The organism is Nocardioides aquiterrae, assembly GCF_039526625.1.
GTDB lineage: Bacteria > Actinomycetota > Actinomycetes > Propionibacteriales > Nocardioidaceae > Nocardioides > Nocardioides aquiterrae.
On record NZ_BAAAJE010000001.1, the window covers coordinates 218,503 to 331,323 of the forward strand.

A 112,821-nucleotide genomic window follows, 5' to 3' on the forward strand; every position below is an offset into this window, starting at 1 on the left:
CGCTAGCGGAACACCACCGTCCGCGACCCGTTCAGCAGCACCCGCGACTGCGAGTGCCAGCGCACCGCGCGCGACAGGACCTGGGCCTCGACGTCCCGCCCGGCGGCGACCAGCTCGTCCTGGTCGTAGGTGTGGTCGACGCGGATCACGTCCTGCTCGATGATCGGGCCCTCGTCGAGGTCCGCGGTCACGTAGTGCGCGGTGGCACCGACCAGCTTCACGCCCCGGTCGAACGCCTGGTGGTAGGGCTTGGCGCCCTTGAAGCTCGGCAGGAACGAGTGGTGGATGTTGATCGCCCGCCCGGCGAGCGCCCGGCACAGGTCGTCGGACAGCACCTGCATGTAGCGCGCGAGCACCACCAGGTGCACGTCGTGCTCCTTGACCAGCTCCAGCAGCCGCTCCTCGGCCTGCGGCTTGGTGTCCGCAGTCACCGGCACGTGCACGAACGGCACGCCGTACGACGCCGCCATGTCGGCCGCGTCCTCGTGGTTGGACACCACCGCCGGCACCTCGATCTGCAGGGACCCGGTCGAGGCGCGGAACAGCAGGTCGTTGAGGCAGTGCAGGTGCTTGGACACCATGATCAGCGTCCGGTACGGCGCCCGCGCGTCCCAGAGTTCGAAGCGCATCTCGAACTCCGCGGCCACCGCCGCGAACTCGCCGCGCAGCTCGTCGGCGGTCACCGCGCCCGGCACCTCGAAGTCGATGCGCATGAAGAACGAGCCGCTCAGCCGGTCGCCGAACTGCTGGCTCTCCAGGATGTTGCCGCCGCGCGCGACCAGGAACCCGGACACCGCGTGCACGATGCCGGGCCGGTCGGGGCAGGAGAGGATCAGCACGAAGTCGCCGGCCGCGATGGTCGGGGGAGCCAGAGAGGGCACGGGTCACCTTCACCGTCGGTGTTGCGCTGACAGAAACCGGTCCTGCGATACGCAACAGTTGTCCGCTACTGTCGCCATCGTGAACGACGCGAGCGCCGGCGTCCAGTCGGTCGACCGGGCGCTGACCATCCTCGAGGTCCTCGCCCGCGTCGGCGAGGCCGGGGTCACCGAGATCGCGGGCGAGCTCGGCGTGCACAAGAGTACGGCGTTCCGGCTGGTCTCCACGCTCGAGGCGCACCGCCTCGTCGAGCAGACCACCGACCGCGGCCGCTACCGCCTCGGCGTCGGGGTGCTCCGTCTGGCCGGTGCCACCACCGCGCGGCTCGACCTGGTCCAGGAGGCCCGGCCGGTCTGCCGCCAGCTCGCCGCGGACACCGGGGAGACCGTCAACATCGCGGTGCTGTCGGAGAGCTCCGCGCTCTACCTCGACCAGGTCGCGGGCTCCTCGGCGCTGCAGCCGCACAACTGGGTGGGCCAGCACATCCCGCTGCACGCGACCAGCAACGGCAAGGTGCTGCTCAGTGGTCTGGACGAGACGCGGGTCGCCGAGATCCTCGGCAGCCTGTCCCGCTACACCCCGCTCACGATCACCAAGAAGGCCAAGCTCCGCGCGGAGCTGGAGCACGTCCGCGAGCAGGGGTACGCCGTCGCCGTGGACGAGCTGGAGGAGGGGCTCACCGCGGTGGCCGCCCCGATCCGCAACGCCCACGGCGACGTGATCGCCTCGATGAGCGTCTCCGGTCCGACGTTCCGGCTGCCCGAGCAGCGCGTCGACGAGGTGCTGCCGCTGCTCGTCGAGGCCGCCGCCGAGGTGTCGCACCGCCTCGGCTGGGGTCGCCGCTGAGTCACAACTCGGCCGAACTGCTTGACGGCCGGGGCCCCTGACTCCATTCTCGGCTCAACAACCAAGTTGCGCGGAGAGCATCGAGTTGCGTGATACGCAACTCAGGATGGGGCGCAGGTGGCCGAGCTCTACCTGGACGGCGCGTGGGTCAGCGCGCGGGGTGGAGCGCGCCGTGAGATCCGGTGCCCGGCGGACGGCGCGCTCGTGGCCGAGGTCGACGAGGCCGACGCCGAGGACACCGAGCTCGCGATCGCCGCGGCGCACCGGGCGTTCCACCGCGGACCGTGGCCGCCGCGCTCGGCCCGCGAGCGCGGCGACCTGCTGCTGACGGTGGCCGACCTGCTCGAACGGGACGCCGACCGGCTGGCCCGGCTGGAGTCCCTGGACACCGGCAAGCGCCTGGTCGAGAGCGAGTACGACGTGGCCGACGTCGTCGCGGTCTTCCGCCACTACGGCCGGGTCGCCGCCGAGGACGCCGGCCGGCTGGTCGACACCGGCAACCCGGACGTCGTCAGCCGGATCGTGCACGAGCCGGTCGGCGTGTGCGCGCTGATCACGCCCTGGAACTACCCGCTGCTCCAGGTCTCCTGGAAGGTCGCGCCGTGCCTGGCGGCCGGCAACACGTTCGTGCTCAAGCCCAGCGAGCTCACCCCGCACACCGCGATCCACCTGATGCGCGTGCTCGAGGAGGCCGGCCTGCCCGCGGGTGTCGGCAACCTCGTCCTCGGCGCCGGCGCGACCGCGGGCGCCCCGCTGGCGACTGACCCCCGAGTCGACCTCGTCTCCTTCACCGGTGGCCTGGAGACCGGACGACGGCTGATGGCCGCCGCGTCCGGGACGGTGAAGCGGGTGGCCCTCGAGCTCGGCGGCAAGAACCCCAACGTGGTGTTCGCCGACGCCGACCTCGAGGTCGCCCTCGACTTCGCGCTCACCGCGGTCTTCCTGCACTCGGGCCAGGTCTGCTCCGCGGGCGCGCGGCTGCTCGTCGAGGAGTCGGTCCACGACGACTTCGTCGACCGGCTGGTCGAGCGGGCCGAGCGGATCCGGATCGGCGGCCCGTTCGACGACAAGGCCGAGACCGGTCCGCTCACCAGCGCCGCGCACCGCGAGAAGGTCGAGGCGTACGTCGCGCGCGGGATCGCCGAGGGCGCCGTCCTGCGGACCGGTGGCCGGCGTCCCGACGACCCGGAGCTGGCCGACGGCTTCTACTACCTGCCCACGATCCTGGACGGCTGCCGCAGCGACATGTCGGTGACCCAGGACGAGTCGTTCGGGCCGGTGCTCACCGTCGAGACGTTCCGTGACGAGGACGAGGCGGTCCGGATCGCCAACGACTCGATCTACGGTCTGGCCGGCGCCGTGTGGACCCAGGACGCCGGGAAGGGGCAGCGGGTCGCGGCCCGGCTGCGGATGGGCACCGTCTGGATCAACGACTACCACCCGTACGTCCCGCAGGCCGAGTGGGGCGGCTACAAGCAGTCCGGCATCGGCCGGGAGCTCGGGCAGGCCGGCCTCGACGAGTACCGCGAGACCAAGCACGTGTGGCACAACATCCGGCCGGCCGAGCAAAGGTGGTTCCAGGGGTGACCGCACGCGCGGACCGGTACGACTACGTCATCGTGGGCGGTGGCTCGGCCGGGTGCGCGCTCGCCAACCGGCTCTCCGCCGATCCGGGCACCTCGGTGCTGGTGCTCGAGGCGGGCCGCTCGGACTTCCGCATCGACCCGTTCATCCACATGCCGGCGGCGCTGCCGTTCCCGATCGGGAACCGGCTCTACGACTGGAAGTACGAGACCGACCCGGAGCCGCACCTGAACAACAGGAGGGTCTTCCACGCCCGCGGCAAGGTCCTCGGCGGCTCGTCGTCGATCAACGGGATGATCTTCCAGCGTGGCAACCCGATGGACTATGAGCGCTGGGCCGCCGAGCCGGGGATGAAGGAGTGGGACTACCTCCACTGCCTGCCGTACTTCAAGAAGATGGAGACCTGCACTCTCCCAGATGGCAGGGCCGGCGCCGACGCCTGGCGCGGCGGCGACGGTCCGCTGGTGCTCGAGCGCGGGCCGGCCGACAACCCGCTGTTCGGCGCGTTCTTCGAGGCCGTGCAGCAGGCCGGCTACCCGCTGACCGACGACGTCAACGGCTACCGCCAGGAGGGCTTCGCGAGGTTCGACCGCAACATCCACCGCGGCCGCCGGCTCTCCGCGGCCCGCGCCTACCTGCACCCGGTCAAGCACCGCAAGAACCTCACGGTCGAGACGCTCGCCCTCGTCACCGGCGTCCGGTTCGACGGCAAGCGCGCGGTGGGCGTCGACTACCTGCGCGCCGGCCGCGTCCGCCGTACCGCGCACGCCGGCGAGGTGATCCTCTGCGGCGGCGCGATCAACAGCCCCCAGCTGCTGCAGCTCTCCGGAGTGGGCGACGAGGAGCTGCTGAAGCAGCACGGCATCCCGGTCGTCCAGCACCTGCCCGGCGTCGGCGCGAACGCGCAGGACCACCTCGAGGTCTACATCCAGTACGCGTCGAAGCAGCCGGTGTCGATCGCGCCCGGGCTGAAGTGGCGCAAGCGGCCCGGCATCGGCTACCAGTGGCTGGTCCACCGGCGCGGGCTCGGCGCCACGAACCACTTCGAGGGCGGCGGCTTCTGTCGAAGCAACGAGGACGTCGACTACCCGAACCTGATGTTCCACTTCCTGCCGGTCGCGATCCGGTACGACGGGTCCGCGCCCACGGAGGGTCACGGCTACCAGGTGCACATCGGCCCGATGTACGCCGACACCCGCGGGCACGTGAAGATCCGGAGCCGCGACCCGAAGCAGCACCCGTCGATCCTGTTCAACTACCTCTCGACCGCGAACGACCGCCGCGAGTGGGTCGAGGCGATCCGGGTCGCCCGCAGCATCCTGAACCAGCCCGCGTTCGCGCCGTACAACGACGGGGAGCTGTCGCCCGGCAACGGCGTCGAGACCGACGAGCAGATCCTGGAGTGGGTGCGCGCCGACGCCGAGACCGCCCTGCACCCGTCGTGCACCGCGAAGATGGGCATCGACGAGACGGCGGTCGTCGACCCGGGCTCGATGCGCGTGCACGGCGTCGAGGGGCTGCGCGTCGTCGACGCCTCGGTCTTCCCGTTCGTCACCAACGGCAACATCTACGCCCCCGTGATGATGGTCGCCGAGAAGGCGGCCGACCTGATCGCGGGCAACACCCCGCTCCCGCCCGCCGACGTGCCGTACTACCGCTACCGCGACGGCATGCCGCTCTACCCCGAGGAGCTCTCATGAGCGACGACGCTGCCCTCTCCGTCAAGCACCTCTGGAAGATCTTCGGCCGCGGCGCGGACCGGATCGTCGGCACGCCGGACGCCGACCTCTCGCGCGCCGAGCTCAAGGAGAAGACCGGCTGCGTGGTCGGCGTCCGCGACCTGTCGTTCGACGTCGCGCCCGGCGAGGTGTTCGTGGTGATGGGCCTGTCCGGGTCCGGCAAGTCCACGCTGGTGCGCTGCCTGACCCGGCTCATCGAGCCGACCGCGGGCGAGGTCGTGATCGACGGGCGCGACATCACCAAGGCCAGCGAGAGCGAGCTGCGCGACCTGCGGCGTACCCACGCGTCGATGGTGTTCCAGCACTTCGGCCTGCTCCCGCACCGGCAGGTGATCGACAACGTGGCCTACGGCCTGGAGATCCGCGGTGTGGGGAGGAAGGAGCGCCGGGCCAAGGCCGAGGAGGTCGTCCAGCTGGTCGGCCTGGCCGGCTACGAGACGTCCTACCCCGACCAGCTCTCCGGCGGCATGCAGCAGCGCGTCGGCCTGGCTCGGGCGCTGGCCAACGACCCGTCGCTGCTGCTGTTCGACGAGCCGTTCTCCGCGCTCGACCCGCTGATCCGCCGGGACATGCAGAACGAGGTGATCCGGCTCCACCACGAGCTCGGCAAGACGATGGTCTTCATCACCCACGACCTCGCCGAGGCGCTCAAGCTCGGCGACCGGATCCTGATCATGCGCGACGGCGAGCTCGTCCAGATCGGGACGCCGGACGAGGTGGTCGGCGCCCCGGCCGACGACTACGTTCGCGACTTCACGTCGGAGGTGCCGAAGTCGCACGTGCTGACGCTGAAGTGGGTGATGCGCGAGCCTCGGGACGGCGAGTCGGGCGACGGCCCGGTGATGACGTCCGACACCATCGTCCGGCAGGCAGCGCGGGCAGCACTCGCCTCGGAGCACCCGGTGCGGGTGGTCGACGACGGTCAGCTGGTCGGGATCGTCGACGACGACGCGATCCTCCGGGTCGTGGTCGCCGAGGAGCGCTGAATGTCCACCGCCACCGCCCCGCCGAGCCTCGAACGCCTCGAGCCGGACGCCGCGCCGCCGCCGCCCCCGCAGCCGCGCCGGGTCCCGCGGCTGGTCTGGGTCCTCGTGGTCCTGGCGGGCTGGGTCGCGCTGTGGAGCGTGACCAAGGGGACGCACACCCTGGCCCTGTCCGGCCTCGACCAGACCGACCTCCACGCCCGGCTGTCCGACCGGGTCAGTGGCTTCAGCTCGAACGCTGTCGCGCAGTCGATCGCCGACGCCATCAACGCGATCGTCGACTTCCTCCGCGGGCTCATCGCGATCCCGACGCCCCCGCGGCCGGCGCCGACCATCGGCTGGCTCGGCGTGGTCGCCATCGCGACCTGGATCGGGTACGCCGTCGCGAACTGGCGGATCGCGCTGCTCGTCGCCGCGACGTTCCTCTCCTACGGGCTCTTCGGGTTCTGGGAGGACTCGATGGACCTGCTGATCGTCACGCTGGTCTCGGTGGCCTTCGCGGTCGTCATCGGCTTCCCCCTCGCGGTCTGGATCGCGGTCAGCTCGGGAGCGGCGCGATGGATCACCCTCGTGCTCGACCTCCTGCAGACGATGCCGACGTTCGTCTACCTGATGTTCGTGCTCGTGGTGTTCGGGATCGGTGCGCCGACCGCGGTGGTGTGCACCCTCGCCTACGCGCTCCCGCCCATCGTCCGGATCTCCGGGTTCGGCATCCGCGACGTGTCGCCGGCGGCGATCGAAGCCACGAACTCGCTCGGCCAGACCACGATGCAGCGGCTGCTCAAGGTGCAGATCCCGATGGCGCGGCGGACCATCATCGTGGGCCTCAACCAGACGATCCTCGCCGCGCTGTCGATGGCGATCATCGCGTCGTACGTGAACGGCCCGGGGCTCGGGAAGCCGGTCCTCGCCGCACTGACCGAGAACGACTTCGGCGCGGGCCTCGTCCCGGGCCTGCTGATCGTCGCGACGGGGATCATGCTCGACCGCACCACCACCGCGGCCAGCGAGCGGTCGGAGCGGGTGGCCCGGAGCGGCGGGGAGAACCGGAGGCGTCGGCGGATGGTGCTCGGCGTCCTGCTCGTCCCCGTCGCGGTCGCGGTCTGGTACTCCCGCTACTCGATCGACGCCGCGGTGTTCCCGGAAACCACCTGGGCCCGTTCGGTGGCGGACTGGGCCAACTCGTGGATGGAGTCGTTCACGTCGACCGTCGACACGGCGGCCGGCAAGTTCTCCGACGCGGTCTCCTACGGGCTGCTCAACCCCCTGCAGTCTGTGCTGGCCGAGTCGCCCTGGTGGCTGAGCTTCCTCGGCCTGCTGCTCCTCGGCGTGGTGATCGGCGGCCGCCGGGCGGTCGTGCCGAGCGTGGTCTGCCTGACCGGCCTGTACCTCCTCGACCTGTGGCACGACTCGATGGTCGTGCTGACGATGACGCTGGTCGCCACGCTGCTGGTGATGGTGCTGGCGCTCGTGATCGGCGTGTGGATGGGCCGCAGCCGGGTGGTGGACGTCGTGATCCGGCCGACGCTCGACGCCGGGCAGACCATCCCCGCGTTCGTGTACCTGATCCCGGTGCTCGCCCTCTTCGGATCGACCCGCTTCACCGCGATCGTGGCGGCCGTCGTCTACGCCGCTCCGGCCGCGATCAAGCTGGTGGCGGACGGCATCCGCGGGGTGCCCGACGGCGTGGTGGAGGCCGGCCGCTCGACCGGGTCGACCACCTGGCAGGAGATCACCAAGGTGCAGCTGCCGATGGCGCGCGGCTCCCTGGTGCTCGCGACGAACCAGGGCCTGCTCTACGTCCTGTCGATGGTGGTGATCGGCGGCCTCGTGGGTGCGGGTGCGCTGGGCTTCGACGTCATCTACGGCCTGGCCCACACCGACTACGCCGGCAAGGGGCTCGCCGCGGGCCTGTCCATCGTGCTGCTCGGGGTCGGGCTCGACCGGGTGATGCGGTCGGCCGCGGACCGGGCGGGGGCGCGCGCCCCCGTGCCTCGTGCCGCACGCCGGACGTGGGCACGGGGGGCGGTCCCGTTCTGACGACGCAGGTGGAAGGACCCAGCAGAACCAGGTCGCGAACGCGACACGACACAAGGGAGTGGACATGCGGATTCTGAACAAGCGGCGACTGGGGCTCGTCGCCGGCGCCGCGAGTGCCGTGCTCGCGCTCACGGCCTGTGGCGGCGGCACCGTGGAGAAGGAGACCCAGACCAACGAGTCGAAGGCAGCCGCCGCCGGCGGCGAGTGCGGCGACCTCAACATCATCGTCAACCCGTGGGTCGGCTACACCGCGGACGCCTACGTCGTCGGCGCGGTCGCCACCGACAAGCTGGGCTGCAACGTCTCCTACGTGGAGCTCAAGGAGGGCGGGCCGTCGTACCAGGCGCTGAAGTCGGGGGACGGGGACGTGATCCTCGAGGAGTGGTCGCACGCGGCGGAGCTGAAGGCCGCCGTCGACGGTGGGTACGCCGTCGACCTCGGTTCGCCCGGGAACGTCGGGATCATCGGCTGGTACGTGCCGGACTGGCTCGCCCAGGAGCACCCGGACATCCTCGACTGGAACAACCTCAACAAGTACGCGAGCGACTTCCAGACCTCGGAGTCCGGCGGCCAGGGCCAGTTCCTGGGGTCCGACCCGACCTACACGCAGTACGACGAGGCGATCATCAAGAACCTCGGTCTGGACTACAAGGTCGTGTTCTCCGGCGGCGAGACCGCGACGGTCGAGGCGTTCAAGAAGGCGCAGGAGAACAAGGAGTGGCTGATCGGCTACTTCTGGGAGCCGCAGTACATCCACGCCGAGGTGCCGATGGACCGAGTGAAGCTGCCGGAGTACAAGCCGGGCTGCGACGCGGACAAGGCCAAGGTGGCCTGTGACTACGCGGAGACCGAGCTGAAGAAGGTCGCCGCCACGAAGTTCATGGAGTCGGGCTCGACCGCGGCCGACCTGATCAAGAACTTCACCTGGACCAACGACGACCAGAACCTGGTCGCCAAGTACATCACCGCCGACAAGATGACACCGGAGGACGCCGCCGCCAAGTGGATCGCGGACAACCCGGACAAGGTCCAGGCCTGGCTCGGCTGAGCCGCGCGGCTGCTGATCTCGTCACCTGCCCGGCCGGGGGGTTGACCTCCCGGCCGGGCTCGGGTGATCCTTGAACACGTTCCGTAATACGAATTGCGTTGCGTGATACGCAACTGTCTGGACAGACCGGAGAGTCCCATGGCCACCGTCCCCACCTCGGCCAAGGTCGTCGTGATCGGCGCCGGCATCGTCGGCAACAGCCTCGTCCACCACCTCGCGCGGCTCGGCTGGCGCGACATCGTGCAGCTCGACCAGGGGCCGCTGCCCAACCCCGGCGGCTCGACCGGGCACGCCTCGAACTTCATCTTCCTGACCGACCACTCGCGGGAGATCACCGACCTGACGCTCGACTCGGTCGAGCAGTACAAGGAGATGGGCGTCTTCACGCAGTCCGGCGGATTCGAGCTGGCCCGGACCGAGGAGCGGATGGAGGAGCTGCGGCGCCGGATGTCGTCCGCGCGTGCCTGGGGCATCGAGGCCGAGCTGGTGAGTCCGGAGTTCGTGAAGGAGAAGGTCCCGTTCATCGAGACCGACCAGTTCATCGGCGCGTTCTGGCAGCCCGGCGTCGGCGTCGTCGACTCGCTGCGCGCCGGCACGATCATGCGCGAGCGGGCGATGGAGCTCGACGCGCTGACCGTCGTCCCCAACGTCGAGGTCACCGGCCTGGACGTCGAGGACGGGCGGATCCGGCGGGTGCGCACCGACGCCGGCGACATCGAGACCGAGTACGTCGTGATCGCGTGCGGCGTCTGGAGCCCGAAGATCGGCGACATGGCGGGCGTCTCGATCCCGCTCACCCCGGCCGTGCACCAGATGATCAGCGTCGGCCCGTGCCCGCAGCTGGCCGAGCGCGAGGGCGAGATCTCGTTCCCGATCGTCCGCGACATGGACACCTTCTGCTACGAGCGCCAGCACGGCGCCGACATGGAGGTCGGCTCCTACGCGCACCGCGCGATCCTGCACGAGCCGGAGGACATCCCCTCGATCGAGCAGGCCAAGCTGTCGCCGACCGAGATGCCGTTCACCTCCGACGACTTCGACCCGCAGCTCGAGCAGGCCTACGAGCTGATGCCCGAGCTGCTCGGCGCCGAGGGCGCGGAGATGCGCTACGCCATCAACGGCCTGCTCTCGCTGACCTGCGACGGCTGGCCGATCCTCGGCGAGAGCGAGGTCGGGGGCCTGTGGACCGCGGCCGCGGTCTGGATCAAGGAGGGCCCGGGCGTCGGCCGGGCCGTCGCGGAGTGGATGGTCAACGGACACTCCGAGATCGACGTCAGCCACAGCGACATCGCGCGCTTCCACGAGCACCAGAAGCGCCGCGAGCACACCCGGCTGCGCACCACCGAGTCCTTCATCAAGACCTACGGGATCATCCACCCCGCCGAGCAGTACGAGTCGGACCGCGAGCAGCGGCTGGCGCCGATGAACGACGCGCAGAAGAAGCTCGGCGCGGTCTTCTTCGAGACCGGCGGCTGGGAGCGCCCGTTCTGGTACGAGTCCAACGCCGGCCTCCTCGAGCAGTACGGCGACGCCGTGATGACCCGCGAGCACGAGTGGGACGCGCGCTGGTGGAGCCCGATCATCAACGCCGAGCACCTGCGGATGCGGGAGGCCGCCGGCGTCATCGACCTGTCGGCGTTCGAGATCTTCGACATCGAGGGGCCCGGCGCCCTGGAGGCCGTCCAGGTCACCTGCGTCGCGCAGTGCGACGTCCCGGTCGGCAAGGTCGTCTACACGCCCGTGCTGGACGCGGCCGGCGGCTTCAAGTCCGACCTGACCGTGATGCGCCTCGGCGACGACCACTTCCGCGTGGTCACCGGCGCCGCGCACGGCCCCGCGGACCGGCACTGGTTCGCGGCGCACGTGCCCGACGGGACCACGCTCACCAGCCGCACCGACGACGTCGTCACGATCGGCCTGTGGGGTCCGCGCGCCCGCGACATCCTGGCCTCGCTGACGTCCGACGACGTGACCGACGAGGGCTTCGGGTTCCTCACCTGCCGCGAGATCCAGGTCAACGGAACCACCGTCCTCGCCTCCCGGATCTCGTACGTCGGCGAGCTCGGCTGGGAGCTCTACGCCGCGTACGACGACGCGGCCGGGCTGTGGGACGCGCTGCTCGAGGCGGGGGCTCCGCACGGCGCCGTCCCGGTCGGCATCGGCGTCTACGGCACCACCGGCCGGATCGAGAAGGGCTACCGCGCGTTCGGCTACGAGCTGGACGCCGAGCGCTCGATCGTCGAGGCCGGCATGCAGCGGCCGAAGGTGAAGACCGCGGACTTCGTGGGTCGGGACGCCTACCTCGCCCAGCGCGAGGCCGAGCCGCAGGCGGTGCTGTGCACGCTGGTCGTCGAGGACCACACGTCGGCGTCCGGCGTGAAGCGGTACATGCTCGGCGGCGAGCCGATCCTGCGTCGCGACGGGAGCTCGCTCACCGACGGGCACGGCCACCACCCCTACGTCACCACCGCCGGGTCGGCCCCGTCGCTGGGTAAGCACCTGCTGATGGCGTACCTGCCGCCGGCCGAGGTCGTGATCGGCAACGAGCTGGCCGTGTCGTACATGGAGGAGCTCTACCCGGTGACCGTCGGCTCGGTCGACGCGACGCCGCTCTTCGACCCCGCGAACGAGCGCCTGCGATGACCGTCCTGGTCTGCGTGAAGCGGGTCGTCGACTCGTCCAGCGAGGTGGTGCTGACCGAGGACGGCCAGGCCGTCGACGGTCGGTACGCCGGGTTCACGATGAGCGCCCACGAGGAGTGCGCGGTCGAGCTGGCCGTGCAGATCGGCTCTGCCGTTGGTGGCGCGACCGTGATGACGCTGGGCGACGCGGACGCCGTCGAGCAGCTGCGGGCGGCGCTGGCCGTCGGCTGCGAGGCGGCGACGCACGTGGTCGCGGACCCGCAGACCTTCGGCCCGGCCGACGTCGCGCGCGAGATCGCCGCGGTCGTGAAGGACCAGGGGCACGAGCTGGTGCTGCTGGGCAACGACGCCGCCGACAGCGGCGACTTCCAGGTGGGCATCCGGCTCGCCTACGAGCTCGGCTGGCCGGTGGTGAACGGCGCCGCGACCGTGTCGGTGGCCGAGGGCGTGGTGACCGCAGGGGTCGCCGGCCCGGACGGCCACGAGACCTACCGCGTGCCACTGCCCGCGGTCGTGACCGTGCTCGAGGGTGGGGTGTCGCCGCGCTACCCCAGCGTGCCCGGCCGGATGAAGGCCAAGAAGGTCCCGATCGACGAGCGGCAGCCGACCGCGGAGCCCGCCGGGACCGGCCGGGTGCGGCTGGTGCTCCCGCCGCCGGCCCCGTCCTCCGTGCAGGTGCTGGGCACCGGCCCCGAGGCCGCGCCCGCCGTCGTCGACCTGTTCGAGCAGCTGGGGGTGCTGGCCCGATGATCGTGGTGCTGGTCGAGGTCACGCCGGACGGCGAGCCGGCCGAGGTGTCCCTGGAGGCGGTGACCTTCGCCCGATCGCTGTCCGCGGCAGGCGGCGGCGTGCCGGTCGACGTGGTGGTCGTGGGCGAGCCGTCCACGTCATCGGTCGAGACGATGACGGCGTACGGCGTCCGCCGGGTGCACGCGCTCACCGGCGACGCGTTCGCGGCGTTCTCCGGCGCCGCGTGGGCCGCCGGCGTGCTGTCGGTGCGGGAGAAGGCGGGCTCGGTCGTCGTGATGGCGTCCGGCACCCCGCGCGGCGGCGAGGTGATGGCGCACGTGGCCGCCCGCGCCGGCGTACCGATGGCCGCGAACGTGCTGTCCTTCGGCGGCCTGTCGCCCTTCGTCGTCACCCGCCAGGTGGTCGGCGGCGCCGCGCTGGAGGAGATGCAGCTCTCCGCCCGGCCGGCGGTGTTCACGGTGGCGGGCCACGCGGTCGAGGCGTCGCCCGCCGAGTCGCCCGGTGCGGGCGACGTCGTCGTGGAGACGCCCGCCGTCGCCGACGCGGACCTGGTCGCGCGGGTGGTCTCGACCGAGGAGCCCGAGGCCGACCTGTCCGGCGACCTGTCGTCGGCGAGGGTCGTCGTCGGCGCGGGCCGCGGTGCCGGCTCCGCCGACGGGTTCAAGGACCTGCTCGAGCTCACCGAGCTGCTCGACGCCTCGCTGGGCGTGTCGCGGGTGGTGACCTCGCTGGGCTGGCGGCCGCACCACGAGCAGGTCGGCCAGACCGGCTCCCGGATCGCGCCGGACCTCTACATCCCGTGCGGCATCAGCGGCGCCATCCAGCACTGGGCGGGCTGCTCGTCGGCGAAGAACATCCTCGCGATCAACACCGACGCCGAGGCGCCGATGGTCACCCGGGCGACGTACGCCGTGATCGGCGACCTGCACGAGATCGTCCCGGCGATCAACGAGGAGATCCGCCGGCGCCGGGGATAGGGAGCGCTCCCGCGGGGTAGACGTACCCTGAACTCCTGGGGAGGGGAGCCATGCGACTGGGGCGCGCGCTGGGTACGACGGCGTTGGCCGGCGTGCTCGTGCTGCCGGTCGCCGGGTGCAACGGCGGCTCCGAGGCCGGCGACCCGGCCCCCAGCGCGGCCAGCACGAGCGCCGCGTCCAGCGGCCAGACGGCCGCCCCCGCGCTCGACCCGAAGCACGCGATCGACCCACCCGGCCGGCGTACCGGCGCCATCGCCCCGGCCGACATCGTCGTCAACGGCGCGCAGACGATCCCGCAGGACAAGGTCGACGAGATCCGGAGGCTGAAGGGCGTCCAGGACGTCGAGCAGATCTCGCTGGCCCAGCTCACGATCGAGAACCGCGCGCTCAGCGTGGCCGCGGTCGACCCGGCGACCTACCGGAACTGGGTCATCAAGGCGGCGAGCGCGCAGACCCAGGTCGTCTGGAACCGGGTCGCCGGCGGCGAGCTCGCGATCCGGCCGGCCCTGGAGAAGCGGGCGCCGATCGACAAGGACGGCTACCTCGCCCTCGGCAGCACGAGCGATGCCCCGCGGGTGCACGTGGGCGCCTACGCGCAGCAGTCCTGGTTGGTCGACGCCGTCGTCAACGACACCTGGATCCCCGACCTCGGCATGACCGAGGGCAACGCGCTGCTGATCCGCACCGGCGGGAACGCCCCCGAGCCGCTGCGCAAGCCGATCGAGAAGATCCTGGAGGGGACGGACACCACGGTCTCGATGACCGACGTCGTCGCCCGCGAGGGCCTCGACCCGCACGTCGTGCAGACGGTCGACGTCGTCGGCACCGTCGCCGACGCGGTCGGCGTGTTCCGCTACACGGTGCTGTCCGGTGGCCACATCGCCCCGGACCCGGCGTGGGTGAAGGAGCACATCGCCACCGAGCCGGTCCCGATCCTCGGCAACGTCACCTGCAACAAGCTGATCTTCCCGCAGCTGCGCGCCGCGCTGGAGGACGTGATGGCCCAGGGCCTCGCCGACAAGATCCACCCGGGCGAGTACGCCGGCTGCTACTACCCGCGCTTCATCGCCGGCACCACCACGCTCTCCAACCACGCCTTCGGGCTGGCCCTCGACCTGAACGTCCCCGGCAACCAGCGCGGCAGCGCCGGCGAGATGGACCGCGGCGTGGTCGCGATCTTCAAGCACTGGGGCTTCACCTGGGGTGGCGACTGGAAGTACACGGACCCCATGCACTTCGAGATGAACCAGCTGGTGCAGCCGAAGTGACGCACTGACCGCGCCTCGCGGTCGGCCCGGGTCACCGTCGGTCGAGCTTGTCGAGGCCTCGTACGACGGACGCGGTGCCGTCGACTCTCAGCACCTCCCAGTCCGCTCGGGTTGCGACCGACAGGCAGCGAACGGGGCGGTGGGTGGGTGGTTGCGGCCGGCGCCCGGGTCACCGTTGGTCGAGCTTGTCGAGACCCCGTACGGCGGACGGGGTGCCCTCACCTGTCGGCACCCCGCGGTGGGCTTGGGGTTGCGACCGACAGGCAGCGAACGGGGCGGTGGGTGGGTGGTTGCGGCCGGTGCCCGGGTCGCGGCCGCGCGGTCTTCGGGTCGTGTGCCTGAGACCGCGCTATAGCTCGGTGTGAGGCCCACGACCCAGCCGGGTCACCGGCCTACACGCCCACCACAAGCAACGCTGGGTCGACGGCGGCCACACCGACCTCGCCGACGGCGTCAGTCTGTGCCACTGGCACCACAACCGCGCCCACGACCCGAAGTACCGCACCACCTACCACCCCAACGGCGACGTCACCTTCCACCGGCGAACGTGACGGAGACGCACGTACCCTGGCTTCCTGCCTATCCCGGGGGGTCCTCGTGTCGCTGCACCGCCGTGCTCTCGCTGTCGCCCTGGCGGTTGCCACCGCGTCGACGCTGGCGGCGCTGGGTCCTGCCGCCGCGGCCGGCGAGGGGTGGAGCCCGTTGCGGAAGGCGGGTGGCCACGCGCTCGCGGTCGCCCTGGACGACGGGACCACGGCACTGGTCAGTGTGGGCGGGCCGGACACAGCGACGGTCTTCGACCAGCGCCGCACCGCCTCCGGTGACCTGGGTCCCCGCACGGAGATCACCACCGTCGACGACGCCGAGCAGTGCCGACCGGTCGAGGCGGCCACCGCCCGGGGCAACGTCGCGGTCGCCGTCGAGTGCTACGCCACGACCGGCCTCGAGGACCCGCCGACCCGGCTCGCCGAGCTCGTGTGGACCGGTGACGACGGGTGGGTGTGGCACGTGCAGCCGGAGGGTGACCTGGGGTCGCTGGACTACTCGCCGCAGGGCCAGTACGCCGTCTTCACCAGCAACAGTCGGTACGGGCGCGCGCACCACGTGACCAGCTACCACGCCGACCTGGGCTGGCGGGACCTCCGGCGTCGCCAGCTCGGCGGGTACGGCGACGACCTGGTGGCCGCCATCGGTGACGACGGCGACGTGGTGGCGGTGCGCGGCGCGGGCTTCGAGGACGAGCCGGGCTACTGGTTCGGCGGCCGGATGCGCCTCGAGACGTACGACGCCGCGACGGGGACGTGGACGCGCCGCCTCGACCGCCGGTACCCCGACGGTGGTATCGACCCGATGGCCGTCGACCTGGCCGAGGGCCGGATCACGGCGACGGTGGTCCGGTCGCGCTCGACCGGCCAGCTCGACGGCCTCGACGAGAAGGTCGTGCTCCTCTCCGGCGAGCCCGGCAGCACCCGCTCCTGGTCCACGCCGCACTGGAAGCGCGGGGTTCTGACCGCGCCCGCCGCGATCACCCGGGCCGGTGTCGGCGTGGCCGCCTGGCAGGAGGTCGGTCACGGGCGCGCCGTCCAGCCGTGGTTCGCCACCTGGCCGTCCGAGCGGGAGCGGCCGAGGGTGTGGGACCTCCAGGGGCGCACCACCCTGACGACCGCCGCGACGAGCGGCCGGACTCTGGACCTGGCGGTCGGTGCCGCCGGGCACGGCGCCATCGCGTACGTCCGGCACCGCCGCGGCGCCGCGCACGCCGAGGTCGCCGGGGCGTCGTTCCGCGTGGATCGCCGCGGCCGTCTGCACGACCTGGTCGAGACGACGTGGCGTCGGCCGGTCGGATCGACCGTCGCCGTGACCGCGGGCGCCACGGCCACCGCCGTCACGCTGGGTCGCGTCGCTCGCACGTACTACGTCCCACCGCGGACCCGGTACTCCGTCCTCGCTCCGGCACCCCGCTAACGTCGGCCCCATGCGCGCCGCCCAGGTCCTCGACACCACCGGTCCCGCCGACGTCACCGTCCGGGACGTGCCCGAGCCCACGCCCGGCCCGGACGACGTGCTGGTGGAGGTGCACAGCGTCGGCGTCTCCTTCCCGGACCTGCTGCTGAGCAAGGGCGAGTACCAGCTCAAGCCGGAGCCGCCGTTCACGCTCGGCGTCGACTTCGCGGGCACCGTCGTGTCCGGTCCCGAGGGCTTCGAGCCCGGGCAGCGCGTCGCCGGCGTCAACGCGTACGGCGGCGCGGCGGAGCTGGTGGCCAACCCGGCGTCGATGACGTTCGCGCTGCCCGACTCCGTGTCGTACGACGAGGGCGCGGCGCTGCCGATGAACTACCTGACCGCGCAGTTCGCGCTCGCCGAGCGCGGCGGGCTGAAGGCCGGCGAGACGGTGCTGGTGCACGGCGCCGCGGGCGGCGTCGGCACCGCGAGCATCCAGGTGGCCAAGGGGTACGGCGCGCGGGTGATCGCCGTGGTCAGCACCGAGGAGAAGGCCGTGGTGGCGAAGGCCGCGGGGGCGGACGACGCGGTGCTCCTCGACGGGTTCCGCGACGCGGTGCAGGACCTGACCGGGGGGCAGGGCGTCGACGTGGTCGTCGACGTCGTCGGCGGCGACGCGTTCACCGACTCGCTGCGGATTCTCGCCCCGCAGGGCCGGCTGCTCGTGGTCGGCTTCGCCGGCGGTCAGGGCATCCCCGAGGTGAAGGTCAACCGGCTGCTGCTCAACAACGTCGACGTCCGCGGCGTCGGCTGGGGCGCTTACGCGATGGTCCGGCCCGGGTTCATGCAGCAGCAGTGGGCCGAGCTGCTGCCGATGCTCGAGTCCGGCGTGGTCAAGCCGCCGGTCGGCGCGACCTACGACCTCGACGGCTTCGCCCGGGCGCTGCTCGACATGGAGGCGCGCAAGACCCTCGGGAAGTCGGTCGTCCGGCTCCGCTGACCGCTACCGCAGCCCGATCCGCCGGTGGTACAGCGCCGAGCCGTTGTTGATGACGACATCGACCGAGCGGTTGGTACCGGCGATCGAGATGCCGTAGAGGTCGGGCGCCGCCCGCGGCGGCCGCACGGTGCGGACCCGGCTGAGGTGAGCGCCGGTCGGCCCGGTGTGCACGACCTTCACGGCGTGGTACGTCGTCCAGGCGATCCACAGGCGACCGCCGGGCCCGGTCGCGAGCGCGATGTCCCGTGCCCCGCCCGACCCGGGGACGGTCACCGGGTGGTCCGCGCCGACCCGCCACAGGCCGACCTTCGTGCAGGTCGGGTAGCCGATGCAGGAGGCGACGTACAGCCCGCCACCCGGCCGCGCGACGAACGCCGTGGACTGGCTGGGCGTCAGCGTGTCGGAGCCCTCGCTGGACCGCGGGACCTTCGTGGTGGCGCCGACCGTCGGCAGCAGCCGCTTGACGAAGAGCCCCGCGGTGGAGCTGCTCGAGCCGTTCGCCGCGAAGGCCACCCACACGTCGTCGCCGTCGCGCGCGAGGGTCGAGTCGTAGACGCAGCACTCGCCGAACGTGTACGTCGAGTCCGCCGGCGTTCCAGGTGAGCGTCGCGTTCAGCGGGAACGACACCACCGGCGTGCCGTCGGCCAGCGTGGTCGCACCGGTGCCGTAGCTGTCGATCGCGTAGCCGCTCGCGATCAGCGCCCCGCCCGCCAGTGTCCAGGTCGTTCCCGTCGCGTCGGCGGTCGCGCTGAACATCTGCCCGGTCCCGTACGGGTCGCCTCCCGCCGTGGAGTGGATGCCGCCGAAGACCAGGCGCATGCCGCCGCCGGGCCCGCCGACGACCTTCGGGTCCTGCGGCAGCGCGGCCCAGCCGCCGACCGCGACGCCGGTGTCGGCCACGGACCCGTCGGCGCCGATGGTCGTGAACGCGAGGGTGTCGGTGGAGGGGTTCTGGCGCAGGTAGACCAGGTGGAGGACCCCGTCCGAGGTCCGGTAGAGCCCAGGCTCCGCGATGTTGACGACGGTGCCCGACGTGACCTTGGTCCAGCCGCCGGGGCCGCCGCGGGGCTCCGGCGCCGGAACGGCCGGGCCTGCTCCGGCGAGGGCGGCGGCGAGCGCCAGCCCGAGACCGGCCGCGAGGACGACGAGACGACGGTGTGCGCGCATGCTGGACTCCTCCGGTCGCCTCGACACTGGCACCGGGCGCGGCCGGGCGGAACGGACCTAGGTCCTGGCCGGGTCCCGGCTAGGTCCCGGCCTCCAGCCCGATGTCCTCGAACCACAGCTCCGGGTGGTCGGCGATGAACCGATCCATCAGGTCGATGCACCGGGGGTCGTCGAGGAGGAGGATCTCGACGCCGTGCTCGGCCAGCCACTCGTGCCCGCCGAAGAACGACGACGCCTCGCCGATCACGACCCGCGAGATGCCGAACTGGCGCACCAGCCCGGAGCAGTACCAGCACGGCGACAGGGTGGTCACCATCGTGGTACCGGCGTAGGTCCGCTGCCGGCCGGCGTCGCGGAACGCGGACGTCTCGCCGTGCGCGGACGGGTCGTCGTCCTGCACCCGCCGGTTGTGGCCACGGCCCAGGACGGTGCCGTCGGCGGCGACGAGCGCGGCGCCGATGGGGATGCCGCCCTCGGTCAGGCCCTGCCGCGCCTCCTCGACGGCGACGGCCAGCCAGTCCCGGGCGGTGACGAGGTCGAGCGTCATGAGACGAGTATCCGCCAGTCGGGGGATAGGGTCGCAGGGGTGAGCACGCTCGATGACGCCCGCGAGGGCATGAACCCCGACATCCGGCCGCAGGACGACCTCTTCGGCCACGTGAACGGCCGCTGGCTCGACGAGACGGAGATCCCGTCCGACCGCTCGAGCTGGGGTCCCTTCGTGCAGCTGGCCGACGCCGCCGAGGAGCAGGTCCACGCGATCATCGAGGACCTCGCGCGGCGCGTCGCCGCGGGCGAGGACGTCGACGACGACGCCCGCAAGATCGGCGACCTGTTCGCGTCGTTCATGGACGAGGACGCGATCGACGCGAAGGGCGCCGAGCCGATCCGCCCGCTGGTCGACGCGGTCGCGGGGCTGCGCGACGTCCGCGACCTGGCGGCCTTCCTCGGCGAGTTCGAGCGGATCGGCGGGCACGGGCTGTTCGGGTCCTACGTCGACACCGACTCCAAGAACTCCGACCGCTACCTCTTCAACCTGGTGCAGGGCGGGCTCGGGCTGCCCGACGAGTCCTACTACCGCGACGACAAGTTCGCCGAGATCCGCGAGAAGTACGTCGGCTACCTGACCAAGCTGTTCACGCTCGCCGACCACGCGGACGCCGAGGCCGCCGCGCGCACCGTGCTCGAGATCGACACGAAGCTCGCCGCCGGTCACTGGGAGCGCGCGGAGACCCGCGACGTGCAGAAGACCTACAACCTGCTGACCAAGGCCGAGCTGGTCGAGCTGAGCCCCGCGTTCGACTGGGACGCCTACGTCACCAACCTCGGCGGCTCGGACGAGACGCTGGCCGAGGTCTGCGTCCGGCAGCCGTCCTACTTCGCGCACCTGTCCGGCGTGCTCGAGGAGGTCGGCATCGACGACTGGCGCGAGTGGCTGCTCGCGCACGTCCTGCGCGCGACCGCGGCGTACCTCACCGACGACTTCGTCCAGGCCAACTTCGACTTCTACGGCCGCACCCTGAACGGCACCCCGGAGCTGCGGGCCCGCTGGAAGCGCGGCGTCGCGCTGGTCGAGGGCGCCATCGGCGAGGCGGTCGGCAAGGAGTACGTCACCCGGCACTTCCCGCCGCACTCGAAGGCGATGATGGACGAGCTGGTCGCCAACCTGCTCGCGGCGTACCGCCAGTCGATCTCGAAGCTGGACTGGATGACCGAGGAGACCAAGCAGCGGGCGTACGAGAAGCTCGACACCTTCCGCCCGAAGATCGGCTACCCGGAGAAGTTCCGCGACTACTCGCGGCTGCAGGTGACCCGGGACGACCTGCTCGGCAACGTGGCGGCGGCGTCCGCGTTCGAGACCGACCGGCAGCTCGCGAAGATCGGCTCGCCGGTCGACCGCGACGAGTGGTTCATGCTGCCGCAGACGGTCAACGCCTACTACAACCCGGGCACCAACGAGATCTGCTTCCCGGCCGGCATCCTGCAGAAGCCGTTCTTCTCCCCGGACGCCGAGGCGGCCGAGAACTACGGCGGCATCGGCGCGGTGATCGGCCACGAGATCGGCCACGGCTTCGACGACCAGGGGGCGCAGTACGACGGCGCCGGCAACCTGCACGACTGGTGGACGCCGGACGACAAGGCCGCGTTCGAGGTGAAGTCGAAGGCGCTGATCGAGCAGTACGACGGGTTCGAGCCCCGCAACCTGCCCGGCGAGCGGGTCAACGGCGCGCTCACCGTCGGCGAGAACATCGGCGACCTCGGCGGCCTGACGATCGGCCACACGGCGTACCTCATCGCCCAGGGCGGCGAGGCCCCGGCCGAGGACCGGCAGAAGCTGTTCCTCAACTGGGCGTACTGCTGGCGCACCAAGCGCCGCAAGGAGCAGGACCTCCAGTACCTCACCATCGATCCGCACAGCCCGCCGGAGTTCCGCGCGAACATCGTGCGCAACCTCGACGAGTTCCACGAGGTCTTCGGCACCGCCGAGGGCGACGGGCTCTGGCTCGACCCCGCCGAGCGGGTGCGTATTTGGTGACCGCCCGGACCGGGCTCAGGCCGCGGTGATGCAGAGCAGCCGGAGCTCGATCTGGTCGTTGGTGCTGTCCGGGTTGTAGCCCTCAGCGACCCAGGTCGTCGTCGACGTGCCGGCGTTGTCCGGCGCGACCTTGACCGGCATCGGCGAGACCAGCCAGTACGCGGTCGCCCCGACGACCCGCTTGCCGGTCGGGCACGAAGCCTGGACCGTGGCCAGGACCGAACCGCCGACGCTCGCCGAGCTGGCCGAGACCATCTCGTAGCCGCTCACCCCGTTCGCGCCGTCAGCCCCGTCAGCCCCGTCAGCCCCGTCCGCGCCGGGCGCGCCCTGCGGACCGGTGGCGCCCTGGAGGGCGGCGACCGCGGCCGGTGAGAGGTCCTTGACCTTGAGCGTGTGGTTCTTGACGTCCTGGGACTCGATCGAGCCGTTGACGATGTCGGCGCCGGTGACCGTCGCGGCCGCGACGGCGCCGCCCGCACAGGAGAGCGCCAGCAGGACCCCGGCGACCAGCAGTGCCGGGGTGGAGCGTGGGATACGTTTCATGCGACGACGTTCGCAGGTCCGGCGGGGAGCGGCCACCCGGTGCGGTCCAGCCCGTCCGCTCCCTCAGGACACGTCGGCGGCGGCCAGTGCCGCCCCGGTCCAGTCCTCCTCGTTGGTGACCTCACGGATGACGTCCAGCCAGGACGGTACGTCGGTCACCGGCTGCTCGCCGCCGTCGACCTCGGCGAGCAGCGTCCCGTCGGGGAGCTCGTCGACGGCGACGTGCACGCCACCGACGTGGACGTGGTGGCGACGCTTCTGCAGCGTCCGGGCCGGCAGCGCGCGGAGGACGTCCCACTCCGCGTCGTCGAGGTAGACCGACGTGCACGCGACCCGCTCGGGACCGTCGGTGAGCCGCACCTTGTGGCCCAGCTTGCGGACGACGGTGCCGTCCGGGTCGGTGACCTCGCGCAGCCGGAGGCGGGTGCCGGTGAGGTAGCGGTCCACGATCTCGGTGGTGCGCGCGACCCCCGTGGGCATCGACCTCAGCAGGAAGCGGCGCTCGGACTCGACGACGGCGTACTTCAGCGGGTGCGGCACCGGCCCAGTATCGCCGGACGCAGAACGGGTCGTGTGCCTGAGCACGCGCCATAGCGCGTGCTCAGGCACACGACCCGATTGGCGACGTCGCTCAGCTCGAGCGCTCGTCGCTAGTAGGGGGTAACACCCACCCGGGCCAGGTCGGTGTGATGTCGGGGTCGGCTGGTAGACAGGCGCGGTGACCACGACCACCGGGACCCGTCAGCGCGCCGAGGCCCATCTCCGCGCGCTGGTCGGCTCCGACGACGCCGTCCTCCGCGAGGACCAGTGGACGGCGATCGAGGCGTTGGCCGTCGAACGGCGCCGCGCGCTCGTCGTGCAGCGCACCGGCTGGGGCAAGTCCGCGGTCTACTTCGTCGCGACGCTGCTGCTGCGCGAGCAGGGCGCCGGGCCGACCGTGATCGTCTCGCCGCTGCTCGCGCTGATGCGCAACCAGATCGCGGCCGCGGAGCGCGCCGGGATCCGCGCGGTGACCATCAACTCCACCAACATGGAGGACTGGGAGCCGATCCAAGAGTCGATCCGCGCCGGTGAGGTCGACGTGCTGCTGGTGAGCCCCGAGCGGCTCAACAACCCCGGGTTCCGCGACGAGGTGCTGCCCCGGCTGGCCGCGACCTGCGGGCTGCTGGTCGTCGACGAGGCGCACTGCATCTCCGACTGGGGCCACGACTTCCGGCCCGACTACCGCCGGATCCGCACGCTGCTCGGCGAGCTGCCCGACGGCATCCCGGTGCTGGCCACGACCGCGACCGCCAACCAGCGGGTCACCGACGACGTCGCCGAGCAGCTCGGCCCTCCTGATGAGCAGGGCGACGTGCTGGTGCTCCGCGGCTCGCTCGACCGGCAGTCGCTCCGGCTCGGCGTGGTCCGGCTGAAGACCGCCGAGCAGCGGCTGGCCTGGCTCGCCGACCACCTCGCGGAGCAGCCCGGCTCGGGCATCGTCTACTGCCTCACGGTGGCGGCCACCCAGGAGATCGCCGACTACCTGCGCTCGCGCGGCCACGACGTGGCGGCGTACTCCGGCCAGACCGAGACGACCGAGCGGCACGCGCTCGAGCAGGATCTCGCGTCCGGGCGGGTCAAGGCGCTGATCGCCACCAGCGCCCTCGGCATGGGGTTCGACGCGACCCTCGGGTTCGTGGTGAACATGGGCGCCCCGGCGTCCCCGGTCGCCTACTACCAGCAGGTCGGCCGCGCCGGCCGCGGCCTCGCCGCGGATCAGGAGAGCGCCGCCGTGGTCCTGCTCCCGGCGATCGAGGACCGCGACATCTGGGCGTACTTCGCCTCGCTGGCCTTCCCGCGTGAGGAGCAGGTCCGCCGCACCCTCGACGTGCTGGCGGGCGAGGGGCGGCCGATGAGCACCGCCGCGCTGGAGACGTACGTCGACCTGAGCCGCACCCGGCTGGAGACCATGCTCAAGGTGCTCGACGTGGACGGCGCCGTCCGCCGCGTCCGCGGCGGCTGGGAGGCGACCGGCCGGCCCTGGGCGTACGACGAGGAGCGCTACCGCCGAGTCGCCGAGGCGCGGGAGCGCGAGCAGCGGGCCATGCTCGACTACATCGCGACCGACGCCTGCCGGATGCGGTTCCTCCGCGAGCAGCTCGACGACCCGGAGGCCGAGGACTGCGGCCGCTGCGACAACTGCGGCGGGCTCGCGCTGCCCGCCGACGTCTCCGCGGCCGCCGTCGAGGAGGCCGGTGCCCGGCTCTCCCGCCCCGGCGTGCCGGTGGAGCCGCGCAAGATGTGGCCGACCGCGCTGGGCAACCTCGGCATCGACCTCAAGGGCAAGATCGCCGAGGCCGCCGACGAGGGCCGCGCCGTCGCCCGCCTCACCGACCTCGGCTACGGCAACGCGCTGCGCGAGCTGTTCGCGCCCGGCACCCCCGACGGCCCGGTGCCGGTGCCGCTGGTCAGGGCGGTGGTCGAGGTGCTCGGCGACTGGCGACCCCCGGTCGACGGCATCGTCGTCGTGGAGTCCGCGAGCCGGCCCACGCTCACCGCCGACCTCGCCGACGGGCTGTCCCGCTACCTGCGGGTCCCGGTCGTCGGGCGGTGGGCGATCGTCGACCCCGACGTCGCCCCCGGCCAGGGCGCGGCGAACTCCGCGCAACGGGTCGCGGCGGTCGGCCGCCGGTTCGCGCTGCACGCCGACGACCCCTCGGCAGGCTCAGCGGCCCCGCTGTCCGGACAGCGGATCCTGCTGGTCGACGACCTGGTCGTGACCGGGTGGACGCTGACGCTGGCGGCCCGCGCGGTCCGTGCGGCGGGAGCCGTCGAGGTTCGCCCGCTGGTGCTCGCGGCCAGCGCGTAGCATTCGGGAGTGGATCCCGCCGTTCTCGCCTACTTCGCCGACGACCCGACCCGGACCTACCAGCTGGTCCAGTGGCTGCCGGTCCTCGAGCTGCTCGACCAGGAGCAGCCGGTCGCGCTCGTGTTCCGCGATCCGGCGTCGGCGAACCTGCTCCGGGACCGCACCCGGCTGCCGATCCGCGTCGCACCGGAGTTCGCGGAGCTCACCGAGCTGTACGCCGCGCTCGACCCGAAGGTCGTGCTCTACTGCAACAACTCGCGACTGAACTTCGAGTCGCTGGTGCACACCCGGATGCTGCACGTCCACGTCAACCACGGCGAGAGCGACAAGCAGAGCATGGCCAGCAACAACGCCAAGGCCTACGACCGGGTCTTCGTCGCCGGCGAGGCCGCCGTGCAGCGGTACGCCGCGGAGCTGCTCGAGCTGGACACCGGCAAGCTGGTGCGGATCGGCCGCCCGCAGCTGGACCTGACGCTGCCCGAGCTGCTCGAGCCCAGCGCCCGGCGTACCGTCCTCTACGCGCCGACCTGGGAGGGCGACGCCGAGTACAACGACTACACGTCGGTCGACACCCTCGGCCTCGAGATCGTCCGCGGCCTGCTGGCGATCCCCGACGTGCGCGTCGTCTACAAGCCGCACCCCAAGGTGACCACGAGCGAGACCCCGGCGATCCGCGACGCGCACCGCGCGATCACGGCGCTGGTCGAGAGCGCCGGCGGTGAGCACCGGGCGATCCCGGCCGGCGACATCCTGGCGCTGATGCCGCGGTGCGACGCGATGGTCACCGACGTCTCGTCGGTCGGCCTGGACTGGCTCTACCTGCGCACCGAGTGCCCGATCTTCATCACCGACCGGCACCACGACGCCGACCGGCTGCGGTGCGAGGTGCCGGTCAGCCGGTGCGCCGACGTGCTCGACGACGTCGACGCGGCCGGGGTGGCGGCGCTGGTCGCCGAACGGCTCGACCAGGACGAGCACCACCTCGCGCGGGTCGCGATGCGGCACCACTACTTCGACGACGTCGCCGTCGGCGAGAGCACCGCCCGCTTCGTCGCGGAGGTGGCCGCGCTCGTCGCGCTGCGCGACCGGCTGGTCGGCGCGCCCGGCACCGCCATCACGGCCTGAGGTCAGCGGCGGGTCATTCTCGGCCGGCCAGGTGGTCGTAGTAGTCGCGCGGCCGGCCCCGGCGGTCCATCGTGGCCAGCAGCCGGAGCCCGGCGGGCTCGAGCGTGCGCGAGCTGACCCATGCCAGCGCCAGGCTCGGAACCGCGACCACCACGGCCGTCCAGACGAAGAACCAGCCCGGCCGCGGGTCGGGCAGCAGGCCGACGTGCCCGGCGTACCGCATCACCGGCTCGTGGATCAGGTAGACGCCGTAGCCCAGCGTGCCGACGAACGCCAGCGGTCGCCAGTCGAACCACCGCGACCACGGGCCCTCGTGCAGCACCACGCCGGCGAGCAGCGTGACGACCGCGAGGGAGTACAGCGGGTGCCACCACTCGCTGGCCGCCGGTACGTCGAACGGGCGGGTCATCACCAGCACGCCGAGGCCGGCCAGGCCGGCGACGCCGAGCATCCGGCGGGCGGCGGGCCCGAGCCGGACGCCGGCGGCGATCAGGACCGCGAGACCCATGCCGAGGCCGAAGTCCACCCCGCGCGACGGCGCGGCGAACCACACCGACCAGGCGGTCTCGTCGTGCTCGGTGAGGACCGTGGCCCACAGCAGGTACCCGGCGCCGATCGCGGCGCAGAGGGCGGGCAGCGCCGACGCGACCCCGATCCGGCCGCGCCGGCCCGGGGTGCGGGCGGCGGCGGCGTTGACCAGCGGCACGGCCAGCGCCATCAGCAGGTAGAAGTGGAACTCGACCGCGAGCGACCAGGCGGGACCGTCGGTCCAGAAGATGTACCGGTCGCTGTAGATCTGCGTGAAGCTCAGGTGCAGCAGCAGGTCCTGCCAGTGCCCGGGCAGCGCCGGGTTCGTGGCCGCCCAGACGACCAGGACGATCGCATAGTAGAGCGGCAGCAGCCGCGCCATCCGGCGCAGCAGCAGCACCCTGCCGGGGCGCCCGGTGGTGCCGTCGACGCACGAGCGGGCGGCCGGCAACCAGAGCACCAGCCCGGACAGCACGAAGAACATGTCGACGAACAGGTCGGTGCCGAGCATCGCCTGGTGGGCCGCGCCCGAGAACGGCCAGGCCCAGGTCTCGGGGTCGCGGTTGTGCTGGTAGGAGTGGAAGAAGACGACGCACAGCGCGGCGAGCCCGCGCAGCCAGCCGAGCGGGTACCGCGCGGTCGAGCTGTGCGGCGGGGCGACCTGCTCGGCCTGCTCGGCGTGCTCCGCCTCGCGGTTCAGGGGGATGACCGTCATGCCGCCACCTCCGCCGCGTCGAGGGCGTGCGGGTCCGTGCCACCGGCGGTGCCGGCCGAGCGCGGCGTCACCACCCAGCGTCGTTCGCCGCGCAGCTGCTTGAGCTGGGCGACGCGGTTCACGACGTTCTTGAGCTCGGTGTAGAAGAACATGTTCGCCAGGGCGGCGCCGACGAACCAGCGCCGGTGCCGGCGTACGTCGGGCTCGGCGAGCCGCCAGGCGGCCAGCGTCTGCAGCGGCCCCGACGCCGCGGTGAACACCGTCAGCAGCAGGAACATCGGCGACGAGAGGTCGAGGCCGCCGTCGCGCCAGACGTAGAAGGCGAGCAGCGGCCAGGCCAGCAGCGCGAGCCACGGGTAGAGCTCACGCCAGCCGAGGAGGTAGGCGACGCCGATCCGCTGGCGCGTGGTGAGCACCGGCGACCGGAGCACCGACCAGAAGTGCCGCAGCGACACCTGGAACCAGCCCTGCGCCCAGCGCATCCGCTGGTTCCACAGCGCCTTCGGGGTCTCCGGGGCGAGCTCGCGGCTGACCAGTCCGGGGTCGTTGACGATCCGGCCGCCGGCCTCGAGCACCCGCACCGACGCCTCGATGTCCTCGGCCAGGAACGAGCCGCGCAGCCGGATCCGCTCCAGCGCCGAGGCGCGCCAGTAGCCGTTGGAGCCGCCGAAGATGCCGAACCCGAACAGCGCGGCGCGGCCCGGGTGGGCCACGGCGTAGATCTGCTCGAACTCGACCGCGACCAGCTTCGCGAGCGCGGAGTCGTCACCGTTGCGGATCACGCAGTGGCCCTGCACGACGTCCGCGCCGTCGTCGATCCAGCGCCAGGCGCGCTCGAACGCACCGGGCATCGGGTGGTGGTCGGCGTCGAAGATGCCGACCACCTCGCCCTCGGCGACGCGCAGTGCGGCGTTGACGTTCTGCGCCTTCGAGGTGCTGTCGGGCACCTTGAGCACGGTGAGATCGGGGTGCCGGAGCGCGAGCTCGGCCAGCTCGTCCTCGACGGCGAGCGGCACCGGCGTGTTGTAGGCGAGCACGACCTGCAGGCCACCGGCGTACTCCTGGGCGAGGTGGGTCTGCACGCTCTCGACGATGGTGTCGGCCTCGTTGGGCAGGTACGCCGCGATCACGGCGGTCGCCCGCGGTGGCGGGTTCGTCGGTGTCGCCGGTGGGCGCGCCGGATCGACCGCGTGGGAGCACTCGGCCCAGATCAGCGCGGTGGTCATGGTCAGGGCGCCGACCAGCGTCCAGTACACGACGCTGGAGGCGTCGACGCCGAGCGCGTACAGGCCGACCAGCGCCAGGAACGGCACCAGCGCGACCCCGGCGGTGGCGAGCAGCACCTGGCGGCCGGCCGTCCACGGGTTGATCCGCGGGCGCCGGGTGCGCAGGTGCGCGCCCTGGAGCCGCGGCTGGAGGTCCCGCTGCAGGACCGACTCCTCGGCCGCCGCGGCGGCGTGCAGCCCGGCCTGCTCCGGGGACTGCTTGCGAGAGACGTGCGCCCAGCCGACGCCGAGGTCGACGACGCCGTCGTGGTCGGCGAGCCCGTCGAGGGCCTCGACGGCGTGGTAGGCCATCTCCTGGAGGCGGACCGGCCGCGCCGCGCGGTCCTCGTGGCGCAGGCGCAGCGACAGCAGGCCCTCGTCGGTCGCGACCACGTCCTCGCCGGGCTGGAGGAAGCGGGTCAGCCGGCCGGCGGCCGCGTGCACGACCTCGGCCGGCGGGCGGACCCGAGAGGTCACGTCGTGGCCGGGCGCGGCCCAGACGGGGTCGATGACGGCGACGATCTCGCGCCGGCGTCGGGGCAGGCGGCGATCGAGGATGAGGGTCACAGGAGTGGCCTTTCGGTCGCGTGCGGAGCCCCCCACGTTTCCGAGAGCGGGCCCCGATGTCGAGTCGTCGGCGACGTGCGTCGAGTCACGAGACGACCGTCACCCGCTGTTCAGTCCACTAGAACGCGTTCTAGTCTGCGGTCATGGACAGACCCCTGCGCGTGATCCAGTGGACGACCGGGAACATCGGGCGCCGGTCGCTGCACGCCGTCCTCGGCCGCTCCGACCTGGAGCTGGTCGGCGTGTACGCCCACGGCGCCGACAAGGTGGGCCGCGACGCGGCCGAGCTGTGCGGCTGGCCCGAGCCGACCGGCGTGCTCGCGACGAACGACGTCTCCGCGCTGCTCGCGCTGGGCGCCGACGCCTGCTGCTACAACCCGCTGTGGCCGAGCGTCGACGAACTCTGCGCGCTGCTCGAGGCGGGCGTCAACGTGTGCAGCTCCGCGGCGTGGATCACCGGCGGCAAGCAGTCGCCCGAGGACCTCGACCGGGTCCGGAAGGCGTGCGAGCGGGGCGGCGCGTCGATCTTCGGCAGCGGCGCCCACGCCGGCCTGACGAACCTGGTGGGGATGGTGCTGAGCGGCGCCTGCGAGCGGGTCGACGAGATCCGGATCACCGAGTCGGTCGACTGCTCGACGTACGCGAGCGCGGAGACCCAGAGGGCGATGGGGTTCTCCCGGCCGCCGGACACCCCCGGCCTGGCGGAGAGCGTGCGCCGGGAGAGCGAGGTCTTCGCGGAGTCCGCGGCGCTGATGGCCGACGCGATCGGCGCCACCCTGGATCGGCTGACCTTCGACGTCGAGTTCACGACCGCCACCGGCGACAGTGACCTCGGCTTCATGACGATCCCGGCCGGGACGATCGGCGGCGTGCTGGGCTACCACCGCGGCTGGGTGGGCGACCGCAACGTCGTCAGCGTCGGCTTCAACTGGGTCATGGGCTCGCACACCGTGCCGCCGAAGCCGCTGGCGCACGGCCACGTCGTCCAGGTGTTCGGCGTGCCGAACATGCGGACGGTGCTGCACTGCCTGCCGCCGCGGGACTGGACCGAGAGCGTCATGGACCTCGGGATGATCTACACGGCGATGCCGGTGACCAACGCGGTGCCGGCCGTGGTCGCCGCGCCGCCGGGGATCGTGACGCTCGCGGACCTGCCGCCGGTGACGGGGCGCTTCCGGTCCTAGTCCGGGTCAGTGGCCCACCATCACCGCGGGGTCGACCTGGTGCGCGAGCTTGCGGCGGGGCAGGAAGAACGCGGGCACCAGCACCAGCGCGACGAGCACGGCCGCGACCAGGAAGACGTCGCCGAAGACCGCGGCCTGGCCGGCCGGCGTGGGCACCGCGTCCTGGAGCCCGTTGGTGAGCAGCACCGTGAAGACCGCCGTACCGATGGACGCGGCGACCTGCTGCACGATGTTCATCAGCGTCGAGCCGCGCGCGATGGTGTGGTCGCGCAGGGTGGCGAGCGCCGCGGACATGATCGGCATCATCGTGCCGCCCATGCCGAGGCCCATGACGAACAGCGAGCCGAGCAGGAACGCGTACGACGTGGTGTCGGTCAGCGTCGCGAACATCGCCATGCCGACGGTGATGACGGCGATCCCGGTCATCACGATCTTTCCGGGACCGATCCGGTCGGCGAGCACGCCGGCGATCGGCATCGTGATCATCGCGCCGAAGCCCTGCGGGGCCAGCAGCACGCCGGCGTGGAGGGCGTCTTCGTGCCGGACCATCTGGAAGTACAGCGGGAACAGCAGGCCGGCGCCGAAGAACGCGACCGCGAACAGCGACATCGCGACCACCGCGATGGTCATGTTGCGGTTCTGGAACAGCCGCAGGTCGATGAGCGGGTGCCGGTTGCGGCGGTGCAGCGCCCAGGGGACGAAGGAGACGATCAGCACGGCCCCCACGAGGGCCGGCACCAGCACCTTGGTCGCGAAGAAGGTGCCGGTCTCCGGGATCGTCGAGATGCCGTAGAGGAACAGCGCGAGGCCCGGCGACAGCAGCACCATGCCCAGCCAGTCGAAGGTCTCGGAGGGTTCGACGTGGTCGCGCGGCAGCACGATCGCGGCGTACGTGAGCGCGGCGACGCCGATCGGGACGTTGATGAGGAAGATCCAGTGCCAGCTCGCGGCGTCGATGAGCCAGCCACCGAGGATCGGGCCGAAGATGGGGCCGAGCAGCATCGGGATGCCGAGCACGGCCATCACCCGGCCGACCCGCTCCGGGCCCGCCGCGCGGGTCAGGATCGTCATGCCGAGCGGCATCAGCATGCCGCCGCCGAGGCCCTGGAGCACGCGGAAGGTCACCAGCATCGGGAGGCTGGTCGCGAGCGCGCACAACGCGGACCCGGCGGCGAACAGCACGATCGCCAGCAGGTAGAGCCGCTTGGTCCCGAACCGGTCCGCGGCCCAGCCGGTCAGCGGGATGACCGCCGCCAGCGCCAGCGTGTAGCCGGTCATCGTCCAGGCCACCTGGGCCGGGGTGGCGTCGAACTCCCGCTGGAAGGTCTGCAGCGCGACCGACACGACCGTGATGTCGAGGATCGACATGATCGCGCCGAGCACGACGACGCCGGCGACGACCAGCACCCCGCGGTCGAGCTTCTCGGGTGCGGTGCCGGCGGGGGTCGGGGTGGTCTCCGTGCTCACCCGCCGAGGCTAGGTAAGGGCGCCGACGGCCCGCACCCTACTTTCGTCGGCGCCCGGGGTGGGCTTGGTCACGGGCGTCCGAGAAAGGCGAGGGGCACAGCGCACCATGCGGCTGCGAGCTGTCGGGTTCGTATCGGACACTTCGGATGGATCCGGACATGTAGGGGTAAGGACGAGACCCTCAGACGAACCCGGAGGAGCAGCCGATGGACTTCGATGACCTGCTGACCCGATCAGCGCCGCCGCTCGCGGCTCGCGACACCGCCTTCGCCCAGGCTGTGGAGGACGTCGTGCGAGAGACGGAGGAGGCTGCACTCGGACCGCGGGTCCACCGCCGTCGAGCTCTCGCGGTGGTCGGCACCGTCGTCCCGATCGTTCTCGTCGGTGGGGTTGCCGCCGCGAGTGGGGTGCTGCCCGGCATCTTCCCGTTCTCGACCAGCGCCGGAACCGGCTGCCGCCTCCATGTGTCGGTAGAGCCACGAGAGGACGGTCGCGGTGCGCCGGACGACGGTGCCGAGGCCAGTACCCAGCAGGCTGCGGTCGCCGCCGCCCGGGACTTCGTGAACGCCCTCGACCTGAGCGCGATCGACCGGGCTGCGGCCGCCGATCGCTGGTTCGACCACATGGAACGCGTCTCGGTGGGACACCCCACTCGCGCTGAGTTGAGGGAGGAGTTCCAAGGCGACGACTTGGAGGTGCACTCGATCCTGTTCGTGGTCGACGGTGAGGTGCACGACTACCTCGACACCCACGGCTACGACCCCGCGAGCGTCGTGACGACCGTCGCCTCCGAGTGTGACCAGTGAGGGCCGGGAGGGGGTCGGGCGACCTCGGCGCGGACCCTGCGCGGGCACGCCTCGCCGATGCACTCCGAGCGAACGGAGCCGACCTCACCGCGTACTTCGAACGCCGTGTCACCGTTCGCGCGGACGCCGCCGACTTGCTCGGTGAGACCATGCTCCACGCCTGGCGGCGCGTCACGGCGATGCCCGTCGAGGCCGCCACCGAGCAGCGCATGTGGTTGTTCGCCATCGCAGCGAACGTGCTGTCGAACCACCGTCGCGGCGCTCGGCGCAGGGCCGCGCTGGCGGCACACCTTCGCGCCCACCTCAGCACCCGGCGGACGGACGACGCACCCGATCAGGCCGTGCTGGTGTCTCTCCGGGCCGCGATCGACCGTCTCCCTTCGCGCCAGCGCGAGGTGGTCAGACTCGTGCATTGGGACGGCTTCACGCTCGCCCAGGCAGCGCACGTGCTCGGCATCAATCCCTCGACTGCACGAAGCCGCTACAGCGAGGCACGCGCCGCGCTCAAGGCGACGCTGGGCGATGCGGAGGACGACGCTGCTCGACCGCCGACGACCGGGCGAGCAGCGGCGGAAGGCAGGACCTCGGTCCAGCGATAGCTGCGTCTAGTTACTCGACGAGCCCCTCGATCGCGTCGACCAGCCGCGGGTCGTCGGGCTCGACCTTGGGGCGGAACCGGGCGACCACGGTGCCGTCGGGGGCGAGCAGGAACTTCTCGAAGTTCCACTCGACGTCGCCCGCCTCGCCCTTCTCGTTCGGGGTCGAGGTGAGTGCGGCGTAGATCTCGTGGCGGTCGTCGCCGTTGACCTCGATCTTCTCGGTCATCGGGAACGTCACGCCGTACGTCGCCGAGCAGAACTCCGCGATCTCGTCGGCCGTGCCCGGCTCCTGGCCGAGGAACTGGTTGCACGGGAGCCCGACCACGGTGAACCCGCGGTCGGCGTACCGCTCCTGGAGCGCCTCGAGCCCGGTGTACTGCGGCGTCAGCCCGCACCGGGAGGCGACGTTGACCAGCAGGGCCACGCGCCCGTCGGTGAGGGCGCCCAAGGTCGTGGGCGTGCCGTCCAGGCGGGCGATCTTCGCGTCGAGGATGCTCATGCCCCCGAGCCTAGGCGGACGTCAGTGGCGCACGAACGCGAGCTTCCACGCCTCGGGCCCGCGCTCGACGTACTCGACGGAGAACGCGCCCGGGTTCTCGGCCTCGATCTGGTCCAGCAGGGGCACCGGGTCGTGCGGCGCGACCAGGACCATCGCGCCGCCCGGTTGGAGCGAGGCGAGCGCGCCCTTGACGGCCGCGTGGCGGACGGCGTGCGGGATCGCGCGGGCGTCGAGCTCGGGCATGTCCTCGTGCGCCGCGCCGCAGCCGCAGCCGCCGGTCTCGCTGAGGCCGAGGTCCTGGCCGATCGTCATGGTCGTCTCCTTCGTCACAGCCGGTCGTGGTGACCGGGCCCTCCCATTTTGGCACAATAGATCCCGTGGAAAATAAATTGGGTCCCCGACCGGCCCGCACCGCGGGTGGGCGGCTGGTCTCACCGTCCCGCGCGGCGCTGCTCGAGACGCTCCAGGCGCAGCCCGAGCCGACCAGCCTCCCGGCGCTCGTGGCCGCGACCGGCCTGCACGCCAACACCGTGCGCGAGCACCTCGACGGCCTGCGTCGCAGCGGCCTCGTGGCCCGCACGCCCGCGCCGCCCTCGGGCCGCGGCCGTCCGGGCTGGCTGTACGCCGCGACGCCGCGCAGCCAGGAGGACCCGCGCCCGGAGTACGCCGGGCTCGCCGCCGCGCTCGCGGCGGTGATCGCGCGCACCAGCCCCGAGCCGTCGGAGGAGGCCCGCCGCGCCGGCGCGGACTGGGGCCGGCGCCTGGCCCACGACGCGGGCGCGGCCGAGGGCGGCGACGCGGGCGCGCGGCGCCAGGTGACCGGGATCTTCGAGGACATGGGCTTCGCCCCCGAGCCGGACGCCGACGACCGCGAGCTGCGGCTGACCCGCTGCCCGCTCCTGGAGGCGGCGCACCAGCAGCCGGACGTCGTGTGCGCCGTGCACCTGGGCATCGCGCAGGGCGCGCTGGAGACGTACGGCGCGCCGGCCGACGGTGTCGAGCTGCTCCCGTTCGTCGAGCCGGGCGCCTGCCTGCTCCGCCTCGGCACCGCGTCATGACCCGTGGCTTCTCGCCCTGGCGCGACCTGCCGGCCACCCCACCTGGTCGCTCGGCGCCGGGCTGGTCTGGCTGCTCGCCCGGGCCACGGTGCCCCAGCCCTCCACGCCGAGCGTCACGACGGCCACCGGGAAGACGCCGAGGTTCTCCTTGTCGATGTGAGGGTCAGCTCGGCGAACAGCCGCTCGAGGTCGACCCGCAGCGCCGGTGAGCCGCGGCCGCGCCGACGAGCAGATGCCGATGGGCAGGGGCTTTCGGGACCAACGTCCCTGAGGTGCACGGCTGACGTTCCCCGAGGGTGGGGGCATGACTCCCGGCCGTGTGGTGACCGTGGACCCGGCGTGCGCCGCCGACCGGGTGGTCGCGGACGTCGTCGTCCGCCGCCCCACGACCCTGGACGCGGCCACGAGCGTGCGCGCGGCTCGGACGCAGCTCGAGGACGAGCACGTCCACATGGTGCTGCTGACCCGGAACGGCGTGCTGCTCGGCACCCTGGTCCGCGCCGACCTCGCGACGGCCGACGACGCGGCGCCCGCGCTCGCGCACGCGGTGCTGGCCGGCCGCACCATCGCGCCGACGGTGACCGCCGAGGAGGCGCTGCGCGAGCTGGTCGCCCGGGACGAACGGCGGCGCGCGGTGGTCACGGAGGACGGCCGGCTGGTCGGGCTGCTGTGCCTGAAGCGCCGGCGCACCGGCTTCTGCCGTGACCGTGACGTCGCGGCCCGGCGCGCCGGGCTCGACGCCCTTGCGACCGCGTTCGGAGGTTTTTTACCTTGAGTGCCATGGCCGACACCTCTCGGGTGGGTATCGACGGTCCGGGCAGCGATGCGCTGCTCCGAGCCGGCCGTTTCTTCACGCGATGGGAGGAGACCGGCGACGCCCGGGCGGTGTTCCGCGAGGGCGGCCGCGCCGGCGACGTCTTCTACCGGGACCGGTGGAGCCACGACAAGGTCGTGCGCTCCACGCACGGCGTGAACTGCACGGGCTCGTGCTCGTGGAAGGTGTACGTCAAGGACGGGATCATCACCTGGGAGAGTCAGGAGACCGACTACCCGTCGGTCGGCCCGGACCGGCCCGAGTACGAGCCACGCGGCTGCCCGCGCGGCGCGGCGTTCTCCTGGTACACCTACTCCCCGACCCGGGTCCGCTACCCGTATGCCCGCGGCGTGCTCGTGGAGATGTTCCGCGAGGCGCGCGAGCGGCTCGGCGACCCGGTGGAGGCGTGGGCCGAGATCGTCGGCGACCCGGTCAAGCGCAGGAAGTACCAGCAGGCCCGCGGCAAGGGCGGCCTGGTCCGCGTCAGCTGGCGCGACGCGATCGACATGATCGCCGCCGCCCACGTGCACACGATCAAGGTGCACGGCCCCGACCGGTGCACCGGCTTCTCGCCGATCCCGGCCATGTCGATGGTCAGCCACTGCGTCGGCACCCGCTTCATCCAGCTCATCGGCGGCGTGATGACGTCGTTCTACGACTGGTACGCCGACCTGCCGGTCGCCAGCCCGCAGGTGTTCGGCGACCAGACCGACGTCCCGGAGTCCGGCGACTGGTGGGACGCGTCGTACCTGATGATGTGGGGCTCCAACGTTCCGGTCACCCGGACGCCCGACGCGCACTGGATGGCCGAGGTCCGCTACCGCGGCACCAAGGTCGTGACGGTCAGCCCCGACTACGCCGACAACACCAAGTTCGCCGACGAGTGGATGCCCGCCCAGGCCGGCACCGACGCCGCGCTGGCGATGGGCATGGGGCACGTGCTGCTCAAGGAGTTCTTCGTCGACCGGCGCACGCCGAACTTCTGCGACTACGTCCGGAGGTATACCGACCTCCCGTTCCTCGTCCGGCTCGAGGAGCACGAGCAGGGCGGCCTGGTGCCGGGCACGTTCCTGACGGCGCAGGACCTCGGCGGCGCTGCGGACGAGGACCGCTGGAAGACCGTCCTGCTCGACGGCGCCACCGGTGAGCCGGTGGTCCCGAACGGCTCGATGGGCTTCCGGTACGCCGAGTCCGGCACGGGCCGCTGGAACCTCGACCTCGAGGGCGTGAGCCCGACGCTGACGATGGCCGGCGAGGGCAGCGAGGCGGTCGAGGTCCTGCTGCCGGCGTTCGTCGACGCCGACGGCTCCGGCTCCGTGCTCCGGCGCGGCGTGCCGACCCGGACGGTCGGCGGGCACCGGGTCACCACGGTCTACGACCTGATGCTCGCCCAGTACGGCGTGGCCCGTGACGGGCTCCCCGGCGAGTGGCCGAGCGGGTACGACGACGCGAGCTCGCCGTACACCCCGGCCTGGCAGGCCGAGCGCACCAGCGTCCCGGCCGAGCAGTGCATCCGCGTGGCCCGCGAGTTCGCCCGCAACGCCGAGGAGTCCGGCGGCCGCTCGATGATCATCATGGGCGCGGGCATCTGCCAGTGGTTCCACGGCGACGCGACCTACCGCGCGATCCTGTCGCTGCTGATCCTCACCGGCTGCATGGGCCGCAACGGCGGCGGCTGGGCGCACTACGTCGGGCAGGAGAAGTGCCGGCCGATCACCGGCTGGATCTCGCTCGCCAACGCGCTGGACTGGGGCCGGCCGCCGCGCACGATGACCGGCACCTCGTTCTGGTACATGCACACCGGCCAGTGGCGCAACGACGGATACTCCGCCGACTCGCTGAGCTCGCCGCTGGCGGAGGGGTACCTCAGGGGCAAGCACACCGCCGACACCATCGCGGAGTCGGCCCGCCGGGGCTGGATGCCGTTCTACCCGCAGTTCGACCGCAACCCGCTCGACGTCGCCGACGAGGCGGCGACGGCCGACGACCCCGCCCAGTACGTCAAGGACGCACTGGCCGACGGCCGGCTGAACCCGGCGATCGCCGACATCGACGCCCCGGAGTCCTGGCCGCGCACGCTGGTGCTGTGGCGGTCGAACCTGTTCGGCTCGAGCGCCAAGGGCAACGAGTACTTCCTGAAGAACCTGCTCGGGACGCACTCCAACGTCCTGGGCAGCGAGAACCCCGCGGCGCCGCGGCCCCAGGACGTGGCGTGGCACGAGGAGACGCCGGAGGGGAAGCTCGACCTGCTGGTCAGCGCCGACTTCCGGATGACGTCGACGACGCTGCTGTCCGACGTGGTGCTCCCCGCGGCCACCTGGTACGAGAAGCACGACCTGTCCTCGACCGACATGCACCCGTTCGTGCACGCGTTCAGCCCGGCGATCGACCCGCCGTGGGAGGCGCGCACCGACTTCGAGGCGTTCCACGCGATCGCGCAGCGGCTCTCCGAGCTGTCCGCGAAGCACCTCGGGACCCGCAAGGACCTGGTCAGCGTGCCGCTGCAGCACGACACCCCCGGCGAGACGCCGCGCGACCCGTACGCGACGACCCCGGTCTACCAGGTCGTCGAGCGCGACTACACCGCGATCGCCGACAAGCTCGCGAGCGTCGGGCCGCTGGCGGACACGCTCGGGTTCACGGTCAAGAACGTCACCTACCGCCTGGAGGAGCAGGTCGCCGCGCTCGCGAAGAGCAACGGCGTGATGTCGCACGGCGCGGGCGCCGGCCGACCCGCGATCGACACCGACAAGAAGATGGCCGAGGCCATCCTCCGGTTCTCCGGCACGACGAACGGCGCGCTCGCCGTGCAGGGCTTCCGGACCCTCGAGGAGCGGGTGGGCAAGCGGCTGCACGACCTCGCCGAGGGCTCGGAGGAGAAGCGGATCAGCTTCGCCGACACCCAGGCCGCGCCGGTCCCGGTGATCACCTCGCCGGAGTGGTCCGGGTCGGAGACCGGCGGCCGCCGATACGCGCCGTTCACCGTCAACATCGAGCGGCTCAAGCCGTTCCACACGCTCACCGGCCGCATGCACTTCTACCTCGACCACCGCTGGATGACCGACGTCGGGGAGGCGCTGCCGACGTACCGGCCACCGCTGGACATGCAGAAGCTGTTCGGGGAGCCGGCCCTCGGCCCCACGGGCGACCTGCAGATCACCGTGCGCTACCTGACCCCGCACTCGAAGTGGTCGATCCACTCCGAGTACCAGGACAACCTGTTCATGCTCTCGCTGAGCCGGGGCGGGCCGACGGTCTGGATGAGCCCGCAGGACGCCGGTGCGATCGACGTCCACGACAACGACTGGGTCGAGGCCACCAACGAGAACGGCGTGCTGGTGGCGCGGGCGATCGTGAGCCACAAGATGCCGCCCGGTGTCGTGTACGTCTACCACGCACAGGAGCGCACCATCGACGTCCCCAAGTCGGAGGCGACCGGCCGGCGCGGCGGCATCCACAACTCCGTCACCCGGCTGCTGGTGAAGCCCACCCACCTGATCGGCGGCTACGCCCAGCTCTCCTACACGTTCAACTACCTCGGCCCGACCGGCAACCAGCGCGACATGGTCACGACGATCCGGAAGCGGTCGCAGGAGGTGACGTACTGATGCGCGTCATGGCCCAGATGGGCATGGTGATGAACCTCGACAAGTGCATCGGGTGCCAGACCTGCTCGGTCACCTGCAAGCAGGCGTGGACCAACCGCGCCGGCACCGAGTACGTGTGGTTCAACAACGTCGAGACCCGCCCCGGGCAGGGCTACCCGCGCCGGTACGAGGACCAGGAGCAGTGGAAGGGCGGCTGGGAGCTCAACGGGCGTGGGCGCCTCCGGCTGAAGACCGGCAGTCGCCTGAAGCGGCTGCTGTCGATCTTCGCGAGCCCCGTGCAGCCCGAGCTCGCCGACTACTACGAGCCGTGGACCTACGACTACAAGACCCTGGTCGAGGCGCCGCTCGGCGACGACTTCCCGGTCGCCCGGCCGAAGTCGCTGATCACCGGCGAGGACACCCAGGTCACCTGGTCGGCGAACTGGGACGACAACCTCGGGGGCGCGCCGGAGTTGGGACACCTGGACCCGATCGTCCAGCGGATCCGCAAGGAGTCCGAGGACAAGATCAAGTTCGAGTTCGAGCAGACGTTCATGTTCTACCTGCCGCGGATCTGCGAGCACTGCCTGAACCCGAGCTGCATGGCGTCCTGCCCCTCAGGTGCGATCTACAAGCGCTCCGAGGACGGCATCGTGCTCGTCGACCAGGACCGTTGCCGCGGCTGGCGCCAGTGCATCACCGGCTGCCCGTACAAGAAGATCTACTTCAACCACAAGTCCGGCAAGGCCGAGAAGTGCACGTTCTGCTACCCGCGCATCGAGGTCGGCATCCCGACCGTGTGCGCGGAGACGTGCGTCGGCCGGCTGCGCTACCTCGGCCTGTTCCTGTACGACGCCGACGCGGTCACCGCGGCCGCGTCGGTGCCGGACGAGAAGGACCTCTACGAGGCGCAGCTGGATCTGCTCCTCGACCCCGACGACCCGCAGGTGCTCGCCGCCGCCCGCGAGCAGGGCATCCCCGAGGACTGGCTGGCCGCCGCCCGGAGGTCTCCGGTCTACGCGCTCGCGAAGAAGTACCGCGTCGCGCTCCCGCTGCACCCGGAGTACCGCACGATGCCGATGGTTTGGTACGTCCCGCCGCTGTCGCCGGTCGTCGACCTGCTGTCCGAGCAGGGCCACGACGCCGAGGACCGCGACGTCCTGTTCGGCGCGATCGAGGCGCTCCGGATCCCGATCGAGTACCTCGCGGAGCTGTTCACCGCGGGCGACACCGAGGTCGTCGACGGCGTGCTGCGCAAGCTCGCCGCCATGCGCGCCTACCTGCGCGGCATCAACCTCGGCCGCGAGCCCGACCGCTCGATCCCCGCATCGGTGGGGATGAGCGAGGAGTCGATGTACGAGATGTACCGGCTGATGGCGATCGCCAAGTACGACGAGCGCTACGTGATCCCGAAGGCGCACGTCGAGCAGGCCCACGACCTGGAGGAGCTGGGCTGCTCGCTCGACTTCGACGACGGCCCGGGTATGTACGACTCCGGTCCGTTCGGCGAGGCCAGCGGGCGACCCGTGCCGGTCGCCGTCGAGACGTTCCACGCGCTCAAGCAGCGGCAGACCACCGACGAGCCTACCGGGAACGAGGAGCTGCGCGGCCGGGTCAACCTGCTCAACTGGGACGGCAACGGCACACCGCCGGGGCTGTTCCCGCCGGTCCGCAACGACGACCGGCAGGAGGGCGACCGATGAGGGCGCGGGTCGTCCGGCAGGCTGCGTCGTACCTGCTCGCCTATCCCGACGAGCGGCTCGTCGAGCGCCTCCCGACGATCCGGGCCGCGCTCGCCGAGCACCGGGTCACGAGCCTCGACGAGTTCCTCGACCACCTCGCGGCCACGCCTCTGCGCGAGCTCGAGCGTCAGTACGTCGACGTGTTCGACCTGTCCCGGCGGCACGCGCTGTATCTGTCGTACTGGACCGACGGCGACACCCGCCGCCGCGGCGAGGTGCTGGCCGGGTTCAAGGCGGCGTACCGGGCCAGCGGCTTCCTGGTCGACACCGCCGGCGAGCTGCCGGACTACCTGCCGATGGTGCTGGAGTTCGCGGCCGTCGCCGACCCGGAGGCCGGCGAGGCGCTGCTGCGGGAGTACCGCCCGAGCCTGGAGCTCCTGCGGATCGGGCTCGTCGAGGACCACTCGCCGTACGCCGACGTGGTGGCCGCCGTCTGCGCGACGCTGCCCGGGCCGTCGCCGAAGGACCGCGCGGCCGTCCAGGCGATGGTCGGCGGGCCGCCCACCGAGACCGTCGGGCTCGACCTGCTGCCGATCGGGGGCTACCGGTGAACGTGCTGCTGTGGGGCGTGCTGCCCTACCTGGTCATCGCGACGCTCGTGCTCGGCACGATCTGGCGGTACCGCTACGACAAGTTCGGCTGGACCACGCGCTCCTCGCAGCTCTACGAGTCGCGGCTGCTGCGGGTCGGCTCGCCGTTGTTCCACTTCGGCATCCTGGTGGTCTTCATCGGCCACGTCGGCGGACTCGTCATCCCGGAGCACTGGACCGAGGCGGTCGGGGTGTCCGAGGACATGTACCACTTCAACGCGCTGCTGTTCGGCGGCATCGCCGGGTTCTGCACGCTCGCCGGGATCGTGATCCTGGTGATCCGCCGGCGGCTGACCGGGCCGGTGTTCATGGCGACCACCCGCAACGACAAGCTGATGTACGTGCTGCTGGTCGGCGCGATCGTCCTCGGCCTGTGGACCACCCTGGTCGCGGTCGGCGCCGGCTCGGAGGCGCACAACTACCGCGAGACCGTCTCGCCGTGGTTCCGCTCGATCTTCCGGCTCAACCCCGACGTCCACGCGATGGCCGAGGCGCCGGTCCAGTTCCACGTGCACGTGCTGGTCGGGATGCTGCTGTTCGCGGCGTGGCCGTTCACCCGGCTCGTGCACGCCTTCACCGCGCCGGTGCACTACCTGTTCCGGCCGTACATCGTCTACCGGAGCCGCGACGTGCGGACCCCGGCGCCCACCGGCCGCCCGCGCGCGGGCTGGAGCCCGGTGGGGACCACCGACCGGGAGAGGAACCAAGGATGAGCGAGACCGCCGCCGCGTCGACCCCGTCCGCGTCGCTGAGGAGCGGCCAGGCGAGGAACCTCGCGCTCGCCACGCTGGCCTTCGCGATCAGCTTCTGGGCCTGGAACATGATCGCGCCGCTGGGGGTGCGCTACACCGAGGCGATGGACCTGTCGTCCGGCCAGAAGTCGCTGCTCGTCGCGATCCCCGTGCTGGTCGGGTCGCTCGGCCGGATCGTCACCGGCGCGCTGACCGACCGCTTCGGCGGTCGGCTGATGTTCACGATCCTGATGCTCGCCACCGCGCCGTTCGTGCTGCTGGTCGCGTTCGCCGGCAACCGGGACTCCTACGGGCTGATGCTGCTGTTCGGGTTCTTCCTCGGCATCGGCGGCACGACGTTCGCGGTCGGGATCCCGTTCGTCAACGCCTGGTTCGAAGCGCCCCGCCGCGGCTTCGCGACCGGCGTCTTCGGGGCCGGCATGGGCGGGACCGCGCTGTCGGCGTTCTTCACGCCCCGCTTCGTGAAGTGGTTCGGCTACGAGGCCACGCACGTGATCATCGCGGCCGCGCTGGTGGCGATCGCGTTCCTCGTCTGGTCGGCGATGCGCGACTCGCCCGCGTGGGTGCCCAACCACGACCCGGTGGTGCCGAAGCTCGCCGCGGCCGCGAAGCTGCCGGTGACCTGGTCGATGGCCTTCCTGTACGCCGTCGCGTTCGGCGGGTTCGTGGCGTTCTCGACCTACCTGCCGACCTACCTCAAGGACGTCTACGAGTTCGACCTGACCGGCGCCGGCACGCGCACCGCCGGCTTCGCGATCGCCGCGGTCATCTGCCGTCCGATCGGCGGCGTGCTCTCCGACCGGATCGGTCCGCGGGTCGTCGCCGCGACGTCCTTCGCCGGCGCCGCCGTGATGGCCGTGGTCGTCGCGTTGCAGCCGCAGCCCGAGTGGCCGGCCGGCCTCTCGTTCGTGCTCATGGCGGCGTTCCTCGGGCTCGGCACCGGCGGCGTCTTCGCCTGGGTCGCGGCGACCGCGCCCAAGGAGCGGGTAGGCAGCGTCGCCGGCATCGTGGGCGCGGCCGGCGGACTGGGCGGGTTCTTCCCGCCGCTGGTGATGGGCGCGACGTACAACGAGGCGGACCACAGCTACACGATCGGCCTGACGCTGTTGTGCATCACCGCGATCGTGGCGCTGGCCTACACGCTGTTCGGGATCCGGAAGCGGGAGCCGGCCGCGGCCGGTGGCTGACCGGCCGCCGGCGTCGCTGGTCGAGCTCGTCGAGACCCCGGCGGGTGTCCGCGTCCTGCGGTGGGGCGTCGGGTTGCGACCGACATGGCAGCGACGGGTACGGCGGGCGTGGGGTCGGGGCTGCTTCCCGGCTCACGGTCGGCGCCCGGTGGTCGAGCTTGTCGAGACCCCGTACGGCGAAAGCAGCGCCGGCGACTGACGGCAGCTCGCGGCCCGTTCGTGTGGGGACCGACAAGGCAGCGATGGGGAAGGCGGGCGGGGGTCGCCGTTGCTTCCCGGCTCGCTGGTCGGCGTCGGCCCGGTGGTTGAGGTGCGAGCGAAGCGAGCCTCGAAACCACCCCGGCCACCCACGGAAACCCCGAAGATGAATACTCGAAAAGAATTTCGGAAAGTGTCTCACATTGCGAGACCCGAGGCGTGGATCGGGGCCTGATTGTCGGTGCCCGGTGCTGGACTAGGTACATGCACGGAGCAGGCCTGGAGGCGATGACCGAGGAGCAGATCCTCGACTTCGCCGACGCCTGCGCCCAGACCGCCCGCCGCGCCGAAGTGAACCTGCTGCGGGCCGCGTACCAGTGGGCGATCGTGCACTCCCCGGACCGCCTTGACCCCGCGACCGCCGCGCTGCCGGGTAGGGAGCAGGCCCGGCGGTACGGCGGCGCGGGGACCCCGGAGGTCACCGAGTTCGCCGCCGCGGCCTTCGGGGCGCGGATCGGGCGGTCCACGTTCGCGGCGCGGGCGTTGATGGCCGACGCGCTGGACCTGCACCACCGCCACCCCCAGCTGTGGCAGCGGGTGCAGGCCGGGGAGGTCCGCGCTTCGTATGCCCGGCACGTCACCAAGCAGACGCGGGACCTCACCCCGGAGCAAGCGGCCTACGTCGATGCCGGCGTCGTGGAGTCAGCGGACGGGCGGATCACCTGGTCCCGGTTCGAGGCCCTGGTCGAGGCCAAGGTCGCCCAGGCCGCCCCCGAGGTGGCGAGGGAGAAGGAGGAACGGGCCGCGAGGGCCACCTTCGCGCGCAAGACCGCGAACGAGGGCAACGGGATGGCCTCGTTCCTGATCCGCGCCGACGCCGCGACCATCAACGCCATCGACGCCGCCGTCACCGCCTTCGCCCAGCACCTCACCACGAGCCGGATCTACCCGATGTGGCGGACCTGCTCCCGACGGTGGTGCTGTTCGTGCACATGTACGCCGGCGCCGACCGCGAGAAGGTCGTCCGGGTCGAGGGCCACGGCCCCGTGACCGAGGACTGGGTCCGCGACGTCCTCGGCCCCAAGGCGAAGTTCACCATCCAGCCGGTCCTCGACATCGAAGGCCAAGCACCGGTCGACGCCTACGAGATCCCGGACCGACATCGCCAGGCCGTGCGCCTGATGACGCCGGCCGACGTGTTCCCCTACGCCACCTGCACCGATTCCTCGATGCAGGTCGACCACACCGTCCCCCACGACCACGGCGGGATATCGGGCGTGGGGAACTACGGGCCGATGACCACCACCCACCACCGGATCAAGACCCACGGCCACTTCGAGTGCCGACAACCCTTCCCCGGCATCTACCTCTGGCGCGACCCCTACGGCGCCTACTACCTCGTCGACCACACCGGCACCCGCCGGCTCCCGAGCGCGCCCACCGACACCGAACAGCCGACCCGCCGGCCGTTCCTGGAGATGTGGCAGACACCCTTCGCGCTCCGCTGGGAACCCGCCGCCTGACACGATGAGCGCGTGCGCGCCCTCGTCGTCGATGCGGTCCGAGCCCAGCCCGAGGTGCGGGAGGTGCCGGAGCCCACCGTGCCCGCCGGCGGGGTCGTCGTCCGGGTGCTGGCGACCGGCATGTGCCGCAGCGACTGGCACGCCTGGGCCGGGCACGACGAGGACGTCGTGTTCCCGCACGTCCCCGGCCACGAGCTGGCGGGCGTCGTGGTCGAGGTCGGTGCCGGCGTCGAGCGCTGGCGGACCGGAGACCGGGTGACGGTGCCGTTCGTGTGCGGGTGCGGTCGCTGCGAGTGGTGCCGGGCCGGCGACGCCCAGGTCTGCCCCGACCAGGAGCAGCCCGGCTTCACGCACTGGGGCTCCTTCGCCGAGTACGTCGCGCTGCACGCGGCCGACACCAACCTCGTGGCGCTGCCCGAGGAGGTCGACGCCGCGACCGCGGCTGCTCTCGGGTGCCGGTTCGCGACGGCGTACCGGGCCCTCGTCGGCCGGGCGCGGGTCCGGGAAGGCGAGTGGGTGACCGTGGTCGGCGCGGGCGGCGTCGGGCTGAGCGCGCTGATGATCGCGCAGGCGCTCGGGGCGCGCGTCGTCGCCGTCGACCGGAACCTCGAGGCGCTCCGGGCGGCCGCGGACCTCGGGGCCGACCACACGGTGCTGGCCGACGGCAGCGACGTCCCCGCGGTCGTGGCCGAGCTGACCGGCGGCGGCAGCCACGTGGCCGTCGACGCCGTCGGCAGCGAGCAGACCTGCGCCGACGCGATCCTGAGCCTGCGGCGCCGGGGGCGGCACGTCCAGGTCGGGCTGCTCCCGCCGGTGGACGGCCACCCGCGGGTCCCCATGGCGCGGGCGATCGCCTGGGAGCTCGACCTGCTCGGCAGCCACGGGATGGCGGCCGCGGACTACCCGGAGATGCTGGCGCTCATCGAGCGCGGCGTCCTGCAGCCGCACCGGCTCGTCGAGCGCACCATCGACCTCGAGGAGGCGGCCCGGATGCTCCCGGTCTTCGACCGGACCTCGGTGGCCGGCATCACTGTCGTCGCGCCGGGCTAACTTCTACGGCGTGCCCTTCGTCCCGCTGACCGGCCCGGCGACGTTCCGGACCGGCGAGCCCCCGCGGGAGGGCGTCGTCGAGTTCACCGACCCCCGGCGGACCGTGGCGCTACCGATCCGCGCGGCGCTGCCGGTGCTGGCCAAGGCGCGCACCCGGGACGATCTGCACCCGACCGTCGGCCTGCTGGCCGGCGCGGCCCTCCTCGGCATGCGGATCGTCGCCGCCGGCAAGTTCGCCCCGGCCGGCGACCACTGGCGAGCGGCCGGGCTCGATGCCGACGACGAGGACCGGATCGCGATGCTGGCCGGGGACGCGGAGACCGAGCGGGTCGTCCGTGACCTCATCGACGCGGTCGCCGACGCGATGCCGCGCGGCGCGCCTACCACGACGGCGGCCGTGGTACGCCGACCCGAGAGGCCGACCTTCGAGCAGCGGCTGCAGGCGCGGCTCGCCCGGCACCAGCGGCTCGACCCGCGCGACCTGCCGCAGCTGGTCAACCTCTCGCTGCGGGTCGAGGCCGACGAGGAGGAGCTGGTCGCGGGCGCCGTCCGGCTGGTGCCGCAGGCACACGACGAGCAGAACCCGCTCCACCTCTGCGACCTCGCGCTGCTGTGGACCGGGACGCCCGAGGAGCACGGGTTCGGCGACCGGGCGCGCACCCACGCCACGATCGCGCTGCGGGCCGCCGCCGACGCCTGGCCGGTGCTGGACCGGCTGCTCGAGCTGCGCGTCCCCGACGGGATCACCCTCGACACCGACGAGCTGGTCAGCCTCCTCGACGACGGCGTCGGCGCGCTCCGGGCCGCCGGCGTCGACGTGCTCTGGCCGAAGAGCCTCGGCCGCGACCTCACGGTCACGACCGTGCTCGACCGCGCGGCGCCGGGGCCGCCCGGAGAACAGCGCAGCGAGCCGCTGAACGAGCCCACCCTCGGCACCGACGCCCTGTTCGCCTTCAACTGGCAGGTCGCGCTGCACGGTGAGCCGCTCACCCCCGAGGAGATGGACCGGCTCGCGAACGCCGCGAGCCCGCTGCTGCGGCTGCGCGGCAGCTGGACCGTCGTCGACCCGGCGGTGGCGAAGAAGGCGAAGAAGCGCCTGGTCCGCACGGTCCGGCCCGCCGAGGCGGTCGCCGCCGCGCTCACCGGCACCGTGCAGGTGGCGGACGTCGAGGAGCAGGTGATCGTCGGCGCGAGCCTCCTGAAGGTCCGCGAGCGGGTGCTGACCGCCGCCACCCGCGAGCCGATCGAGCCGCCCGCCACGCTGGCCGCGCCGCTGCGCGACTACCAGCGGCACGGCCTCACCTGGCTCGCCGAGATGACCGAGCTCGGCCTCGGCGCCTGCCTGGCCGACGACATGGGCCTCGGCAAGACCGTGACCCTGATCGCCCTGCACCTGCACCGCGCTGAGCACATCGGGGGCGGCCCCACCCTCGTCGTCTGCCCGGCCAGCCTGCTCGGCAACTGGGAGGCGGAGGTACGCCGCTTCGCGCCCGGCGTCCCCGTGGTCCGGTTCCACGGCACCTCCCGCGACCTGGCCGCGGCCGGGAACGGGTTCGTGCTGACGACGTACGGCACCATGCGCCGGGACGCCGGGACGCTCGCGCAGCGCCCCTGGGACCTGGTCGTCGCCGACGAGGCGCAGCACGTGAAGAACCCGCGCACCGCCACCGCCCGCGCGCTGCGCGACCTGCGGAGCAACGCCCGCGTCGCGCTCACGGGCACGCCCGTCGAGAACGACCTCACCGAGCTGTGGGCGATCCTCGACTGGACCACGCCCGGCCTGCTCGGTAGCCGCAACGCCTTCCGCAAGGCGTGGGCCGCGCCGATCGAGTCCGGCAACGAGCCGGGCAAGGCGCGGCAGTTCGCCGACCTGATCAGCCCGTTCCTGCTGCGCCGCCGCAAGTCCGACCCGGGCATCGCGCCCGAGCTGCCCGCCAAGACCGAGACCGACCACCCGCTGCGGCTGACCCGCGAGCAGGTCGTGCTCTACGAGTCGTTCGTGCGCGACACCATGGCCCGCATCGAGCGCGCCGACGAGGACAGCCGCCGCGGCCTGGTGCTGATGCTCCTCACCGGCCTCAAGCAGATCTGCAACCACCCCGACCACTTCCTCAAGCGGTCCGGGGCGAGGCTCTCGGGGCGGAGCGAGAAGGTCGACCTGCTCGACGAGCTGGTCGGCACCGTGCTCGCCGAGGACGGCGCGGTGCTCGTCTTCACCCAGTACGTCGCGATGGCCCGGCTGCTCGAGGGACACCTGGCCCGCGCCGGCGTACCCCACCAGCTGCTGCACGGCGGCACCCCGGTGCGCGAGCGCGAGGCGATGGTCGAGCGGTTCCAGGCCGGCGAGGTGCCGGTCTTCCTGCTGTCGCTCAAGGCCGGCGGCACCGGCCTCAACCTGACCCGCGCCGACCACGTCGTGCACGTCGACCGCTGGTGGAACCCGGCCGTCGAGGAGCAGGCCACCGACCGCGCGTACCGGATCGGGCAGACGCGGCCGGTGCAGGTGCACCGGATGGTCACCCAGGGCACGATCGAGGAGCGGGTCGCCGCGCTGCTCGACCGCAAGCGCGCGCTGGCCGACGCCGTGCTCGGCCGCGGCGAGGCGGCGCTCACCGAGCTCTCGAACGACGAGCTGCGCGACCTGGTCACCTACCGGGCCACCGACCGGGACGACTGATGGCCTCGGTCCTGCACCCGCGGGTGGCCCCGCGGCGGTCGACCGCCCGGGCCGCCACGTGGTGGGGCAAGGCGTGGGTGCGGGCGGTCGAGGAGGCGGCGTACGCCGAGGGCGACCTGCGCGCCGCCCGCACGTTGGCCCGCAACGGGAACGTCGGCCAGATCTCCACCGAGCCGGGGCGGTACGTCGCCGCCGTCGAGGACGCCCGGGGCGTCTGGACCGTCGAGGGGTCGATCCCGGTGCTCGACCCGCGCGACGTCGACGCGCTCGTCGAGACCGTGGCGGCCGAGGCCGGCCGGGTGGCGGCGCTGCTCGCGGGCGACCTGCCGCACACGCTGGTCGAGCACGCCGAGGAGGCCGGCGTCGAGCTGCTCCCGTACGGCGGCGAGCTCGGCTCGAGCTGCACCTGCGACCACTGGGCCGACCCGTGCGTGCACGCGCTCGCGGTGCTCCAGCAGCTGGCCTGGCTGGTCGAGGCGGACCCGTTCGTGCTGCTCCAGCTGCGCGGGCTGCCGCGCGACGAGCTGCTCGCCCGGCTGCACGCGCGGACCGAGCCGGCGGAGCAGGACCCGGACCTGGACGCCGCGGTCGAGGCCGCGCTCTACGCCGCCCGGCTGCTCACGGACGCCGCCGGCGACCCAGAGCCCCCAGCGCCATCCGGGTGAGCACGCCGCGCATCTGCTCGTCGGGCAGCAGCCCGCTGTGCGGGGTGGAGTTGATCAGGCCGAACGCCGCGTGCGCCATCGCCCGGGCGGTCGGCCGGTCGAGGCCCGGGTCGGCCAGCCGGAGCTGGTCGGCCCACAGGTCGACGTACTCGCGCTGGAGCCGGCGGACCCGCTCGCGGGCCTCGGCCGGCAGCGACTCCCAGTCCCGGTCCTGGACGACGATCAGTGGCCGGTGCCGCAGCGCGAAGTCCACGTGCCAGTCGACGAGCGCCTCGACCGCGGCGGCCGGCCCGCCGGCGGCGGCCACCCGGTCGCGGCCGACGCGGAGCAGCTCCTCGCTGATCGAGACCAGCATCTCGGCGAGCATCGCCTGCTTCGACGGGAAGTGCTTGTAGAGCGCCGGCCCCGAGATCCCGCAGGCCGCGCCGAGGTCGGCGACCGAGACGCCGTGGAACCCGCGGCTGGCGAACAGCTCGGCCGCGGTCGCGAGGATCTGGCTCCGTCGGTCGGTGGGACGGCTCACGGACCCAGGTTAGCGGCCGCTAACCTCAGGCGAGGGAGAGGAAGAGCTTCTCCATCTTCTTCACGTCCATGCCGGCCGCGCCGCCCTCGGTCTTCAGGCACTGCTGCAGCCCGGTGGCGACGATCGCGAACCCGGCCCGGTCGAGCGCCTTCGACACCGCCGCGAGCTGGGTGACGACGTCCTCGCACTCGCGGCCCTCCTCGAGCATGCGCAGCACGCCGTCGAGCTGGCCGCGGGCCCGCTTGATGCGGTTGATGACCGACGTCATCTCCTGGGGGTCGAGCTCCATGGTCACCGGTCCTCGGTCAGGGCGGCCAGCGCCGCGGTCAGCAGGGTGCGCGCCTCCTCGGCGACCGGAGCGAGCTCCTCGCCGGCGAGCGCGGTCATCGCGCCGGGGTCGAACGCCTCGACCACGGTGGTGTCGTCGTCGAGGGCGCGGACGACGACGTTGCACGGCAGCATGGTGGCGACCGACGGGTCGATCTCGAGCGCCCGGTGCGCCAGCGGCGGCCGGCACGCGCCGAGGATCACCTGGGGCGCGACCTCGACACCGAGCTTGGCGGCCAGGGTCGCCCGGATGTCGATCTCGGTGAGGACGCCGAAGCCCTGGTCGGCCAGCGCGGCCCGGACGTCGGCGACGGCCGCGTCGTACGGCCGGTCGAGCGTCGCGGACAGCGTGTAGCCGGGCATCAGGCCTGGCCGTCCTGCTCCTGCGCGGCGAGCTGCGCGCGGACGTCGTCCATGTCGAGGTCCTTGACGGCGGTGATGACCTGCTCGAGCGCGGGCGCGGGAAGTGCGCCGGGCTGCGCGAAGACGAGGATGCCGTCGCGGAAGGCCATCAGCGTCGGGATCGAGGTGATCTGGGCGGCCGCGGCCAGCTCGCGCTCGGCCTCGGTGTCGACCTTGCCGAAGGTGACGTCCTCGTGGGTCTCGGACGCGGCCTCGAAGATCGGGCCGAACTGGCGGCACGGGCCGCACCAGGACGCCCAGAAGTCGACCAGGACGATCCCGTCGGTCGTGACGGTCTGCTCGAAGTTGTCCTTGGTCAGGGTCGTGGTGCTCACGGGGTCTCCTCTGCGGTGTCGGTTCCCGGGTTTGACGATACCCCCCGGGGTGTTATGGTCGGCAACCGAGATACCCCCCGGGGTATTCCCGAGCACGAGGAGAGACCTGCCGATGAGCCACGACCTCGAGGTGGTGCCGATCGACACGCCGTCCCTCGGTGACCGCAGCTACCTCGTCCACGACGGGGAGGTCGCGTTCGTCGTCGACCCCCAGCGCGACATCGACCGCGTCCTCGACCTGCTCGACGAGCACGGCGTGCGGCTCAGCGACGTCTTCGAGACCCACCTCCACAACGACTACCTGACCGGCGGCCTCGCGCTGGCCGCCCGCACCGGCGCGACGTACCACGTGAACGCCGCCGACCGGGTCGCCTACCAGCGGCATCCGATCTCCGACGGCGACACCGTCGAGGTGGGGCCGCGCATGCGGCTGGCCGTGCTGGCCACGCCGGGCCACACGTTCACCCACCTCAGCTACGCCCTCACCGACGCCGCCACCGGCCGGTGGGTCGCGGTCTTCACCGGCGGCTCGCTGCTGTACGGCGCCACGGGCCGCCCCGACCTGCTCGGCCCCGAGAGCACCGGCGCCCTGGTGCGCCACCAGCACGCCTCGGCGCACCGGCTGGCGGCCCTGCTGCCGGAGGACGCCGAGCTGTTCCCCACCCACGGCTTCGGGTCGTTCTGCTCGGCGACCCAGTCCGAGGCCGTGGCCTCGACGATCGGTGACGAGCTCCGGACGAACCCGGTGCTGACCCAGGACGAGGAGACCTACGTCCGCGAGCTGCTGGCCGGTCTCGACGCCTGGCCGGCGTACTACGCGCACATGGGGCCGGGGAACGCCGCCGGCCCGGGCGAGCCCGACCTCAGCACCCCGGAGCCGGCCGACGCCCACGAGATCCGGCGCCGCATCGACGCGGGCGAGTGGGTCGTGGACCTGCGGCACCGCACCGCGTTCGCCGCCGGCCACGCGCCGGGCTCCTTCAACATCGGCGCCGAGGAGCAGTTCGCGACGTACGTCGGCTGGCTGGTCCCGTGGGGCACCCCGCTGACCCTGCTGGGCGCGACGCCGCAAGACGTGGCCTGGGCGCAGCGCGAGCTGGTCCGCATCGGCATCGACCGACCCGCCGCGCACGCGACCGGCCACCCGGAGGACTGGACGCACGGGCCTCTCGGCAGCTTCCCCACGGCCACCTTCGCCGACCTGGCGCAGGTCCGGCACCACCGGCACGTCGTCGTGCTCGACGTGCGCCGCGAGCAGGAGCGCGCCGAGCGGGCGATCGAGGGTTCTCTCGGGATCCCGGTGCACGAGGTGCTCGACCGGCTCGACGAGGTGCCCGGCGGCGAGATCTGGGTGCATTGTGCCGCCGGCTACCGCGCCTCGATCGTGGCGTCGCTGCTGGCGGCCCGCGGGCACCGCGTCGTGGCCGTCGACGACGAGTTCGAGCGCGCTGCCACGGCCGGCCTGGGCCTGGTCACGGCCGCCTGACGGGGGACTGCGTGCACATGGTGGTGGCGCTGCTCGCGGGCGCCCTGATCGGGCTGAGCCTCGGTGCCCTCGGCGGCGGCGGGTCGATCCTCGCCGTCCCGGTGCTGGTGTTCGGGCTCGACCAGACCGCCCAGCAGGCGACGACCGGATCACTGGTCGTGGTCGGCGTGAGCGCGCTGACGGGCCTGCTCGCGGCCCGGCGACAGGGCACCGTCCTGGTGTCCCGCGGCCTCGGCTTCGCGGCGGTCGCGGTCGGGGGCGCGGTGGTCGGCGCGCACGCGTCCGCCCGGGTGCCCGACCAGGTGCTGCTCGGTGCGTTCAGCGTCCTCATGCTCGTGGTCGCCACGCTGATGGCGGTCCGGCAGGCTCGCCGTCGCGACGGCGGCGACCCGGCCGGCGTCCTCGAGCCCGTGGTCGCGTTCCGCCCGTTCCGCTGCGCGTGCCCGCAGGCCCTCCGGATCGCCGTGACCGCGACGGCGGTCGGGCTGCTCACCGGCTTCCTGGGCGTGGGCGGCGGGTTCCTCGTCGTACCGGCCCTGGTCCTGGTGCTCGGCCTGCCCCTGCGGCAGGCGGCGGCGACCTCGCTGGTCGTCATCGCCGTCACCACCGCCGTGGCGCTCGGCGTCCGCGCCGGGTCCGGCGTCCACCCCGACTGGGGCCTGGTGCTCCTGCTGACGGCGGCCTCCGCCGTCGGCTCCCTCCTCGGCACCCGGGTCGCCACCCGGATCGGCACCCACCGTCTCGGCCAGGCCTTCACCGGCCTGGTGGTCGTCGTCGCCGTCGGCACGGCCGCGGCCGCACTCACCTGATGTCCCGCCCACCGCACGAAGGAATGTCATGACCTCCACCGCACACCGCGCCGGCAGCCCGCCCGCGCTGACCCCCCAGCAGCGGCCGGGCCCGCTGGGCCGCCTCGGGCTCGCCGTCGTCCGGCACGGCCGGGCCACCACCGTGGTCTGGCTGCTCGTGGTGATCGGCCTCGGCATCTTCGCCCCGCGCGTCGAGGCCGAGCTGTCCGGCGCCGGCTGGCAGGCCCAGGGCTCGGAGTCCGTCGCCACCCGCGACCTCGCGCAGGAGCACTTCGGCGGCAACGCCAGCTCCGCCATCCAGGTCGTCGTCCACGACCCGTCCGGGAACGTCAGCGAGGGCGCCGGCGCCCGGGTGCTGGCCGAGGCCACCAGGCTGCTCCAGCAGGACCCGCGGATCGCCGAGGTGGTCCAGCCCCAGCCGGGCGCCACCCTCAGCCAGGACGGGCACACGGCCGTGCTGCTCGCCGGCGCCGACGGCTCGACCGACGAGATGGTGCGGGCAGCCAAGGACCTGACCGGCCCGCTGCAGGATCTCTCCACCGGGTCGGTCGAGGTGCACCCGACCGGCGCCTCGCAGCTCTGGGCCGACTTCAACGGCGCCAACCTCGACGCGATGATGAAGTCCGAGATGCTGTCCTGGCCGGTGACGCTGGCGATCCTCGTCCTGGCCTTCGGGGCGCTCGTCGCGGCGGGCCTGCCGCTGCTGCTGACCCTGGCCGGGCTCGTGGCCTCCGCCGGCTCGCTGGTCCTGATCAACCAGTTCGTCCCGGTCTCCATCTGGGCGATGAACTTCGCGATGATGTTCGCGCTCGCGCTCGGCATCGACTACGCCCTGTTCCTCGTCGTCCGCTACCGCGCCGCGCGGATGGGGCACGACCGACCGGTCGCCGACGCGATCGCGGAGACCATGGACACCGCGGGCAAGGCCGTGCTGCTGTCCGGGGCGACGGTCCTCGTCGCGCTGTCCGCGGTGCTGCTGGTCCCGTCGCCGGCGTTCCGCTCGATGGCCGGCGGCATCATGCTCGCGGTCGTCTTCGTGCTGGCGGCCACGCTGACCCTGCTGCCGCTGGTGCTGGCGAAGCTGGACCTGCGGATCAACAAGCTGGCCCTGAGGTGGGTGCACACCGGCGAGCACCGGTCCCCGAGGTTCGCCGCCTGGGGTGAGCGGCTCTGGCGCAACCCGTGGGTGTACGGCGCGGGGGCGCTGGTCGTGCTGCTCGCCCTGGCCGCCCCGATCCTCGGGCTGAAGACCGCGATGCCGTCGATCAAGGTGCTGCCCGAGGACGCCAGCGCGCGCGTCGGGTACGACCTCGTCCAGAGCTCCTTCGGTCCCGGTGCTCCCGGCACGCTGCAGGTCGTCGTCGACGCCGACCAGGCGAAGGCCGCGACCGCGGTCCTAGCGGCCGACGAGGGCATCGCCGGTGCGCTGCCGGCCCAGCCGGCGACCGACGGCAGCGGTCTGGAGCTGATCCAGGCGGTGCCGACCGTCGACCCGTCCGACCCGGCGCTGTCCGCGACGGTCGACCGGCTGCGCGGCGAGCTGCCGTCGTCCGCGCTGGTCGGCGGCGCGGCCGTGGAGAACCTCGACCTCAAGTCCCAGCTCGACCAGTCCACCCCGATGGTGCTGGGCGTCGTGCTCGGGCTCGGGTTCCTGCTGCTGCTCCTCGCCCTGCAGGCGCCGCTGATCGCGCTGCTCGGGACGCTGGCCAGCCTGCTGTCCACGGCGGCGGCGTTCGGTGTCGCCCGGCTGGTCTTCCAGGAGGGCTGGGGCTCGTCGTTCTTCGGCTTCGAGCACCAGGGCTTCCTGGACGCGTGGGCGCCGGTGTTCTTCTTCGCGATGATCTTCGCGATCGCGATGGACTACACGGTGTTCCTGCTGGCCTCCGCGAAGGAGCACTACGAGAGCTCCGGGGACCCACGCGACGCCATGGTCGGGTCGCTCGCGCACTCCGGCCGGGTGATCTTCGCTGCGGCCGCCGTCATGGTCGCGGTGTTCTTCACGTTCTCCCTGTCCGGGCCGCTGCCGCCCAAGGAGATGGGCATCGTGCTCGGCGTCGCCGTCCTGCTCGACGCGTTCCTCGTCCGGCTGGTGCTGCTGCCCGTGCTGCTCCGCCTCACCGGGCGCGCCGCGTGGTGGTCACCGCGCTGGCTGCGCCGCGTCCTGCCCGACATCCACTTCAGCCACGGCTGAGCCCACCCCCCGAAAGGATCACCCCCATGTGTCGACCCGTCACCTGCCGCCGCTGCGGCAAGGCCTCCTGGGCCGGCTGCGGCCTGCACGTCAACCAGGTCCTGGCCGGCGTCCCGAAGGCCGAGCGCTGCGCCGGCCACGAGGGCGAGCCGGCCACCGGGCTCCTGTCCCGCCTGCTGGGGCGGTCGTGAACCTCGACCGCGCGGTGCTCGCGCTGGCCGGCACGATCGTGCTGGCCGGCGTGCTGCTCAGCGCGCTCGTCTCGCCGTGGTGGCTGCTGCTCGCCGCCTTCGCCGGCCTGAACCTGCTGCAGTCGTCGGTCACCGGCTTCTGTCCCGCTGCAGTGATCTTCCGCCGGCTGGGGCTGCGGGAGGGCTGCGCGTTCCGCTGAGGCTGGGTCGGCGGTTTCCCCGGTCGACCGGGGAAACTGTCACTTGTCGGCCGAAGTTTCGGCCGACAACGTCAGGGATTCCCCGACAAGTCCCGGCAGTGACGGCAACGGTGCGCCGGCCTGCGCAGAACAGCAGGTTTCCCCGGTCGACCGGGGATTCATGCAGCCGCTGGACCCTTAGGTTAACGATCGCTAACCTAGGTCCGTGAGCCACATGACGGAGCTGGTGGACGAGCTGCGGGAGCGGCTGGCGGTCGCCCGGCGCGGCGGCAGCGAGGCCGCCCGGCAGAAGCACACCGACCGCGGCAAGCTGCTGGTGCGCGACCGGGTGGACCGGCTGCTCGACCCGGGCAGCCCGTTCCTGGAGCTGAGCCCGCTGGCGGCGTACGACATGTACGGCGGCCCCGACGATCCCAACAGCGTGCCCAGCGCCGGCGTCGTCACCGGCATCGGCCGGGTCAGCGGGCGCGAGGTCGTAGTGGTCGCCAACGACGCGACGGTCAAGGGCGGCACCTACTACCCGATGACGGTCAAGAAGCACCTGCGCGCGCAGACCGTCGCGGCCGACAACCACCTGCCGTGCGTGTACCTCGTCGACTCCGGCGGCGCGTTCCTCCCGATGCAGGACGAGGTGTTCCCCGACCGCGAACACTTCGGGCGGATCTTCTTCAACCAGGCCAACCTGTCCGCGCGGGGCATCCCGCAGATCGCCAGCGTGATGGGCTCGTGCACCGCCGGCGGCGCCTACGTCCCCGCGATGTCCGACGAGACCGTGATCGTGCGCAACCAGGGCACGATCTTCCTCGGCGGCCCGCCGCTGGTGAAGGCCGCGACCGGCGAGGTCGTCACCGCCGAGGAGCTCGGCGGCGGCGACGTGCACGCCCGCACCTCCGGGGTCGTCGACCACCTCGCCGAGGACGACGCGCACGCGCTCGCGATCGTCCGCAGCATCGTCGGCACCCTCGAGCGGCGCGGCCCCGGCGCGCCGTACCGGCTGGCGCCGGTCGAGGAGCCGCACGAGGACCCCAGCACCCTGTACGACGTGGTGCCCGCCGACACCCGCACGCCGTACGACGTCCGCGACGTGATCCGCCGGATCGTCGACGGCAGCCGCTTCCACGAGTTCAAGAAGCTGTACGGCGAGACGCTGGTGACCGGCTTCGCGCACGTCTGGGGCCACGCGGTCGGCATCGTCGCCAACAACGGCATCCTGTTCAGCGAGTCCGCGCTCAAGGGCGCGCACTTCATCGAGCTGTGCAACCAGCGCGGCATCCCGCTGGTGTTCCTGCAGAACATCAGCGGCTTCATGGTCGGCAGGGAGTACGAGAACGGCGGCATCGCCAAGGACGGCGCCAAGCTGGTCACCGCCGTCGCCTGCTCGGTCGTCCCGAAGTTCACCGTGGTCATCGGCGGCTCCTTCGGTGCCGGCAACTACGGCATGTGTGGCCGCGCCTACGACCCGCGCTTCCTCTGGATGTGGCCCAACGCCCGGATCTCGGTGATGGGTGGCGAGCAGGCCGCGTCGGTCCTCGCCACCGTCGCCGGCAAGCCCGACGACGAGGAGTTCAAGGCCCCGATCCGGGAGCAGTACGAGACCCAGGGCTCGCCGTACTACTCCACCGCGCGGCTCTGGGACGACGGGATCATCGACCCCGCCGACACCCGGCGCGTCCTCGGCATGGGCCTCGCGGCCGCCGCCAACGCGCCGGTGCCGGAGCCCCGCTACGGAATCTTCAGGATGTGAGGCGCGCAGTGACGCGCGAGGAACGAGGGCGACGCGTGGGCGCGACCAGGTTGAGCAAGCCCTGCGACCGAGGGACGAGGTCGAAACGGGCGCGTCGAAACCCAGTGAGTGGATCAAGGAGCTCGTGATGTTCGAGTCCGTCTTCGTCGCCAACCGCGGCGAGATCGCCGCGCGCGTCGCCCGCACCTGCCACCGGCTCGGGATCCGCGCCGTCCTCAGCGCCGGCGACTACCTCGACCCGGAGGCCCAGGTCGCCCAGGCGCTGGCCGCCGGGGCCCGGGCCGTGCACCCGGGCTACGGCTTCCTGTCCGAGAACCCCGGCTTCGCCCGCGCGGTCGCCGACGCCGGGCTGGCCTGGATCGGGCCGCCCCCCGAGGCGATGGAGGCGATGGCCCGCAAGGACCACGCCCGCGAGATCGCGGTCGCCGCCGGCGTGCCCGTCGTCCCGCGCGGCGAGGAGGCGGGGTTCCCGGTCCTGGTGAAGGCCGCGGCCGGCGGTGGCGGCAAGGGCATGCGCATCGTCCGCGAGGAGTCGGACCTCGAGGAGGCCAAGGCCGCGGCCGCCCGCGAGGCGCGCAGCGCGTTCGGCGACGACACCCTCCTCATCGAGAAGTACGTCGAGCGCGGCCGCCACATCGAGGTCCAGGTCATGGCCGACGCGCACGGTCACGTGCTGCACCTCTGGGAGCGCGACTGCTCCACCCAGCGCCGGCACCAGAAGGTGCTGGAGGAGGCGCCCGCGCCGACGATCAGCCCGGAGGTCCGCGAGCTCGTGACCACCAGCGCCGTCGCGCTCGCCGAGCAGGTCGGCTACCGCAACGCGGGCACCGTCGAGTTCCTGCTCGACGACGCCACCGGCGAGGCGTACTTCCTGGAGATGAACACCCGCCTGCAGGTCGAGCACCCGGTCACCGAGCTGATCACCGGTCTGGATCTGGTCGAGCTGCAGCTCCTGGTCGCGGCCGGCGAGCCGCTGCCGCTGGCCCAGGACGACGTCTCCGTCACGGGCCACGCCATCGAGGCCCGGGTGTACGCCGAGGACTCGTTCGGCGGCTTCCTGCCCCAGGCCGGCCGGGCGACGCGCGTCCACTGGCCGTCGGCCGCCCGGGTCGACCACGCGCTGGAGAGCGGCCAGGTCGTGAGCACGTCGTACGACCCGATGCTCGGCAAGGTGATCACCCACGGCGCCACCCGCGAGGAGGCGCGCGCCGCGTTGGTCGACGCCCTCGACGACACCGCGATCCTCGGCCTCACCACCAACACCGGCTTCCTGCGGGCCCTGGTCGCCAGCGACGAGTTCCGCGACGCGGCCATCGACACCGCCTGGCTCGATCGCCACGAGGTCCCCCGCCCCGACCCGGCGCCCGCGCGGCTGGCCGCCGCCTGGGAGGTCTTCCTCGCCCGCCGCGAGGACGACGGCCCCTTCCACTCCGACGGGTTCCGCCTGGCCGCCGACCCGGCCCCGGTCGTGATCGAGCTGGACGAGCCGGTCACGCTCACCGGGCCGCCTCCGCACGACCGGCCGGTCGCGGACGTCGGCACCGACCACGTCGAGCTGGTGCTGGAAGGCCAGCGGTTCGTGTTCCGCCGTCCCGACGTCTTCGGCGACCACGCGGTCGACCTCGGCGACGGCGCGGTCACCGCGCCGATGCCCGGCACCGTGCTCGACGTCCGGGTCGCGGACGGCGAGCGGGTCGAGGCCGGCCAGGTGCTGGTCGTGCTCGAGGCGATGAAGATGGAGCTGTCGTTGAAGGCGCCGTTCGACGGCACCGTCGCCGGCCTGAGCACCGCCGCGGGCGCCCAGGTCGCGCTCGGCCACACGCTGCTGGAGGTGGAGCCCCATGAGTGACCTGCCGACCGTGGTCCGCCAGGACGGGCTGCCGGAGCGCGTCACGATCTACGAGGTCGGCCCGCGCGACGGGCTGCAGAACGAGAAGGCGCTGGTGCCGACCGGCGTGAAGTCGGAGTTCGTGCAGCGCCTGCTCGCCGCGGGCCTGCCGGTCGTCGAGGCGACCAGCTTCGTGCACCCGAAGTGGGTCCCTCAGCTCGCCGACGCCGCCGAGCTGATGGAGCTGCTGGGGGAGGCCGGACGCGACTGCCCGGTGCTCGTGCCCAACGAGCGCGGCCTGGACCGGGCGCTCGAGCTCGGCTGCCGGCACATCGCGATCTTCGGCTCCGCCACCGAGACGTTCGCGCAGAAGAACCTCAACCGCAGCCTGGACGAGCAGTTCGCGATGTTCGAGCCGACCGTGCGCCGGGCCCGCGACGCCGGGCTCGACGTCCGCGCCTACGTCTCGATGTGCTTCGGCGACCCGTGGGAGGGCGGCGTACCCGTCGACCAGGTCGTGAGCGTCGGCAAGCGGCTCTTCGACCTCGGCGCCAGCCAGCTCAGCCTCGGCGACACCATCGGCGTCGGTACGGCGGGCCACGTGACCGCCCTCGTCGACGCGTTCGCTGCCGCGGGGATGGGCACCGACCAGCTCGCGATGCACTTCCACGACACCTACGGGCAGGCCCTCGCGAACACCCTCGCCGCGCTGCGCGCCGGCATCACGACGTTCGACGCCAGCGCCGGCGGCCTGGGCGGCTGCCCGTACGCGAAGAGCGCCACCGGCAACCTGGCGACCGAGGACCTGGTCTGGCTGCTCACCGGCCTCGGCATCGAGCACGGCGTGGACCTCGGCCAGGTCGTCGCGACCAGCGCGTGGATGGCCGGGCACCTCGGCCGCCCCAGCCCGTCGGCCGTGGTGAGGGCGCTGGCAGAATCCACCGCATGAGCCGGAGGGTCTATCTGCACATCGGTGCGCCGAAGACCGGCACGACGTACCTCCAGGACAGGCTCTCGGTGAACGCCAGGTCGCTCGCGGCCCACGACGTGCACTTCCCGACCACCTCGCCGCTGGTCAGCCCCGGCCTCGCGCACTTCCGCGGCGCGCTCGACCTGCTCGGCCAGGACTGGGGCGGCGCCCCCGGCCACGCCGACGGCAGCTGGGAGGCGCTGGTCCGCCGCGTCCGCCGGCGCTCCGGCACCGTCGTGATCAGCCACGAGATCCTCGCGCCCGCGACGCCCGCCCACGTCGCGCGCGCGATGCGCGACCTGGCCGGCAGCGAGATCCACGTCGTCTACACCGCGCGCGACCTCGGCCGGCAGATCCCCGCCGCCTGGCAGGAGAGCGTCAAGCAGGGCCGGCGCTGGAGCTACCGCCGGTTCCTGGACCGGTTCGAGAAGGGCCGCACCTGGTTCTACCGGGCCTTCGACGTGCCGCGCGTGCTCGGCACCTGGGGCGCCGGCCTGCCGCCGGACCACGTGCACGTCGTGACCGTCCCCCCGTCCGGCGCCGACCAGACCGGCGACGCCCTGTGGGAGCGGATGTGCGGGGTACTCGGCATCGACCCGGCCTGGGCGCCGCTGGACAGCGACCGCTCCAACCGGTCGCTCGGCATCGCCGAGACCCAGGTGATCCGCCAGCTCAACCGCCGGATGGACCGGCAGGCCCGCCGCGAGTCGTCGTACGACGAGCTGATCCGCGACATGCTCGCCCAGGGCGAGCTGGTCAAGCGGAAGTCCGCCGCGGTGACCCTGCCGCCCGAGCGGTACCCCTGGGCGCAGGAGCAGACCGAGCGCTGGATCGAGTGGATCGAGGGCAGCGGGGTCGACGTCGTCGGCGACATCGAGGAGCTCCGCCCCGTGGCGCCCGCCCCCGGCGAGCGCTGGCGCGACCCCGACCGGGTCCGCGCGAAGCGCCAGCTCGGCACGGCGCTCGACGCCCTCGCCGCGATGACCCGGGAGGCCGCGCGCCGGCCCGACCCCGAGCGGGACCTCACCCAGCGGGTCCGGGCCGGCGTCCAGCGGCTGAGGGACAGGTAGTGGAGGACACTCCGGGCGTCCGCCGCGCCTGGGGCTGGGTCGCGCACCTGCGCTCGGGCGGCACGACAGCCTGGCGCGACTGGACCGGGGAGGGCGAGCCCCGCGGCCGGGTCCTCCCCGGCGCCCAGCAGCTCGAGCTGCTCCGCCGGCTCAACGCGGCCGGCCACCCGGGTGACGACCTGGCCACCAGCGTGCTCGAGGCGAGCGCTCCGGGCCGGGGCCGGCCGGACCTCGAGCTCGAGGGCGCCGTGGACCGGCTGGAGTTCGGGCCACCTCCCGTGGACCCCTCCGAACTGCCCGACGACGAGCTGCTCCGGGTGGCCGCGAACGTGCTCGCCGAGGACGTCGTCGCGGCCGGGCTGCCCGAGGCCCGGCACCACCGGCGGCCGCGGCTCTGGCGGACGAGGTACCGCCTGGTCGGCGACCCGGCGCTCGCCGACCCGATGCGCGCGGCGCTGGTCGCGCAGGGCCGCCCGCCGGGCGGGCGGGGCTCGACCGTCCTCGTGCTCGGCACCGACGTCGGCACGATGCTCGCGGACGCGTGGACCGTGCGCAGCCTGGCCGAGGGCGCGCCCGCCTGGCGCGACTGGCTGGCCGCCTGCACCCGCGGCCGAGCGCTCCCGCGGCGCGTCGACCTGCTCCGCACCGCCCGGGCCTGGACCGACCGGGTCGGTCCGGAGCGCGTGCACGTCGTGCTCGACCCGGCTGCGGTCCCGCGCCTGGTCGGGGTACGCCGGCCGCTGCCCGGCCCGCACCCGCTCTCGGCGGACGCCACCGAGCTGGCCCGCCGGGTCGGCCAGGTCCTGGGCCTGCTGGCCGTGCCGGGCCGCAAGCGCGCGCTGGTGCACCAGACCCTGCTGCCGCGCCTGGTCGCGGAGGAGGGCCCGCCGCTCGTCGTCCCGCCCGAGCACGCCGACTGGCTGCACGCCCGCGCCGTGCGGGTCCGCGACGGGCTGCTCCGCGCTGGCTACCCTGTGCACGGAGACCCGGACCGGCTGCTGCCGGTCGCACGGGCCGGTGTCCCGGAGCCGTCGGACGCCGGAGTCCTGGCGCTGGCGATGCGCCTGCTGCTCGAGGGGAGATCGTGAGCAAGAAGGTCCTGCTGCACGTCGGCACCCCGAAGACCGGCACGTCGTACCTCCAGGACGTGCTGTTCCGGAACCGGCGCACGCTCGCGAGCCACGACATCCTCTACCCGGCCGACCGCTTCGACGCGCACTTCCTCGCCGCCCTCGACCTGATGCGGCTGCCGTGGGGCGGCCTCGAGACCGAGGCCGTGGGCGCCTGGGACCGGCTGGCCGAGAAGGTCCGCCACCACCACGGGACCGCGATCATCAGCCACGAGATCCTCGCGACCGCCTCGCGGGCGCAGGCGGGGCGCGCGCTGGAGTCGCTCGGCCACGGCGCCGGCACCGAGGTGCACCTCGTGCTCTCGGTGCGCGACCTGGTCCGCCAGATCCCCGCGGAGTGGCAGGAGAACGTCAAGCACCGCGCGTCGCTGACCTACGGCGCGTTCCTCGACCAGATCCAGGACCCGAAGCGGGAGAGCCGGATCGCCACCTGGTTCTGGGGCGTGCAGGAGCTGCCGGACATCCTCAACCGCTGGGGCCACGACCTGCCGCCCGAGCGGATCCACCTGGTCACGGTCCCGCCGGCGGGCGGCTCGAGCCGGCTGCTGTGGAAGCGGTTCAGCCTCGCGCTGGGCCTCGAGGGCATCGACCTCGACCTCGAGGCCGAGCGGTCCAACCCCTCCCTGGGCGCGCCGGAGACCGCGCTGGTGCGGCGGATCAACCGGGCCGCGAACCGCGAGCTCGCGCCCGCCGACTACCGGCCGCTGGTCCGGGAGCTGCTCGCCCACCAGACCCTCTCCCGGCGGACCCGCTCCCCGCGGCTCGCGCTGCCGCCGGACGCCCATCCGTGGGTCGCGGAGACCACCCGGTCGTGGGTCGCGGAGATCGAGCGGCGCGGGTACGACGTGATCGGCGACCTGCACGACCTCGAGGGCGCGCCGCCGGTGGCGCGGTACGCCGACCCGGACCATCCGGCGGAGAAGCAGGTGTCCGCGGCCGCGGTCGACGCGATCAGGGCGCTGCTGCTGGAGGGCGCGCGGCTGCGGCGCAGCGAGGAGAGCCTGCGCCGCGAGCTCGAGGAGGCCCAGCGGGCGCTGGAGCGGTCCTACCTGCGGCCGACGTACCGGTGGCGGGAGAAGGTGGTCCGCCGGCTGCAGACCGGGCCGACCGGGCGCGGCCTGCTCCGGGTCTACCGGCGGTTGCGCGGCCGCAGCTCGCGCGCGGCGTAGGTCCCGACCCGCCAGGTCGCCCAGCCGTCCACGCCCATCCCGAAGGCGCCGCCGACCACCGGCGTACGCCGGGCGATGCTGATCGCCAGCCGCTTGCCGCCGACCCGCTGGACCAGGTCCGCGGCGACCTCGGTGGCCAGCAGCCGGTCGAGGTCGGGGTCGTGGACGGGCGCGGTCGCGATCGCCATCGGCGGGCCGGGGAGCGCGCGCTCCTCGATCTTCCGGTCCACCGCCTCGCGGCCGAGCATGCAGGTGAGAACCGCGTTGCGGACCCGCGGGTCGTCGAGGTCGTAGCCGCGCAGGTGCGCGATGCCGGCGACCATGCGCGCCTGCACCAGCGCCAGGCCGGCGAGGTTGGCCGGGATCGTCACGGCGGCCGTGAGGACGCCACCGAGCCCGGTGAGCAGGCCCTGCGCGCCGGCGTACCGCACGTGGGTCTCGACGACCTCGTGGACCGACCCGAGCTTCTCCGCGGTCTCGGCCGCGGGCTTGAGCGGCCCGGCGCCGGCGATCGCGCGGTGCAGCGCCTCGCCCACGAACGAGTGGGTGAGGCCGGGTGCGTAGCGCACCACCTGCTGGCTCATGCGTCGATCGTACGGCGCTACGGTCGGGACCATGCCGGTCGAACCGCCCCCGTCGCGCTGGGCGTTCGGCGACCCGTCGGCGTACGACGAGCTCGACGACCTGGTCGCGATCGGCGCGGACCTGGAGCCCGGCACGCTGCTGGAGGCCTACCGGCGCGGGCTGTTCCCGATGCCGTCCGGCGCGCGCGGCGACCCGATGTACTGGTTCTGCCCCGTGCAGCGGGGCGTGCTCCCGCTGCACGGCCTGCGGGTCTCACGGTCGCTGCGGCGCTCGATGCGCGACTTCGAGATCCGCGTCGACACGGCGTTCGCGGAGGTCGTCGCCCGCTGCGCGGACCCGGCCCGGCCGTCGGGCTGGATCGACCGCGAGGTCGCGGCGGCGTACCAGCGGCTGCACGAGCTGGGCTGGGCGCACTCGGTCGAGGCGTGGCGGGACGGGCGCCTGGCCGGCGGGCTGTACGGCGTCGCGATCGGCGGCCTGTTCGCGGGGGAGTCGATGTTCCACGCCGAGCGGGACGCGTCGAAGGCCGCGCTGGTCGCGCTGGTCGAGCGGCTGTCGGACGAGCACGCCCTGGACCGCCTCCTCGACGTGCAGTGGGTGACCCCGCACCTCGCCTCCCTCGGCGCGATCGAGGTGCCGCGTGCGGCGTACCTGCGCCGGCTCCCGGCCGCGCTCGCCGCGCCCGCACCCGACCTGGTTCGCGTCGACCGGCCCGGACAGGGCAGGGTGGCCCCATGAGGACTGCACTCACGCTCGCCGGCTTCGTACTCGTCCTGGGCGGCCTCGCCGGCTGCGGCGGTGGCGACAGCGACGGCGGCGACGGCGCCGACAGCGGCGGCCTGCCCACCAGCGCGTCGAAGGAGGAGTTCTGCGGGAACTTCAAGAGCCTCGCCGAGGACCTCGGCAAGCTCGACCCGAACGCTGACCCGTCGACGGCCGTGCAGGCGCTGCACGACGCCGCCGACCACATGCGGGCGACCGGCACGCCCGCGGACATCCCGGACGACGCCCGGCACGGGCTCGAGGTCACCCTCGACGCCATCGCCGGCCTGCCGGACGACGCGACGGCCGAGGACATCGGCAAGCTGGAGGAGTCCCTCAGCGAGCAGGAGCAGAAGGACGCCAGCGCGTTCGACAGCTACCTGTCCGACGAGTGCCCCGAGCTCGGCTGACGGCTGCGGCCCGAGGGCCGGTGGCCCGGGGGTCCCGGGCCCGATGACCCTGGACTCCCGGCCCGCAGGGGTGGAGGGTGAGGCCACGGACTGCGGACGGGAGACGGACCCATGAGGACAGCACGGAACATCCGCCGGGCGGCCGCCGCGGCCAGCCTCGCCCTGGTCGCCTCGCTGACGGCGTGCGGCGGGGGCAGCGGCGGCGGGTCGGGGAGCTCGGCGCCGGACGACGCCTCGCTGGACGACTTCTGCACGGCCTTCAACGGGCTGTTCGACACGGTGATGTCGGCGGCCACGACCGGCGGCGACTCCTCGGGGATGATCGCCGCGCTGAAGACGTGGGCCGCGGACATGGAGGACGTCGGCACGCCCGCGGACATGCCGGACGACGCCCGCCACGGGTTCGAGCTGTTCGTCGACCAGGCGAAGAAGCTGGACGAGAACGCCACCCTCCAGGACCTGGAGCACCTCGGCGAGGACCTCAGCTCCGACGACCAGGCCGACGGCGAGGCGTTCAGCGAGTGGACGACCAAGAACTGCCCGCTCGACCTGCCCAGCGGCCTGCCCAGCATCAACCCGTCGGACCTGCCGAGCATGGACCCGTCGGACCTGGAGTCGATGATGTCCGAGCTCAGCGAGCTGACCCAGAGTCCGTAGGAGTCAGACCACCTGAGGCGGCTGGCCGGTCTCGCTGACCATCGGGCGACCCGCGGCCGCCCACTCGAGCATCCCGCCGTCGAGGTTGACGACCTCGTGGCCCTGCTGCTGCAGCCACATCACCGCCTGGGCGGACCGGCCGCCGACCCGGCACACGACGAGCACCTGGGCGTCGGGGATCTCGGCGTGCCGCACCGGGACGGTCGCCATCGGCATGTGGATCGCGCCCTCGATGTGGCCGTGCTGCCACTCCACGGGCTCGCGCACGTCGAGGACGACGAGGCCCTCGGGGATCGGGTCGGGAACGCCGTCGATCGTCACGGTGGGGATCATTTGAGGAGCCTGCTCATCCGTCGGTCGGCCAGTGGCTTGCCGCCGGTCTGGCAGGTGGGGCAGTACTGGAGGCTGGAGTCGGCGAACGACACCTCGCGCACGGTGTCGCCGCACACCGGGCAGGGCTGGCCGGTGCGGCCGTGCACGGCGAGGTGGGACTTCTTCTCGCCCTTGAGCTCGCTGGCCGCCAGCCCCCGCGACCGGTCGACCGCGGCGCCGAGCGTGCTGCGCAGCGCGTCGTACAGGACCTGGACCTCGTCGTCGGTGAGGTGGCCCGCGGGCTTGAACGGCGACATCCGCGCGGCATGCAGGATCTCGTCGGAGTAGGCGTTGCCGATGCCGGCGATCGTGCCCTGGTGGCGGAGCACGCCCTTGAGCTGCTTGCCGCCCTCCCGCTGGAGGATCTCGCGGAAGCGGTCGACGGTGAAGTCGTCGGTGAGCGGGTCCGGCCCGAGGCTGGCGATGCCGGGCACGTCGTCCGGGTCGCGGACGACGTACGCCGCCAGGCTCTTGCGGGTGCCCGCCTCGGTGACGTCGAGGCCGGCTCCGTCGTCGAGGACGACGCGCAGCGCCAGCGTCGACTTGGGGCTGGGCTTCGGCGGGATCGTGGGCACCTCGTCGCGCCAGCGCACCCAGCCCGCGCGGGCCAGGTGCAGCACCAGGTGGACGCCGGACGCCTCGATGTCGAGGAACTTGCCGTGCCGGCTCACGTCGTCGACGAGCGTGCCCTCCATCGCCGACAGCGGCGGGTCGAAGGTCTTCAGCGCGCTGAACTGCGCCACGTGGATCTTCGCGATGGCGTGCCCGTCCAGCCGGCCCCGCAGGTCGAGGGCCAGCGCTTCCACCTCGGGCAGCTCGGGCACGCAGCGAGTCTAGGAGCCCGCTGCACAATCCGCGCGGCTGCGCGACGACCGGTGGAGCGTTGGCTGCGTTCCCCTCGGTCGACGTGGCTCGCCATGCCTTCCCTCGGCGGCCTTGCCACCGCACGCACCGGACGCCGCTCGCGTTCGCCCGTCTTGTTCAGCGGGCTCCTCGGCAGAACCGGTGACATGCTCCGCCGATCGGCGCATCATGAGGGGGTGCCCGCCGTCCGCCCGTTCCCGCAGCAGGGGTCGATCTTCCTCGACGCCCGCGGCGACGACCGCGCGCTCCGGGTGTCCTGGCACGAGGAGTCCGGCCTGGTGGTGCTGTCGCTGTGGCGCGACAACGTCTGCGCCGGCTCGTTCCGGCTGTCCATCGACGAGGTCCCCGCGCTGATCGAGCTGCTGCGCGCCGGCCTGGTCCGCTCCTACGAGTCCGCCCGCGACCGGCTGAGCAGCGCCGAGACCGCCTGACCCTGCGCTTGTAACGCGGGGTTGGAGCGACTAGGAACCCGCTGCAGCGGGTTCATAGCAGTGCCGACACCGCGTTACATGCGCCGTCGGCGCGTTGTCTACGGATTCCGCTAGACGCGCGGATACCGTCCTGATGTGGACCCGATCCGGAACCCGTACGCCCCCGGGGCCGGTCAGCGGCCGCCCGAGCTGGCCGGCCGCGACCGCGAGCTCGAGCAGTTCGAGGTGACGCTGGAGCGGGTCGCGAACGGGCGGCCCGAGCGCAGCATGGTGCTCAGCGGGCTGCGCGGCGTGGGCAAGACCGTGCTCCTCAACGCGCTGCGCGGGCAGGCGGTGCGCCGGGCGTGGGGGACCGGCAAGATCGAGGCCCGGCCCGACCAGAGCATTCGGATCCCGATCGCGCAGGCGGTGCACGCCGCGGTCCGGGAGGTCGCGCACCGGCACCGCGACCCCGACCGCGTCGACGCCGTCGCCGGCGTGCTGAAGAGCTTCGCCTTGAAGACCGCGTTCGAGGACCGCCGCGCTGCATCCAGGGGAGGCACGAGGTGGACGCCGCCGGTCGACGTACCGGCCAGCCGGGGCCGGGCCGACTCCGGCGACCTCGAGCTCGACCTGGTCGAGCTGTTCACCGACGTCGCGGCCCTCGCCCAGGACCTCGGCGTCGGCGTCGGGCTGTTCGTCGACGAGATGCAGGACATCCCGCTGCCCGAGCTCGCCGCGCTCTGCGGCGCCTGCCACGAGATCAGCCAGCAGGGCGCGCCGCTGATCGTCGTCGGGGCGGGCCTCCCGCACCTCCCGGTCGCGCTGGCCGCGTCCAAGTCGTACGCCGAGCGGCTGTTCCGCTACGTCAGCGTGGACCGGCTGCCGCGCGAGATGGCCGACCGCGCCTGGCGCCGCCCGGCGGCCGAGGAGGGCGTGGCGTTCGAGCCGGCCGCGCTGGACGAGCTCTACCGGCTCACCGACGGCTACCCGTACTTCGTGCAGGCCTACGGCAAGGTCACCTGGGACGTGGCGCTGGAGTCGCTGATCACCGTCGCCGACGTCCGGATGGCCGCGCCCGAGGCCGAGGCCGAGCTCGCGGTGGGCTTCTTCGGCGCCCGCTTCGACCGCGCGACGCCGGCCGAGCGCGACTACATGTCCGCGATGGCGGACCTGGGCGCCGAGCACGGCGACGCCGCAGTGGCGACCGCCGACGTCGCCCGGCACCTGTCCCGCAAGCCGCAGTCGCTCTCGCCGGCCCGCGACGGGCTGATCAAGAAGGGGCTCGTGTACTCGGCGGAGCGGGGGAGCGTCGCGTTCACCGTCCCGCACTTCGGGAAGTTCCTCCGCGCCCGCTGACCGCGGGCCTGACATCATCGGACCGTGCACCTCGTCGAGCTGCCTGCCCGGTGAACCGGCCGCAAGTCGTCGCCCACCGAGGCGCGAGCCACGACAACCCCGAGCACACGCTCGGTGCCTACGTCGCCGCGCTCGACGACGGCGCCGACGGGCTGGAGTGCGACGTCCGGCTCACCGCCGACGGGCACCTGGTCTGCGTGCACGACCGCGACCTCCGGCGGACCGCCGCCACCAAGGGGATCGTCTCCACGATGGACCTCGCCGAGCTCGACCAGCTCGACTTCGCGTCCTGGAAGAACCCCTGGCGCGACCTCGACGACGAGGCCCCCGACCGCGACGACCGGCTGCACCGCGTGCTGACCCTGCGCACCCTGCTCGAGATGGTCGCCGACTACGACCGCCGGGTCGAGGTCGCGATCGAGACCAAGCACCCCACCCGGTACGGCGGCCTCGTCGAGCGCCGCCTGGTCGAGCTGCTGCACCACTTCGGCTGGGACCGCCCCGGGTCGCCGGCCCGGGTGATGAGCTTCAGCTGGAAGGCGCTGCAGCGGGTCGAGAAGCGCGCGCCCGGCGTACCGCTGGTCCAGCTGGTGGAGCATGCGCACCTGTGGCCGATGCTCAGCCGGGTGATCGGCCCGGACTGGCTGGTCGGCCCCGGGATCGACGAGCTCACCGAGCACAAGAAGCTCGGCCCGCGGATCACCAGTGCGGGCCACGACATGCACGTGTGGACCGTGAACACCCCCACCGAGCTGGACCTGTGCCTGCAGCTCGGGGTCAAGGCGGTGATCACCGACCGGCCGGCGTACCTGCTGGAGCTGCTCGACGACCGCGGGCTATAGCCTCGCGGCCATGGCGAAGAAGTCCCGCACCAAGGCCCGCACGCAGTCCCGTCCGTCGGAGGTCGAGGGCGAGGTCGGCCCGCGCCAGCCCTGCCCGTGCGGCTCCGGCAAGCGCTACAAGGCCTGCCACGGCGCGGCCGGCGGGGCGCCCGCGCCGTTCGTCGGCCGGCCGTTCGAGGGCCTGCCCTCGGAGTGCGACGTCGTCGCCATGCGCGAGCTGGTGCCGGCCGCGACCGCGCCGCTCACGCTGAAGGACCACGCCGACCGGACCGTGCAGCTCTGCACGCTGCTCCCGATGGCCGCGCCCGCGATGGTTCGCGACAGCGGGGAGATCTGGCTCGGGCTCCAGGTGCAGCACAACTTCGGCGACGTCTCCCGCGACCTCGGGGCCGTGCTGCTCAAGGCGCTGGAGTCGGACGCCGGCATCGTCGGCCTCACGGACCCGCCAGGGGAGGGGCCGCGGCTGCAGGACCTGGTCGCCGGGGACCGGCTCTCGGTCACCGTCCACGACGGCTTCGACTTCTGGATCGCCGACGTCGAGGAGGGCGAGCGGGCGGCGCTGGCCGCCGCGCTGGAGCAGGCGAACACCGCCGCGTCCCCGACCGCCCGGCTGACGACCGTCGAGGCGGCGTACTGGACCAACGTCGGCGCCAAGGAGCACCTGCGCTGGGTGATGCCGGAGCCGGAGGGCCCGCTGCTCGACGCGCTCGCGCGCCTGCACGCGGCCGGCCGGGACGTGCTCGTGGACGGGTCGCGGTTCGTGGGCATGTTCCGCGCGCACGGCCTGCTCGCCCCGGTGTGGGACCTGCCGGTCGGCACCGGCCCGGAGCCGCTGGAGGATCCGGCCGAGCGGTTCGCCGCCGACCTCGCCGAGGCGCTCGCCGACACCTCCGCCCTCACCACGGAGCAGCGCTCGGCCCGGTCCGGGCTGGCCAACCGGCAGGTCACGCTGCGCTGATCCCTGCCGATCAGCGCCGATCCGCGGGGATTTTGCCGAGATGTGACGAATCACGCCGACTCGCCGTGGGGCAGGAGTTGTGCCGGTCCGGCGAGCGACGTAGATTCGCAGCGCTCGGTCGTTGTCGTGTCCCCCGTCGGCAACGGCCGAGCTCCTATTTCAGGGCCGATCGGTCGCGCCGTGCATGGTGCCGACGCCGTTCGTCATGAACGGGACCTCGTGCGGCGCCCCGTCCTCGGTGACGACCAGGTGGGCGGGCAAGGTGGCGACGTCGTCGACCACGACGGCGAACCGCCGTGCGTCGGCGGTGCACGGCCCGTCGCCGTCGTAGCCGCCGACGACGGCCATCCGCACCGTCCCGTGGGAGGTCATCGCCGCGGTCGCGGTCGGCGGGCAGCTGCTGCTGTAGCCCATCTCGGTGATGTACATGAGGGTGTGCTCGTCCGGGTCCCAGGCCGCGCGCACGGCCACGCCCCAGGGCGGGTGGCCCGGGATGCTCGCAAAGGTCGGCAGCACGTCGGTGACGCGCACCGGGAGGTCGGTGACCCCCGGGGTGTCGTCGGCGGGCGACCCGGCGCGGTCGCTCCCGGACACGAGGCGCGCGGCGCCCGCAGCGCCCCCGGTCAGGATCAGCACCGCCGCGATGGCGCCGGCGCCGACCGCGCGGCGGCGCCGCCGTCGCGCGGCGCGCCCGGCGGTCAGCAGGTCGTCGAGCGGTGCCGGTGGCACCGGCGTCCGGTCGAGCCGGTCCAGCAGCGAGAGCGAGGAGTCGGTCATCGCGGTCGTCCTTCGGGGAGGTCGGACAGGTGGGAGCTGGCGGCGAGGCACGCCAGCGCGCGGGCGAGGCGGCTCTTGACCGTGCCGGGAGAGATGCCCAGGATCTCCGCGGTCCGCTGCTCGCCGAGGTCGGCGTAGTAGCGGAGCACGACGACCTCGCGGTGCGAGGCCGTGAGGTCGGCCAGCGCCCGGTGGACGGCGTCGGCGACCTCCACCCGGGCGGCGTGGTCCGCAGCCCCTCGGTCCGGCAGCCGCGCCGCCGGCCGTTCGCCCCACCACCGCCGCCGGCGGCTGTCCCGGTGGCAGTTCACCAGGATCCGGTAGACGTAGGCGTCCCGGTCGTCGGCGGCCGCGACCTTGCGCCACGCCGTGTAGCAGCGCAGCAGCGCGGTCTGGGCGAGGTCCTGCGCCTCCTCGGGCGTGCAGCCGAGGACGATCCCCGACCGGACGAGGGCGGCCCAGCGCGCGCCGGCGAAGGCGGTGAAGTCCTCGTCCTGCTCCATGCTTCTCCCCGCCTCGCCGACCACGTCACCCGTACGACGAGGTGGTCAGGCGCCGGGGTTCCCTCGCCGCAGCACGTGCGGCTGGAGCTTCGCGTAGCCCTTGACCGGAGTGCGCCGCAGCTCGCGGAACGTGTACGCCGGGTCCGCGGCGAGCTCGTCGTGGGCGCCGCGGTCGACGAGCACGGTGCCCGGTCGCGCGACGCCGGTGAGCCGGGAGGCGATGTTCACGGTCGGGCCGAAGACGTCGCCGAGGCGGCTCACGACGTCGCCGTACGCGATCCCGACCCGGACGTCGGGGAACGGCTCCTCGCGCTCGGTCATCAGCAGCGCGACCTCGGCGGCGTCGCGCGCCCGGTCGGCGACGAACAGCACCTCGTCGCCGATGGTCTTGATGATCCGGCCGCCGTGCTCGACGACCAGCATGGCCGCCTCGGACTCGAAGTGCTCCAGCCAGGCCACCAGCTCGCGCTCGTCGAGGCGCTTGCTGCGCGAGGTGTAGCCGACGATGTCGACGAAGCCCACCGCCATCGGCGCCGTGGTGCTCCCGGCGTCGAGCGCCGCCACCCGCGCGGAGGCGCTGGCCAGGTGCCGGCGCCACGCGTAGGACTGGAGCGACTCCACCCGCGGCAGCGCCTCGCGGGCCAGCTCGTCGGTGGGGTCGATGTCGGCGAGCAACGCCGCCTGCCACTCGGCGAGCCGCGCGAAGCTGCGCCCCCACGTCCGCACCAGCGCCGCCTGGGAGTCGGGCCCGAGCACCCCGAGCTCCATCAGCTCGCGGGTCTGCCGCAGCGCGTCGACGTCGGCGTCGGTGAAGGCGACGTCCTCGTCGCCGGTGCGCGGGAAGCCCAGCAGCCGCCAGAGCTCCTCCGCCAGCTCGATGGGGACGCCGGCGCGCTCGGCCACCTCGAGCCGGGTCAGCGTCGGCGGACCGCCGAGCAGCAGGGGCTCGAGGTCCAACTACCGCGCCCCGAAGCGCTCGACCGCCACGGCCTCGAGCGCCGCCTTGAACGACGGCATCTCCTCGCACAGCGCGCGGACGGCCTCGTCGGTGAAGTGGATCAGCTCGAGTGGCGTGAGCGCGACGATCGACGCGGTGCGCAGCGAGTGGTTCACGATCGCCGCCTCGCCCACGATGTCGCCCTTGCCGAGCTGGGCGATCTCCTCCCCGTGCTGGCGCACCGAGACGGTGCCGTCCAGGATCAGGTACGCCTTGTCGGCCGGCGTCCGTTCCCAGATCGGTGACCAGCCCTGCGGCACGTGCACGCGGGTGCCCGCCGCGCTGATCCGGGCGATCTCCTCCGGGGAGAACGCGTCGTAGAACGAGTCAGCCACTGCTCCGCCTCTCTGCCTCACCCTCCCGCGGCCCGATCATGCCCGGGCGCGGTACCCACGTAAACAGGGGCCCACTAGCGTCTGGCCCGTGTCGAGCCTCCTGATCCGCAACGCCCGCCCGCTCCCGGTCCGCGACGGGGACGTCGCGCCCGAGGGTCCTGTCGACGTGCTCGTGGAGCAGGGCCGGGTGATCGCGGTCGCGCCGAGCCTGCTGCGGCCGCCCGGCGTCGCCGAGGTGAACGCCGGCGGGCGCTGGCTGATCCCCGGGCTCTGGGACCAGCACACGCACCTGGCCCAGTGGACGCTGGCCTCCCAGCGCCTGGACCTGGCCGGCGCCCGGTCGCCCGAGGAGGTCACCCGGGCGGTCGCCGAGCGGATCGCGGCGTACCCCGACCTGCCCGTCGTCGGCTGGGGCCACCGCTCGGGCGGCTGGGACCGCGAGGTGACGGTGTCCGAGCTGGACGCGGTCTCCGGGGACACCGCCGTGGTGCTGATCAGCGGCGACGGCCACCATGCCTGGCTGAACACCACGGCGCTGATGCACTTCGCGATGCCGGTGCGCGACTCGGTGGTGCGCGAGACCGAGTGGTTCGCGGCGTACCCGCGCCTGGTCACGCTGGTCGGCAACGACGGCACCTCGCCGGAGGCCTACCGCCGGATGCTCGACGCCGCGGCGGCGCAGGGCATCACCGGCATGGCCGACTTCGAGTTCGGCGCCAGCCGCGAGGAGTGGTCGGAGCGGTGGACGCAGGGCTGCGACGTGCTCCGGATCCGGTGGGCGACGTACGCCGACACCCTCGACGACGTGATCGCCGCGGGCCTGCGCACCGGCGACCCGCTGGCGTGGGACCCGCGGCTGACGATGGGCCCGCTCAAGATCATCAGCGACGGATCGCTGAACACCCGGACCGCCTGGTGCTGCGAGCCGTACGGCGACGCGCACCGGCTGGAGTACCCGGCGGGCCAGCCGAACCTCGACGGTGCGGAGCTGCGCGAGCTGTTCGCGCGCGCGAACGCCGCGGGCCTCGAGGTCGCCTGCCACGCGATCGGCGACGCCGCCGTGGAGGAGGCGCTGGCGGCGTTCGCCGAGACCGGCGCCGGGGGCTCGGTCGAGCACGTGCAGATGGCCCGGCGCGACGGCGTCCGCCGGCTGGCCGAGCTCGGCATCCGGGCCAGCGTGCAGCCCGCGCACCTGCTCGACGACCGCGACCTCACCGAGCGGGTGTGGGGGGAGCGGGCGGAGCGGTGCTTCGCGTTCCGGTGGATGCTCGACGACGGGGCCGACCTGGTGCTCGGCTCGGACGCTCCGGTGTCGCCGCTGGACCCGTGGCTGGCGATGGCCGCGGCCGTGCACCGCAGCGCCGACGAGCGCGAGCCCTGGCACGGCGAGCAGGCGCTGACCGTGCGCGAGGCGCTGGCGGCGTCCGTCGACGGGCAGCCGATGGTGGGCCCGGGCTCGCGGGGCGACCTGGTGCTCCTGGACCGCAACCCGCTGGCCCTGGAGGGCGACAGCGCGGCCGTCGGCGCGGCGCTGCGCGAGATGGCGTCGGCGTACACGGTCGTGGCCGGCGTCCCGGTCCACGACGCCCTCTAGCGGATCTCGTCCAGCACCAGCTGGGCGACGTGCTCCTGCTCGACGGCGAGCGGGTGGTAGGCGAGCGCCGTGCCGACGCTGGTGACGCGGCCGTTGATCCAGGGCTCGTCGGCGCAGATGTCGTGCCCGGCGGTCGGCTCCCAGAGGTCGACGAAGTCGGCGTCGGCCTCGTCGGCGCCGCGCTCGACCGCCCGGTTGAGGCGCTCGTTGATCTCCCGGGCGAACGCGTAGTCCCCGGCGGCCAGCGGCAGCAGCTCGCAGGTGCCGGACTCCGGGATGATCTGCGGGTACCCGACCACGACGACGCGGGCCCGCGGGGACCGCTCGCGGACGCCGCGGACGACGGCGGCGATGTTCCGCTCGATGTGCGCGAACGTCGTGTCCAGCCGCTCCGGGTCCTGCCGCGCGAAGGACTCCCGGCACGGGGCGCCCGCCGGTGCCGTGGCGGCGATCTGCACGCAGCGGCCGAGCACCCCGCCGAACAGCTGCCCGTCGTTGCCGCCGAGGCCGATGGTCACCAGGTCGGTGCCCGGCCTCAACGCGTCGAACTGCGGCGGCACCGAGCCGGTGCGACCGACCTGCGGGCTGACCGTGTTGTGCGTGCTGGCGCCGCTGCAGCTCACGTCGGTGAGCGCGGTGCCCGGCATCGCCGTCGCGACCAGCGCCGGGTAGTTGGCGCCGGAGCGCAGGCAGATCGAGCTGGTGTCTGTCGGCGGCACCAGCGGCGCCGCCGTGTACGAGTCGCCCAGCGCGACGTACTGGTCGTACGCCGTGGGCGCCGCGGCCGGCGAACCGGTGACCCGCGCCGGCGCCGCCTCCGGCCGGTCGGACGCCCCCGAGCAGCCCGCCGGCACCGCGAGCGCAGCCAGCAGGGGGAGCACCAGGAGTCGCCGCATGCCTCGACCGTACGTGCGTGGTGCAGGCCACACGGCCCATGGGTACCGGGGGCCATGTCCGCAACCGACACCATCCCGAAGGAGCCGGTCCAGGACCAGTCGCTGTTCACGGTCCTGGTCGCGCTGGCCGCGAACGGCCTGCTCGCGGCTGCCAAGTCGGTCGCGGCGGTCCTCACCGGATCGGCGTCGATGGTCGCCGAGGCGGCGCACTCGTGGGCGGACACCGGCAACGAGGTGTTCCTCCTCATCGCCGAGCGGCAGGGCAAGCGCCCCCGGGACGCCGAGCACCCCTGGGGGCACGGGCGGGCGACGTACGTCTGGTCGCTGGTCGCGGCGTTCGGCCTGTTCTCCGCCGGTGCGGTCGTCTCGGTGTGGCACGGCGTCACCGAGCTCAGGGCGGAGTCGTCCGCGGAGACCAGCTACACGGTCAACTACGTGGTGCTCGGGATCGCGTTCGTGCTCGACGGCATCTCGTTCCTCCAGGCCACCCGACAGGTGCACGGCTCCGCGCGGCGGTTCGGGATGCACCCGGTGCGGTTCGTGGCCCGCACCTCGAACGCCACGCTGCGGGCGGTGTTCTTCGAGGACCTCACCGCGCTGCTCGGCATCCTGCTGGCCGGTGGCGGCATCGCGCTGCACCAGCTGACCGGCGACAAGGTGTGGGACGCGGTCGGGTCGATCGCGGTCGGCGTGCTGCTGGGCTTCGTCGCGATCTTCCTGATGCGCCGCAACATGGACTACCTGATCGGCGAGCAGCTGCCGCCCGAGCTGCGGACGCGGGTGATCTCCAGCCTGCTCGATCATCCCGCGATCGACCGGCTCACCTACCTGCACGTCGAGTACATCGGACCGCTGCGGCTCTTCGTGGTGGCGGCCGTCGACCTCACCGGCGACGACACCGAGCAGCACCTCGCCGTCCGCCTGCACCGGGTGGAGGCCGACATCGAGCAGGACCCGCTCATCGAGGACGCGATCCTCACCCTCTCCCTCCCCGACGACCCCGCCCTCACCCTCTGACCGTCGAGTCGGGCACAAATCCCCGTTGAGTTGGGCCCGAATCACCGTTGAGTTGGGCCGGCTTTCCCGGGCCAGGGAACTTCTGCCGGACTCGATGGGAACGGAGGCCCAACTCAACGCGAATTGTGGCGGGGCTCTTGACGTGGAATATGTAAGTGCGCTGAACTAACAAACGTGACGACGATCTCACCGGTGGGCCGGCCGCTGCGGCCGCGCGGGAAGCTGCTCCAGGAGGACGCCCGCCGGCACCACCGCTCGCTGCTGCTCCAGCAGCTGTTCCGGGAGGGCCCGGCGAGCCGGGCGGACCTGGCGCGGAGCACCGGACTGACCCGGGTCACGACGTCCGACCTGATCGGCGAGCTGGTCGCCGACGGGCTGGTCGAGGAGCTCGGCGCCCCCGCGGAGGCGCGGGTCGGCAAGCCCCCGACGCTGGTCGGCCTCGCCGCGGACGCCACGCACATCGTCGGCATCGACCTCTCCAACGACGACCGGATGACCGGCGCGGTGGTCAACCTGCTCGGCCAGGTGCGGGCCCGCCACGAGGTCGCCATCGACGGCGCGACCGGCCAGGACGCCGTCGACCTCGTGCACCGCCTCGCGGCCGAGCTGATCGCGCTGACCGACCGCCCGGTGCTCGGCATCGGCGTCGGCAGCCCCGGCGTCGTCGGCGCCGACGGCACGGTCATCGACGCCCCGAACCTGGCCTGGGCCGACACCCCGCTCTCCGCGAGCCTGGCCCAGGCCTTCGACCTCCCGGTGTTCGTCGCCAACGACGCGAACACCGCCGTGCTCGGCGAGCACACCTTCGGCCAGACCGGCACCGGCGGCCTGATGGTGCTGCGGGTCGGGACCGGCGTCGGCGCCGGCCTGGTCCTGGAGGGCTCGCTGCTGCACGGCCACCGCGGCGCCGCCGGCGAGATCGGCCACGTCGTCGTCGACCCCGACGGCGAGCGCTGCGCCTGCGGCCGGACCGGCTGCCTGGAGACCCTGGTCGCCGTGCCGCGGCTGCGCAGGCGGCTCGCCGAGGGCGCCGCGAACGGCGAGGACGCCGACGAGGTGCTCACCCGCGTCGGCGAGCAGCTCGGCGCCGCGCTGGCCCCCGTGGTCGGCACCCTGAACCTCCAGGAGCTGGTGCTCAGCGGCCCGCAGGAGCTGCTCGACGGACCGCTCCGCGAGGCCGCGGACCGGGTCATCCGCTCCCGGACCATGCCGGTCAGCGGCGAGGGCCTGGTGGTCCGGGCCTCGACCCTCGGCGAGGACGTGGTGCTGGTGGGCGCCGCCGTTCTCGTGCTCGCCGGACAGCTCGGCGTCTCCTGACCCGTCTCGGGCCGACCACGACAGAGAAGCCAACAGAGAAGTACGCAAGAGAGGAACACTGCGGTGCGTATCAAGAAGACACTCGCGGGCGCTGCGCTGGCCGGTCTGGCCCTCACCGCCCTGGCCGCGTGCGGCGGCGACAGCAGCGACGGCGACGGCTCCTCCGGGGACTCCGCCCCGCAGGCCGCCGACATCCGGGTCTGGCTCAACGGCACCGACACGCCGGACGAGGCCCGGCAGTGGCTGAAGAAGACCTTCGAGGAGCAGAACCCCGGCTCGACCCTCACGGTGGAGCAGCAGGAGTGGGACGGCCTCGTCGAGAAGCTCACCACCGCGCTCTCCAGCGAGTCCGAGACCCCCGACGTGGTCGAGATCGGCAACACGCAGGCGCCGACGTTCACCTCGGCCGGCGCGTTCTCGGACCTGACCGGCCAGCTCGACGCGCTCGGCGGCGACGACCTGCTCCAGGGGTTCGTCGACGGCGCGACCGTCGACGGCAAGACCTACGCCGTCCCCTACTACGCCGGCTCGAAGTACATCTTCTACCGCACCGACCTCTTCGAGAAGGCCGGCCTCGAGGTGCCGACCACGATGGACGAGTTCGTCGACACGGCGGTCAAGCTGAAGGACGCCAACCCGGAGCCGGCGAACTTCTCCGGCTTCTGGTTCCCCGGCCAGGACTGGCGCAACGGCGCCGCGTTCGTCTGGGACGCCGGCGGCGACCTCGCCGCCGACAACGACGGCACGTGGGAGGGCGCGCTGGAGTCCGACGCGTCGATCGCGGGCCTCGAGCGCGCGCAGCAGCTGTTCGAGCAGGCGTCGGGTGCCCCCAAGGACGGCAACGAGGCCGACCCCTGGACGCCGTTCTGCGCCGGCGAGACCGGCATGATGTCCACCCCGGGCTGGGTGATGGGCCTGCTCAACGACCCGAAGACCGGCTGCCCGGACCTGGCGAAGAAGGTGGGCGTCTTCGCGCTGCCCGGCTCCGACGGCCAGCCCGCGCCGGTGCTGCTCGGCGGCTCGGACATCGCCGTCGCCGCGAAGTCGCAGCACCAGGAGCTCGCCCAGAAGGCCGTCGCCCTGATGCTCAGCGACGACTACCAGTCGATCCTGGCGGAGAACGGCCTCACCCCGGCCAAGACGTCGCTCGCCTCGCTGCTCGGGGACGACATGTTCGCGCAGGCCACCATCGCGGCGGCGTCGAACGCCAAGCTGACCCCGGCGGCGCCGGGCTGGGCCAACGTCGAGGGCTCGCGGGTCCTCGAGGACCTGTTCAGCAAGATCGCCCAGGGCGGCGACGTCGCCGACCTGGCCGCGGCCGCCGACGAGCAGATGAACAGCCAGCTCAACGGGTAGCCGCCACGCGCAGCGACACCAACACGGCCGGGGCGGCGCCGACCGCCGCCCCGGCCCTGCCCTGCCCACGATGATGAGCCCGGAAGGAGGAGCGATGAGCGAGACCGCACCGCGGCCGCGCCGGACGGCCCTGCCGTACCTGCTGGTGCTGCCGGCCGTCGTCGCGCTCGGCTTCGCGCTCGGGTACCCGCTGGTCCGCCAGGTGGTGCTCTCCTTCCAGGAGTTCGGGCTCGCCCAGCAGTTCGGACGCCCGCCGGAGTGGGTCGGCCTGGCCAACTACCGGGAGCTGGTCACCGACGCCTACCTGTGGCGCGTCGCCCTCCGGTCGCTGGTCTTCTGCCTCGTGAACGCCGCCGTCACCATGGTGCTCGGCGTCGGCCTCGCCCTGTTGATGCGGCACATGTCGAAGGGCATCCGCGTCGCGGTCCAGAGCGCGCTGCTGCTCGCCTGGGCGATGCCGGTGGTCGCGACGCTGACCGTGTGGCAGTGGCTCTTCGACACCCAGTACGGCGTCGTCAACTGGCTGCTCACCCACGCCGGCCGCGACTACGAGGGCCACTCCTGGCTGCTGCAGCCGCTGTCGTTCTTCTTCGTGGCCACGGTGATCGTGGTCTGGATGAGCGTCCCGTTCGTGGCGTTCACCGTGTACGCAGCGCTCACCCAGGTGCCCGAGGACCTCGTCGAGGCCGCCGAGATCGACGGCGCCGGGCCGTTCCAGCGGCTGCGCAACGTCGTGCTGCCCAGCATCCGGGGCGTGCTGCTCGTGGTCGGCCTGCTCCAGGTGATCTGGGACCTGCGGGTCTTCACGCAGATCTACGTGCTCCAGCAGGCCGGCGGGTCGACCCACGACACGAACCTGCTCGGCACCTACATCTACCGGCTCGGCATCGGGGGCGGGAAGTTCGGCATGGCGGCCGCGGTCGCGATCTTCATGCTGGTGCTGACCGTCGTCCTCACCGGCCCCTACGTCCGCGCGATGCTCCGGCAGGAGGACTGACATGCCGCGCCCCGTCCGCCGTTCCCTCAAGGTCACCGCGAACCTCGCCGGCGTCGTCGCGTTCCTGCTGTGCGCGTTCCCCGTCTACTGGATGGTCAACAGCTCGTTCCTGCCCCGCAACGAGATCCGCAACCCGGACCCCACCTGGCTGTCGCTCGGCGGCACGCTCGACAACTACCGGACCGTGTTCGAGGGCGACCAGTTCCTCGACGCGCTGAAGATCAGCCTGCTGGTCACCGTCCTCACGATCGTGGTGGCGCTGGCGTTCGCGTTCGTCGCGGCGGTCGCGGTGTCCCGCTTCCGGTTCCGCGGCATGAAGAGCTTCGTCGTCGCGCTGCTGGTGATCCAGATGATCCCCGTCGAGGGGCTGTTCATCTCCCAGTACAAGATGCTGGAGGGCCTGAACCTGCTCAACACGGTGGTGGGCCTCACGATCGTGTACGTCGCCGCGGTGCTGCCGTTCACGATCTGGACCCTGCGCGGCTTCGTGGCGGGCGTGCCGTTCGAGCTCGAGGAGGCCGCGATGATCGACGGCTGCTCGCGGGTGCAGGCGTTCTTCCGGGTCACCTTCCCGCTGCTGGCGCCTGGCCTGGTGGCCACCGGCGTCTTCGGGTTCATCCAGGCGTGGAACGAGTTCACGCTCGCGCTGGTCGTGATGACCCGCGAGGACCGGCGCACCCTCCCGCTCTGGCTGAGCACGTTCACCGACGTCAACCGCGGCACCGACTGGGGCGGCATCATGGCCGGCTCCACGCTGATCGCGATCCCCGTCGTCGTGTTCTTCCTGGTTGTCCAGGGGCGGATGGTCGCGGGCCTGACGTCCGGGGCGGTGAAGGGATGAGCTCGGTCGAGGAGCTGGCCCTCCGCGTGCTGCTGCCCGCCTTCCCGGGTACGACGCTGCCCGCCGACTGGGCCGAGCTGTTCGCGGCCGGCCTGGGCGGGGTCTGCCTGTTCGGCAGCAACACCGCCGACGGCCCCGCGGCGGTCGCCGCGCTCACCGGCTCGATCCGCGCGGTCGCGCCGCACGCCGTGGTCGCCGTCGACGAGGAGGGCGGCGACGTCACCCGGCTGCACGCGCTGGACGGCAGCCCGGTGCTCGGGCCGGCCGCGCTCGGTGCCGCCGACGACCTCGCGCTGACCCGCGGCACCGGGTACGCCATCGGCGTCGAGCTCGCCGCCGTCGGCATCGACCTGGACCTCGGCCCGGTCGCCGACGTGAACACCAACCCCGCGAACCCGGTCATCGGCACCCGCAGCTTCGGCGCCGACCCCGGGCGCGCCGCCGCGCACGTCGTCGCGTGGGCCGAGGGCCTGCAGGCCGCGGGCGTCGCGGCCTGCGCCAAGCACTTCCCGGGCCACGGCGACACCGCGCAGGACAGCCACCTCGCGCTGCCGACCGTCGACGCCCCGCTCGCCGTCCTCGAGCGGCGCGAGCTGGTGCCGTTCGCGGCGGCCGCCCGCGCCGGGGTGGCGGCGGTGATGACCTCGCACATCGTCGTACCCGCGCTCGACCCGGCGCTGCCGGCGACCCTCAGCGCTCCGGTCCTCGGGCTGCTGCGGGACGGCCTCGGGTACGACGGGGTCATCGTGAGCGACGCACTCGACATGGCCGGCGCCAGCGCCGGGCGCGGCATCCCCCAGGCGGCCGTGCTGTCGCTCGCCGCCGGCGCCGACCTCCTGTGCATCGGTGCCGACAAGGACGCCGCGCTGGTCCGCGAGGTCCAGGCCGCCGTCGTCGCCGCCGTCCGCTCCGGGCGGCTGCCGGAGGCGCGGCTGCGGGACGCGGCGCGCCGGATCGCGCAATTGAACGGCCAGACTGCCTCTGGGGCTGCTCCGGGCAGGCTGAGCGTTCAATTGCGCGGGGCGCGCGCGGCCACGACCGTCGAGGGCGAGCTGCCCGACCTGCGCGGGGCGGAGCTCGTGAGCGTGGCGACCGCGGCCAACATCGCGGTCGGCGAGGTGCCGTGGGGCCTGCGGCCCGATCGCGTCGTGCGCCCAGGTCAGCAAGCGGTCGCGGACCGGCCGGTGGTGCTGCAGGTGCGCGACGCCCACCGGCATCCCGAGATCGACACCGCCGGCGTCGCCGTTGTGGTCGAGTGGGGCTGGCCGGGACCGTACGACGGCGCGCCGCCGAGGATCTGCACGCGTGGGTACTCCCGTCCGGGGGCCGCTGTCGTGGACGAGCTGCTGAGGAAGGCAGGGTGGGACCGGTGAACGTCGGCCTGGACATCGGGGCGACCAAGACGCTCGGGGTCGTCGTCGACGCCGAGGGCGAGATCCTCGCCGGGGTGCGCGAGGCGACCGAGCCCGGGAGCGACGGGGTCGTCCGGACGGCGGCGCGGGTCGTCGAGGCGCTGCGCGCCGCGACCGGCGAGCCGCTCCCGGGGACCGTCGGCGTCGGGATCCCGGGGCTGGTCGACCACGAGCGCGGCGTGGTCAAGCACGCGGTGAACCTCGGCCTGGACGGCGACTGGTTCGAGCTGGGCGACCTGCTCGGCGACCGGCTCGGGGTCCGGGTCGTGGTCGAGAACGACGTCAACGCCGCCACCCTCGGTGCGGTCGCGATGAGCGGGGAGGACGACCTGGTCTACGTCAGCATCGGCACCGGCCTGGCCGCCGGGCTGGTGCTCGAGGGCCGGCTCCGTCGCGGCGACCACGGCGCGGCCGGCGAGGTCGGGCACATCCCCGTCGACCCGAACGGCGTGCTCTGCGAGTGCGGCCAGCGCGGCTGCCTCGAGACCCTGGCGTCCGGGTCGGCGCTCGCCGCCGCCTGGCCGTCGCCCGGCCAGGTCCCGCCCGCCCAGGCGCTGTTCGCGGCGGCGCAGGGCGGCGACCCGAAGGCGATCGCGCTGCGCGACGAGTTCGCCGCCGGCGTCGCGTCGGCCGTCCGGGTGCTCGCCCTCGCGGTCGACCCGCGGACCGTCGTCCTCGGCGGTGGCGTGGCGCAGCTCGGCGAGCAGCTGCGGGTGGCCGTGGCGAGCGCGCTGCTGGACCAGGCCGCGAGCTCGCCGTTCCTCGCCTCCCTCGACCTCGCCGGGCGGCTGCGGGTCGTGCCGTCGAGCTACCCGGTGGCCGCCGTCGGCGCCGCGCTGCTGGGGCGGTGACGGTCCGATGCGGGTCCCGGGCCTGGTCGACCTCCAGGTCAACGGCGCCGCCGGCATCGACCTGACCGCCGAGCCGCAGCGGCTCTGGGAGGTCGCGGCCGCACTGCCGGCGTACGGCGTGGTCGCGTTCGTGCCGACGATCATCACCTCGGACCCGGCCGCGCGGGAGACCGCTCTGGCGGCGTTCCGCGCGGGACCGCCCGCCGGCTGGGCGGGCGCGGAGCCGCTCGGTCTGCACTTCGAGGGGCCGATGATCGCCCCGGCGCGCAAGGGCGCCCACCCCGAGCGCTGGCTGCGGCCGCCGTCGCTCGACCTCGTCGACGGCTGGTCGCGCGAGGCCGGCGTGCTGATGGCGACGATCGCGCCCGAGCTGCCCGGTGCGCTGGAGGTGATCGCGACGCTCGCCGCCCGCGGGGTCGTCGTCGCGATCGGTCACACGGCGGCGGACGCCGCGGCCGTGGCGGCCGCCGTGGACGCCGGCGCGCGGTACGTCACCCACCTCGGCAACGCGATGCCACCGCTGTCCGCGCGCGAGCCCGGCCCGGTCGGGGCGGCGTTCGGGGGCGATCTCCACGCGGGGCTGATCGTCGACGGCCACCACCTCGACCCGCTGTTCGTGCGCGCCGCCTGGCGGGCGCTGGGGCCGGAGCGGTTCGTCTGCGTGTCCGACGCGACCGCGGCGCTGGGCCTCCCCGCCGGTCGGACCCGGCTCGGCGACCAGGACGTCGTCGTCGCCGGCGGCACGGTCCGCCTCGAGGACGGGACCCTCGCCGGCTCCGCCGCGTCGGTCGCCGACTGCCTGCGGGTGCTGGTCCGGCAGACCGGCTGCACGGTGGCCGAGGCCGTGGCCACCGCCACGACCACGCCGCTCGCGCTGCTCGGCCTGCCGCCGCGCGAGGAGACCGTCGAGCTGGAGCTGGGCTGATGGAGGTCGTGATCTCCGACCGGTCGGCCGCGCTGGCCGCCGACGCCGTCGAGGCGCTCGTCCGCGGCAACCCGGGCGCCGTCCTCGGCCTCGCGACCGGGTCCAGCCCGCTGCCGGCGTACCGCGAGCTGGTCCGCCGGCACGACGCCGGCACCGGCCCGTCGTACGACGGGGTGCGCTGCTTCCTGCTCGACGAGTACGTCGGGCTGCCGCCCGGGCATCCGCAGACCTACCGGGAGACGATCTTCCGCGAGCTCACCGACGCCCTCGGCATCGCGCGCGACCGGGTGGCGAGCCCGGACCCGGCCGACCCCGAGCACGCGGGGCCCCGCTACGAGGAGACGCTCCGGGCCGCCGGCGGCGTCGACCTGCAGGTGCTCGGCATCGGCGGCGACGGCCACCTCGGCTTCAACGAGCCCGGCTCGTCGCTGGCGTCGGCGACCCGGATCAAGACCCTCACCGAGCGCACCCGGCGCGACAACGCGCGGTTCTTCGGGTCGGTCGACGAGGTGCCCCGCCACGTGCTCACCCAGGGCCTCGGCACGATCCTCCGCGCCCGCCACCTGCTGCTGATCGCCTCCGGCGCGGCCAAGGCCGAGGCGGTGGCCGCCGCCGTCGAGGGCCCGGTCTCCGCCTCGTGCCCGGCGTCGGTCCTCCAGCTGCACCCGCACGCGACCGTGCTCCTCGACGATCCTGCCGCGTCCCGGCTCGAGCGGGCCGACTACTACCGCGAGGTCTACGCCGCGAAGCCGGCGTGGCAGGGGTTCTAGGGGTGCAGGTTTCCCCGGTCAACCGGGGAAACCTGACGTTGTCGGCCGAAATTTTGGCCGACAACGTCAGGCATTGGCCGACAAGTCCGAGCTGTCAGCGCCCCGTCACGCCGTCGATCTGCTCCCGCAGGATGTCCATGCGCCCGAGGTGCCGGCCGATCTCGGCGTTTCTTGTGCACCGGCACCCAGCGCAGCGTCTTCGGGCCGGTGTCGCCGGCCGGCGCGCGGTGAGCGTCTCGGCCATGCCCGGAGCCTAGGCGCCGCGGCCGGTCTTCTCCTGCAGCCGGTCGATGTGCTCGGAGGCCTCCGCCTTGGTGAGGTCCGGGCTCAGCTGCTCGCCGGCCTCGCGGGCCAGCGTGTCGAGGTAGCTGCGCTGGGCGCCGGTCATCGGCTCGTCGCCGGTGACCCACTGCTCGGGGTCCTTGGCGGTGCCGGCGGACTGGTCGGGCCGCTCGGGCTCCGGGGCGCCGAGCAGGTCGGGGCGGTCGTCGTTCGAATGCGTGTTCGACATGGACCGCTCGTACCCGCTCCTCCGGCACCCATGCCTGCGGCGACCCGTCGGAGGCCGGCCCTAGGGTCGCGCCATGGAGATCACCATCGGACAGGAGCCCCCGCTCGCGGGCACCGACCAGCAGGCGCTGCTCGGCTCGCTGGACCGGATGCGCGGCTACCTGCTGTGGAAGTGCAGCGGGCTCGACGACGCCGGCATCCGGCAGACGCTCGGCCCGTCGAGCCTCACCCTCGGCGGGCTGCTCAAGCACGCGGCGGTCGTCGAGGCCATCACGCTGAGCTGGAAGCTGCACGGCCGGCGGCCGTTCCCGCCGTTCGGCGAGGCCGACTGGGACGACGCGGACTGGCACATCCGGGTCGAGGACGACGACACCCCGGAGTCGCTCGAGCGGCTCTTCGTCGAGTCGGTGGCCCAGGGGAAGGCGCTGGTCGACGAGGCGATCGCCGCAGGTGGGCTCGACTTCACCGCCGACATCCAGGACGACGCGGGCAACCACCCCAGCCTGCGGCGGCTCCTGTTCGACCTGATCGAGGAGTACGGGCGCCACGTCGGCCACGCGGACCTGATCCGGGAGTCCGTCGACGGGCTCGTCGGCGAGGACCCCGCCCCGGGAACCTTCCCCGGCACCTACGACGTCTAGCCCAGCGCGACGGTGAGCGCCAGCACCGTGTCCGGGTCGTCGAGGCGGTCGCCGTACAGCTCGCGCAGCTGCCCCATCCGGTAGCGCACGGTCTGCGGGTGCACGAACAGCGCGGCCGCGACCTCGTCGCGCCGGCCCTGGTGCAGCAGCCAGCAGCGCAGGGTGTCCGTAAGCTTCTCAGCGGTGCCCGGCCGCAGCCCCTCGAGCGGGGCGAGCAGCTGGGCGCGCAGGTCGGCGCGCGCCGAGGCGTCGGCGTCGAGCACCAGCGACACCAGGTGCGCCTCGGTGTCGACCTCGAGCCCGGCGGCGCGCGCGCGGAGGGCACGGTCGTACGACGCGCGCACGTCGAGCCACGGCCGGGCGGGGCCGGCGATCGCGCCGCGGTCGGCGAGGATCCGCAGCAACGCCGGGCGCCGGTGGGCGTGCGCGTCGGGCACCAGCAGTAGGGCGCCCTCCTCGAGCCCGGGGGCATCGGCCGCCTGGAGCGTGCCGGGGGCGAGGGCGGTCAGCAGCTGACGCACCTGGGACTCCGGCACCAGGACGGCGGTGAGGGTCCGCGGCGGCTCCCAGTCCGCCCGCTCGGCCGCGGTGACGACCTGGTCGACGGGCGACCCCTGGAGCAGGTGGTTCGCGACCCGCTCGAGCAGCCGCTGCCGGACCCGGCCGGTGGTGGCCAGCTCGTCGGTGTGACCGGCGACGGCGGCCGCCGACTGCTCGTCGATGTAGGCGAAGACCAGCTCGGCGAAGTCCGCGAGCACCTCGGCCCCGAGTCCGTGCCGGACCGCCGTGGTGGAGAGCTCCCGCCAGGCCACGCGCGCCCCGATCCGGTACGCCGAGAGCAGCGCGTCGGTGGTCCGCCCGCTCCGGGCCTCGCCGCGGCCGAGCTGGTAGGACCCCTCGGCGGGGGCCGTCCGCACGTCGGCCGCGCGGCCCCGGCTGGCCAGGATCAGGAAGCCGCCGAGGGCGAGCTCGACCGCGTCGCTGATGGTCTCGCCCATCGGGCCGGAGAACGCGTCGCGGTAGCTGGGCACCTCCTCGACGATCGCGGCCACCACGTCGTCGGCCAGCGTGGGGAGCTGGGCGTGCATGGCCGCGACCGCGGCCGGCGGGAGCTCGTGCCGCAGCGCGGGGGTTCCGGTCCCGGGGCGCGTGGCCATCTCTTGTCTCCTGCGAACAAATGTGACGCGGATCTTCACGTCTGCTGGTCATGATATTACGCGGTGGGCGCAGCACACTGGATCCATGAGCATCGCCGTCCCGTCGCACCACACGCGGGGCTCCCGTGGGTTCAGCCTGCGGCAGAGCCTGCGCCGCGTGGCCGAGGCCGCCGTCACCCCCCTCGAGCTCGGCGACGTCCTCGACGTCTTCCACCCGCTGCGCCGCGGCCGCGAGGGCCTCCAGGGCCGCATCGTCGCGGTGACCGCCGAGACGGCCGAGTCCGCGACGATCCTCATCAAGCCCGGCCGCGACTGGGCCGGCCACGTGCCGGGGCAGTACGTCCGCATCGGCGTCGACGTCGACGGCGTCCGCCTCTGGCGCACCTACTCCCTCACCCACGGCCCGCGCGCCGACCGCTGCATCAGCATCACGGTCAAGGCGATCCCCGGCGGTGTCGTGAGCAACCACCTCGTGCACGCGGTCCGGGTCGGCACGATGGTCCAGCTCGAGCAGGCGGAGGGCGAGTTCGTCCTGCCCCAGCCGCTGCCGCACAAGCTGCTCCTGGTCACCGCCGGCTCCGGCATCACCCCGGTGATCGGCATGCTCCGCAACCTCTTCTCGCGGCGCGTGCCGCCGGACGTCGACATCGTGCTCGTGCACGTCAACCAGTGCGCCGACACCGCGATGTTCCGCGACGAGCTGCGCGCCCACGGCGCCGCGGGCCGGATCACGCTGATCGAGCGGTACGACGACGTGCACGGCGTCCTCGACGTCTCCGACCTGCCGACCCTGGTGCCGGACCTCGACGAGCGGCTCGCCTACGGCTGCGGCCCGGCCGGGCTGCTCGACGCGCTCGAGGCCCACCACGCCGCGCGCGGCCTGGCGCTCACCACGGAGCGGTTCCGGACCGTGCTGGTCGAGCCCGGCGACGGGGGGACCGTCACGTTCGCCGACGGCCGCGAGATCGAGGCCGACGGCGCCACCCCGATCCTGGACGCGGCGGAGACGGCCGGCGTCCTCATGCCCAGCGGCTGCCGGATGGGCATCTGCATGGGCTGCGTCATCCCGCTGAAGCAGGGCGCCGTGCGCGACCTGCGCAACGGTGCGGTCACGGTCGCCGTCCCGGGCGAGACCGACCCCGCCGGCGTACCGATCCAGACCTGCATCAGCGCCGCCGCTGGTGCCTGCCACATCGATGAAGGAGCGCGCTCCCGATGACTGCCATCACCAAGAAGCCCGAGAACCCCATCGCCCACCTCACGCCCGAGGACGTCGAGCAGCTCGGCATCGAGCTGGACGCGATCCGGCAGGACGTCCTCGACGACCGCGGCGAGCGCGACGCGGCGTACATCCGCCGGGTCGTCCACGTGCAGCGCCGCCTCGAGCTGGCCTCGCGCGCGGTGCTGCTCGGCTCCGCGCTGCCGCCGCTGTGGGTGCTCGGCACCGTCGGCCTGTCGGTGGCGAAGATCCTCGAGAACATGGAGATCGGCCACAACGTCATGCACGGCCAGTGGGACTGGATGCGTGACCCGAAGATCCACTCGACCACGTGGGAGTGGGACAACGCGTCGACGGCCGAGGGCTGGAAGCACGCGCACAACGAGATCCACCACACGTACACCAACATCGTCGGCAAGGACAACGACCTCGGCTACGGCATCATGCGCGTCGACGAGGACCAGCGCTGGCACCCGATGCACCTCGGCCAGCCGCTGTGGAACTTCGTCAACGCCTGCTTCTTCGAGTACGGCATCGCGGCGTACGACCTCGAGCTCGGCCGCAACCTCCGGGTGCCGAAGGAGAAGCGGTCCGCGGAGTTCAAGGCCAACCTCTCCAAGACCCTGCGGAAGATCCGCAAGCAGGCCACCAAGGACTACGTGGTCAACCCGGCGCTGGCCGTCCCGTTCGGCGCGTTCCTGCCCACGCTGGCGGCGAACGTCACCGCGAACCTGGTGCGGAACGTCTGGTCGCACTCGGTGATCATGTGCGGCCACTTCCCCGAGGGCGTGGAGACCTTCGAGAAGAGGGCGATCCCGGACAACGAGACCCGCGGCGAGTGGTACCTGCGCCAGATGCTCGGCTCGGCCAACATCTCCGGCTCGAAGGCCATGCACGTGATGACCGGCAACCTCTCGCACCAGATCGAGCACCACCTGTTCCCGGACCTGCCCAGCAACCGGTACGCCGAGATCGCGCCGCGCGTGAAGGCGCTGTTCGAGAAGTACGACCTCAACTACCACTCGGCGCCGCTGCCGCAGCAGGTCTACTCGGCCTGGCACAAGGTCGTGCGGCTGTCGTTGCCCAACGGCTGGCTGGCCACCACGACCGCGAAGAACCTGCCCACGCAGGCCAAGCTGCTCTGGGCGATGACGACCAAGGGGCCGAAGGTGCGCCGGGCCGCCCAGGCCCGCCTGCAGCAGCAGGCGCGCAAGCAGGCCCAGGCGGCCTGACGGGCCGCTCCCGGGAAGGGCGCCGGGCGGCAGCGCGTTGGGACGGGGTGAGGCTCTCCCTGCTCGACCGCTCCCGCACCCGCGCCGGCCGCCCGGACGCCGCGGCGCTGGAGGCGACCGTGGCGCGGGCCGAGCACGCCGAGCGGGTGGGCTACGACCGCTTCTGGGTGGCCGAGCACCACGCGGTCCCGGGGATCGCGTCGGGCACGCCGGCCGTGCTGCTGGCCGCGATCGGCGCCCGCACCTCGCGGATCCGGATCGGGTCGGGCGGGGTGATGCTGCCGCTGCACCAGCCGCTCGTCGTCGCCGAGCAGTTCCTGGTGCTCGACGCGCTGCACCCGGGCCGGGTCGACCTCGGGCTGGGCCGGTCGGTCGGCTTCACCCCGCCGGTACGCCGGGCGCTGCGCCGGGACGTCGAGGCGGCGGAGTCGTTCGAGGACGACCTCGACGAGCTCCGCGGCTACCTCGACGGCACCGGCCCGGTCACCGCGCGACCGGCCACCGGCCGGGTCGTCCCGACCCACCTCCTGGCCACCGGCCGCGGCATCGAGGTCGCCGCCCGCCACGGGCTCCCGGTCGTCGTCGGCGGCCCGGTCCTCGACTCCGACGAGCTCCCCGACCTGCTCCGCCGTTATCGCCGGGACTTCCGCCCCCACCGCGACAGCACCCCGTGGGTGACCATCTCCCTCGACGTCACCGTGGCCGACGACGACGCCACCGCCCGGGACCTCGCCCTCCCCGAGGCCTGGGCGCTGGCCGTCTCCCGCCAGACCGGTGAGTTCCCGCCGCTCGAGCCGAAAGAGGCGATCCGCGGGGCCGAGCGGCCCGCGCAGGTACGCCGTCGCGTCGACGCCTCCCTCGACCGCGCCGTCGCCGGCGGCCCCGCCACCGTGCGCCGCCGCCTCGACGCCCTCGCCGACCGCACCGGGGCCGACGAGCTGATGGCCAGCACCTCGACCTACGACCGCGAGGCGCTGCTCGCGTCCGACCGGTCGCTGCGCGACCTCGTGGCGTGACGCGGCCCGGTGCCGGCAGCCGCGCCGGTCAGCCGAACGAGATCACCGCGCGGCCGTCGACCTCGCCGCGCAGCTGGCGGGTCCAGGCGGTGGCGACCTCGTCGAGCGGGAAGACCTCGTACGGCACGGTGATCCGGCCCGCCTGCGCGTGGATCTCCAGGTGGCGCAGCGCGCCGTACCGCTGCTCGGCGGTGAGGTCGTTGTTGGTGTAGCCGCGCACCTCGCGCGACCCGCTGCGCAGGTGCGCGGACGAGAACGACGCGGTCGCGCCGGCGCTGCTGCCGAGGTTCACGAGGCGGCCGCCTGGCGCGAGGCACAGCGCGGCTGCTGACGACGGGACCCCGCAGAGGGGGTCGAGCACCAGGTCGACCTCGCCGACGACCTCGCGCATCCGCGCCGCCAGGTCCTCCGGGTCGTCGTCCGCGCGCAGCTGGACGAACCCGTCCGCGCCGAGTGTGCGGGCGGTCTCGCCCGCGGCCGGCTCGATGGCCGCGGCGTACACCGCGGCGGCGCCCTGGAGGCGGGCCGCCTGCAGCGCGACGGTGCCGACCACGCCGCTGGAGCCCAGCACGAGCACCCGCTCGCCGGGCTGCAGCTCCCCGCGCCAGGACAGCGCCGTCCAGGCCGCGATCGCGGAGAGCCCGAGGGCCGCGAGCTGGGCGTCGGGCAGGGCGCCGGTCACCGGCACCAGGTCGGCGTCCGGGACCACCGCCAGCTCGGCCATGCCGCCGTCGCCGGGCGCCATCCCGGCGCTGGTCGGGAACCACACCCGGGTGCCCGCCTCGAGCCGGGCGGACCGGCGGACCACACCGACCCCCTGGACACCCGGCACGTACGGCGTCGCGGGCTCGCCGAAGTACGACGTGCCGCTCGCACAGAGCAGGTCGAGCGGTGTGATCGGCGCGGCGGTGACCTGGACGAGCGCCTGTCCCTCGCCGGCGACGGGCTCGTCGACCGTCACCGGGTGCGGCGGCTCGCCGCAGGTGTGCAGGTGGGCGGCGCGCATCAGTCCTCCGCTGCCGCGGGGTCGACGTAGACGGCGTGCCGCTCGACGTCGGCGAAGACCGCCGCGGCGACCCGGTGGCCCCGGACCTCCTCGGCGATGTGGCCGAGCAGTCCGGCGCAGCGGGCCAGCAGCACCACGCCGCGCAGCAGCTCGAGCGGGATGCCGATGTCGGCCAGCGCGGCTCCGCAGGCGCCGGCGCCGTTGAGCGGCAGCGCCTTGCCGGTCACCTCGGGCGCCACCCGGCCGACGGCCTCGAAGAGCGCGAGGTGCGGGCCGAACTGACCCTCCTCGCGGGCGATCCGGAAGAGCACCGGCGTGCGCGGGTCGCCCTCCTTGTGCAGGTGGTGACCGAGACCCGGGACGAAGCGCCCGGCCGAACGCTGGGCCCGGACGGCGTCGGCCGCCACCGCGTCCCAGCCCTCGTCGGTCGTGGGCAGCTCGTCGAGCCCCGCCAACGCCTCGCCCAGGAAGCGGCCGGTGTCCTCGCTGACGCCGAGGAACCGCGACCCGCCGCCGAGCAGGCCGGAGGCCAGCGCGCCCTGGATCGACTCCGGGGCGCTGAGGTAGGTCATCCGCGCGGAGATCGCGGTCGGGGTGAAGCCGTGGTCGGCCAGCGCGACGAGCACCGCCTCGAAGACGCGCGCCTGCTGCGGGGTCGGCTCCACCAGGGTGATCAGCTGGAAGGCCAGGTGGCCGAAGCTCACCTTCCCGATCAGCTCCGCGGAGAGGTCGCGGCCGAGCAGCGAGATGGTGTGCAGGTCGGAGACGCCCAGCGAGGTGCCGTACGTCGGGTGGTCGTCGGTCACGGCAGCTCCTGGTCGGCGTGCGGGGGTGCCGGCTCGTGCGGGTGCGGGCCGAAGCCGAGCCAGGCCCGGATCTCGTCGCCGTGGCCGTCGAGCGCCGGCGGGGGCAGGTCGTAGCGGGCGGGGCTGTCGCTGAACCAGATCGGGTTACGCACGGTCGGCACGTCGCCGGCCAGGACGACCGGGTCCAGCCCCAGCGACTCGGCGAACTCGACGCCGCCGCGCACGTCGTTGATCGGGCCGCACGGGATGCCGGCCGCGCTGAGCACCTCGAACCACTCCTGGGCCGACCGGGTCGCGAGCCGCTCGAGCAGCAGCGGCCGGAGCTCCTCGCGCCGGTCGTTGCGGCTGCCCACGGTGGCGAACCGCTCGTCGTCGGCGAGCTCGGGCACGCCGAGCGCCTCGACCAGCTTGCGGAACTGGCCGTCGTTGCCGGCGACCACGATCAGGTCGCCGTCGCCGGTCGCGAGCGGCTCGTAGGGGAAGAGGCTCAGGTGGGCGTTGCCCATCCGCTGCGGCACGACGCCCCCGGCGACGTACGCCGAGGTCTGGTTCACCAGCGCGGACAGGGCGGTGGAGAGCAGGTTGGTCTCGACGTGCTGGCCGCGGCCGGTGGCGTCGCGGTGCCGCAGCGCGGCCAGGATGCCGATCACCGAGTGCAGCCCGGTCATCACGTCGAAGACCGAGATGCCGGCCCGGTACGGCGGTCCGTCGGGGCTGCCGGTGAGGCTCATCAGCCCGGACATGCCCTGGACGAGCAGGTCGTAGCCGGGCAGCGACCGGCCGCCGGCCGAGCCGAAGCCGCTGATCGAGCAGTAGACGCTGCGGGGGTTGCGGGCGGACACGTCGTCGTACCCGAGGCCGAACCGGTCGAGCCCGCCGGGCTTGAAGTTGTGGATGAAGACGTCGGCGCGGCTCGCGAGCTCCTGGGCGACCGCCTGGTCGCCGGTGTCCTTGAGGTCGAGGACCACCGAGCGCTTGTTGCGGTTGATCGCCAGGTAGTAGGTGCCGACGTCGCCCCGCCGCGGCGGCACCCAGTGGCGGGTGTCGTCGCCGGCCGGGCTCTCGACCTTGATCACGTCGGCGCCGAGGTCGGCGAGCAGCATCGTGGCGTAGGGCCCGGCGAGCACCCGGGAGAAGTCGGCCACCAGGACGCCGGCGAGCGGCCCTCGGGTCTCGGGCTCTGCTGACACGGACTCGTCCTCTCGCTGCCGTATAACGGACATGTGTCCGCAACTGTTGCGCGACCCTGGGAATGTGTCAACCGGCCTTGACATGTGACCGCGATTACCCCGAGGCTGCGTCCTTAACGGACATCTGTCCGTCCAATGCCGAGGAGGTTCCGATGACCAGTCCGAGCCAGGGCGACGCGCTCGCCGCCGCGCCCGCGATCGTGTTCCGCGGCGGGACGGTGCTCACGATGGACGACCGGCGCAGCGTGCTGACCGGCGCGGACGTGCTGGTGGTCGGGGACCGGATCGAGGCGGTCGGGCCGGCGTTGGAGGTCCCCGAGGGCACGGCCGAGGTCGACGCGTCGGGCGGCATCGTGATGCCGGGCATGGTCGACACGCACCGGCACATGTGGCAGACCGCGGTCCGCGGCTACGGCGCGGACTGGACGCTCACCCAGTACTTCGTCTGGAACTACCTCGAGCACGGCCGGAAGTTCCGCCCGCAGGACATCTACGCCGGCAACCTGCTCAGCGCCCTCGAGGCGCTCGAGGCCGGGGTCACCACCAGCGTCGACTGGTCGCACAACCTGCACACGATCGAGCACGCCGACGCCGCGGTCGACGCGCTCGAGGAGGTGCCCGGCCGCTTCGTGCTCGCCTACGGCAACATCCAGGCAGCGCCGTGGGAGTGGTCGGCGACCCCGGAGTTCCGCGACTTCGTCGAGCGCCGGATGAAGCGCACCGACATGCTCGGCTTCCAGATGGCCTTCGACGTCACCGGGGACCCGGAGTTCCCCGAGCGGGCGGCCTTCGAGGTGGCCCGCGAGCTGGGCGTCCCCGTGACCACGCACGCCGGCGTGTGGGGCGCGACCAACGACAACGGCATCCGGCTGATGCACGAGCACGGGTTCATGACCCCGGAGACGGTGTACGTCCACGCCGCCAGCCTCAGCGACGACTCCTACCAGCGGATCGCCGCATCCGGCGGGACCGCGTCGGTCGCCGCCGAGAGCGAGTCGAGCTGTGGCCAGGGCTACCCGTCGAGCTGGGCGCTGCGCCGCCACGGCATCCCGATCTCGCTGTCGATGGACACCAGCGTGTGGATGAGCGCCGACATCTTCTCGGCGATGCGCGGCACCCTGAACGCCGACCGCACCCGCGAGCACCACGAGGCGCACGCCACCAACGACACCGTCACCCACCTCTCGGTGCGCGCGGCCGACGTCGTCGAGTGGGCCACCCGCGGCGGTGCCCGGGCGCTCGGCCTCGACGACGTGGTCGGCAGCATCGAGCCGGGCAAGAAGGCCGACGTGGTGCTGATCAAGAACGACGCTTCGCCGGTGATGTTCCCGATCCTCAACCCCTACGGCCACGTCGTGCTCCAGGCGCAGCGCGGCGACGTGCACACCGTGCTGGTCGACGGCCGGGTCGTGAAGCACGAGCACCGGCTGGTCGGGGCCGACCTGGCCAAGGCCCGCCGCGCCGTCGAGGAGACCGTCACCTACCTGCAGGACACGCTCGGCGAGGCCGAGTGGCTGGCCGGCATGAGCCCGGACGTCCCCGAGTCGAAGGTGCTCGACAACCCCTACACCTACACCGACTACGCCGACGCGTCGACGCACACCCGCTGAGCCGTGTCAGCGGATCTCCACCTGCGGCCGCGACAGCCAGAGCGCCCAGTCGGCGGCGACTTGGCTGGCGGCCTGCATGAGCAGCGGCAGGTACTCGCCGGTCAGCGTCTCCACGCTGGTCTCGGCGGCGTGCACGGTGACGTTCATCGCCGCCCGGACCGCGCCCTCGCCGTCCCGCACGGGAACGGCGACCGAGCGGATGCCGCGCGCCAGCTCCTCGTCGGCGAGCGCCCAGCCGCGGGCCCGCACGGTGCGCAGCTCGTCCTCGAGGGCGCCGGCGTCGTACTCCGGCGCGGGGAGCCCGGAGCGGGTCGGCTCCGCGAGCACCCGGGACCGCTCCTCGGCGTCCAGGGCCGCGAGCAGCACCTTGCCCTGCGAGGTCGTGACGGCCGGGAAGCGGGTGCCGATGTCGACGCGCAGCGCGATGATCTTCGGCACCGCGACCCGCGCGACGTAGACGATGTCGGAGCCGTCGAGCTGGGACATCGACGACGACTCGCCCGTCTTCGCGACCAGGGCCTCGAGGTGCGGCCGCGCCATCTCCCACAGCCCCAGCGAGCTGGTGTACGCCGTGCCGAGCCGCAGCACCTGCGGGGTCAGCGCGTAGGTCCCGCTGCGGGCGCGCACGTAGCCGAGCTCCTCCAGGGTGAGCAGCAGGCGGCGCGCCGTGGGCCGGGCCAGGTCGGTGGCGGCCGCGATGTCGGCCAGGCTCATCTCCCGGTGGGTGGCGTCGAAGCAGGTCAGCACGTCGAGACCGCGCGCGAGCGCCTCGACGAAGTCGGGTCCTGTTCCTCGGCCAGCCATGCGGCGATGGTCGCACAGCGGACGCTGGATCGACACCTTCCGGGCCGATTCCACCGCGATACGGACATGTGTACGACGGGCTGCCCGCAGCCGACGACCGAGAGGAGTGCCTGATGGCGAAGCTGGTGGCGATCCTGGCCACGACCCACCACCCGTTCTTCTACAAGACCAGCCAGCTGCCCGCCGAGGAGGCGCCGCCGTTCGCTGCGGACTGGGTGCGCAAGGTCGAGGCCTACCGGGAGACGCTCACGATCGCCCGGCCGGACGTGCTGGTGATGGTCGGGTCCGACCACTTCCACCAGCTCTGGCTGGACAACATGCCCCAGTTCCTCATCGGCAAGGCGCCGTACTACGACGGCAACTGGGAGAACGAGATGCGGGAGTTCGGGCTCCCCAAGCTGCTCTTCCGCGGCGACGAGGAGCTGTCGGCGTACATGCTCCGCGAGGGCATCGACCGCGGCTTCGACCTGGCGTTCTCCAACGAGCTGCGCGTCGACCACTCGATCACCTGCCCGATCTTCACGGTCCGGCCGCAGAACGACCTGCCGATCGTGCCGATCTACACCAACATCTTCGCGCCGCCGCTGCCGCGCCCCGAGCGGTTCGTGCAGCTGGGGCAGACGATCCGGGAGATCATCGATGCCTGGCCGAGCGAGCTGCGGGTCGCCGTCATCGGCACCGGGCACCTGTCGCTCGAGCTCGGTGGGCCACGCCAGTTCGGCCCGCACGGCCCCGACCCGGAGTTCGACGCCCGGGCGGTCGAGTGGATCGCCACCGGCGACATCGACGGCTGCCTGGCCAACGTGACGCTCGACAGCCTGCACGCGCCGGGCAACGCCACCCACGGGTTCATGGACTTCATGCTGATGATGGGCATCGCCGGCCACAGCAAGGCCGACTACGCCGACAACCTCGACCTCTTCCACACCATGGAGGCCTACTTCACCTGGTACCCGAACCCCGAGCTGGTGCCCGGCCTCCCGCTCGCCGCGAAGGGAGCGCTGCTGTGAGCAAGTACCTGCTCAACAAGTTCCTCTACACGATCGACCGCGACGCCGAGCTCACCGAGCGCTACCGCGACGACCCCGCCGGCACCGTCGCCTGGTGGGAGGCCGAGGAGGCGAACCGGATCCTCAACTGCGTGGTGGCCGAGAGGAGCACCTGGCTGTCGTTCACCGACGAGGAGCGGCGGGCGCTGGCGGACCACGACCACGTCGCGCTGTTCGAGATGGGCGCCCATCCGTTCCTCACGCTGACGCTCTGGATCGCGATGTTCGAGCGGGACTTCGACGAGCCGCTGGCGATGCAGCTCGACTACGCCGCCAAGCTCGCGCACCTCGGGCTGCCGTACCCGGACATCAGCACCTGACCCGGCTTCACTCGTCGCCGGTCAGGTTGAACGACCGCAGCATCTGGCCGGTCAGCCAGGCGCCGCCCACGATGACGACCGCGCCGGCGACCAGGGCGTACGCCAGCGGCAGGTCGGCCACCAGGGTCAGCCCGGCGACCCGGTCGGCGACCTCCGCCGACCAGCGGGTCACGCTCAGCCACCGCACGCCGTCGAGCAGGCCGCCGAGCAGGCCCTCCCAGACCAGCAGGTAGACCAGCCCGACCACGACGGCGTGCCGGGTCAGCACGGAGAGCAGCGCGAACAGCGCGCAGTACGCCGTACCGCCGAGCAGCGCGCCGAGCGCGAAGCCGACGGCCACCGACGGGTCGTCAGTGCGCAGCACCAGCCCGGCGAGCAGCAGCGGCAGCGCGGCGAACGCCACCACGCAGCCGACCGCGACCACGAGCTTGCTGACCACGATCGTCGAGCGCGGGATCGGCTTGGCGAGCAGGTAGGAGATCGAGCCGTCGTCGATCTCGGGGGCGAGGACGCCGGAGGTCGCGAGCAGCGCCACCAGCGGCACGACCACGACCAGGCCGAGCCCGTAGAGCGTGTGCCGCGAGGCCTCCTCGCTCTGCCCGACCAGCGCCCGGGCCAGCACGCAGAGCCCGAGCAGCACGAGCGGCAGCACGAACAGCAGCACCCCGCGCCAGCGCCCGAAGATGCTGCGCACGCCGAGCCGCACGATGGTCCGCGAGATCATGACGACACCAGGTAGGAGAAGACGCTCTCCAGCGACTCGTCGGTCGGGGTCACCTCGAGCAGGCGGACGCCGTGCTCGCGCGCGAGCCGGGGCAGCACCTCGCTGAACCGACCGAAGTCCGCGGCCTCGAGCTCGATCCCGCCCTCGGCGCGCAGCCGGGCACCCCGCACCGAGGGGTCGGTCAGCAGCACCGACGCCAGCCGCCGGTCGTCGGCGGTGCGCAGCACGAAGCGGTTCGGCCGGTCGGTCATCAGCCGCCGGATCGCGCCGAAGTCGCCGGAGGCCGCGTGCCGCCCGGCGACGACGACCTCGATCTGGCGCGCGACCTGCTCGACCTCCTCGAGGATGTGCGAGCTGAACAGCACGGTCCGGCCCTCGGCGCCCATGGCCCGGATCAGCTCCATCAGGTGGATCCGCTGCCGCGGGTCCATGCCGTTGAACGGCTCGTCGAGGAGCAGCACCGGCGGGTCGTGGACCAGGGCCGACGCCATCTTGATCCGCTGCCGCATGCCCTTGGAGTACGTCGAGATCTCGCGGTCCTGAGCATCGGTCATCTCGATCAGCGCGATCGCGCGCTGGGCGGCGGCGCCCGGGTCGGGGAGGCCCTGGAGCTCGGCGTTCGCGACCACGAACTCCCGCCCGGTCAGGTAGTCGAACAGCGCCTCGCGCTCGGGGACCAGCCCGACCTGCCGGTAGACCTGCTCGTTGCGCCACAGCGGCGCGCCGTCGAGCGTCACCGACCCGGCGGACGGCGCCAGGAAGCCGGACATCAGCGCGATCAGCGTGGACTTGCCGGCGCCGTTGGGGCCGAGCAGGCCGGTGACGCCGGGGCCGATGGTCATCGTGACGTCGTTGACGGCGACGACGTTGCGGAACCAGCGCGAGACGTGGTCGATCCGGATCTCGCTCATGGCTGGACCCGGCGGTAGCGGGCCAGCAGCGCGGCGATCGAGCCGAGCACGGTCAGCACCAGCGCGCCGACGTACAGCAGGCCCATCGCGGTGCCCTCCGGCGGCGTCGCGGTCGCCTCGGGCACGCCGAAGAGGAAGACCTGTACGCCGTTGACGAGCGTGTACGGCGAGAAGATCCCCGCCACCTGCCCGACCACCGCGTGGCCGGCCTCCTGCGAGATGCCCTGGATCGCGGAGACCACGGCGTAGCTGACCAGCAGCACCACGATGACCGCGGCGACCGCGAGGCCGCGGCGGATCGTCAGCGCCGAGACCACGGCCGCCAGCCCGGCCAGGCACGCCGCGAGCAGCGCGGCGCCGGCCACCGCAGCGAGGAAGCGCCCGGTCTCGCGCGCCGGCGGCAGGTCCGCGAGCAGGCCGCCGACGTACATGAGCAGGAGCGGCGCGACGATCAGCACGAAGGTGGCGACGGTGAGGGAGGCGAGGCGGACGAGCACGTACGCCGACCGCCGCATCGGCCGCGACAGGTAGAGCGTGATGGTCCGGAACCGCAGGTCGCGCGAGATCAGCGCGGGCGCCTGGGCGGCGACGAAGACCGAGATCAGCAGCTGCGTGGTCAGCGGGTAGGTCGAGTACGGGACGATCTGCTCGCCGAGGTCGAGCACCCTCCCGGCCTGCACCAGCACACCGACGAGGATCAGTGCCGGGAGCAGCATCAGGCCGAGCAGGATCATCGGCAGCGCCTTCGACCGCGCCGACCGGCCCAGGCCGTAGGTGTTGCGCAGCCCGGTCCGGAAGAACGACCAGGCGACCGCGCGCTCGCCGAGCCGGCGACCGCGGTACGGCCGGTAGCCGAGGTCGTGGATGACACCGCTGGGCCGATCAGACGGGCTGGACACCGCCGGCCACCCCCTCCCGGAAGACGTCCTCGATGCGGTGGTGCCGCTCCTGCATCCGCACCAGTCCGAGGCCGAGGTCGACCGTGAGGTCGCGGACGACGTCGCGGGTGGTCTCGTCGCGGACGTCGACCTCGATCAGCGCGCCCCCGGCCGGGCGGGCGGCGAGGCCGGCGTCGACGAGGGCCTGGCCGAGCAGCTTGCCGGCGTCCGGGCGGCCCTGCACCTCGACGAGCAGGCTGCCGGTCGAGTGCAGGAACTCGGTGGTCGCCGAGGAGCGCAGCAGCCGGCCGGAGTCGAGGATCACCACGTGGTCGCTGACCCGCTCGAGCTCGCCGAGCAGGTGCGAGGTGACCAGCACGGCGATGCCGAACTCCCGGCCGATCCGGCGGACCAGGTCGAGCATGTCGTCGCGGGCCGCGGGGTCCAGGCCGTTGGTCGGCTCGTCGAGCAGCACCAGCCGGGGGTCGTGCACGAGCGCCTGGGCCAGCTTGACCCGCTGCTTCATGCCGGTGGAGTAGCCGCCGATCGGCCGGTACCGCTCCTCGGCCAGGCCCACGTGCCGCAGCACGTCCGAGGTGCGCTCACGAGCGGCGGCGTACGGCAGCCCGGACATCTGGCCCAGGTGCACGACCAGGTCGCTGGCCGAGACGTCGGCGGGCAGGCAGTCGTGCTCGGGCATGTAGCCGACCAGTGCCCGGATCCGGCCGCCCGCGGTCGCGACGTCGTGGCCGAGTACCGTCGCGCTGCCGCTGGTCGCGGGCACCAGCCCGAGCAGGATCTTGATCAGCGTCGACTTGCCCGCGCCGTTGGCGCCGACCAGGCCGGTGACCCCGTCCCCGATCGTCACGTCGAGGTGGTCGAGCGCCGTCACGCGCGGGTACGTCTTGGTGAGACCGGCGGTCTCGATGACGGCCACGACCCCAACCTAGCGGCCGGGCCCGGCGAGCGGTGCGGCAATCTGGACCCATGCGATTCACCGAGCACGAGCTGACGGTCGCCCTGACGGGCGTGGCCAAGAACGTCCTGGCCGTGCAGGACAAGGACGTCCGCAAGGGCCGACGCACCGAGGACGAGCTCTGGGAGTCGATGGGCCGCTACCAGCGGTTCGTCGTCCTCGACGGCCTCGGCGACCAGCTGCTCCCGACCCTCGTCGCCCTCCCCGACGTCGAGGTGCCCGCCGGCGGCCGGCCGGCCTACACCGACGAGCAGATCACCGCCGCGGTCGAGGAGCGGCTCGGCGACGAGCGCGGCGTACGACGCAAGGCGCTGCTCACCGCCCGGGTCGCGCTGGTCAAGCTGGCCCTGGAGTGCCTGCCGCCGCGGCAGGACCCCGACGCGCTGATCGTGCCCGACCACCTCTAGCGGCTACAGCGCGGCGTCGACGACCGCCTTCGCCTCCTGCTGCACCTGGGCCAGGTGCTCCGGGCCGCGGAACGACTCCGCGTAGATCTTGTAGACGTCCTCCGTGCCCGACGGCCGGGCGGCGAACCACGCCGACTCCGTGACCACCTTCAGGCCGCCGATCTTGGCGCCGTTGCCGGGCGCCTCGGTGAGCTTGGCGGTGATCTGCTCACCGGCCAGCTCCGTGGCCGCGACGTCGTCCGGCGAGAGCGCCGCGAGCGCCGCCTTCTGCTCGCGGGTCGCCGGGGCGTCGATGCGGGCGTACGCCGGCTCGCCGTGCTTCTCGACCAGCGTGGCGTAGTGCGCGGACGGGGAGGTCCCGGTCGTCGCCAGGATCTCCGAGGCCAGCAGGGCCAGGATGATGCCGTCCTTGTCCGTGGTCCACACCGACCCGTCGCGCCGGAGGAACGACGCGCCCGCGGACTCCTCGCCGCCGAACCCGAACGATCCGTCGATCAGCCCCGGCACGAACCACTTGAACCCGACCGGGACCTCGACCAGCTCGCGGCCGATGTCGGCGGCGACCAGGTCGATCATCGACGAGGACACCAGCGTCTTGCCGATCCGCGCCGACGCCGGCCAGTCCGGCCGCGCGCCGCCGAACAGGTAGCCGATCGCGACCGCGAGGTAGTGGTTCGGGTTCATCAGGCCGGCGTCCGGCGTGACGATGCCGTGCCGGTCGGCGTCGGCGTCGTTGCCGGTGGCGATGTCGTACCTCTCCCGCTGAGCGATCAGCGACGCCATCGCGTCCGGAGACGAGCAGTCCATCCGGATCTTGCCGTCCCAGTCCAGGGTCATGAACCGCCAGGTGGGGTCGACGAGGGGGTTCACCACGGTGAGGTCCAGGCGGTGCCGCTCGGCGATCTCGGCCCAGTACGCCACCGACGCGCCGCCCAGCGGGTCCGCGCCGATCCGCACGCCCGCCTCGCGGATCGCGTCGACGTCCACGACGTCGGGCAGGTCGTCGACGTACGTGCCCAGGAAGTCGTACGCCGACGCGTGTGCCCGCGCCTGCGCGAACGGCACCCGCTTCACCTCGCGCAGCCCGCCGCGGATCAGCTCGTTCGCCCGCTTCGCGATCACCGAGGTGGCGTCGCTGTCGGCCGGGCCGCCGTGCGGCGGGTTGTACTTGAACCCGCCGTCGGCCGGCGGGTTGTGCGACGGCGTGACCACGATGCCGTCGGCGGTCCCGCCGCCGCGGTTCGCGCGGATGATCGCGTGCGACACCGCCGGGGTCGGCGTGTAGCCGTCACGGTCGTCGACGAGCACCGTCACGTCGTTGGCCGCCAGCACCTCCAGCGCGCTCGCCCACGCCGGCTCGGACAGGCCGTGGGTGTCGCGGCCGAGGAACAGCGGGCCGTCGTACCCCTGCGAGCGCCGGTAGTCCACGATCGCCTGGGTGGTCGCCAGGATGTGCGTCTCGTTGAACGCCGTCCGCAGCGACGACCCGCGGTGCCCGCTGGTGCCGAAGGCGACCTGCTGCTCCACGTCGTCGGGGTCCGGGACCCCGGTGTAGTAGGCCGTCACGAGGTGCGCGACGTCGACGAGGTCCGCGGGCTCGGCGGGCTGTCCCGCACGGGGGTCGCTCATGCGGTCATCATGCCCGGTGGCGCAACGGCACCGCCGGCAACACCGACGGTCGGCTCCCGATGCCCCTGATCGGCGGCGCAGGCGTACGGTGGGGAGTGCGGGGCCCCCTCGCGACCGACGTCAGGACCCCATGACCGCCACCGGCACCCGTCCCACTCTTCGAGCCGTGGTCCGCCGCGTCGCCCTGAGCCTCCTGGTCGCCTGCGCGGTCCCCGGGGCCCTCTTCTACACGTGCCTGCGCCTCGAAGGCGTGTGGACGGCGATCTTCGTCGCGCTCGGCTGGTCGTACGGCGCGATCGCCTGGCGGGCGGTCACCGGGCGCCGGCCGTCCGGCCTGCTGGTCCTCACCGCCCTGGTGATGACCGGTCGCACCCTGGTGGCGCTGCTCACCGACAGCACGTACCTCTACTTCCTCCAGCCGATCATCAGCGACGGGCTGCTCGGCGTGGCGTTCATCGCGACGCTCGCCTCCGCCCGCCCGATGGTCGCGCGGCTGGCCGGCGACTTCTACCCGATGGACGACGAGCTGCGCGTGCGCCCGCGGATCCAGCGGCTGTTCTGGTACCTGACGCTGATGTGGGCGCTGCTCTGCATCGGGAAGGCCTCCGCGACGCTGTGGCTGCTCGAGTCGCAGTCCCTCCAGACCTTCGTGCTCGTGAAGAGCGTCTCGGTGCTGCTGCTCAACGGCCTCGCGGTCGCGGCGACCATCGGCGCGGCCACCCTGGTGGCGCGGCGCGAGGGCCTGCTCCACGTCCGCGTCCTGGAGCCGGTGCCCGCCGCCTGAGCGCCGTGGCACGTCGGCAGGGCGCTAGGGGTAGCTGCCCTCGCAGGTCCGGCCGTGGCGGTTGGTCGCCTCTGCGTCGACCGTCACCTCGCCGCGGCCCTCGTGGCGCATCGGCCCGGTCGACCACCGGCCGTCGGCGTCGGCCGCCAGCGACCCGACGGCAGCGGAACCGCCCGCTGCGGACTGCATGCTGACGTTCCACGTCCAGCGGGTGTGCGGGCCGACGTCGCGCGCCCGCAGGACGGCGACCGTGGTGCGCGGGTCCGGGTGGCTGACCACGAGCACCAGGTGCCCCCGTCCGGGGCAGTCCAGCCGCACCCGGTCGGGCGCCGCGCTCGCCTGCGCGGGCGGCCCGGGCACCGCGACCGCCAGGACGAGACCGGCCACCACGCCACCCGTGAGTCTCCTCATGGCGTCCCACTCTACGACCGTTCGAGCACCTACGCTGTCCGCGAGATGAGGTTCGCGCGCACGGCCGCCCTGGTGGGCGTGGCCCTCCTGTGGTGGGCGTTCGGGCCGGTGGTGCTGCTGCTGGCCGGAGCCTCCCTGTACTTCCGCCGGGTCCGTGCGTGGCTCCGGCCCACCCGCCGGGTCCTCGCCGGGTGGGTCGGCGCGGTGGCGGTGCTGGCCGGGATCGCGTACGTCGTCCCCGACGGCTGGGTGCGCATCGCGCCGGGCGCCGGGGTGCTGGTCACGCCGTCGTACGTCGGGCGCCCGGCGATCGTGACCGCCGACCAGGTGAGCGCGCCGCTCGGCGAGTCGCCGCGGGTGACGACCAGGTCGTACGGCGCCGGTGACTGCGAGCGGATCGGCTTCGACAGCCACGGCCGGCTGGTCACGACCTGCGGCGGCACCCTGCGTCTGGTCGACCCCGACAGCCTCCGCCAGCTGGCGACCAAGGACCTCGCCGCGGACTGCCCGCTGGTGTTCGACGTGGTCGGCGACCGGGCGCTGGTCGCGGTCGACGACGAGATCCTCGGCGTGGCGACCGCGGACGCCCAGGGCGACCCCGACCTCACGACCGCGGCCACGGTCGACCTCCCGGACGTCGGCTGCCTGACCGGGCTCGGCGCGGACGGGCACGACCGGGTCTGGTTCTCCGCGGCCGACGGTCGGGTCGGGCTGGTCGAGGGCACGAAGGTGCGCACCCTCGACCTCGACGACACCGTGGACCGGCCGCTCGCGATCGCGGACGACGCGGTGTACGTCGCCGGCGTCCATGCCCTGCACAAGGTGATCGCGGCGCGGGGGAAGCCGGTGCTCGCCTGGTCCGCGCCGTACGACGGCGGCGAGCGCGGCAGCGCGCCCGTCGTCCTCCCCTCGGGGCTGGTGGCGGTCGCCGACGACCGCGACCCGCGGCTCCAGGTCGTGCTGCACCGCGGCGACACCGGCGACGTGGCCTGCCGGGTCGAGCTCTTCGACGACGACGAGAGTGCCACCGACGGCGGGATGGTGGCCGCCGGCGACGGGCTGCTGGTGCTCAACCAGCACGGGTACGGCGGCACGCTCTCCACCGCCCTCGGCCGGACGACGACCGGCGGCATCGCCGCGGTCGACCAGCGGTGCGACGTCATCTGGGAGTCCGGCCTGGACGCGCCCAGCGGTGCGCCCGCGGTCTCGACCGAGGCCGGGCTCGCCTACGTCTACACCAAGCGGCACAGCTGGCTCGGCGCGAACGCGTGGTACCTCACCGCCGTCGACCTCGACACGGGCCGCGCGGTCTGGGCCCGGCGGACCGGCCTCGGCCTGCTCCGCGACAACCACGGCGGCGTCGTCACGCTCGGCCCGAACGGCTCGGTCTACGTCCCGGTGCTCGGCGGGTTCGTTCGGGTGCGCGACCGCTCGTGACCGTCACGGGTAGCGGATGCCCGTGACCTCCTCGCTCAGCTGCCACAGCCGGCGCTGCGCGGTCTCGTCGTACGACTGCTTGGTGCTGCTCGTGACGCGGGGGTGGCCGCCCCACTCCATGAAGCCGTCCGGGCCGACGTAGGTCGCGCCCGGCAGGTCGGCGGTGGCCGCCATCAGCGTCGGCCAGGCGCCCTCGTCGGCGGTGTTCGGCGAGACCGCCTTGATCGCGGCGTCGAGGATCGTGGCTCGGCCGCCCGACGCGCGGCCGTACTGGCCGTTGGCGGCGAGGTGCGTCGACGCGAACCCCGGGTGCGCGGCGAGCGCCTTGACCGGCAGCTCGGCCCGGCGCAGCCGGCGGTCCAGCTCGTAGGTGAAGAGCAGGTTGGCCAGCTTGGTCTGGGCGTACACCGGCCAGCGCTGGTAGCGGCCGTGCGGCACCCGCGGGTCGTCCAGCGGCGCCTTCCGCGCGACCCGGTGCATCTGCGACGAGACCGTGACCACGCGGCCCTCCTCGCTCGCGACCAGTTGCGGCAGCAGCAGCCCGGTGAGCAGGAACGGCCCGAAGTGGTTGGTCGCCATCTGCAGCTCGAGGCCGTCGCCGGTGCGCTGGTACGGCGGCGCCATCACGCCGGCGTTGTTGGCCAGGACGTCGATCGGCCCGAGGCCGGCGGCCTCGGCCGCCGCGCGGCGTACCGACGACAGGTCCGCGAGGTCGAGGGTGAGCTCCTCGACCTCGGCGTCGGGGACCGCGTCGAGGACCAGGCGGCGGGTCTCGGCGACCTTCTCCGGGCGGCGCCCCGCCAGGACGACGCGGGCGCCGCGGCGGGCCAGCTCGAGGGCGGTGAACTGACCCAGGCCGCCGACGGTCGGCCCGGTCACCAGGATCGAGCGGCCGCTCTGGTCCGGCAGGTCCGCCAGGTCCCAGCGGTCGACGGCCGCCCTCACGGGGTGGTGGCCAGGGCGTCGAGGAGGCGCTGCCCGAGGGCCTGGTCGCCCTCCACCTGCACCGTGCCGGGCTCCGGCTCGCACCGGCCGCCCGCGAGCCGGATGAACGCCTCGCGGTCCATGCGCAGGCACACCGTCGGGGCGTCGGGTGCCTCGGTCAGCCGCTCGCCGCGGCCGGCGTCGTTGACGGCGAACGCGAACGGCGCGCTGCCCTCCATCTCCAGCACCGCGACCGTCCCGGCCGGCTCGCCGAGCCGCTTGGCCAGCACGTAGCCGACGCTCTCGGCGAGGTACTCCGCGGTGTGCCGCGCGGCCGCGCTGTCCATGCCGCCGGGGCGGTCGACGGCCCGGCGGATGTCCTGCTCGTGCATCCAGACGTCGAGCGGCCGGTTGCGCAGCAGCGTGCGCCAGTCCCACGGCACGCCGCCGAAGATCGGGTCCGGCTTCGCGGACGCGTCGGTCGGCGGGTCCGCGAGCAGCCGGGTGTGCCGCGCGGTCGCGGCGGCGCGGATCTCGTTGATGATCGAGTCCGGGCTGGCGTCGCGGCGGTTCACGACGCCGATCTCCGTGTAGAGCCCCATCAGCCCGGCGACGTGGTCGGGCTGGCCGACCTCCGCGGTCTCCTCCGGGTTGCCGGCCAGCACGCCCTCCAGGTGCGCGATGTGCGACGCGACCGCCTTGACGTCCCAGCCCGGCAGGTCGGTCGGCGCCGCCCAGTCCGCCTCGTCCAGCTCCTCGAGGAGGTCGGTGAAGTCGTTGACGGCCTGCCACCAGACGTCGACGTACCCGCTCAGCAGCTCCTGGTCGGTCATGGGTCCGACCCTAGTTCGGGCGGTCAGCCCAGCGCGAGGGAGGTCGCGATCGCGAGCATGGTCAGGCCGATCAGCACGTCGAGCACCTGCCACGCCCGCGGGTTCGCCAGCAACGGACCGGCGGCCCGGGCGCCGTACCCGAGGCCGGCGAACCAGAGCACGCTGGCCAGGCACGCGCCGACCGCGAACCACCAGCGCCCCACGCCGCCCTGGTGGTTGGCGATCGAGCCGAGCAGCAGCACCGTGTCGAGGTACACGTGCGGGTTGAGCCAGGTGAGGGCGATCGCCTTCCCTGCGACGGCACCCCGGCCACCGGTGGCGGTCCCGTTCGAGGCCCGCAGCGACTCGGCCCGGCGCGCCCGCAGCAGCGCGCTCACGCCGTACCAGGTCAGGAACGCGACGCCGAGCCAGCGCACGACGTCGAGCGCGACCGGCGCGTGCTCGACGATGCTGCCGATGCCGGCCACGCCCGCGGCGATCAGCACGACGTCGGACAGCATGCAGATCGCGACCACCAGGCCGACGTGCTCGCGGCGCAGGCCCTGGCGCAGGACGAACGCGTTCTGCGCGCCGATCGCGACGATCAGGGAGAGGCCGGTGAGCAGACCGGTGGTCAGGGAGTCGAGCACCCGGCCCACGCTAGAGGCTGCGCGTGATGAAGGCCAACGAATGATTCTGCTGAACCATTAGCATCGCTTCATGGACCTCGTGCCCGCGCAGCTGGCCGCGCTCGTGGCCATCGCCGACCACGGCACCTTCGAGGCGGCCGCGCGCCACCTGCACGTCACCCCGTCGGCGGTGAGCCAGCGCATCCGCGCGCTCGAGTCGGCGCTCGGCCGCGTGGTCGTGCAGCGGACGACGCCGTGCCGGCCGACCGCGGACGGCGAGGTGCTGCTGCGCCTGGCCCGGCAGATGCAGCTGCTGCACGACGAGGTCAACGACGCGCTCGCCCACAGCGCGACCGGAGTGGACCTGCCGGTCGCCGTGAACGCCGACTCGCTGGCCACCTGGTTCCGCGGCGTGGTCGGCGAGGTCGCCGGCTGGAGGGGGGTGGCGCTCCGGCTGCACGTGGAGGACCAGGCGTTCTCCGCCGGGCTCCTGCGCAGCGGCGACGTGCTCGCCGCGGTCACCTCCGAGCCGGCCGCGGTGCAGGGCTGCTCGGTCGAGCGGCTCGGCACCCTGCGCTACGTGCCGGCGGCCACGCCGGAGCTGGCCGCGCGGTTCCGCCGCGGCCGCGGCCCGGACTGGGCGGCGATGCCGGTCGTGGTCTTCAACGAGAAGGACGCGCTGCAGCACGACGTGCTCATCGCCCGCGGCGCCACGCCCCCGGTCGTGCACCGGGTGCCGACGTCCGCCGACTTCCTCGAGGCCGTCTGCCTCGGCCTCGGCTGGGGCATGGTGCCCGAGCCCCAGCTCGCCCCCGCCGTCGAGCAGGGCCGACTGGTGCCCCTGGTGACCCGGCTGCACGTCGACGTCCCCCTGCACTGGCAGCGTTGGCGCCTCGACTCGCCCGTGCTCGACCGGCTCACTGCCGCCGTCCGCCGCGCCGGCCGGTCGGTCCTCCGCCCCTGAAACGCCGAGTCGGCGCCACTGCAGGCCGAAATGACGCCGAGTCGGCGCTACTGCAGGTGAGCTGCCTGCAGTAGCGCCGACTCGGCGTTGCCTCAGGTCAGAAGGCGGACTCGTCGAGGTCCATCAGCTCCAGGTCGACACCCTCGGCGATGGCGCGCTCGGCGGAGAGCTTCGGGAGCACGTTGCGCGCGAAGAACTGCGCGGCCGCGACCTTGCCCTCGTAGAACGCCTGGTCCTTGCCCGGGTCGCCGCCGAGCTTCTCCAGCGCCACCTCGGCCTGGCGCAGCAGCAGCCAGGCGCAGACGACGTCGCCGAGCACCATCAGCAGGCGGCTGGTGTTCAGGCCGACCTTGTAGATGTTGCGGACCTCGTCCTGGGCGGACATCAGCTCGTTGATCAGGTGGCCGACGATCGCCTGCGCGTCGTCGAGGGCCTGGCCCAGCAGCTCGCGCTCGTTCTTGAGCCGGCCGTTGCCGGCGCCGCTCTCGACGAACGCCGAGATCTCGCCGGCGAGGTGGCCCAGCGCCGCGCCCTGGTCCTTGACGATCTTGCGGAAGAACAGGTCCTGGCCCTGGATCGCGGTCGTGCCCTCGTAGAGCGTGTCGATCTTCGCGTCCCGGACGTACTGCTCGATCGGGTACTCCTGCAGGAAGCCGGAGCCGCCGAAGGTCTGCAGCGACTCGGTGCCGAGCAGCACCCACGAGCGCTCCGAGCCGTAGCCCTTCACGATCGGGAGCAGCAGGTCGTTGACCTTCTCGGCCAGCTCGTCGCGCTCGCCGTTGTGCTCGGCGATCATCACCTTGTCCTGCCAGGTGGCCGTGTAGAGCACCAGGGCGCGCATCGCCTCGGCGAACGACTTCTGCGTCATCAGCGAGCGGCGTACGTCGGGGTGGTGCGTGATCGGGACGCGCGGCGCGGTCTTGTCGGCCGACCGGGTCAGGTCCGCGCCCTGCACCCGCTCCTTGGCGAACTCGAGCGCGTTGAGGTAGCCGGTCGAGAGCGTCGCGATGGCCTTGGTGCCGACCATCATGCGGGCGTTCTCGATGACCTGGAACATCTGCGCGATGCCGTTGTGCACCTCGCCGAGCAGGTAGCCGCGGGCCGGCTCGCCGCCGCCGACCGACGGGTCGCCGAAGGTGACCTCGCAGGTGTTGGAGACCTTGATGCCCATCTTGTGCTCGACGTTGGTGACGTACACGCCGTTGCGCTCGCCGAGCTCGCCGGTCTCGATGTCGAAGTGGAACTTCGGCACGATGAACAGGGACAGGCCCTTGGTGCCCGGTCCGCCGGCGCCCTCGACGCCCTGCGGTCGCGCGAGCACCAGGTGGATGATGTTGTCCGAGAGGTCGCTCTCGCCCGAGGTGATGAAGCGCTTGACGCCCTCGATGTTCCAGGTGCCGTCGTCGTTCGCGGTGGCCTTGGCGCGGCCCGCGCCGACGTCGGAGCCGGCGTCCGGCTCGGTCAGGACCATGGTCGCGACCCAGCCCTTGTCGATCATCAGCTGGGCGATCTTCCGGTCGCGCTCGGTGCCGTTGCGGTGCAGCACGCCGGCGAACATCGGGCCGGCGCCGTACATCCAGATCGCCGGGTTCGCGCCCAGCACCAGCTCGCCCATCGCCCAGCAGACGCTGGCGGGGGCCGGGGTGCCGCCGAGCTCGGCGAACGTGTTGAGCCGCCAGAACTCGGCGTCCATCCAGGCCTGGTAGCTCTTCTTGAACGCCTCCGGCACGGGGGCGGTGTTCGTGGCCGGGTCGAAGACCGGCGGGGTCCGGTCGGACTCCACGAACGACGCGGCGAGCTCGTCGCGCGCGAGCCGGTCGACCTCGGCCAGCACCTCGCGGGCCGTGTCGGCGTCGACCTCGGCGAACGGGCCGGTGCCGAGCACCTCGTCGCGGCCCAGCACCTCGAAGAGGTTGAACTCGATGTCGCGGATGTTGCTCTTGTAGTGGCTCACGGCCCCACCTTCGCCAGTCTGGTGTGATCTGTACTCGTCGGTAACAACAAGGGTACGTACTGGTCAGTAACCCCGCAACAGCGCCCCCGCAAACCTGCGGGGGCGCGTGGCGTCGACCACCCGGCCGAGCCTGACGGCGACCACCCGGCCGAGCCTGACGGCGACCACCTGGCCGAGCCTGACGGCGACCACCCGGCCGAGCCAGACGTCGGTCAGACGATCGCCGACGAGGCGTCCGACCAGGCGGCCTTGGCGCCGGTGTGGCCGATCCGCCCCACCTGGATGCCGGTGCCCAGCGCGGCGAGCACGGCGAGGACGCCCACGATGGCCGTCGCCGTACGCAACCGGGCGAGGTTGTGGACGGCGGTCTGCGCCGGCTTGACCGCGGTCAGGGTCGTGCTCCCACCGCTGGCGGCCTCGACGGTCGGGATGACCGGCGCGGCGGCCGCGGCCAGGCGGTGGCGCTGCCGGTCCAACCACCAGAAGCCGGCCGAGAACACGAAGAGCGCGATCGTGAACGGCAGCAGCTGGTCGCCGAGCTCGGCGTGCCGCTCGACCAGCGAGCTCTCGGACACCTTCTCCTCCAGGGCCTCGCCGCTGGCGGTGGAGAGCGGGGTGAGGACCAGGCCGACCAGGCTGAGGACCGCCGGCAACGGTCCGGCCCAGGCGCGGAACCGCGGCCAGCAGACCTGGAGGACGACCGAGAGGGCGGCCAGCGGCACGAGGACCGCGGTCGCGTGCACGACCAGGGGGTGCATCGGAAGTCCGAAGACGGTGTCGAACATGGCGGGTGCCTCCAGTGGGCAGCGCCCCGGCGGCCCTCGTCGGGGCTACGTCCAGTGGAGCCCCTCGGGCCACCCGGCGCCCAGAGGACGAGGTCCCAGCCCGACCGGGTCGCTGGACCCGGAGCCGTCTAGGTCGACTGAACAAGTCGACACATCTGACACACTTGACCCATGCGAGTTTCGGCGAAGTCCGACTACGCCCTGCGCGCGCTCATCGAGATGGCGTCGCGGGCGGACGGCCGGGCGGTGAGCGCGGAGGAGCTGGGCCGGCTGCAGGACATCCCGCACGGCTTCCTCCAGGCGATCCTCGCGGACCTGCGCCGCGCCGGCATCGTGATGTCGCAGCGCGGCCAGTCCGGCGGCTGGCGGATGGGGCGCCCCGCGTCCGACGTCTCGGTCGCGGACGTGATCCGCGCCGTCGACGGGCCGCTGGTCTCCGTCTACGGGCTGCGCCCCGAGGC

Annotated in this window: 110 protein-coding genes (1 of these 110 only partly in view); 70 read left to right on the forward strand and 40 right to left on the reverse strand. The window is 73.1% G+C overall.

The genetic code is table 11. The features are described 5' to 3' along the window. Nucleotides 1-2: 2 nt before the first annotated feature. Nucleotides 3-881 carry a formyltetrahydrofolate deformylase gene (purU, locus tag ABD086_RS01070; RefSeq protein ID WP_343904848.1) on the reverse strand — a complete coding sequence of 293 codons (879 nt, stop codon included), beginning with the start codon at nt 879-881 and terminating at the stop codon, nt 3-5. A gap of 79 nt (nt 882-960) precedes the next feature. On the opposite strand from purU, the gene ABD086_RS01075 reads away from it, so the two are divergent. The 12 genes from ABD086_RS01075 to ABD086_RS01130 all read left to right on the forward strand — a co-directional run bounded on the left by ABD086_RS01075 (nt 961) and on the right by ABD086_RS01130 (nt 17,697). Continuing rightward, the gene (locus tag ABD086_RS01075; protein ID WP_343904849.1) at nt 961-1,725 is read left to right on the forward strand and encodes an IclR family transcriptional regulator; all 765 of its coding nucleotides are present in this window, start codon (nt 961-963) and stop codon (nt 1,723-1,725) included. A 117-nt stretch (nt 1,726-1,842) separates the two neighbouring features. Beyond that, entirely contained in the window at nt 1,843-3,312 is a 1,470-nt protein-coding gene (locus tag ABD086_RS01080) for an aldehyde dehydrogenase family protein (RefSeq protein WP_343904850.1), read from the forward strand. Further along, the gene (betA, locus tag ABD086_RS01085) at nt 3,309-5,009 is read left to right on the forward strand and encodes a choline dehydrogenase (RefSeq protein WP_343904851.1); all 1,701 of its coding nucleotides are present in this window, start codon (nt 3,309-3,311) and stop codon (nt 5,007-5,009) included. The genes ABD086_RS01080 and betA overlap by 4 nt, the downstream gene beginning before the upstream one ends. Then, on the forward strand, nt 5,006-6,034 hold the full coding sequence (locus ABD086_RS01090; protein WP_343904852.1) for a quaternary amine ABC transporter ATP-binding protein: 1,029 nt from the start codon (nt 5,006-5,008) through the stop codon (nt 6,032-6,034). The genes betA and ABD086_RS01090 overlap by 4 nt, the downstream gene beginning before the upstream one ends. Further along, the gene (locus tag ABD086_RS01095) at nt 6,035-8,071 is read left to right on the forward strand and encodes an ABC transporter permease (protein WP_343904854.1); all 2,037 of its coding nucleotides are present in this window, start codon (nt 6,035-6,037) and stop codon (nt 8,069-8,071) included. It abuts the gene before it with no gap. A 64-nt stretch (nt 8,072-8,135) separates the two neighbouring features. Continuing rightward, complete coding sequence (locus ABD086_RS01100) at nt 8,136-9,119, forward strand: ABC transporter substrate-binding protein (protein ID WP_343904855.1); 984 nt, start codon at nt 8,136-8,138, stop codon at nt 9,117-9,119. 138 nt (nt 9,120-9,257) lie between these two features. Beyond that, nucleotides 9,258-11,762, forward strand: a complete 2,505-nt coding sequence (locus tag ABD086_RS01105; RefSeq protein ID WP_343904856.1) for a GcvT family protein — start codon at nt 9,258-9,260, stop codon at nt 11,760-11,762. Beyond that, nucleotides 11,759-12,511, forward strand: coding sequence for an electron transfer flavoprotein subunit beta/FixA family protein (locus ABD086_RS01110; protein WP_343904858.1), 753 nt, complete (start codon nt 11,759-11,761; stop codon nt 12,509-12,511). Before ABD086_RS01105 ends, ABD086_RS01110 begins: the two co-directional genes overlap by 4 nt. Continuing rightward, the gene (locus tag ABD086_RS01115) at nt 12,508-13,488 is read left to right on the forward strand and encodes an electron transfer flavoprotein subunit alpha/FixB family protein (protein ID WP_343904860.1); all 981 of its coding nucleotides are present in this window, start codon (nt 12,508-12,510) and stop codon (nt 13,486-13,488) included. The genes ABD086_RS01110 and ABD086_RS01115 overlap by 4 nt, the downstream gene beginning before the upstream one ends. Before the next feature lie 50 nt (nt 13,489-13,538). After that, nucleotides 13,539-14,756 (forward strand): M15 family metallopeptidase, encoded by a 1,218-nt coding sequence (locus tag ABD086_RS01120; RefSeq protein ID WP_343904862.1) that lies wholly within the window; start codon nt 13,539-13,541, stop codon nt 14,754-14,756. A gap of 597 nt (nt 14,757-15,353) precedes the next feature. Beyond that, a complete protein-coding gene (locus ABD086_RS01125) occupies nt 15,354-16,721 on the forward strand; it encodes a hypothetical protein (RefSeq protein ID WP_343904864.1) in 1,368 nt (455 codons plus the stop codon). 10 nt (nt 16,722-16,731) lie between these two features. After that, nucleotides 16,732-17,697: an NADPH:quinone oxidoreductase family protein gene (locus ABD086_RS01130; RefSeq protein ID WP_343904865.1), complete on the forward strand. Its 966-nt coding sequence runs from the start codon at nt 16,732-16,734 to the stop codon at nt 17,695-17,697. 3 nt (nt 17,698-17,700) lie between these two features. Here the strand turns inward: ABD086_RS01130 and ABD086_RS01135 are convergent, their stop codons facing one another. Further along, on the reverse strand, nt 17,701-18,210 hold the full coding sequence (locus tag ABD086_RS01135) for a hypothetical protein (RefSeq protein ID WP_343904866.1): 510 nt from the start codon (nt 18,208-18,210) through the stop codon (nt 17,701-17,703). Between the two features lie 734 nt (nt 18,211-18,944). Then, nucleotides 18,945-19,412: a nucleoside deaminase gene (locus ABD086_RS01140; protein ID WP_343904868.1), complete on the reverse strand. Its 468-nt coding sequence runs from the start codon at nt 19,410-19,412 to the stop codon at nt 18,945-18,947. 39 nt (nt 19,413-19,451) lie between these two features. On the opposite strand from ABD086_RS01140, the gene ABD086_RS01145 reads away from it, so the two are divergent. After that, the gene (locus ABD086_RS01145) at nt 19,452-21,401 is read left to right on the forward strand and encodes a M13 family metallopeptidase (RefSeq protein WP_343904870.1); all 1,950 of its coding nucleotides are present in this window, start codon (nt 19,452-19,454) and stop codon (nt 21,399-21,401) included. Between the two features lie 15 nt (nt 21,402-21,416). Here the strand turns inward: ABD086_RS01145 and ABD086_RS01150 are convergent, their stop codons facing one another. Together ABD086_RS01150 and ABD086_RS01155 are read right to left on the reverse strand one after the other, a co-directional pair. Next, nucleotides 21,417-21,944 (reverse strand): hypothetical protein, encoded by a 528-nt coding sequence (locus tag ABD086_RS01150; RefSeq protein ID WP_343904871.1) that lies wholly within the window; start codon nt 21,942-21,944, stop codon nt 21,417-21,419. Between the two features lie 63 nt (nt 21,945-22,007). After that, nucleotides 22,008-22,484, reverse strand: a complete 477-nt coding sequence (locus ABD086_RS01155; RefSeq protein ID WP_343904873.1) for a hypothetical protein — start codon at nt 22,482-22,484, stop codon at nt 22,008-22,010. 178 nt (nt 22,485-22,662) lie between these two features. Between ABD086_RS01155 and ABD086_RS01160 the strand changes: the two genes are divergently transcribed. Continuing rightward, nucleotides 22,663-24,795 (forward strand): RecQ family ATP-dependent DNA helicase, encoded by a 2,133-nt coding sequence (locus ABD086_RS01160; RefSeq protein ID WP_343904874.1) that lies wholly within the window; start codon nt 22,663-22,665, stop codon nt 24,793-24,795. Between the two features lie 9 nt (nt 24,796-24,804). Then, nucleotides 24,805-25,920, forward strand: a complete 1,116-nt coding sequence (locus ABD086_RS01165) for a CDP-glycerol glycerophosphotransferase family protein (protein WP_343904876.1) — start codon at nt 24,805-24,807, stop codon at nt 25,918-25,920. Between the two features lie 13 nt (nt 25,921-25,933). Here the strand turns inward: ABD086_RS01165 and ABD086_RS01170 are convergent, their stop codons facing one another. Both ABD086_RS01170 and ABD086_RS01175 read right to left on the reverse strand, forming a co-directional pair. Next, complete coding sequence (locus ABD086_RS01170; protein WP_343904878.1) at nt 25,934-27,163, reverse strand: acyltransferase family protein; 1,230 nt, start codon at nt 27,161-27,163, stop codon at nt 25,934-25,936. After that, nucleotides 27,160-28,995 (reverse strand): glycosyltransferase family 2 protein, encoded by a 1,836-nt coding sequence (locus ABD086_RS01175; RefSeq protein ID WP_343904880.1) that lies wholly within the window; start codon nt 28,993-28,995, stop codon nt 27,160-27,162. Before ABD086_RS01175 ends, ABD086_RS01170 begins: the two co-directional genes overlap by 4 nt. A 143-nt stretch (nt 28,996-29,138) precedes the next feature. On the opposite strand from ABD086_RS01175, the gene ABD086_RS01180 reads away from it, so the two are divergent. After that, nucleotides 29,139-30,179, forward strand: a complete 1,041-nt coding sequence (locus ABD086_RS01180; RefSeq protein WP_343904882.1) for an NAD(P)H-dependent amine dehydrogenase family protein — start codon at nt 29,139-29,141, stop codon at nt 30,177-30,179. A gap of 6 nt (nt 30,180-30,185) precedes the next feature. Here ABD086_RS01180 and ABD086_RS01185 read toward each other — a convergent pair whose 3' ends face one another. Next, the gene (locus ABD086_RS01185) at nt 30,186-31,646 is read right to left on the reverse strand and encodes a DHA2 family efflux MFS transporter permease subunit (RefSeq protein ID WP_343904884.1); all 1,461 of its coding nucleotides are present in this window, start codon (nt 31,644-31,646) and stop codon (nt 30,186-30,188) included. Between the two features lie 278 nt (nt 31,647-31,924). Between ABD086_RS01185 and ABD086_RS01190 the strand changes: the two genes are divergently transcribed. Together ABD086_RS01190 and ABD086_RS01195 are read left to right on the forward strand one after the other, a co-directional pair. After that, a complete protein-coding gene (locus tag ABD086_RS01190) occupies nt 31,925-32,452 on the forward strand; it encodes a hypothetical protein (RefSeq protein WP_343904886.1) in 528 nt (175 codons plus the stop codon). Continuing rightward, a complete protein-coding gene (locus ABD086_RS01195; protein WP_343904888.1) occupies nt 32,449-33,051 on the forward strand; it encodes an RNA polymerase sigma factor in 603 nt (200 codons plus the stop codon). The genes ABD086_RS01190 and ABD086_RS01195 overlap by 4 nt, the downstream gene beginning before the upstream one ends. A 10-nt stretch (nt 33,052-33,061) precedes the next feature. Here the strand turns inward: ABD086_RS01195 and ABD086_RS01200 are convergent, their stop codons facing one another. Together ABD086_RS01200 and ABD086_RS01205 are read right to left on the reverse strand one after the other, a co-directional pair. Further along, a complete protein-coding gene (locus ABD086_RS01200) occupies nt 33,062-33,550 on the reverse strand; it encodes a glutathione peroxidase (protein WP_343904889.1) in 489 nt (162 codons plus the stop codon). A 21-nt stretch (nt 33,551-33,571) separates the two neighbouring features. After that, a complete protein-coding gene (locus tag ABD086_RS01205; RefSeq protein WP_343904891.1) occupies nt 33,572-33,862 on the reverse strand; it encodes a DUF2249 domain-containing protein in 291 nt (96 codons plus the stop codon). 77 nt (nt 33,863-33,939) lie between these two features. Between ABD086_RS01205 and ABD086_RS01210 the strand changes: the two genes are divergently transcribed. The 12 genes from ABD086_RS01210 (at nt 33,940) to ABD086_RS01265 (ending at nt 49,393) form a co-directional block, all read left to right on the forward strand. After that, nucleotides 33,940-34,608 carry a helix-turn-helix transcriptional regulator gene (locus ABD086_RS01210; protein ID WP_343904892.1) on the forward strand — a complete coding sequence of 223 codons (669 nt, stop codon included), beginning with the start codon at nt 33,940-33,942 and terminating at the stop codon, nt 34,606-34,608. 304 nt (nt 34,609-34,912) lie between these two features. Then, the gene (locus ABD086_RS01215) at nt 34,913-35,383 is read left to right on the forward strand and encodes a CBS domain-containing protein (RefSeq protein WP_343904893.1); all 471 of its coding nucleotides are present in this window, start codon (nt 34,913-34,915) and stop codon (nt 35,381-35,383) included. A 5-nt stretch (nt 35,384-35,388) separates the two neighbouring features. Beyond that, on the forward strand, nt 35,389-39,030 hold the full coding sequence (locus ABD086_RS01220; RefSeq protein ID WP_343904895.1) for a nitrate reductase subunit alpha: 3,642 nt from the start codon (nt 35,389-35,391) through the stop codon (nt 39,028-39,030). Further along, nucleotides 39,030-40,712 carry a nitrate reductase subunit beta gene (narH, locus tag ABD086_RS01225; RefSeq protein WP_343904897.1) on the forward strand — a complete coding sequence of 561 codons (1,683 nt, stop codon included), beginning with the start codon at nt 39,030-39,032 and terminating at the stop codon, nt 40,710-40,712. The genes ABD086_RS01220 and narH overlap by 1 nt, the downstream gene beginning before the upstream one ends. After that, entirely contained in the window at nt 40,709-41,302 is a 594-nt protein-coding gene (gene narJ, locus ABD086_RS01230) for a nitrate reductase molybdenum cofactor assembly chaperone (RefSeq protein ID WP_343904898.1), read from the forward strand. The genes narH and narJ overlap by 4 nt, the downstream gene beginning before the upstream one ends. Beyond that, the gene (narI, locus tag ABD086_RS01235) at nt 41,299-42,054 is read left to right on the forward strand and encodes a respiratory nitrate reductase subunit gamma (RefSeq protein ID WP_343904899.1); all 756 of its coding nucleotides are present in this window, start codon (nt 41,299-41,301) and stop codon (nt 42,052-42,054) included. The genes narJ and narI overlap by 4 nt, the downstream gene beginning before the upstream one ends. After that, entirely contained in the window at nt 42,051-43,280 is a 1,230-nt protein-coding gene (locus ABD086_RS01240) for an MFS transporter (RefSeq protein WP_343904900.1), read from the forward strand. The genes narI and ABD086_RS01240 overlap by 4 nt, the downstream gene beginning before the upstream one ends. Nucleotides 43,281-43,742: 462 nt before the next feature. Then, complete coding sequence (locus ABD086_RS01245) at nt 43,743-44,528, forward strand: hypothetical protein (protein WP_343904901.1); 786 nt, start codon at nt 43,743-43,745, stop codon at nt 44,526-44,528. Continuing rightward, nucleotides 44,453-45,001 (forward strand): HNH endonuclease signature motif containing protein, encoded by a 549-nt coding sequence (locus ABD086_RS01250; RefSeq protein ID WP_343904902.1) that lies wholly within the window; start codon nt 44,453-44,455, stop codon nt 44,999-45,001. The genes ABD086_RS01245 and ABD086_RS01250 overlap by 76 nt, the downstream gene beginning before the upstream one ends. Before the next feature lie 12 nt (nt 45,002-45,013). Then, complete coding sequence (locus ABD086_RS01255) at nt 45,014-46,051, forward strand: zinc-binding dehydrogenase (protein WP_343904903.1); 1,038 nt, start codon at nt 45,014-45,016, stop codon at nt 46,049-46,051. 10 nt (nt 46,052-46,061) lie between these two features. Further along, nucleotides 46,062-48,728, forward strand: a complete 2,667-nt coding sequence (locus ABD086_RS01260; protein WP_343904904.1) for a DEAD/DEAH box helicase — start codon at nt 46,062-46,064, stop codon at nt 48,726-48,728. Further along, complete coding sequence (locus ABD086_RS01265; RefSeq protein ID WP_343904905.1) at nt 48,728-49,393, forward strand: SWIM zinc finger family protein; 666 nt, start codon at nt 48,728-48,730, stop codon at nt 49,391-49,393. Before ABD086_RS01260 ends, ABD086_RS01265 begins: the two co-directional genes overlap by 1 nt. Here the strand turns inward: ABD086_RS01265 and ABD086_RS01270 are convergent. Genes ABD086_RS01270 through trxA form a run of 4 tightly spaced genes read right to left on the reverse strand, consistent with a single transcriptional unit; the run spans nt 49,347 to nt 50,980 of the window. Continuing rightward, nucleotides 49,347-49,916, reverse strand: a complete 570-nt coding sequence (locus ABD086_RS01270) for an SACE_7040 family transcriptional regulator (RefSeq protein ID WP_343904909.1) — start codon at nt 49,914-49,916, stop codon at nt 49,347-49,349. The genes ABD086_RS01265 and ABD086_RS01270 overlap by 47 nt on opposite strands. A 25-nt stretch (nt 49,917-49,941) precedes the next feature. Further along, nucleotides 49,942-50,205 (reverse strand): metal-sensitive transcriptional regulator, encoded by a 264-nt coding sequence (locus ABD086_RS01275; protein ID WP_343904911.1) that lies wholly within the window; start codon nt 50,203-50,205, stop codon nt 49,942-49,944. 2 nt (nt 50,206-50,207) lie between these two features. Next, nucleotides 50,208-50,606: a DUF302 domain-containing protein gene (locus ABD086_RS01280; protein ID WP_343904913.1), complete on the reverse strand. Its 399-nt coding sequence runs from the start codon at nt 50,604-50,606 to the stop codon at nt 50,208-50,210. Beyond that, entirely contained in the window at nt 50,606-50,980 is a 375-nt protein-coding gene (trxA, locus tag ABD086_RS01285) for a thioredoxin (RefSeq protein WP_343904915.1), read from the reverse strand. The genes ABD086_RS01280 and trxA overlap by 1 nt, the downstream gene beginning before the upstream one ends. Nucleotides 50,981-51,092: 112 nt before the next feature. Here trxA and ABD086_RS01290 point away from each other — a divergent pair, with 112 nt between their 5' ends. The 11 genes from ABD086_RS01290 (at nt 51,093) to ABD086_RS01340 (ending at nt 63,768) form a co-directional block, all read left to right on the forward strand. Further along, complete coding sequence (locus ABD086_RS01290) at nt 51,093-52,466, forward strand: MBL fold metallo-hydrolase (RefSeq protein ID WP_343904916.1); 1,374 nt, start codon at nt 51,093-51,095, stop codon at nt 52,464-52,466. 17 nt (nt 52,467-52,483) lie between these two features. Further along, nucleotides 52,484-53,275, forward strand: a complete 792-nt coding sequence (locus tag ABD086_RS01295; protein WP_343905308.1) for a TSUP family transporter — start codon at nt 52,484-52,486, stop codon at nt 53,273-53,275. Between the two features lie 28 nt (nt 53,276-53,303). After that, complete coding sequence (locus ABD086_RS01300) at nt 53,304-55,466, forward strand: MMPL family transporter (protein ID WP_343904918.1); 2,163 nt, start codon at nt 53,304-53,306, stop codon at nt 55,464-55,466. A gap of 26 nt (nt 55,467-55,492) precedes the next feature. Continuing rightward, on the forward strand, nt 55,493-55,657 hold the full coding sequence (locus tag ABD086_RS01305; protein ID WP_343904920.1) for a hypothetical protein: 165 nt from the start codon (nt 55,493-55,495) through the stop codon (nt 55,655-55,657). After that, nucleotides 55,654-55,857 carry a YgaP family membrane protein gene (locus ABD086_RS01310; RefSeq protein ID WP_343904922.1) on the forward strand — a complete coding sequence of 68 codons (204 nt, stop codon included), beginning with the start codon at nt 55,654-55,656 and terminating at the stop codon, nt 55,855-55,857. The genes ABD086_RS01305 and ABD086_RS01310 overlap by 4 nt, the downstream gene beginning before the upstream one ends. Nucleotides 55,858-56,071: 214 nt before the next feature. Further along, the gene (locus ABD086_RS01315) at nt 56,072-57,601 is read left to right on the forward strand and encodes a carboxyl transferase domain-containing protein (RefSeq protein WP_343905310.1); all 1,530 of its coding nucleotides are present in this window, start codon (nt 56,072-56,074) and stop codon (nt 57,599-57,601) included. Between the two features lie 127 nt (nt 57,602-57,728). Next, the gene (locus ABD086_RS01320) at nt 57,729-59,450 is read left to right on the forward strand and encodes an acetyl/propionyl/methylcrotonyl-CoA carboxylase subunit alpha (protein ID WP_343904924.1); all 1,722 of its coding nucleotides are present in this window, start codon (nt 57,729-57,731) and stop codon (nt 59,448-59,450) included. Further along, on the forward strand, nt 59,443-60,378 hold the full coding sequence (locus tag ABD086_RS01325; protein WP_343904926.1) for a hydroxymethylglutaryl-CoA lyase: 936 nt from the start codon (nt 59,443-59,445) through the stop codon (nt 60,376-60,378). The genes ABD086_RS01320 and ABD086_RS01325 overlap by 8 nt, the downstream gene beginning before the upstream one ends. Then, entirely contained in the window at nt 60,375-61,469 is a 1,095-nt protein-coding gene (locus ABD086_RS01330; RefSeq protein ID WP_343904928.1) for a hypothetical protein, read from the forward strand. The genes ABD086_RS01325 and ABD086_RS01330 overlap by 4 nt, the downstream gene beginning before the upstream one ends. Then, nucleotides 61,469-62,557, forward strand: coding sequence for a hypothetical protein (locus ABD086_RS01335; protein ID WP_343904930.1), 1,089 nt, complete (start codon nt 61,469-61,471; stop codon nt 62,555-62,557). Before ABD086_RS01330 ends, ABD086_RS01335 begins: the two co-directional genes overlap by 1 nt. Next, the gene (locus ABD086_RS01340; RefSeq protein WP_343904932.1) at nt 62,554-63,768 is read left to right on the forward strand and encodes a hypothetical protein; all 1,215 of its coding nucleotides are present in this window, start codon (nt 62,554-62,556) and stop codon (nt 63,766-63,768) included. Before ABD086_RS01335 ends, ABD086_RS01340 begins: the two co-directional genes overlap by 4 nt. On the opposite strand, the gene ABD086_RS01345 is transcribed toward ABD086_RS01340, so the two are convergent. Beyond that, nucleotides 63,729-64,352, reverse strand: coding sequence for an EcsC family protein (locus ABD086_RS01345; protein WP_343904934.1), 624 nt, complete (start codon nt 64,350-64,352; stop codon nt 63,729-63,731). The two genes, ABD086_RS01340 and ABD086_RS01345, sit on opposite strands and share 40 nt — an antisense overlap. A 31-nt stretch (nt 64,353-64,383) precedes the next feature. On the opposite strand from ABD086_RS01345, the gene aat reads away from it, so the two are divergent. The 3 genes from aat (at nt 64,384) to ABD086_RS01360 (ending at nt 66,182) form a co-directional block, all read left to right on the forward strand. Next, on the forward strand, nt 64,384-65,091 hold the full coding sequence (aat, locus tag ABD086_RS01350) for a leucyl/phenylalanyl-tRNA--protein transferase (RefSeq protein WP_343904936.1): 708 nt from the start codon (nt 64,384-64,386) through the stop codon (nt 65,089-65,091). Further along, nucleotides 65,088-65,525 carry a hypothetical protein gene (locus tag ABD086_RS01355; protein ID WP_343904938.1) on the forward strand — a complete coding sequence of 146 codons (438 nt, stop codon included), beginning with the start codon at nt 65,088-65,090 and terminating at the stop codon, nt 65,523-65,525. The genes aat and ABD086_RS01355 overlap by 4 nt, the downstream gene beginning before the upstream one ends. A 111-nt stretch (nt 65,526-65,636) precedes the next feature. Then, entirely contained in the window at nt 65,637-66,182 is a 546-nt protein-coding gene (locus ABD086_RS01360) for a hypothetical protein (RefSeq protein ID WP_343904940.1), read from the forward strand. A gap of 3 nt (nt 66,183-66,185) precedes the next feature. On the opposite strand, the gene ABD086_RS01365 is transcribed toward ABD086_RS01360, so the two are convergent. Then, nucleotides 66,186-66,515 (reverse strand): rhodanese-like domain-containing protein, encoded by a 330-nt coding sequence (locus tag ABD086_RS01365; RefSeq protein ID WP_343904942.1) that lies wholly within the window; start codon nt 66,513-66,515, stop codon nt 66,186-66,188. Next, on the reverse strand, nt 66,512-67,378 hold the full coding sequence (locus ABD086_RS01370) for an Fpg/Nei family DNA glycosylase (protein WP_343904944.1): 867 nt from the start codon (nt 67,376-67,378) through the stop codon (nt 66,512-66,514). The genes ABD086_RS01365 and ABD086_RS01370 overlap by 4 nt, the downstream gene beginning before the upstream one ends. Nucleotides 67,379-67,594: 216 nt before the next feature. Between ABD086_RS01370 and ABD086_RS01375 the strand changes: the two genes are divergently transcribed. The 4 genes from ABD086_RS01375 (at nt 67,595) to ABD086_RS01390 (ending at nt 70,987) form a co-directional block, all read left to right on the forward strand. Then, complete coding sequence (locus ABD086_RS01375) at nt 67,595-67,849, forward strand: hypothetical protein (RefSeq protein WP_343904946.1); 255 nt, start codon at nt 67,595-67,597, stop codon at nt 67,847-67,849. A 135-nt stretch (nt 67,850-67,984) separates the two neighbouring features. Then, a complete protein-coding gene (locus ABD086_RS01380) occupies nt 67,985-69,187 on the forward strand; it encodes an ATP-binding protein (RefSeq protein WP_343904948.1) in 1,203 nt (400 codons plus the stop codon). 50 nt (nt 69,188-69,237) lie between these two features. After that, nucleotides 69,238-70,029 (forward strand): glycerophosphodiester phosphodiesterase, encoded by a 792-nt coding sequence (locus tag ABD086_RS01385; RefSeq protein ID WP_343904950.1) that lies wholly within the window; start codon nt 69,238-69,240, stop codon nt 70,027-70,029. Between the two features lie 10 nt (nt 70,030-70,039). After that, nucleotides 70,040-70,987, forward strand: a complete 948-nt coding sequence (locus ABD086_RS01390; protein ID WP_343904952.1) for a DUF5926 family protein — start codon at nt 70,040-70,042, stop codon at nt 70,985-70,987. A 159-nt stretch (nt 70,988-71,146) separates the two neighbouring features. Here the strand turns inward: ABD086_RS01390 and ABD086_RS01395 are convergent, their stop codons facing one another. From ABD086_RS01395 to ABD086_RS01410, 4 genes are read right to left on the reverse strand one after another with little or no spacing between them, the layout of a single operon-like run. Beyond that, entirely contained in the window at nt 71,147-71,764 is a 618-nt protein-coding gene (locus tag ABD086_RS01395) for a hypothetical protein (protein WP_343904954.1), read from the reverse strand. Continuing rightward, entirely contained in the window at nt 71,761-72,267 is a 507-nt protein-coding gene (locus ABD086_RS01400) for a SigE family RNA polymerase sigma factor (RefSeq protein ID WP_343904956.1), read from the reverse strand. The genes ABD086_RS01395 and ABD086_RS01400 overlap by 4 nt, the downstream gene beginning before the upstream one ends. Before the next feature lie 45 nt (nt 72,268-72,312). Then, nucleotides 72,313-73,224, reverse strand: coding sequence for an adenylate/guanylate cyclase domain-containing protein (locus tag ABD086_RS01405; protein ID WP_343904958.1), 912 nt, complete (start codon nt 73,222-73,224; stop codon nt 72,313-72,315). Then, nucleotides 73,225-73,599, reverse strand: coding sequence for a Crp/Fnr family transcriptional regulator (locus ABD086_RS01410; protein ID WP_343904960.1), 375 nt, complete (start codon nt 73,597-73,599; stop codon nt 73,225-73,227). It lies immediately after the preceding gene. An 88-nt stretch (nt 73,600-73,687) separates the two neighbouring features. Here ABD086_RS01410 and ABD086_RS01415 point away from each other — a divergent pair, with 88 nt between their 5' ends. Beyond that, nucleotides 73,688-75,193: an amidohydrolase gene (locus ABD086_RS01415; RefSeq protein ID WP_343904962.1), complete on the forward strand. Its 1,506-nt coding sequence runs from the start codon at nt 73,688-73,690 to the stop codon at nt 75,191-75,193. Here ABD086_RS01415 and ABD086_RS01420 read toward each other — a convergent pair. Continuing rightward, entirely contained in the window at nt 75,190-76,089 is a 900-nt protein-coding gene (locus ABD086_RS01420; RefSeq protein ID WP_343904964.1) for an SGNH/GDSL hydrolase family protein, read from the reverse strand. The genes ABD086_RS01415 and ABD086_RS01420 overlap by 4 nt on opposite strands. Nucleotides 76,090-76,143: 54 nt before the next feature. On the opposite strand from ABD086_RS01420, the gene ABD086_RS01425 reads away from it, so the two are divergent. The 9 genes from ABD086_RS01425 (at nt 76,144) to ABD086_RS01465 (ending at nt 85,575) form a co-directional block, all read left to right on the forward strand. Continuing rightward, a complete protein-coding gene (locus ABD086_RS01425; RefSeq protein WP_343904966.1) occupies nt 76,144-77,106 on the forward strand; it encodes a cation diffusion facilitator family transporter in 963 nt (320 codons plus the stop codon). Nucleotides 77,107-77,280: 174 nt separating this feature from the next. Further along, nucleotides 77,281-78,423, forward strand: a complete 1,143-nt coding sequence (locus tag ABD086_RS01430) for an ROK family transcriptional regulator (RefSeq protein WP_343904968.1) — start codon at nt 77,281-77,283, stop codon at nt 78,421-78,423. Between the two features lie 63 nt (nt 78,424-78,486). Beyond that, nucleotides 78,487-79,779 (forward strand): extracellular solute-binding protein, encoded by a 1,293-nt coding sequence (locus ABD086_RS01435; RefSeq protein ID WP_343904970.1) that lies wholly within the window; start codon nt 78,487-78,489, stop codon nt 79,777-79,779. Between the two features lie 94 nt (nt 79,780-79,873). Continuing rightward, entirely contained in the window at nt 79,874-80,776 is a 903-nt protein-coding gene (locus ABD086_RS01440; RefSeq protein ID WP_343904972.1) for a carbohydrate ABC transporter permease, read from the forward strand. A gap of 1 nt (nt 80,777) precedes the next feature. Beyond that, nucleotides 80,778-81,617, forward strand: coding sequence for a carbohydrate ABC transporter permease (locus ABD086_RS01445; protein WP_343904974.1), 840 nt, complete (start codon nt 80,778-80,780; stop codon nt 81,615-81,617). Further along, the gene (locus ABD086_RS01450; protein WP_343904976.1) at nt 81,614-82,990 is read left to right on the forward strand and encodes a glycoside hydrolase family 3 N-terminal domain-containing protein; all 1,377 of its coding nucleotides are present in this window, start codon (nt 81,614-81,616) and stop codon (nt 82,988-82,990) included. The genes ABD086_RS01445 and ABD086_RS01450 overlap by 4 nt, the downstream gene beginning before the upstream one ends. After that, nucleotides 82,978-83,880, forward strand: coding sequence for an ROK family protein (locus ABD086_RS01455; protein ID WP_343904978.1), 903 nt, complete (start codon nt 82,978-82,980; stop codon nt 83,878-83,880). Before ABD086_RS01450 ends, ABD086_RS01455 begins: the two co-directional genes overlap by 13 nt. Nucleotides 83,881-83,887: 7 nt before the next feature. Then, nucleotides 83,888-84,805 carry an N-acetylglucosamine-6-phosphate deacetylase gene (locus ABD086_RS01460; RefSeq protein WP_343904980.1) on the forward strand — a complete coding sequence of 306 codons (918 nt, stop codon included), beginning with the start codon at nt 83,888-83,890 and terminating at the stop codon, nt 84,803-84,805. Beyond that, a complete protein-coding gene (locus tag ABD086_RS01465) occupies nt 84,805-85,575 on the forward strand; it encodes a glucosamine-6-phosphate deaminase (RefSeq protein ID WP_343904982.1) in 771 nt (256 codons plus the stop codon). Before ABD086_RS01460 ends, ABD086_RS01465 begins: the two co-directional genes overlap by 1 nt. A 94-nt stretch (nt 85,576-85,669) precedes the next feature. On the opposite strand, the gene ABD086_RS01470 is transcribed toward ABD086_RS01465, so the two are convergent. Further along, the gene (locus tag ABD086_RS01470; RefSeq protein ID WP_343904984.1) at nt 85,670-85,819 is read right to left on the reverse strand and encodes a hypothetical protein; all 150 of its coding nucleotides are present in this window, start codon (nt 85,817-85,819) and stop codon (nt 85,670-85,672) included. Between the two features lie 9 nt (nt 85,820-85,828). Continuing rightward, nucleotides 85,829-86,086 carry a DUF3072 domain-containing protein gene (locus tag ABD086_RS01475; protein WP_343904986.1) on the reverse strand — a complete coding sequence of 86 codons (258 nt, stop codon included), beginning with the start codon at nt 86,084-86,086 and terminating at the stop codon, nt 85,829-85,831. Between the two features lie 73 nt (nt 86,087-86,159). On the opposite strand from ABD086_RS01475, the gene ABD086_RS01480 reads away from it, so the two are divergent. Then, on the forward strand, nt 86,160-86,726 hold the full coding sequence (locus ABD086_RS01480; RefSeq protein ID WP_343904988.1) for a DinB family protein: 567 nt from the start codon (nt 86,160-86,162) through the stop codon (nt 86,724-86,726). Here the strand turns inward: ABD086_RS01480 and ABD086_RS01485 are convergent. Beyond that, nucleotides 86,723-87,883, reverse strand: a complete 1,161-nt coding sequence (locus tag ABD086_RS01485) for a PucR family transcriptional regulator (RefSeq protein ID WP_343904990.1) — start codon at nt 87,881-87,883, stop codon at nt 86,723-86,725. The genes ABD086_RS01480 and ABD086_RS01485 overlap by 4 nt on opposite strands. 85 nt (nt 87,884-87,968) lie before the next feature. On the opposite strand from ABD086_RS01485, the gene ABD086_RS01490 reads away from it, so the two are divergent. Genes ABD086_RS01490 through ABD086_RS01500 form a run of 3 tightly spaced genes read left to right on the forward strand, consistent with a single transcriptional unit; the run spans nt 87,969 to nt 91,350 of the window. Further along, nucleotides 87,969-89,102, forward strand: coding sequence for a ferredoxin reductase (locus ABD086_RS01490; protein WP_343904992.1), 1,134 nt, complete (start codon nt 87,969-87,971; stop codon nt 89,100-89,102). Further along, nucleotides 89,099-90,334 (forward strand): fatty acid desaturase family protein, encoded by a 1,236-nt coding sequence (locus ABD086_RS01495; RefSeq protein WP_343904993.1) that lies wholly within the window; start codon nt 89,099-89,101, stop codon nt 90,332-90,334. The genes ABD086_RS01490 and ABD086_RS01495 overlap by 4 nt, the downstream gene beginning before the upstream one ends. Nucleotides 90,335-90,381: 47 nt before the next feature. Further along, nucleotides 90,382-91,350 (forward strand): MsnO8 family LLM class oxidoreductase, encoded by a 969-nt coding sequence (locus ABD086_RS01500; RefSeq protein WP_343904995.1) that lies wholly within the window; start codon nt 90,382-90,384, stop codon nt 91,348-91,350. A gap of 28 nt (nt 91,351-91,378) precedes the next feature. Here ABD086_RS01500 and ABD086_RS01505 read toward each other — a convergent pair whose 3' ends face one another. Genes ABD086_RS01505 through ABD086_RS01515 form a run of 3 tightly spaced genes read right to left on the reverse strand, consistent with a single transcriptional unit; the run spans nt 91,379 to nt 94,352 of the window. Beyond that, nucleotides 91,379-92,356 carry a quinone oxidoreductase family protein gene (locus tag ABD086_RS01505; RefSeq protein WP_343904997.1) on the reverse strand — a complete coding sequence of 326 codons (978 nt, stop codon included), beginning with the start codon at nt 92,354-92,356 and terminating at the stop codon, nt 91,379-91,381. Next, nucleotides 92,356-93,162, reverse strand: coding sequence for a citryl-CoA lyase (locus ABD086_RS01510; protein WP_343904999.1), 807 nt, complete (start codon nt 93,160-93,162; stop codon nt 92,356-92,358). Before ABD086_RS01510 ends, ABD086_RS01505 begins: the two co-directional genes overlap by 1 nt. After that, the gene (locus ABD086_RS01515; RefSeq protein WP_343905001.1) at nt 93,159-94,352 is read right to left on the reverse strand and encodes a CaiB/BaiF CoA transferase family protein; all 1,194 of its coding nucleotides are present in this window, start codon (nt 94,350-94,352) and stop codon (nt 93,159-93,161) included. Before ABD086_RS01515 ends, ABD086_RS01510 begins: the two co-directional genes overlap by 4 nt. Before the next feature lie 152 nt (nt 94,353-94,504). Here ABD086_RS01515 and ABD086_RS01520 point away from each other — a divergent pair, with 152 nt between their 5' ends. Beyond that, a complete protein-coding gene (locus tag ABD086_RS01520; protein ID WP_343905003.1) occupies nt 94,505-95,962 on the forward strand; it encodes an amidohydrolase family protein in 1,458 nt (485 codons plus the stop codon). 6 nt (nt 95,963-95,968) lie between these two features. On the opposite strand, the gene ABD086_RS01525 is transcribed toward ABD086_RS01520, so the two are convergent. Then, a complete protein-coding gene (locus ABD086_RS01525) occupies nt 95,969-96,766 on the reverse strand; it encodes an IclR family transcriptional regulator domain-containing protein (protein ID WP_343905005.1) in 798 nt (265 codons plus the stop codon). Nucleotides 96,767-96,879: 113 nt separating this feature from the next. Here ABD086_RS01525 and ABD086_RS01530 point away from each other — a divergent pair, with 113 nt between their 5' ends. Both ABD086_RS01530 and ABD086_RS01535 read left to right on the forward strand, forming a co-directional pair. After that, nucleotides 96,880-97,776, forward strand: a complete 897-nt coding sequence (locus tag ABD086_RS01530) for a DODA-type extradiol aromatic ring-opening family dioxygenase (protein WP_343905007.1) — start codon at nt 96,880-96,882, stop codon at nt 97,774-97,776. Beyond that, a complete protein-coding gene (locus tag ABD086_RS01535; protein WP_343905008.1) occupies nt 97,773-98,135 on the forward strand; it encodes a hypothetical protein in 363 nt (120 codons plus the stop codon). Before ABD086_RS01530 ends, ABD086_RS01535 begins: the two co-directional genes overlap by 4 nt. A gap of 7 nt (nt 98,136-98,142) precedes the next feature. Here the strand turns inward: ABD086_RS01535 and ABD086_RS01540 are convergent, their stop codons facing one another. From ABD086_RS01540 to ABD086_RS01555, 4 genes are read right to left on the reverse strand one after another with little or no spacing between them, the layout of a single operon-like run. Next, entirely contained in the window at nt 98,143-98,859 is a 717-nt protein-coding gene (locus ABD086_RS01540; RefSeq protein ID WP_343905010.1) for an ABC transporter permease subunit, read from the reverse strand. Continuing rightward, complete coding sequence (locus tag ABD086_RS01545; protein ID WP_343905012.1) at nt 98,856-99,770, reverse strand: ABC transporter ATP-binding protein; 915 nt, start codon at nt 99,768-99,770, stop codon at nt 98,856-98,858. The genes ABD086_RS01540 and ABD086_RS01545 overlap by 4 nt, the downstream gene beginning before the upstream one ends. Next, nucleotides 99,767-100,669 carry an ABC transporter permease subunit gene (locus ABD086_RS01550; RefSeq protein WP_343905014.1) on the reverse strand — a complete coding sequence of 301 codons (903 nt, stop codon included), beginning with the start codon at nt 100,667-100,669 and terminating at the stop codon, nt 99,767-99,769. Before ABD086_RS01550 ends, ABD086_RS01545 begins: the two co-directional genes overlap by 4 nt. Further along, on the reverse strand, nt 100,653-101,585 hold the full coding sequence (locus ABD086_RS01555) for an ABC transporter ATP-binding protein (RefSeq protein WP_343905016.1): 933 nt from the start codon (nt 101,583-101,585) through the stop codon (nt 100,653-100,655). Before ABD086_RS01555 ends, ABD086_RS01550 begins: the two co-directional genes overlap by 17 nt. Nucleotides 101,586-101,635: 50 nt before the next feature. Here ABD086_RS01555 and ABD086_RS01560 point away from each other — a divergent pair, with 50 nt between their 5' ends. Further along, nucleotides 101,636-102,031: a hypothetical protein gene (locus tag ABD086_RS01560; RefSeq protein ID WP_343905018.1), complete on the forward strand. Its 396-nt coding sequence runs from the start codon at nt 101,636-101,638 to the stop codon at nt 102,029-102,031. A 3-nt stretch (nt 102,032-102,034) separates the two neighbouring features. On the opposite strand, the gene pgm is transcribed toward ABD086_RS01560, so the two are convergent. Further along, nucleotides 102,035-103,660, reverse strand: coding sequence for a phosphoglucomutase (alpha-D-glucose-1,6-bisphosphate-dependent) (gene pgm / locus ABD086_RS01565; RefSeq protein WP_343905019.1), 1,626 nt, complete (start codon nt 103,658-103,660; stop codon nt 102,035-102,037). 166 nt (nt 103,661-103,826) lie between these two features. Between pgm and ABD086_RS01570 the strand changes: the two genes are divergently transcribed. Beyond that, nucleotides 103,827-104,444, forward strand: coding sequence for a VC0807 family protein (locus tag ABD086_RS01570; protein WP_343905021.1), 618 nt, complete (start codon nt 103,827-103,829; stop codon nt 104,442-104,444). Between the two features lie 24 nt (nt 104,445-104,468). On the opposite strand, the gene ABD086_RS01575 is transcribed toward ABD086_RS01570, so the two are convergent. Next, nucleotides 104,469-104,855, reverse strand: coding sequence for a hypothetical protein (locus tag ABD086_RS01575; RefSeq protein ID WP_343905023.1), 387 nt, complete (start codon nt 104,853-104,855; stop codon nt 104,469-104,471). Between the two features lie 45 nt (nt 104,856-104,900). Here ABD086_RS01575 and ABD086_RS01580 point away from each other — a divergent pair, with 45 nt between their 5' ends. Beyond that, nucleotides 104,901-106,292, forward strand: a complete 1,392-nt coding sequence (locus tag ABD086_RS01580) for a hypothetical protein (protein WP_343905025.1) — start codon at nt 104,901-104,903, stop codon at nt 106,290-106,292. Nucleotides 106,293-106,295: 3 nt separating this feature from the next. Here the strand turns inward: ABD086_RS01580 and ABD086_RS01585 are convergent, their stop codons facing one another. Genes ABD086_RS01585 through ABD086_RS01595 form a run of 3 tightly spaced genes read right to left on the reverse strand, consistent with a single transcriptional unit; the run spans nt 106,296 to nt 108,678 of the window. After that, nucleotides 106,296-107,237 (reverse strand): oxidoreductase, encoded by a 942-nt coding sequence (locus ABD086_RS01585; RefSeq protein WP_343905027.1) that lies wholly within the window; start codon nt 107,235-107,237, stop codon nt 106,296-106,298. Beyond that, nucleotides 107,234-108,049: a maleylpyruvate isomerase family mycothiol-dependent enzyme gene (locus tag ABD086_RS01590; protein WP_343905029.1), complete on the reverse strand. Its 816-nt coding sequence runs from the start codon at nt 108,047-108,049 to the stop codon at nt 107,234-107,236. Before ABD086_RS01590 ends, ABD086_RS01585 begins: the two co-directional genes overlap by 4 nt. A gap of 23 nt (nt 108,050-108,072) precedes the next feature. Beyond that, nucleotides 108,073-108,678, reverse strand: a complete 606-nt coding sequence (locus ABD086_RS01595; protein ID WP_343905031.1) for a LysE/ArgO family amino acid transporter — start codon at nt 108,676-108,678, stop codon at nt 108,073-108,075. Nucleotides 108,679-108,748: 70 nt separating this feature from the next. Here ABD086_RS01595 and ABD086_RS01600 point away from each other — a divergent pair, with 70 nt between their 5' ends. Beyond that, on the forward strand, nt 108,749-109,621 hold the full coding sequence (locus tag ABD086_RS01600) for a LysR family transcriptional regulator ArgP (protein ID WP_343905032.1): 873 nt from the start codon (nt 108,749-108,751) through the stop codon (nt 109,619-109,621). A gap of 97 nt (nt 109,622-109,718) precedes the next feature. On the opposite strand, the gene ABD086_RS01605 is transcribed toward ABD086_RS01600, so the two are convergent. Beyond that, nucleotides 109,719-111,575: an acyl-CoA dehydrogenase gene (locus tag ABD086_RS01605; protein WP_343905034.1), complete on the reverse strand. Its 1,857-nt coding sequence runs from the start codon at nt 111,573-111,575 to the stop codon at nt 109,719-109,721. A 212-nt stretch (nt 111,576-111,787) separates the two neighbouring features. Further along, nucleotides 111,788-112,360, reverse strand: coding sequence for a hypothetical protein (locus ABD086_RS01610; RefSeq protein ID WP_343905036.1), 573 nt, complete (start codon nt 112,358-112,360; stop codon nt 111,788-111,790). A gap of 171 nt (nt 112,361-112,531) precedes the next feature. Here ABD086_RS01610 and ABD086_RS01615 point away from each other — a divergent pair, with 171 nt between their 5' ends. Further along, nucleotides 112,532-112,821 carry the 5' portion of an RrF2 family transcriptional regulator gene (locus tag ABD086_RS01615; protein WP_343905038.1) on the forward strand. 169 nt of this gene lie beyond the right edge of the window, so only the first 290 of its 459 coding nucleotides appear in the window; the start codon lies at nt 112,532-112,534; its stop codon lies off the right edge, out of view.

Excerpts from the sequence above, each read along its gene's own strand:
- ABD086_RS01475 (WP_343904986.1), bottom strand. The coding sequence starts at position 86,086 with ATGTCGAACACGCATTCGAACGACGACCGCCCCGACCTGCTCGGCGCC.
- ABD086_RS01425 (WP_343904966.1), top strand. The coding sequence starts at position 76,144 with ATGTCCGCAACCGACACCATCCCGAAGGAGCCGGTCCAGGACCAGTCG.
- ABD086_RS01220 (WP_343904895.1), top strand. The coding sequence starts at position 35,389 with ATGGCCGACACCTCTCGGGTGGGTATCGACGGTCCGGGCAGCGATGCG.
- ABD086_RS01530 (WP_343905007.1), top strand. The coding sequence starts at position 96,880 with ATGGCGAAGCTGGTGGCGATCCTGGCCACGACCCACCACCCGTTCTTC.
- ABD086_RS01240 (WP_343904900.1), top strand. The coding sequence starts at position 42,051 with ATGAGCGAGACCGCCGCCGCGTCGACCCCGTCCGCGTCGCTGAGGAGC.
- ABD086_RS01265 (WP_343904905.1), top strand. The coding sequence starts at position 48,728 with ATGGCCTCGGTCCTGCACCCGCGGGTGGCCCCGCGGCGGTCGACCGCC.
- ABD086_RS01540 (WP_343905010.1), bottom strand. The coding sequence starts at position 98,859 with ATGATCTCGCGGACCATCGTGCGGCTCGGCGTGCGCAGCATCTTCGGG.
- ABD086_RS01460 (WP_343904980.1), top strand. The coding sequence starts at position 83,888 with ATGCGGGTCCCGGGCCTGGTCGACCTCCAGGTCAACGGCGCCGCCGGC.
- ABD086_RS01110 (WP_343904858.1), top strand. The coding sequence starts at position 11,759 with ATGACCGTCCTGGTCTGCGTGAAGCGGGTCGTCGACTCGTCCAGCGAG.
- ABD086_RS01365 (WP_343904942.1), bottom strand. The coding sequence starts at position 66,515 with ATGATCCCCACCGTGACGATCGACGGCGTTCCCGACCCGATCCCCGAG.
- ABD086_RS01505 (WP_343904997.1), bottom strand. The coding sequence starts at position 92,356 with ATGCGCGCCGCCCACCTGCACACCTGCGGCGAGCCGCCGCACCCGGTG.
- ABD086_RS01395 (WP_343904954.1), bottom strand. The coding sequence starts at position 71,764 with ATGACCGACTCCTCGCTCTCGCTGCTGGACCGGCTCGACCGGACGCCG.
- ABD086_RS01120 (WP_343904862.1), top strand. The coding sequence starts at position 13,539 with ATGCGACTGGGGCGCGCGCTGGGTACGACGGCGTTGGCCGGCGTGCTC.
- ABD086_RS01610 (WP_343905036.1), bottom strand. The coding sequence starts at position 112,360 with ATGTTCGACACCGTCTTCGGACTTCCGATGCACCCCCTGGTCGTGCAC.
- ABD086_RS01180 (WP_343904882.1), top strand. The coding sequence starts at position 29,139 with ATGGACAGACCCCTGCGCGTGATCCAGTGGACGACCGGGAACATCGGG.
- narH (WP_343904897.1), top strand. The coding sequence starts at position 39,030 with ATGCGCGTCATGGCCCAGATGGGCATGGTGATGAACCTCGACAAGTGC.
- ABD086_RS01490 (WP_343904992.1), top strand. The coding sequence starts at position 87,969 with ATGAGCATCGCCGTCCCGTCGCACCACACGCGGGGCTCCCGTGGGTTC.
- ABD086_RS01140 (WP_343904868.1), bottom strand. The coding sequence starts at position 19,412 with ATGACGCTCGACCTCGTCACCGCCCGGGACTGGCTGGCCGTCGCCGTC.
- ABD086_RS01275 (WP_343904911.1), bottom strand. The coding sequence starts at position 50,205 with ATGGAGCTCGACCCCCAGGAGATGACGTCGGTCATCAACCGCATCAAG.
- ABD086_RS01545 (WP_343905012.1), bottom strand. The coding sequence starts at position 99,770 with ATGAGCGAGATCCGGATCGACCACGTCTCGCGCTGGTTCCGCAACGTC.
- ABD086_RS01245 (WP_343904901.1), top strand. The coding sequence starts at position 43,743 with ATGCACGGAGCAGGCCTGGAGGCGATGACCGAGGAGCAGATCCTCGAC.
- ABD086_RS01295 (WP_343905308.1), top strand. The coding sequence starts at position 52,484 with ATGGTGGTGGCGCTGCTCGCGGGCGCCCTGATCGGGCTGAGCCTCGGT.
- ABD086_RS01150 (WP_343904871.1), bottom strand. The coding sequence starts at position 21,944 with ATGAAACGTATCCCACGCTCCACCCCGGCACTGCTGGTCGCCGGGGTC.
- ABD086_RS01115 (WP_343904860.1), top strand. The coding sequence starts at position 12,508 with ATGATCGTGGTGCTGGTCGAGGTCACGCCGGACGGCGAGCCGGCCGAG.
- ABD086_RS01600 (WP_343905032.1), top strand. The coding sequence starts at position 108,749 with ATGGACCTCGTGCCCGCGCAGCTGGCCGCGCTCGTGGCCATCGCCGAC.
- ABD086_RS01105 (WP_343904856.1), top strand. The coding sequence starts at position 9,258 with ATGGCCACCGTCCCCACCTCGGCCAAGGTCGTCGTGATCGGCGCCGGC.
- ABD086_RS01560 (WP_343905018.1), top strand. The coding sequence starts at position 101,636 with ATGCGATTCACCGAGCACGAGCTGACGGTCGCCCTGACGGGCGTGGCC.
- ABD086_RS01575 (WP_343905023.1), bottom strand. The coding sequence starts at position 104,855 with ATGAGGAGACTCACGGGTGGCGTGGTGGCCGGTCTCGTCCTGGCGGTC.
- ABD086_RS01280 (WP_343904913.1), bottom strand. The coding sequence starts at position 50,606 with ATGCCCGGCTACACGCTGTCCGCGACGCTCGACCGGCCGTACGACGCG.
- aat (WP_343904936.1), top strand. The coding sequence starts at position 64,384 with ATGCCGGTCGAACCGCCCCCGTCGCGCTGGGCGTTCGGCGACCCGTCG.
- ABD086_RS01580 (WP_343905025.1), top strand. The coding sequence starts at position 104,901 with ATGAGGTTCGCGCGCACGGCCGCCCTGGTGGGCGTGGCCCTCCTGTGG.
- ABD086_RS01200 (WP_343904889.1), bottom strand. The coding sequence starts at position 33,550 with ATGAGCATCCTCGACGCGAAGATCGCCCGCCTGGACGGCACGCCCACG.
- ABD086_RS01440 (WP_343904972.1), top strand. The coding sequence starts at position 79,874 with ATGAGCGAGACCGCACCGCGGCCGCGCCGGACGGCCCTGCCGTACCTG.
- ABD086_RS01345 (WP_343904934.1), bottom strand. The coding sequence starts at position 64,352 with ATGAGCCAGCAGGTGGTGCGCTACGCACCCGGCCTCACCCACTCGTTC.
- ABD086_RS01470 (WP_343904984.1), bottom strand. The coding sequence starts at position 85,819 with ATGGCCGAGACGCTCACCGCGCGCCGGCCGGCGACACCGGCCCGAAGA.
- ABD086_RS01095 (WP_343904854.1), top strand. The coding sequence starts at position 6,035 with ATGTCCACCGCCACCGCCCCGCCGAGCCTCGAACGCCTCGAGCCGGAC.
- ABD086_RS01215 (WP_343904893.1), top strand. The coding sequence starts at position 34,913 with ATGACTCCCGGCCGTGTGGTGACCGTGGACCCGGCGTGCGCCGCCGAC.
- ABD086_RS01525 (WP_343905005.1), bottom strand. The coding sequence starts at position 96,766 with ATGGCTGGCCGAGGAACAGGACCCGACTTCGTCGAGGCGCTCGCGCGC.
- ABD086_RS01520 (WP_343905003.1), top strand. The coding sequence starts at position 94,505 with ATGACCAGTCCGAGCCAGGGCGACGCGCTCGCCGCCGCGCCCGCGATC.
- ABD086_RS01485 (WP_343904990.1), bottom strand. The coding sequence starts at position 87,883 with ATGGCCACGCGCCCCGGGACCGGAACCCCCGCGCTGCGGCACGAGCTC.
- ABD086_RS01325 (WP_343904926.1), top strand. The coding sequence starts at position 59,443 with ATGAGTGACCTGCCGACCGTGGTCCGCCAGGACGGGCTGCCGGAGCGC.
- ABD086_RS01450 (WP_343904976.1), top strand. The coding sequence starts at position 81,614 with ATGAGCTCGGTCGAGGAGCTGGCCCTCCGCGTGCTGCTGCCCGCCTTC.
- ABD086_RS01205 (WP_343904891.1), bottom strand. The coding sequence starts at position 33,862 with ATGACGATCGGCCAGGACCTCGGCCTCAGCGAGACCGGCGGCTGCGGC.
- narJ (WP_343904898.1), top strand. The coding sequence starts at position 40,709 with ATGAGGGCGCGGGTCGTCCGGCAGGCTGCGTCGTACCTGCTCGCCTAT.
- ABD086_RS01130 (WP_343904865.1), top strand. The coding sequence starts at position 16,732 with ATGCGCGCCGCCCAGGTCCTCGACACCACCGGTCCCGCCGACGTCACC.
- ABD086_RS01170 (WP_343904878.1), bottom strand. The coding sequence starts at position 27,163 with ATGACGGTCATCCCCCTGAACCGCGAGGCGGAGCACGCCGAGCAGGCC.
- ABD086_RS01590 (WP_343905029.1), bottom strand. The coding sequence starts at position 108,049 with ATGACCGACCAGGAGCTGCTGAGCGGGTACGTCGACGTCTGGTGGCAG.
- ABD086_RS01320 (WP_343904924.1), top strand. The coding sequence starts at position 57,729 with ATGTTCGAGTCCGTCTTCGTCGCCAACCGCGGCGAGATCGCCGCGCGC.
- ABD086_RS01100 (WP_343904855.1), top strand. The coding sequence starts at position 8,136 with ATGCGGATTCTGAACAAGCGGCGACTGGGGCTCGTCGCCGGCGCCGCG.
- ABD086_RS01390 (WP_343904952.1), top strand. The coding sequence starts at position 70,040 with ATGGCGAAGAAGTCCCGCACCAAGGCCCGCACGCAGTCCCGTCCGTCG.
- ABD086_RS01330 (WP_343904928.1), top strand. The coding sequence starts at position 60,375 with ATGAGCCGGAGGGTCTATCTGCACATCGGTGCGCCGAAGACCGGCACG.
- ABD086_RS01480 (WP_343904988.1), top strand. The coding sequence starts at position 86,160 with ATGGAGATCACCATCGGACAGGAGCCCCCGCTCGCGGGCACCGACCAG.
- ABD086_RS01315 (WP_343905310.1), top strand. The coding sequence starts at position 56,072 with ATGACGGAGCTGGTGGACGAGCTGCGGGAGCGGCTGGCGGTCGCCCGG.
- ABD086_RS01445 (WP_343904974.1), top strand. The coding sequence starts at position 80,778 with ATGCCGCGCCCCGTCCGCCGTTCCCTCAAGGTCACCGCGAACCTCGCC.
- ABD086_RS01495 (WP_343904993.1), top strand. The coding sequence starts at position 89,099 with ATGACTGCCATCACCAAGAAGCCCGAGAACCCCATCGCCCACCTCACG.
- ABD086_RS01290 (WP_343904916.1), top strand. The coding sequence starts at position 51,093 with ATGAGCCACGACCTCGAGGTGGTGCCGATCGACACGCCGTCCCTCGGT.
- ABD086_RS01305 (WP_343904920.1), top strand. The coding sequence starts at position 55,493 with ATGTGTCGACCCGTCACCTGCCGCCGCTGCGGCAAGGCCTCCTGGGCC.
- ABD086_RS01300 (WP_343904918.1), top strand. The coding sequence starts at position 53,304 with ATGACCTCCACCGCACACCGCGCCGGCAGCCCGCCCGCGCTGACCCCC.
- ABD086_RS01355 (WP_343904938.1), top strand. The coding sequence starts at position 65,088 with ATGAGGACTGCACTCACGCTCGCCGGCTTCGTACTCGTCCTGGGCGGC.
- ABD086_RS01465 (WP_343904982.1), top strand. The coding sequence starts at position 84,805 with ATGGAGGTCGTGATCTCCGACCGGTCGGCCGCGCTGGCCGCCGACGCC.
- ABD086_RS01400 (WP_343904956.1), bottom strand. The coding sequence starts at position 72,267 with ATGGAGCAGGACGAGGACTTCACCGCCTTCGCCGGCGCGCGCTGGGCC.
- ABD086_RS01420 (WP_343904964.1), bottom strand. The coding sequence starts at position 76,089 with ATGCGGCGACTCCTGGTGCTCCCCCTGCTGGCTGCGCTCGCGGTGCCG.
- ABD086_RS01090 (WP_343904852.1), top strand. The coding sequence starts at position 5,006 with ATGAGCGACGACGCTGCCCTCTCCGTCAAGCACCTCTGGAAGATCTTC.
- pgm (WP_343905019.1), bottom strand. The coding sequence starts at position 103,660 with ATGAGCGACCCCCGTGCGGGACAGCCCGCCGAGCCCGCGGACCTCGTC.
- ABD086_RS01360 (WP_343904940.1), top strand. The coding sequence starts at position 65,637 with ATGAGGACAGCACGGAACATCCGCCGGGCGGCCGCCGCGGCCAGCCTC.